Origin of the sequence: Brucella tritici (assembly GCF_008932295.1) — a bacterium.
GTDB lineage: Bacteria > Pseudomonadota > Alphaproteobacteria > Rhizobiales > Rhizobiaceae > Brucella > Brucella tritici.
This window is the reverse complement of sequence record NZ_WBWA01000006.1, coordinates 1-111,895: the sequence shown is the minus strand read 5'-3', so window position 1 is coordinate 111,895 and position 111,895 is coordinate 1. Positions and strand designations below refer to the sequence as shown.

Genomic DNA, 111,895 nt, shown 5'->3' with positions numbered 1-111,895 from the left:
GCCGTAAATGTCCGGCTGGAACGGATGCCCCGCAGCTTCGGACAGGTGCGCAATGAACCCGTTGCGGCCATAGATGCTGGTGACACCGAGCACTGCGACGAGGGCTGGCAGCGCAAGCGGCAGGGCAAACAGACGCAGAATAAGCGCGCGGCCCGGAAAATTTACTTCGGCATAGAGTGCGCGGGCGACTGGAACGGCAAACAGCACGGAAAGCAGGCTTGAAGCGATTGCCTGCAGGATCGTGAAACGAGCAACCCGCCATAGATAGGCGTCAAAATTGGCAGCGGCATCGAAGCCGCCGCTGCCCGCTTCAAATGCCAGTGCGACAAGCGCGCCGCCGGCAAGCACGATCAGAAAGACAAGTGCCAGTGCACCCGCCGCGGGTTTCGCGGCGGATATGTTCTTCGAGCGGTGCTGTGCCGGAAATGTCGTCATTTACTGGTTGCGGCCAGCCATTCATCGACCCATGACTTCCGGTTCTTGGCGACTTCGTCGGAAGGGAAGAGAAGCGTCTTTTCCGGCTTCGGCAGTGCGTCGAAAGCGGCTGGAAGCGGGGTGGATGTCTTGCCGGCTGGATACATCCAGTTGGTTTCAGGAATGACATCCTGAAAACCGGGGCCGGTCATGAAAGCCAGAAACTTTTGCGCCAGAGGATTTTTTGCGCCGGTCGTGGTTTGAGCGGCCAGTTCGATCTGGAGATAATTGCCTTCTGGATAGGCCAGAGCCTTATAGCGCTCCGTCTTTTCCGCGATCATGTGATAGGCGGGAGATGTCGTATAGGACAGCACCATCGGGGCTTCACCCTTGGTGAAGAGACCATAGGCCTCCGACCAGCCAGGCGTGACGGTGAGGATGCGCTTCTCCAGTTTCTGCCAGGCTGCCTCCGCCTCATTGCCATAGACAGATTTCATCCAGAGCAGCATGCCGAGCCCCGGCGTTGAGGTGCGCGGGTCCTGCAACACGATCTTCTGCGAAGGATCGCCTTCGACCAGTTCCTTCAGGCTTTTCGGTGGATTTGGCAGCTTTTCAGAATCATAGACCACGGCGAAATAGCCGTAATCATAGGGAACGAATATATCGTCCTTAAAGCCGCCCGGAACGCTCACATTGCTCTGGTCGATGTCGCTTGGTGCAAAAAAGCCGGTAGCGCGCGCTTCGGTCGTCAGATTGGTATCGAGGCCGAGGACAATATCGGCTTTGGTATTGCTGCCTTCAAGCTTGAGACGGTTGAGCAGGGCAACGCCATCGGCGGAGGCGATCCAGTCAACTTCGCAGTCGCATTCCTTCTCGAAGTTTTCCTTGACCTTAGGCCCCGGACCCCATTCGGAAACGAAACTGTCGTAGGTATAGACGGTGAGCTTGTCTTTCGCCTGCACTGAAGGCGTGAAAGCCATGGCTGCGGAAAATGAAATAGCCAGCAAAGATAAAAGCCGCATCACGGCACTTCCTTTCTTTTACTACAAGAGGATTGAGCGCCGTTTATGGAGCGTCTAATCCCTCCGCCGGTGCAAACCGGATCAGGTTCAGCGGGTTGGCCGTTTTATTCAGCATTTCCGGACGCAAAACCGTTTCACACTTTTGCTGGAAATGCTCTTTGGGCCTCTCAGCCATCCGCGAAAGCAGACGGCACCCCGTTAGAGCGGTTGCGACAATAATCTTTCGCAACGGGAAGGGCAATAATCTTTCGGGGGATAGCTACGGCAGCGAATGCAGGCTTCCGGCGCGGATTTGCCCGTGTTATGAGCGGCTTATGAGCACATTCGTCATTCTCCTCGGCGGCGATCTGGTCGTGACTGATCGCCTGAAGCGCCAAATAGCAGGTGCGCGTATTCTCGCTGCCGATAGCGGGATCAGGCATGCTGCGGCGCTTGGTGTCGAACCGGAACTCTGGCTCGGCGATTTCGATTCGACCTCTGCAGAGCTTCGCGTGCAATATGGACATGTGCCGCAAAAGACGTTCCCTGCCGCCAAGGACATGACGGACGGAGAACTGGCCTTCGAGGAAGCCTATATGCGGGGTGCGGATCGGGTGATCCTCTGTGGAGCTTTCGGCGGGCAGCGTACTGATCACACGCTGCTGCACCTGACCATGGCGACAGCGCAGGCGGCAAAAGGGCGGAACGTGCTTCTGTCCAGTGGCTACGAGGAGGCGTGGCCTCTGCCGCCGGGAGATTATGTCTATGACTTTCCCGACGGAACGCCGTTCAGTGTGATTAATTTCAACACTGTCGAAGGCCTTTCGATCACAAATGCGGAGTGGCCGTTAGATAATGTGACACTGCCCTTCGGCTCTTCATGGACGGTTTCCAATGTTGTTCGTGGAACACTTCGTGTTACTGCGCATTCTGGATTGGCGATACTTATCGCCAACTTGGCGATGGAGGAAACACCGCGCTGAGGCCGCTAACCTTATCAATCGAAAGAGCTTGACGCTGGCAGGCGAAACGTATTGTAAATGGGCCAAGCGGGTGTCATCTGCTTTACGCCGAAATTGGGGACGCAAAGTCGGTGATTAGTTCAACTCTTGTAGGAGATGTTTCAATGAAATCACGTCTTACGATGATTGCTGTTGCTGGCGTGCTTGCGTTCTCGACGGCTGCATGCACGACGAATGAACAGCGCACGGCCGGTTATGGCGTTGGTGGCGCAGCACTCGGCGCTCTCGCCGGTGGCGCAATCGGCGGCAATGGCCGTGGTGCTCTTGCTGGCGCTGCTATCGGCGGCGTTGCCGGTACGCTCCTTGGTGCAGCCCAGACGCGCAACGGAACGCAGTACTGCCGTTACCGCGATCCGTATGGCCGCGTCTACGAAGCGCCTTGCCAGTAAGCATTGGGCCAGTAACATTGGGCCAGTAATGACTGGGCCAGCAATAGCTGGATAAATAAGTTTGCTGACAGGTCGGGGAAACCCGGCCTGTTTGTTTTTCACGGGTCTTTCGTGCCGTACCATTTGACAGAACGGCTTTTGTCGCGGACAAGCAGGGCGGAATTTTAAACCCTGTTTATCGAAAAGAACCATGGCACCACCACTCCTTCGCCTCGACCAGATCAAGCTCACCTTTGGAGGCACGCCGCTTCTGGAGGATGCCGCCCTCTCGGTGAGCGAAGGCGACCGCATCGCACTCGTCGGGCGCAACGGTTCGGGTAAATCCACCCTGCTCAAGATTGCAGCCGGTATGGTGGAAGCGACATCGGGCGAGGTTTTCAAACATCCGGGCGCAACTATCCGCTATCTGCCGCAGGTGCCGGATATGGATGGCTTTGCCAATGTCCGCGCCTATGTGGAAGCGGGGCTGGGACCTGCCGACGACCCGCATCGTGTGACCTATCTTCTCGAGCATCTAGGACTGACGGGAGAAGAAAAGCCGGATCATCTGTCCGGTGGCGAGGCGCGGCGTGCCGCTCTGGCGCGGGTGATTGCACCGCAGCCCGACGTTCTGCTGCTGGACGAGCCGACCAACCATCTGGATCTGACCACCATCGAATGGCTGGAAAGCGAACTGCGCCAGATTCGCTCCGCCATTGTTTTGATCTCGCATGACCGCCGCTTTCTGGAGAATGTCAGCCGAGCGACGGTCTGGCTGGATCGTGGCATCACGCGTCGTCTGGAGCAGGGCTTTGGCCATTTCGAGGAATGGCGCGACAAGGTGCTGGAAGAGGAAGAGCGTGACCATCACAAGCTCGGGCGCCAGATCGCGCGCGAGGAGCATTGGCTGCGCTACGGTGTTACCGCCCGGCGCAAGCGCAATATGCGCCGCCTCGGCGAACTGCATTCCATGCGTGCCGATTTTCGCAATCATCGCAAGGCACAAGGGACGGCGGTGCTGGCGGCAAGCGATGCCAAGGAGTCCGGCAAGCTGGTGATTGAAGCCAAGGGGCTGGATAAGGCCTATGGCGAGCGCGTGCTGGTCAAGGATTTTTCGATCCGTGTGCAGCGCGGTGACCGTATCGGTCTCGTTGGACCCAACGGTGCCGGAAAGACGACGCTTCTGTCGCTTTTGACAGGCAAGCTTGCGCCGGATTCCGGAACCTTGCGGCTTGGTGTTAATCTCGAAATGGCCGAACTCGACCAGAAGCGCGAAAGCCTCAATCTGGATGAGACACTGACGCATTATCTGACGGATGGGCGCGGCGAAAGCCTCGTGGTCAACGGCGAGCAGCGGCATGTTGTGTCCTATATGAAGGACTTTCTGTTCCAGCCTGAGCAGGCGCGCACGCCCATTCGCGAACTTTCCGGTGGCGAAAGGGCGCGTTTGATGCTGGCCCGCGTGCTGGCTCGCCCCGCCAACCTGCTGATCCTCGACGAGCCGACCAACGATCTCGACATGGAAACGCTGGATCTGTTGCAGGAGTTGGTCGCAGGTTTTCCGGGCACGGTTATTCTGGTCAGCCATGATCGCGATTTTCTCGACCGCACGGTGACCTCTGTGATCGCGCCGGAAGGTGACGGGCGATGGCTCGAATATGCGGGCGGTTATGCCGACATGATGGCGCAGCGCAAGGAGCAGGCTTTGAACCGGCGCTCGGTCAAGGTGTCAGGAAGCCGAAGTGACGAGAAGTCGGAAGAGGACACTTCGCAGCCGAAGCGTGAGGAAAAGCGCAAGCTTTCCTACAAGCAGAAATTTGCGCTCGAAACCCTGCCGGGCAAGATGGATGCTCTCTCGAAGGAAATCGCAGTGCTGGAAGGCAAGCTTGCCGATCCGCAGCTTTATGCCAAGGACCCGACGCTTTTTGCCAAGACTGCCGATCTTCTGGAGAAGAAACGCGCTGAAAATGCGGCCATGGAAGAAGAATGGCTGGAGCTGGAAATGTTGCGCGAGGAAATCGAAGGGTAAGGCACCCTTCGACATAATCTTCGAACTTAACTGCTCGCCTTGTTCAGCAAGGCGATTTCATCGTCGTTGAGTTTCAGTTCGGCTGCAGCGATCAGGTCGCCGAGCTGGGCCGAGCGTGTGGCGCTGGCGATAGGGGCTGTGATCGACGGCTGTGCGATGAGCCATGCAATTGCAACCTGCGCAGGCGTGACATCGAGATTGCGTGCAACGTCATCGAGTGCAGCAATGATCCGCGAGCCACGATCCGTCAGATATTTTTCGACCGATTTGCCGCGTGCGCTTTGTCCAAGATCGTCAGCGGAACGATACTTGCCGGTCAGGAACCCTGCTGCCAGCGAATAATAGGAAATAACGCCGAGCTCGTTTTCACGGCAGATTTTCTCCAGCCCATTTTCGAAATCAGCGCGATCATAAAGATTATAGAGCGGTTGCAGGCTTTCATAGCGCGGCAGATTATTGGTCCGGGCGACGTCAAGCGCCTCTGTCAGCCGTTCAGGTGTGAGATTGGACGCACCGATGGCGCGTACTTTCCCGGCGTCGATCAGCTCTTTATAGGTGCCGAGCACATCTTCGAACGGTGTTTCAGGATCATCCCAATGGGACTGATAGAGATCGATATAGTCGGTTTGCAGTCGCTTGAGAGAGGCGTCGACGGCTTTGCGGATATAAGCGGGCGAGAGGCCTTTTTCGTCAGGCCCCATTTCCGAGCCCACCTTGGTCGCGATAACCACCTTGTCGCGCAGGCCGCGGGATTTCAGCCAGTTGCCGATAATGGTTTCGGATTCGCCGCCCACATTTCCGGGCGCCCAGGCGGAATAGGCATCCGCCGTGTCGATGAAATTGAATCCGGCATCAACGAAACGGTCGAGAAGCGAGAATGATGTCGCTTCATCGACCGTCCATCCAAATACATTGCCGCCGAAGCAAAGCGGCGAAACATTGAGTTCGGTACGTCCGAGCTTCCTGAACTCCATAGACCCTATCCCCTTCCTCTGAATACGAATCGCGGGCGATCCGTCGGGTTTCGATTTCAGGAAGAAGGAAGGCTTCGGGAAGAGCCGAAATCAGCCCATGCCAAGTGCATCCATATAAAGCTGCAGCATGGCTTCTTCTTCCTGACGTTCATGGTCTTCTTTTTTACGCAGACGAATAATGGTCCTCACGACCTTGCTGTCAAACCCTGAACCCTTCAATTCCGCGTAAACTTCCTTGATATCGTCGGCGATGGTCTTTTTTTCTTCTTCCAGGCGCTCGATGCGCTCGATGAAAGCGCGCAACTGGCCGACAGCAATGGTTTGGGCTTCGCTGGTAATGTCGTCGCTCACGAGGAGTTCTCCAATTCAAAGTCTGTGATGATGCGGACACGCATTGCGCGAAAACCGCTTATCGAAAGTCTGGACCGTTTTTCCCGCGAGTCGCAGGCAAAATTAAGAGCTTTTTTCGATGCACGACCCGATTTGGCGGGTCAAGCCCTGTGGATAGCGGGTAAAGCCTCTCCTGACAGGCCTGTTACTCACGGCGATCAGCACGCGAGCCGAAATGCTGGACCGCATGAATGCCGGGCAAGGTGTTGATGTGCGCGATCATCGGCGCCAGCCTGTCGGCCCATTCATCTGCACCCTTGTCATCGGCAATCAGGTCCTGTCGCACCTCGATCAGGACATGGGCGAAGCCCTTAGTCGTCGCATGGCGGTACATGGCGTCGTTCTTGAGGGCGCCGTCATAAGGTTCATTATCGCCAACCGTCAGATCAGCGTTTTCGCGCAGCAACGACAAAAGCGGCTTTACGGCGCGGTCGTCCTTGTCCCAGAGAAGGCCGATCTGCCAGGGGCGGACCTTTTCCTTCCAGCGCGGCGTGAAGGAATGGATCGAAACAATGAAAGGCGCTGCCTTGCTTTCAGCCGCTGTGCGCTCGCTCGCACGTGCGACTGTGTCGTGATAGGGGCGATAGAAGCGTTCGAGCCGTTCTTCGCGTTCGCCTGCCGACATAGGGTAGTTGCCGGAAATAACCGCACCATCGGACAATTGCATGATAAGCGTCGGGTCGTCTTCGCCGCGATTGGGATCGATCAGCAGTCGTGAAAACCCGCCGAGGACCGCAGGCGCGTTCAGACGGCTTGCAAGTTTGAGGGTCAGATTCTCGACGCCGATATCATAGGCGATGTGCCGGTCGAATTCACTTGTCTGCAAACCAAGTGTGCCATATTCGGCTGGAACATCGCGCCGTGCGTGGTCGGCGGTCAGGAGCAGGCCGAGACTGAAATCGCCGTCGACACTATGCGCTGGCGAGAACGGCGACGAAGCGGTTGATCCGGATTGAAGCGGCATAGAGCGAAATCCGAGGCTAAATAAGGGGATTATTTCTGTGTTGTGCGGGAAGCTGTTTCAGGTCTGTCATGAGAAAGCCCGGATTGCAACGATCATTCTTTAATGAAGACGACCTGTTCTCAATGGGATTGCGTTGACATCAAAGGCGAAACTGCCGAAAAGAGAGCGACCCGAAATGGGATTTGCCCGAGATGGGATTTCCCTGTGCAATATAAATTGTTCGATAAAACCGATAGCGGGCTGAAGGGGTTCTGCGTATGCGACTTCCACTATCTCTAGTTTTGTTTGCCGGTGTGCTGATGACTGCGCTGGGCATGACATCCATAGAGGCTCGTGCGGATTTCCGCGTATGCAATGCAACCCAGAACCTTGTGGGCGTGTCCATCGGCTACAGAGCCAAGACCGGCTGGGTGACCGAAGGCTGGTGGCACATCGACGGATCAAGCTGCAAGACCCTTATCGAGGGGCCGCTGACCTCACGCTATTATTACCTCTATGCGGAAGATGCTCAGGGCGGCGGACGCTGGGAGGGCAAGGTCAATATGTGCGTGGCAGAGAAAGAATTCCGTATTACTGGCGTCCAGGATTGCTTTGCGCGGGGTTTCCAGCGCAACGGCTTCCAGGAATACGACACCGGGGAACAATCGAGCTGGATGGTTCAGCTCACCGATGAAACGCCGACAGAAAACCCCACTGTTACAGGAACGAATAGTCAATGAAGCGCAACCGCAAGGTCAAGATTCTCGCCACGCTAGGTCCGGCGTCGGGTGAGGAAGCCGTCATCCGTAAGCTGTTTGAGGCAGGCGCGGATGTGTTCCGCATCAATATGAGTCATGCCGACCATGATCTGATGCGCACCCTCGTCAAGCGCATCCGCAATGTGGAAAAGGAACTGGGCCGTCCGATCGGCATTCTGGCCGATCTTCAGGGCCCGAAGCTGCGTGTTGGCAAGTTCAAGGACGGTAAGGCCGATCTCGTTCCCGGCCAGACCTTCACCCTCGACAACAACGAAGCGCCCGGCGATGAACATCGCGTCTATCTTCCGCATCCGGAAATTCTTGAAGCTGTCGAGCCGGGTCATCGTCTGCTGATCGACGATGGCAAGCTGCATCTGGTCGCCGAGGCGAGCGACGGCAAGTCGATCCGCTGCAAGGTGGTTTCCGGAACGCGCATTTCGGACCGCAAGGGCGTCAGCCTGCCTGATACGACGCTTGGCGTCGGCGCGCTGACGGAGAAGGACCGCAGGGATCTCGACGCCGTCCTGAAGGAAGAAATCGACTGGGTTGCGCTTTCCTTCATCCAGCGTCCGGAAGATCTGGCCGAAGTGCGCAAGGTTTCGCGCGGCAAGGTCGGCCTGATGTCGAAGATCGAGAAGCCGCAGGCTGTGACGCGTCTCGATGAAATCATCGAGCTTTCCGACGCATTGATGGTCGCGCGCGGCGATCTTGGCGTTGAAGTGCCGCTCGAAAGCGTTCCGGGCATTCAGAAGCAGATTACCCGCAAGGCGCGCCGCGCTGGCAAGCCGGTTGTTGTCGCGACGCAGATGCTGGAATCAATGATTACGGCGCCAGTCCCAACCCGCGCAGAAGTGTCCGACGTTGCAACGGCTGTGTTCGAAGGCGCTGATGCGATCATGCTTTCGGCAGAATCGGCCTCGGGTCAGTATCCGGTCGAAGCCGTTGCCACCATGAACCGCATTGCCGAGCAGGTTGAAAGGGAACCGACTTATTCGACCATCATCGATGCGCAGCGTGCCGCGCCAGAACCAACAGGTGCCGACGCGATTTCGCTTGCTGCTCGTCAGATCGCAGAGACGCTGAAGCTTTCGGCCATCGTCACCTACACTGCTTCCGGTACGACCGGTCTGCGCGCCGCCCGCGAGCGTCCGCGCACGCCGATCATCGCTCTGTCGCCGGTCGTCGATACCGCACGCAAGCTGTCGCTCGTCTGGGGCTTACATTGCGTGGTGACTGCCGATGCGCACGATCTTGAAGACATGGTCAATCATGCCTGTGAAATCGTTTTCCACGAGGAGTTCGGCAAGGCCGGCGACCGCGTCATCATTACCGCCGGTGTCCCATTCGGTACGCCTGGCGCGACCAACATGTTGCGCATCGCCTATATTGGACCCGACGGGAAGTCAGGCATCTAAACTGGAGATATTCCAGCCGTGACGGCCTGCAGATGGCGTTGTTTTGCGCTTCCGGTGCTCATGTGCATTCTTTGACGCAAAGTCTAATCCGAAAAGCCTGCAACTTTTCGGGACTATGCGTGGAAGTACATTCCGCGCCGGTTCCCAAACTCCACCAGTTTGGTCGCTAAAGCGCCCATCTTCGATTCCGGCTCGCCACAGCCGGAATCTCATCCCGTTATGGCAGACAGCATCTAAAGAAACGCGCTCCTTTGGAGCGCGTTTTTCGTTTTGGATAATGATGAACTGCGAGGGAGCAGCAAATGTGAAGCGGCTTCAGCGACTCCGCGTTTGCTGGAATAGGCTTCTAGAGCATTTCCCGCAAAAGTGTGAAACGGTTTTGCGTGGGATAACGCGATAAAACAAATAGTTAGAGCGGTTTCGACGATTCTGTAAAAATAGGAACCGCTCTAAGTCCGCGTATCCGTCAGTTCGTCGGCCAGATCGTTGAAGTTCTTCTGCGCGTCGCGCATCATCGGATAGACGATGAGAGCCTGCTCATAGGCTTTCAGCGCCTGTTCCTTGAGGCCGCGCAGGCGCAAGATGGCCGCCATGCCGGTAAGGGCGCCATAATGGCGCGGTTCCAGCTCCAGCGTACGATTGATGTCGTACATGGCATGGGCATAGTCTTTTTGCAGGAAATAGACCGTAGCGCGGCGGTTCCAGGCCTCGGCATATTCCGGGTCGAGCGCGATCGCCTCATTCAGGAAGTCGATTGCCGAAGGATAGCGCCGCTCCAGCATCGCTGTGTTGGCCCATTGCATCAGGAGATCGACTGTTGCGCTGCCGGACTGTGACCACAGCGTATTGATCTGTGAAGCAATGCGCCGCGCCTTGGCTTCGTCCGTCGTGCGGCGAAGATCGGCAAAGAGTTTGTCAAGACGCTCTTCAGGCGTCTGGACTGCATCGGATGCAGGCTTTTCCGGGGTAGTTTTCTGTTCTGTGTCGGGGCCGGTCTGAACGGGTGTCAGAGGGGCGGTAAGCGGCATTTTGCCGGGTGCCACTTCGGCATAGGCAAGCGGCACCGTCGTGCCAAGCAACGCGAGTACAGAAAAAGAAATCAGACATGCAAAAACGTTCCGCATGCGCATAGATTTTACCATGCGCAGCGAAACGTCAAATGCAAAATCAGAAATAAGATTAGCCCTGACGAGCCTTGTAGCGCGGGGCAGTCTTATTGATGATGTAAACGCGGCCCTTGCGGCGGACCAGCTGGCAGTCGCGATGACGGCCCTTGAGCGCTTTAAGCGAGTTCTTGATCTTCATGTCAATCACCGGTCTTGTTGGCCCGTTGACGTGCAGATGCCGCGGGGCTTCATAAAAACAGGCGCTCGAGGCGCCAATTGATTACAGGCACTGTTAGATGCCCGAAGGGTTGGCCGAAATACACAAGGTTTCAGGCAAATGTCAACTCCTGAGCCGCAGATTCAGGGCACTGGAGCTGAAATTCTTGGCAGGTGGCAAAGATTCATCGGGAATCGACGGGATTCCCGATGAACATTATTTCCCGCGGGGGTGAATGCGCGTCACATGGCCCATTTTGCGGCCCGGACGTGCTTCCTTTTTACCGTAAAGATGCAGCACGGCATCCTTTTCGGAGAGAATCGCTGGCACCTTCTCGACATCGTCACCGATCAGGTTTTCCATCACGCAATCGGAATGCCGATCCGTGTTGCCCAGAGGCAATCCGGCTACGGCGCGGATATGCTGTTCAAACTGCGACACAGCGCAAGCTGCTTCGGTCCAGTGGCCCGAATTATGGACGCGCGGGGCGAATTCGTTTGCCAGAAGCGTGCCGTCCTTCAGGACGAAGAACTCAAGTCCGAGCACGCCGATATAATCAAGCGCATTCAGAAGCTTTGTGGCGGCTTTACGGGCGGCTTCCGCCGTGCTTTCGGAGATGGAAGCCGGTACGGTCGAAGTCGCGAGGATACCGTCCTTGTGAACGTTTTCGGCAATATCGAAGATGGCGGTATTGCCGGAGCGGTCGCGTGCTGCGATCACTGAGACTTCACGCTCGAAATCAACGAAGCCTTCGAGGATTGCCGGGGCACGATTGATCGCGAGAATTGCCTTATGCGCCTCAGCCTCATCAAGTGACGTCAGGCGGACCTGTCCCTTGCCATCATAACCAAGACGCCGCGTCTTGAGGATGCCACGCTCGCCAAGGGCACCCAGAGCTGCAATCAGAGTTTCTTCATCGTCCACAAGACGCCAGGGTGCTGTCTCGATATCGCTGGAGTTGAGAAACTGCTTTTCGGTAAAGCGATCCTGTGAGACTTCGAGCGCTGCCGGGGGAGGAAAGACCAGAGCGGTTTCGGCCAGCTTGTCGGCGGCGCTGACCGGCACGTTCTCGAATTCGTAGGTAATGACATCGGACGCTGCTGCAAGTTCGGCAAGCGCTTTCGGGTCGTCATAAGCAGCGACGATCTGGCGATTGGCAACCTGTGCCGCCGGGCAATCGGCCTGTGGTTCCAGGATTACGGTTTCAAAGCCGAGACGTGCTGCGGCCATGGCAAGCATTCTGCCGAGCTGGCCGCCGCCGATGATGCCTATGGTTGCACCGGGCCTGAGCGCAGAATTGCGTGAGGAGTTGTTCATATCAGGCCTCGTTCGAAGGGCGCTCAGCCACACTTTCCGTTTGCGCCGTGCGCCACTCATCAAGGCGGGCTGCAAGAGCTTCATCGTAAAGCGCCAGGACGGCTGCGGCGAGAAGGGCGGCGTTGACCGCGCCGGCCCGACCGATGGCGAGCGTACCGACGGGAATGCCGGCTGGCATCTGCACGATGGAGAGGAGCGAATCCTGACCCGAGAGCGCCTTGGACTGAACCGGAACGCCGAAGACAGGTAGGGGTGTCATCGCTGCGGCCATGCCCGGCAGGTGAGCTGCGCCGCCCGCACCCGCAATCACGACCTTGAACCCTTCCGCCTTGGCGCCTTTGGCAAAGGCAACGAGCCGATCAGGCGTGCGATGCGCGGAAACGATCCGGGCATCGAAGGAAATGCCGAGTGCTTCCAGTGTGTCCGCTGCATGGCGCATGGTTTCCCAGTCGGACTGGCTTCCCATGATGATGGCGACATCGGCAGTAACGCTCATTGATCTTCCTGCTCCGCTTCTTTCGTGCATGTTTAGGGTGATATTAAAATGATAAAGCCGGGCGAACCCCGGCTCTGTCATGGATCATTCTGGACATTTAGGCGATGATGTCGGGGATTACCTGATCTTCCATCTCCTGCAGCTTGTCCTTGATTGCGAGTTTTTTCTTCTTCATGCGCTGGACGCGCAATTGGTCGCAGCCAACAGCTATCATGGCGTTGATGGCAGCATCGAAGTCCGCGTGTTCCTGTTTCAGTCGTGCGACGGCCAATCTGATTTCGGCCTGTTCCTGATCGGACATGCGGTGCCCCGTTCTGTTGAATAATTTTACGGGCCGCGCCAAACCATAAAAAGGTGCGGCGTCAGCCCGTTTCCGGCGAAGCCTTTATCACATTTTTCGCGTCAGGAAAATGCTACCACGACAAAATCGACTTTGCACCAAACTCATGCCAAACTGTCATGGTTCTGTCATGGACGGCGGCTGTCGAAGGCGACAAATATACCGTATCCTTGGCAGCCGGGACTGCGTGTCTGGCCCGGAATACAGGAGGTGTGCCGGGCGTTCATGCAGGTTGAATGGCGGGATAGCGGACAAACGGGCAAACGAGGTCCGCGCTGTTCCGTAAAACAGGGAAATCAACCAAAGGAGATCTGATGATGGCTATCGAGTCCCATCTTGCCACGCTCGAAAAAAAGCACGGCGCTCTGGAGCAGGAAATTTCCGAAGCTATAGCGTCACCGGCAATGGACGACCTGCACGTTGCATCTCTCAAGCGCAAGAAGCTCATGCTTAAGGACCAGATCGAAAAACTGAGATCCCAAGTAACACGTCACTAACAGGGAGCCGCGCTTAGATCGCGGTTCGATAAGGCGTCTCAAACCATCGACATTGGAGATCGAACGGCTCTGACGAGCTGGAGGTTCTTTGTCGTGAATGTAGTTTGCATTCCAAAGCGAAGATGCCGAAATTCAGTATTGGCGGCTGTGTCACAGCCGCCGAACATATTGATTCAACTATTTAATCGACTGCATTTATCGACGCTATTTTCAGCGTCCGTCAACCTTCCGTCTCTGCTCTTGGATCAAGGTTCAGTGCTTCCGGTGTCGCGCCACGTTCCGACGGCATGCTCTTGAACTGATCCTTTTCTTCTTTCGGAACGGATGCGCGCTTGCGTGAACGGAACAGTGCATAGCCGGTGATGGAAATATGCGCGAGCATGGTGATGGCGAAGAGGCCGGACGGCCAGAAAATATCCATGGCCGCAGCCGCCAGCAGCGGTCCGAGCATTGTGCCGAAGCCGTAAAGCAACAGAAGCCCGCTCGATACTTTCACAAAGCTTTCCGACGTTGCGTGATCGTTGGCGTGGGCGACGGCGACGGGATAGAGCGCATAGGCGAGCGCGCCATAACAGCCAGTCATCGTAATGATGACGGGGCCGCTGGACGGAGCGACGAGAAAGGCAATGAGGCCAACCAGTGCCGCCAGCGCCGCAACGCTTGCCAGCACGAAACGTCGGTCTACCAGATCGGAAATGCGTCCGATTGGAATCTGCATCAAGGCTCCGGCTGCGATAGTGACACTGACCATCAAGGCGATTTCGGTGGTCGAAATGCCGGATTTCGCGCCGAAGACAGCTCCGAGCGTACCCCATGCGCCATTGGCAATGCCGATCAGGATACAACCTACGAAAGCTGCAGGTGAGTTGTTATAGAGCGCCTTGAGATCAAGCTGCACTTCGGTCAGCGGCTTGGGGCTGACGGCTGTGGAGATCGCCGTTGGAATGAGAGCCAGGCAGAAGAAGACGCCGCTTATCATGAACAGATGATCGGAGCGCACGTCTCCGGCTGCCACGAGCATCTGGCCGGACATGGTGGCCCCGTAATTGACCATCATATACATGCCGAAAATCTTGCCGCGCGATTCGTTGGTCGCACGTTCATTCAGCCAGCTTTCTATGACCATGAAGGCGCCAGCCATCGAAAAGCCGGTGAAGGCGCGCAGGATCACCCAGATGGTTGCATCCACGAAGATGCCGGAAAGCAAAGCGATAACCGCAGCCGATGCGGCAAAACAACCGAATGCCCGTACATGGCCGACGCGGCGCACAAGGCGCGGCGCGAACAGACAGCCGGCAACGAAGCCACCCGCCCAGGTGGTACCGAGCATGCCGAGCGATGCCACTGAGAAGCCTTCCACACCGCCGCGCAGCGGCAATAGAAGACCGTGAAGTCCCGAAGCGATGAGAAGGAAGGCTGTACCGCAGAGAAGGGCCAGAACCTGAATGTAAATGCGCAAAATACTATTCCCGAAGTCTGAAGCCGAATTATCAGTGCTGAGGCTGATGAGCGATTATTGCGATCAATGTTTTTGTTCCGAAAGGTCTCGCCGGAAATGGTTCCGGCTGTTTCTAGTGGTCTGATTCCGACATTTGATCGGCGCTCATATCCGAGGGATGCAAATGTCGGAATCAGACCACTCGTAACCTTATGAATCTAGCGGATTTTTCAAATTTGACGTTTGAAACGGGATTAATATCGGACGGGTATCAAACGTCAAATTCAATCCACTAGCGAAACAATGCTTCTGCCGCAGCGCGGCTATCACCCTTCTTGAGGCGTTCTGTCTTCAACCGCTCTATTTCGGATTGCAGCAAGGCTATGCGCTGGTCGATCTCGATAACCGAAAGCAGCGATAGTTCCTCTTCGCTTAGCGCCACGCCGCTGCGGGGCTTTACCACATCCTCATCGAAACCGCTCATAGCCGTCCTCCGTGGTCAATGATGGCTCAGAAAAGATTTAACACCTTGAATCGTCGCATATATATTTGAGAAAATCGATGACGATTTCCCTAACGTGACGTCTTGCATCCGCCATGAGGCATTTCTGCGACGATGCGTAGGGCCAGAAATCTGAATGGAGTTGCAAATATGATGGCCGACTTGCCTTCACAGATGACCGCTATCGAAATTTCTGAACCGGGCGGAGCCCATATGCTTCGACCTGTTCAACGCTCGGTGCCTGAACCCAAGGAAGGTGAAATTCTGGTGCGGGTACGCGCCGCCGGGGTCAACCGGCCAGATGTCTTGCAGCGGCAGGGTCAATATGCGCCACCACCCGGCGCGTCGGATATTCCGGGTCTGGAGATTGCCGGTGACATTGTTGTCGTCGGCAGCGGCGTCAAACGGTTCAAGGTGGGCGATCAGGTGGTCGCACTGCTGGCCGGTGGCGGCTATGCCGAATATGCCATCGTGCATGAGACGAACGCGCTGCCCTTGCCTTCCGGCTATGGCTACATCGAAGCGGCAGCGATCCCTGAAACTTTCTTCACCGTCTGGCACAATGTGTTCGAGCGCGGCGGGTTGAAGAAGGGCGAGGTTTTTCTGGTTCACGGCGGCTCGTCGGGTATCGGCACGACGGCTATCCAGCTTGCAAAGGCATTTGGCGCGACCGTCATTGCAACTGCGGGCTCGAAGGAAAAATGCGAAGCCTGCCTGAAACTCGGAGCAGATCACGCCATCAATTACGGGCAAGAGGATTTTGTCGAGGTCGTCAAGGAAGTGACCAAGGGCAAAGGGGCCAATGTGATTCTCGATATGGTCGGTGGGGATTATGTCGACCGCAATTACAAAGCTGCTGCGGAAGATGGCCGCATCGTGCAGATCGCTTTTCTCAACGGTGCGAAGGCCACGGCCAATTTCGCAATATTGATGACCAAGCGTCTGACCCATACCGGCTCTACGCTGCGTCCGCGACCGGTCGACTTCAAGGCTGGCATTGCGCAGGAACTGGAGGCGAAGGTCTGGCCGCTTCTGGCACAGCGCCGCGTCGCCCCGGTGATGGACATGATCTTTTCGCTGAAAGATGCCTGGCGTGCGCATGAGCGCATGGAGGAGGGAAGACATATTGGCAAGATCGTACTCGATATTGCTTAGTATCCGGGCCAAAAGCCGCCCTGCTTGTTTGCAGGCATTAACGTTCAGAGCCATTCTTGCTCTGGCGACAAAAAAACGATATATAGGCCGTGATTTCCCGGAAATTGTGGTTTTGCCCACGTCCCGCGCCACCGGAGCGGACGAACAGAAGGATTATATCTAATGGCCACCCAGCTTCTTATGCCGAAGGCAACGGCCGTTTGGCTTGTCGATAATACGGCTCTGTCTTTTGACCAGATTGCCGCTTTCTGCAAGCTGCACCCGCTGGAAGTGAAGGCTATTGCCGACGGTGAAGCCTCTCAGGGCATCAAGGGTCTGGACCCGGTCATTACGGGTCAGATTTCGCGCGAAGAGATCGCGAAAGGCGAAAAGGATCCATATCATCGCCTGAAGCTTTCCGAGCCGAAGGTTCGCGTTCCGGAAGCCAAGCGCAAGGGCCCGCGTTATACGCCGCTTTCCAAGCGTCAGGATCGCCCGAATGCGATTCTGTGGCTGGTGCGCAATCATCCTGAACTGAAGGACGCGCAGATTTCCCGCCTGATCGGTACGACCAAGTCGACCATTGAACAGATTCGCAATCGCTCGCACTGGAACTCGGCAAATCTGACGGCGATGGACCCGGTAACGCTCGGTCTCTGCTCGCAGATCGATCTGGACATCGAAGTCGAACGCGCCTCCCGCAACCGTCCGGCAGCGCCGGAATCGGATAGCACCCTGCTGCCAGCTTCCGCGACCGAGAATTTCGATTATCGTGACGAGCAACCCGCAGAAGAAGAGCTCGATGCGGACAAGGTCTTTGCCAAGCTCTCTTCGCTCAAGAGCTCGACGCCGGACGAAGACGAAGAAGAATAGTCGGGACGAGAAATCGTTTTACCAAAATGCAAAAAAGCCCGGCTTTGTCAGCCGGGCTTTTTCTTTCTGTCTTGGGAGGTACTCAGTCTTTGAACGCGTTATATTCACTCAATTCCATGAGGCGGTAGAAATCGGCCAGTGTCTTGCCACGTTCGGCCCGGAAGAGGCGGCCTGCATCGCTGGCCTCAACAATGCGATCTGTCCGGAATGTGCGGAAAGCATTGCGTAATTCGCACCAGCCGATAACCGTCCAGACCTTGCCCCAGAACCACAGACCGAGCGGACGAATATTACGCTCGCTTTCGCGCGATTCCAGATCCCGATAGCGGATATTCAGCACGTTGCCATGATCGACAGCGCGTTCCACCGCGTCGATGATGCGGCGCTCATCCATACTGATACGGGCCGTGGGGGCATGAATTTGAGTGCTGGTGATGCGGGCGCGCTCTTCCTTGGGCAGGACGGCTTCGATCTTGACCAGAGCCTCTTCCGCGCCGCGCGCCATGGAAACGCCACCCCAGGCGCGAATGAGACGCGCTCCGGCGACAAGAGCGACGATTTCATCACGCGTGAACATGAGCGGCGGGAGTTCGAAACCCTGCCGAAGAATATAGCCGACACCGGCTTCGCCATCGATGGGAACGCCTGTCGATTGCAGATCGGAAATGTCACGATAGATCGTACGTTCGGAGACTTCCAGCCGTTCGGCCAGCTGACGCGCGGTGACAAGCCTGCCACCGCGCAGGTGCTGAACAATCTGGAAAAGGCGGTCTGCACGGCGCATTCCGGTTTATTCTCCGTTGCAGTATTTGGTGCCGCGCTGTTCCAGATAGCGATCCGGCCAGCCCAAATCCTTGCGCAAATCGTTCGGCAGTCGGCCGATCACCCGCTCGGTGCGAATGAAACGGCGGCGTTCGTCATATCTGCGCCTGTATTCCTTCAAAACTGCGATCAATGGTGCGATTGCGAGTGCCATGGTGAATCTCCCTCATCCTTGGATACGCAGTATCGCACACCCCTCCTGACAGCTTTCTGTCAGGAGCGAAGTCCGACTTTATTATCGTCCTAATATAATAGGATCGCAACGTCACGCCTTGTAGCGTGGCGCCGCCGTGTAGCTCAGCGGCAGGCGCCCACCGTCCGCATAGATGGTCTGGCCTGTTACATAGCTTGCATCCCGCGATGCCAGAAACGACGCTATCGAAGCAATTTCAGAGGTTTGGCCGATGCGACCGAGCGGCGTTCTGGAAAGAATCCTGTTGCGGGCATCGGTATCTGTGTTCACGGCGGAAAGCATGTCCGTCTCGATGGAGCCAGGACCAATCGCATTAACGCGAATTCCCCAACGAGCGAGCGCTACTGCCATGGTACGTGTCAGTTGGTTCAATCCGCCTTTGGAGACGGAATAGGCGAGTTGCTCCGGCAAACCGAAGATCGCATTGATCGACGACATGTTGATGATCGTGCCTGGATCACCGCCCGATTCGACCCTCTCGACCATGCGTCTGGCGACTGCCTGCCCACACAGAAAAGCACCTTTGAGATTGACCCTCATGACGCGGTCAAAATCCTCTTCTTTCAGGTCGAGGAAATCCGCCTGATGGACGATACCGGCATTGTTGACGAGGATGTCGATCTCGCCCAGATTGGTGATGGTGAAGGTGAGGAGATTGTGGACATCGAGCTTGTCACCCACATCCGCCGCCATATGGCGAACCGGGCCGAATTGCTCCAGATCCTTGGCTGCGCGCATGGCGGCGGCGTTGTCGATGTCGGATAGGACTACGCTTGCGCCATCCATCAGGAAGCGCTTTGCTATGGCATAGCCAATACCGCGGGCAGCGCCGGTGACGATTGCCACCTTGCCTTCTAACTGCATGATCGATCTCCAATTTGCGTGGAGAGTGGACCGGCGGAAACCGCCGGTCAATAGCGTCAGGATCAGGCAAAGGCGAGGCCGGTGTGACGCTCGCGCAGAACAGTGCTGATTTCTTCCAGAATAGCGGGATCATCGATTGTAGCCGGCATCTTCCATTCTTCGCCATCGGCGATTTTCTGGATAGTTGAGCGCAGAATCTTGCCGGACCGTGTCTTGGGCAGACGCTTGACGGTCAGCGCCAGCCGGAAAGCTGCAACAGGTCCGATGACGTCACGAACCATGCTGACGCATTCCTTCTCGACCTCTTGCGGTTCACGGTCGATGTTGGATTTCAGCACGAGGAAACCGCACGGCACCTGGCCCTTAACGGGGTCCGAAATACCAAGCACCGCACATTCGGCAACATCGGGATGGCTGGAAAGTACCTCCTCCATCGCCCCCGTGGATAGACGATGGCCAGCGACATTGATGATGTCGTCGGTGCGGCTCATAATGTAGAGATAACCGTCCTCATCCATATAGCCTGCATCTGCAGTTTTATAATAACCGGGGAACTCGTTCAGGTAGGCCTTGCGAAAGCGCTCGTCGGCATTCCAGAGCGTTGGCAGGCAGCCGGGCGGTAGCGGCAGCTTGATAAGAACATTCCCAAGTTGGCCGCGCTCGACTTCGTGGCCTTCATCGTCCAGCACGCGGATATCGTAACCCGGAAGGCAGACAGCAGGCGATCCGTATTTGGTTTCCAGAAGACCGAGGCCGAGCGGATTGGCGACCATCGGCCAGCCGCTTTCTGTCTGCCACCAGTGATCGATCACCGGGCAGCCCAGCAGGTTCTCGGCCCAGTGGATCGTGTCTGGATCGGCACGTTCGCCAGCGAGATAAAGGGCGCGGAACTTCGAAAGGTCGTAGCGACGCACGAAATTGCCGTCCGCGTCGTCTTTCTTGATAGCGCGCAGTGCCGTAGGTGCGGTGAACATCACTTCCACGCCATGCTCGGCAATGATGCGCCAATAGGTGCCCGCATCGGGCGTGCCGATCGGCTTGCCTTCGAAGAGGATAGTCGTTGCACCTTGGATCAGCGGTGCGTAGACGATGTAGGAATGGCCAACTACCCAACCCACATCGGATGCGGCCCACCATACTTGTCCGGGTTCCACACCAAAAACATTCTTTATGGACCAGGCGAGCGCCACCATGTGTCCGCCATTGTCTCGCACGACGCCTTTCGGCTCGCCGGTCGTGCCGGATGTGTACAGCACATAAAGCGGGTCGGTGGCATCAACCGGCGTGCAGGGGATATGACGACCGCGCGCGGCATTGACGGCCTCGCGATAGTCGATGTCACGCCCTGCCACCGGTTCATGCCGATGCTGTTCACGCTGCAATATGATGCAATGATCGACCTTGTGATGTGCAAGTGAAATCGCTTTATCGAGCATGGCCTGATAAGGCACGATGCGGGTAGGCTCGATGCCGCAGGAACCGGCGATAATCATCACTGGCTTGGCGTCGTCGATGCGGGTTGCGAGTTCATTGGCGGCAAATCCGCCGAAGACAACGGAATGGACGGCACCGATACGGGCTGATGCCAGCATGGCGACAGCCGCTTCGGGAACCATCGGCATATAGATGAGAACGCGGTCGCCCTTCGACACGCCATTGTCGAGCATGACGGCGGAGAGCGCTTCTACTTCTTCCAGCAGTTCGAGATAAGTGAATTTGCGCACTGTGCGGGTGACGGGGCTTTCATAGATGAGCGCCACCTGTTCACCGCGCCCGTTGGCGACATGGCGGTCGAGCGCGTTGTAACATGTGTTGCACTCAGCACCCTTGAACCAACGTCCATAGACACCTTCGTCGCCCGCAAAAACCTGATCCCATGGCGTGAACCAGTCGATTGCCTGCGCCGCTTCAGCCCAGAAGCGTTCAGGATCGGTCTGCCATGCGGCATAGGTTTCGGCATATTTCGAAGTCATGCTCTTCCTCCCAGAAGCACGCACAACGCCGCCGGGGCGGTTGTTGCGCCGTGATTAGAGCGCATCCCGAAAAGTGTGAAACGGTTTCCGGAACAAGATGCGCGTCAAAACAAACACCTGGTCTGCTGACGAAAGCGCAAAATCGACCTGTTTCGGTCAATCTCCTCCATGCGCGTTTCGTCACCTCCACATGCAGTTTACGCCGCTGGACGGCGACCCGTCCATGAAACTTAAGATGAAGAACGAGACTTGCCGGTAAAACGCCTGTGTCTGATGCAGGTGTCTTGCGGCGATGGCCTGTCTGCGTCACAAGGAGGCAGAGAGGTGATTTGTGACAAAAATCCTGCCTGTGCTGCTTGTTCTTCTGATGGGACTGCACATCATCAAACCGCTTGGCCTGCCGGGACTGAAGCGGCGCAGCGATTTCTGGAAGATCGCAGTCATCGCCATATTGATCATGGCACTGGCAGTGGGATTCCATCTGCACGAAGGCTGAAAAAAGCCCGGCTGAAATCGCCGGGCCCTCCTTTTCAAGACAAGTCAGGCTGCCTTTTCGAGGTCTTTTTTCCAGCCGCCGGTAGCGGCGAGACCATTCATCTTTGCACGATGCGCGAAAGCGCGCTGACCGGCCGCGATGTTTTCATCCTTACCTGCCCAGGCGTCCAGCGCTGCCGCCTGAAGGGCACGGCCATAGGAGAAGGTCATCTTCCATGGCATGTCGAAGCCCGCATTCATTGCAGAAAGATGGGCTGTCGCTTCCTCGCCGGTCTGGCCGCCGGAAAGAAATGCGATGCCGGGCACTGCTGCCGGAACCGTGTTGCGGAAACAGCGTACGGTTTTCTCCGCCACTTCCTCGACGGAAGCTTTGCGTGCCTTTTTGCCGTCGATGACCATGTTTGGCTTCAGGATCATGCCTTCGAGCCTGACGCGAGCATCGTAAAGTTCCGTAAATACCGTCTTGAGAACCCATTCCGTCACTTCGTAACAACGGTCGATGGTGTGATCACCCGGCTGGCCGTCCATCAACACTTCCGGCTCCACGATAGGGACGATGTTTGCTTCCTGGCAAAGCGCTGCATAGCGGGCGAGCGCCTGTGCATTCTGTTTCACCGCACCCCATGTGGGCAGGCCATCCGAAATGGAAATCACTGCGCGCCATTTGGCAAAGCGTGCGCCAAGCTCATAATATTCGTTGAGCCGTTCGCGCAGACTGTCGAGCCCCTCTGTGATTGTTTCACCATAGAAGCCTGCCAGCGGCTTTGCACCCGCATCGACCTTGATACCCGGAATTGCCCCTGCCTTTCGGATAATGTCGACGAGCGGCGTACCATCCTTGGCCTTCTGCCTTATGGTTTCATCATAGAGAATGACACCCGAAATATAGTACTTCATCGCGTCGTCCGAACGGAACAACATCTCGCGATAATCGCGGCGGGTGTTTTCCGTCGAGGCGAGATGGATCGAGTCAAAGCGCTTCTTGATGGTGCTCGAGCTTTCGTCGGCGGCGAGAATACCTTTTCCTGCTGCCATCAGTGCAATCGCAATATCTTCAAGACGTTCAGTCATATGCAATGCTCCTTCTATCAAAGCGATGAGGGAGTGTTGGTTAAAACCATGGCGAGCGCAAGTTATTGAAACGTTTGAAAGATTTTTCAAACGTTTTAGATGAGACAAGTTATCTTAAGAGCAGTCAGATTGGCTATCTCGGGTTTTTCCCGAAACTCGTTTTGATATCCGCGTCTCAGACCCCATGTAAGAAACCAGTGAGGAAACCCCGCCCGTTTTCCGTTGTCCAGATTTGAGGAGGAGATATGCGACGAGCCCTTTTAAGCTTGCCGTTTGTTCTGGCCGCATCAATGGTTGCCCTGCCGGTACCCGATGTTTCGGCTGAGAGCATCAATGCCGGTGGCAGGAAGGCTGAAGCAAATGCTCCGTTTACTGCAATCCCGGTCGCCGAATTCGATACGCCATGGGCGATCGCCTTTCTGCCCGATGGCAGACTTTTATTGACGGAGAAGGGCGGCAAGATTTTCATCGTCACGCAATCGGGTGACAAAACTGCTGTCGCTGGCGTGCCGGAAGTCGCCTTTGGCGGCCAGAACGGTCTTCTTGATATTGCGCCTGCACCGGATTTCGAAAAAAGCAAGGCAGTCTACTTTTCCTATAACGAACCGGAGAAGAATGGCAGCAGCGTCGTTCTGGCGCGCGCTGTGCTGGACGAGGGTGACGGCAAGGTAGCGCTGAAGGAAAAGACCACGATCTGGAAACAGGATGCGGTGGCTCGCGGTGGACAGCCGGGCGGCATTATTGCTTTCGCGCCGGACGGCAAGCATCTGTTCTTTTCCGTTGGCGACCGCATGTTGCCCGCGACCGCACAGGACGATGCGGCTCCAATGGGGAAAATTCTCCGTATGAATCTCGATGGTTCCGTGCCGAAGGATAATCCGCATGCGGATGCAGAAGGTGTGCGGGCGCTGACCTGGTCGACCGGCCATCGCAATCCGTATGGACTGGCCTTTGGTCCCGATGGAAAGCTCTGGGAGCACGAGATGGGCCCGCGTGGCGGTGACGAGTTCAATCTCATCAAACCCGGTCTCAATTATGGGTGGCCTGTTGTTTCCAATGGCGACAATTATAGCGGCAGGCCGATCCCGCGCCATAGCACACGTCCGGAATTCGAGCCACCATTGGTGTACTGGACGCCGGTTATCGCTCCGGCGGGGCTTGCCTTTTACGAGGGAGACATGTTCCCCGAATGGCGTGGTTCGGCTTTGATCGGAGGGCTTTCGGTCATGTCGCTGGTGCGTGTCGTGATCGACAAGGACGGCAAGGCGGACGAAGCCGAGCGCTTTGAAATGGAAAACCGTATCCGCGATGTGGCTGTCGGGCCGGACGGTGCCATTTGGCTGGTCGAGGATGATAATCCGGGGCGGCTTTTGAAGCTCACACCGAAAAAATAAGCCCGGCAGCAGCCGAGCTTATTTGAATGCAGTTTATCACATTACTTCTTCAGCACATCGACGCCGGGGAGGGGCTTGCCTTCCATCCACTCGAGGAAGGCGCCACCTGCGGTCGAGATGTAAGTGAAGTCGTCGGCCACGCCAGCATGGTTCAACGCTGCGACCGTATCGCCGCCGCCGCCGACCGAAACCAGCTTGCCAGCCTTGGTGCGGGCCGCGACGTGTTTTGCGGTCTTGACTGTTGCCGCATCGAACGGGCGCAGTTCGAACGCACCGAGCGGACCGTTCCAGATAAGCGTAGCCGCATCATCGATGGCCGAGGCGATCAGATCGGTCGAAAGCGCTCCGGCATCAAGAATCATGCCGTCGCTTGGAACCGAATCGACTCCATAGGTCTTGTTCGGCGTGTCGGCTGCAAAGTGCCAGCCCACGACGGCATCGACCGGCAGGATGATCGCGCATTTGGTGGTTTCGGCCTTGGCCATGATTTCGCGGGCGGTGTGGGCCAGCTCGTGTTCGCACAGCGATTTGCCGACATCATGTCCCTGCGCTGCCAGGAAAGTATTGGCCATGCCGCCGCCAATAACGAGCGCATCGACCTTTTCGATCAGGTTGGACAGAAGATCGAGCTTGGTCGAAACCTTTGCGCCGCCGACTATGGCGACAACCGGGCGAGCTGGATTGCCGAGGCCTTTTTCAAGCGCCTCAAGCTCAGCCTGCATGCCGCGTCCCGCATAGGCGGGCAGGACATGTGCGAGGCCTTCCGTCGAGGCGTGGGCGCGGTGGGCAGCCGAAAACGCGTCGTTTACATAAAGATCGCCATTGACTGCCAGAGCCGCGACGAATTCCGGATCGTTCTTTTCCTCGCCCTTGTGGAAACGGGTGTTTTCCAGAAGCAGGACATCGCCGTCCTTCAGCGCATCGACGGCGGCCTTGGCCTTGTCGCCGATGCAGTCTTCGGCAAAATGGACACCGTGTCCCAGAACCTTGGCGAGCGGCTTCACGACATGCGTCAGCGAATTTTCGTCCGAAGCAACACCTTTGGGGCGACCGAAATGGGCGAGCAGAATGACCTTTGCGCCTTTCCTGGAAAGTTCGGCAATGGTCGGAACGATGCGCTCGATACGGGTCAGGTCTGTGACTTCGCCATTCGCCATCGGCACGTTGAGGTCAACGCGGACCAGTACGCGCTTGGACTTGACGTCGGCATCGTCGAGAGTGCGGAAACTCATGATCTTTCTCCCAGAACTGTCTTTCGGGTGCTGGTGGAGCAGGGGGGCTCAAACAGGCAGGCGCCGGAAAAGGGTTGGATAGTCGGTGACAAGCCCGTCCTCATCGACGGGCAATTCGGCAGTGAAGGTGCGGTCGGCCGCCGCGTAGCGATAGCGCCGCCCTTCCTCAAGGCAAGTATATCGCTGCTGGTCACGCAGCGGGCGGAAACTGTCGAACGGCACGTAAAGCATGTCGAGCTGAACGGTGCCGCTTTCCGGTGTGAGGCCAAGGCGGCGGACGGGCAGCGTGTTGGTGAAGGGCGTTCCTGCCAGATCGATATCGATGCAGCCGTCGAATTCGGGCAATGCATCGCCAGCCATCGTGCTCCAGCGACCGTCGCCGTCGGAAACAAGCTCCAGACGGTGCCCGGCTGTGGTTTCGATCAGGAAATGGAGGACATGCCAGGCGCTGTTGCAGTCGATGCTGTAGCGCACGCCATAGGGTTTGCCTCCGCGGTCGCCAATCACCACGCTTTCGGCACGGATCGTACGGCCGGTAGGGCCGATATTGAGGTGTTCGAGCCCTTCTCCTTCCAGCGGACGCCAGCGCGCAACGGTGGGGAGAAGGGCGCGAAACATGGTCAGAAGCTTAGATCAGCTTGCCGAAGGCGACAGCGGTATCGCCCATACGGCTGGAGAAGCCCCACTCATTGTCGTACCACGACAGGATGCGCACCATGGTGCCTTCCATGACCTTGGTCTGGTCCGTGTGGAAGACCGAGGAATGGGAGTCATGGTTGAAGTCGTGCGAGACGAGCGGTTCATCGGTGTAGCCGAGAATGCCCTTGAGGCGGCCATTGGCGGCTGCACGGATCGCATTGTTGACTTCATCGACAGTCGTTTCGCGCTTGGCGATGAAGGTCAGGTCCACGACCGAGACGTTCGGGGTCGGAACGCGGATGGCGACGCCATCGAGCTTGCCCTTCAGTTCCGGCAGAACGAGGCCGACAGCCTTGGCTGCGCCCGTCGAGGTCGGGATCATGGAAAGGGCTGCTGCGCGTGCGCGGTAGAGATCCTTATGCATGGTGTCCAGCGTCGGCTGGTCGCCCGTATAGGAGTGGATCGTGGTCATGAAGCCCTTTTCGATGCCGATGGCATCGTTGAGAACCTGAGCCACCGGTGCAAGGCAGTTGGTGGTGCACGAAGCGTTGGAGATGACCAGATGGTCCTTGGTCAGCTTGTCGTGGTTGACGCCATAAACGACGGTGAGGTCGGCGCCATCGGCAGGAGCCGAAACGATGACGCGCTTTGCACCAGCTTCAAGGTGAAGTGCTGCCTTGTCGCGCGAGGTGAAGATGCCGGTGCATTCCAGAGCGATGTCGACGCCTTCTTCCTTCCACGGCAGTTCAGCCGGGTTGCGGACGGCATGCACCTTGATCGGGCCGTAGCCGACGTCGATGGTGTCGCCTGCAACCTTTACTTCCTTGGGGAAACGGCCATGAACGCTGTCATAACGCAGAAGATGCGCATTGGTTTCGACCGGGCCGAGGTCGTTGATGGCGACGACCTGAATATCGGTGCGGCCCGACTCTACGATGGCGCGAAGGATGTTGCGGCCGATGCGGCCAAAACCGTTAATTGCGACGCGAACTGCCATTTTCTCTTAATCTCCCGATAGGGTACTGCACATGCAGTGCTTCAAAACTCCGCCGGAACGGACAAATCGAACAGGATTCGTCCGACCGAACCGGAATGGAAACTCAAACGCCGGCGTTTTTGCGACGCCGGCGTTCTTAAAATCATGCGGCGTTGAGCTTCTTCTCCGCAGCTTCGGCGGCATGTTCTGCCGTGATGCCGAAATGCTTGTAGAGATCGTTGATCTCGCCCGAAGCGCCGAAGCCCTTCATGCCGATGAATATGCCGTTTTCGCCGATGAAGCGTTCCCAGCCGAGCGAGATTGCCGCTTCAATGGCAACCTTTACCGGCGCGTCGCCGATGGTCGCCGTCTTGTAGGCGTCGCTCTGATGTTCGAAAAGCTCGAAGCAAGGAACGGAAACGACACGGGTGGCAATGCCTTTGCCTTCCAGCAGGTCGCGGGCCTTGAGCGCGATTTCCACTTCCGAGCCGGTTGCGAAGATCGTCACCTTGGCATCCTTGCTTGCCGCAGCAAGTTCATAGGCGCCGAAAGCCGAAAGGTTTTCGTCGCGATGCTCGGTGCGGACTGTCGGCAGATTCTGGCGGGTCAGAGCCATCGTTGACGGCGTCTTCTTCGATTGCAAGGCAATCTGCCAGCATTCAGCCGCCTCGACAGCGTCGGCAGGGCGGAACACATTGTGGTTCGGAATGGCGCGCAAGGCGGCAAGCTGTTCGACTGGCTGGTGGGTCGGGCCGTCTTCACCAAGACCGATGGAGTCGTGCGTCATCACGTAAACGACGCGGATGCCCATCAGCGAGGAAAGACGCATGGCCGGACGGCAATAATCCGAGAAAGTCAGGAAGGTGCCGCCGTAGGGGATGAGGCCCCCATGCAGCGTCATGCCGTTCATGGCTGCTGCCATTCCGTGTTCACGGATGCCGTAATGGACGTAGCGCTGGCCGTAATCTTCCGGCGTAATAGCCTTGGTCTGGCTCGTCTTGGTGTTGTTCGAGCCGGTGAGATCGGCAGAACCGCCGATGGTTTCCGGCACGACACCGTTGATGACTTCCAGTGCCATTTCCGAAGACTTGCGGGTTGCGACCTTCGGTTTGTCGGCGGAAAGCTTCTTTTTGTATTCGATGATGGTCGCGTCGAAGTTGGAAGGCAGGTCGCCACGCATCCGGCGCTCGAATTCAGCGCGGGTGTCCGCGTCGGCGGCGGCAAAGCGCTTTTCCCATTCCTGACGCTTCTTGGCGGCATTCAGACCGGCAACGCGCCAGCCGTCCAGCACTTCTGCGGGAACGACGAAAGGTTCCGCGCTCCAGCCGAGCGCCTTGCGGGTTGCTGCAATTTCTTCGGCACCAAGCGGGGAGCCATGTACCTTGTTGGTGCCGGCTTTGTTCGGCGCACCGAAGCCGATGGTGGTCTTGCAGGCGATCAGCGTCGGCTTTTCGGAAACCCTGGCCAGTTCGATAGCCTTGGCAATCGCATCCTGGTCGTGACCGTCGACAGCCATCGTGTTCCAGCCGGAAGCGGCGAAACGGGCAGGCTGGTCAGTATTGTCGGAAAGCGTGACCGGGCCGTCGATCGAGATGTTGTTGTCGTCCCAGAACACGATCAGCTTGTTCAGCTTCAGATGACCGGCAAGCGCGATGGCTTCCTGGCTGATGCCTTCCATGAGGCAGCCGTCACCGGCAATAACATAGGTGTAATGGTTGACGAGGCTGTCGCCGAACTGTGCATTGAGGATGCGTTCGGAAAGCGCCATGCCGACGGCATTGGCGATGCCCTGTCCGAGCGGACCGGTCGTTGTTTCGATACCGGCGGCGTGACCATATTCCGGATGGCCTGCTGTGCGCGAACCGAGCTGGCGGAAATTCTTGATCTCGTCGATGGTGATGTCTTCGTAGCCCGAAAGATAGAGCAGCGAATAGAGCAGCATCGAGCCGTGGCCTGCGGAGAGCACGAAACGGTCGCGATCGGGCCAATGCGGGTTCTGCGGGTCATGCGAGAGAAAACGGGTATAGAGCGTCGTCGCTATATCGGCTGCACCCATCGGCAGGCCGGGATGGCCCGAATTGGCTTTCTCCACCGCGTCCATAGAGAGGAAGCGGATCGCGTTGGCCATCTGGTTTTGTTTGTCGGAATTGGTCATGGTCTCAGCCGTCTTTCCTTGGGAGGGGTTAACGGGGTTGCGGCGATGCCTTTGCCTGAGCACGATCCGCGTCCAAAACGGCTTCATGCGTCTCGGGATCACGCTCCAGAAGGCATCGGGACACATAGCACCTGCGTATAAGGAGTCAATAAACCGATGACTTTTGGGCAATAAACTGTCCGCGACTAATCGATTGAGTTGTGTGGAAAGCTGTAGAACGAACACTGAAAAGCCGTTTTTGCACCGATAACAGTGCATGAACGTTTAGATATGCCCCTCATTTGTTGCTTATCGGGCGGGTGATTATTACAATCTTTTCAAAGATGCCCGTCCCGCAGGTGCGATTCGATGCCCAGAGTTAGCCCGCGAATTGGCATTGGAAAGGATATGGATGGCACCCGAAACGACCCTCAGGCAAGTCTTGGAACGGCTGGAAAAGGCACTCAATACGCTTGAACAAGCGGTCGATCTGCGGCTGGACAAGGAAGGCGACTTCGCCGAGGCCGAGGAGGAGGTGCAGCGTATGAATGCGGATCGCAGCCGTCTCGCCCAGGAACTCGATCAGTCGGAAGCGCGCGCCGAGCGGCTGGAAGCCGCAAATCGCGAAGTTTCGCGCCGCCTTGTGACAGCGATGGAGACAATCCGCGCCGTTCTGGACCGATAGGAGGCTACCATAGCGACCGTAACCGTTACCATCGATGGCAAAGCCTACCGCATGGCTTGCGACGAAGGACAGGAAGCGCACCTGTCCGGGCTTGCCGACCGTTTCGATCAATATGTCACGCATCTCAAAACGTCCTTCGGGGAGATCGGCGATCTGCGTCTGACGGTCATGGCCGGGATCATGGTGATGGACGAGATGGCCGAGATGCAGAAACGCATCAACGGTCTGGAGAGCGAAGTCGAAACTCTGCGCCGTGCACGGGATGAAGCGCTTGGTCGCGCCGATAGCAACGACGCTGCCCTGACCGGCATGCTTTCGGATGTAGCATCGCGCATCGAGCAGGTGGCATCGCGCATTGCGCCGCGGAACAGCTGATCCTAGTCCAGATTTTTCTGAAAAGTTTTCCTGTTAAGCCGGTGCAAGCCACTGGCGTTCCCATCGGGCAGGTACTATATTGGCCTGTGGCGAACTGCGCTTCCCGACAGGTGTAACAGCATCCCCGGGGCCTTATTGATCTCTAAGGGAGCTGTCCCTGTGAAGGCTTGCGGGCTTTCGCATATGGCGCCCACCTACTTTGTAGGTTCCCGGGATCAATCACTACCATCGGTCGTCGTGGTCGCCGCTTTCTTTTCCTCTGGCTGTCGCAGGATAGCTATGAGCTTGATCTAGCGGGCAATTTGTTCGTAAACATGCGCAAAACTCCAACGATTTGCGCATCTTGATGAAATCCCCTGAAACAGTATCCCCCGATTCATCGGAAAGACTGGCCGTCGCGATACCCATCGCTTTCGTCTACGGTCTTCTGCTTTATGTCATGATCTGGTCGGGCCAATATGTGGATGAGATGCCCGTCATTGCTGGCCTGATGCTGTTGCCGATGGCAGTCGCCAGCCTTGCTTCCAGCCTTTCCGACCCGCGTGCGCAAAAAAGCCTGTGGCGGCATGTGCGTATGGGATGGGCCATCATCGCCGGGCTTGTCGTCACCAGCATGATACTTTTCCATGAAGCCGGAATTTGCGTGGCCATGGCCGCTCCGTTCTTCATGGTGTTCTCGGCGCTCGGTTCGACGGTGACCCTATGGATCATCCGGCAGTTTCGTTCGCGACGCAGCACGACGCTGGTGATTGCGCTGCCGCTGTTCGTTCTGCCAGCCGAACTACAGATGTCCTACACCCCGCAAGATGGTGCTGTGACCACGGTGATCGAGATTGCCGCGCCGCCGCAAGTGGTCTGGCAGCAGACGGTTGAAATCCGCAATGTGCGCCCGGACGAGCTGTCCTGGACATTCAGCCATGGCATGCTTGGCGTGCCGCAGCCCGTGGATGCAAGGTTGAGCGGCACTGGCGTTGGAGCGGTGCGGGACTTGCAGTGGACGCATGGCGTCAATTTTCAGGAAATTGTCACGCAATGGGAAGAGAACCGGCTGCTGGCGTGGGATTTCCGCTTTGGTCCCGACTCTATACCGCCTGAGGTGGAAGCGCATATCAAGGTCGACAGCAGCTATCTGAAGCTTGCGCAGGGTGATTATCGCCTTGAACCGGTGGCGAATGGTCATACACGCCTGACGCTGACGACCCATTATCAGATCGCCACGCCGATTGATTTCTATTGTGATCTGTGGGGCAAACTGTTCCTGAACGACTTCCATGGCGTTGTTTTGAAGGTCATACGCGACCGTTCAGAGAAGATCGCGCAAGGGGCAGGCGCGATCACTTGACGGATTGGCTCTTTGCGGTTCCACTACATGATGCAACGTGGCATCAGGGAGTGGCTTGGAATGACAGCAACGGAGCGTAGCCCTGGACTGGAAAAGCAGGAACTTAGACGCAAGATTCTGGCGGTCCGCGATGCTCTTGATCCGCGCTTTCACTACGAGGCTTCTCTGGCGGCCGCGAACAAGGGCGAGGCGGCAATCGATGTGCCCAAAGGCACGTTAATCGCTGGCTATTGGCCGATCCGTTCCGAGATTGATCCGCGCCCATTATTATCGGCATTTCGCGCCAAGGGCGCGCGACTTTGTCTCCCCGTCGTTCTGGATAGGGAAACGATAGCCTTTCGCGAATATCTGCCCGATGCCAGATTGCGTCAGACGGGTTTCGGCACGATGGGACCGGGAGAAGATGCACCGGTGGTCGATCCGGCGATCATGCTGATGCCGCTCGCAGGCTTCGACCGGCGCGGGCATCGGCTTGGCTATGGTGCAGGACATTATGACCGCGCGCTGGCGCGTTTCACGGAGCGCGGCCTGCAGCCGCTTCTGATCGGCATGGCCTTCGACTGTCAGGAAGTTGAGCGCGTGCCCGATGAGCCGCACGATATCGCTCTCGATCAGATCCTGACCGAGAGCGGCTTGCGTTCGCTTGGCGCAGGTTTATAAGGCATTCTCATGAGATTGCTTTTTCTTGGTGATATGGTGGGCCGGTCGGGCCGCACCGCGGTATATGAAAAACTGCCGGGGCTGATTTCCGATCTGAAGCTGGACTTCGTAATCGTCAACGGCGAAAACGCCGCGGGCGGTTTTGGCATTACGGAAGAGATTTTCCACGATACCATTCGTGCGGGCGCCGACGTCGTGACGACCGGCAACCACGTATGGGATCAGCGCGAGGCACTGGATTTCTCCAAGCGCGAAGACCGTTTTCTGCGCCCGGCAAACTTCCCGAAAGGCACGGCCGGAAAAGGCGAGGGGCTTTATATCGCCAAAAACGGCGCCCGGGTTCTGGTATCGAACGTCATGGGCCGGGTGTTCATGCATCCCGATCTTGATGATCCGTTTATCGCGGCCGAGAAAATTCTGGAAGCCTGTCCGCTTGGCGAGCAGGCCGATGCTGTGTTCTTCGATTTCCATGCTGAAGCGACGAGCGAAAAGCAGTGTTTCGGTCATTTTGTCGACGGTCGCGCCAGCGCTGTTGTCGGAACGCACACGCATGTCCCGACCGCCGATTGCCAGATTTTGCGGAATGGTACGGCCTATATGTCCGATGCCGGCATGTGCGGTGATTACGATTCCTCGCTCGGCATGGACAAGGAAGAGCCGCTCAATCGTTTCCTGTCGAAAGTGCCGAAAGGGCGTTTCGAGGCGGCGAATGGCCCGGCCACCGTCTGCGGCGTGGGCATAGAGATTTCGGATCGCACGGGGCTTGCAGAAAAGGCCGCCCCCTTGCGCATCGGTGCGCATCTGGAAGAAACCATTCCGGCATTCTGGCGATAACGTCTTATTTTAGCTCGAAGTATGATGTTATCTACAATCGAGTGGCTATTTTGAACTGGCAGCTTTCTGCCGGTTGAACGGGCTTTTCGCGTTCCTATCTCCTTGCAACGAGTTTTTCGCAAGGGGACGCCACTCAATGGATTTTTTTTACCGAGTATCTGGGATTTCTTTCGACCCCCGCCGGCTGGGCCGCGCTGGTTACGCTGGTGACGATGGAAGTCGTCCTCGGTATCGACAATCTGATCTTCATCTCGATCCTCACCAACAAGCTTCCCGCCTCACAGCAAGCTCGCGCTCGTCGCCTCGGGATCGGAGCGGCGCTCATTCTGCGTCTGGCGCTTCTTTTCACCATCTCGATCATCGTCCAGCTCAAGGCCCCGATTTTCGAGGCGTTCGGCCATGGCTTTTCCTGGCGTGACATCATCCTGATTGCTGGCGGCCTGTTTCTTGTCTGGAAGGCGACCAAGGAAATCCACCACACGGTTGATCCCGAGGATGGCAAGGAAAATATCGGTGGCAAGGCGGTTCAGCTCACCATGGGCGCTGCCATCGTGCAGATTCTGATTCTCGATCTGGTCTTCTCGGTCGATTCGATCATCACCGCTGTCGGCATGACTGATGAGATCGCCATTATGGTCATTGCCGTCGTCGCAGCTGTTACCGTCATGCTGCTTGCAGCCGACCCGCTGTCACGGTTCATCGCGGCGAACCCGACCATTGTTATGCTGGCGCTGGGCTTCCTGCTGATGATCGGCATGACGCTGATCGCTGATGGTTTCGGCTTCCACGTCCCGAAGGGCTACATCTACGCTGCGATGGGCTTTTCGGCGCTGGTCGAAGCGCTCAACATGCTGGCGCGGCGAAAGCGCAAGAATCAGTAACAAAAAGCAATATGCAACAAGGCCATCCGTCTCATCCTGAGACGGATGGCCTTGTTATTTTAACGCCGTGAAACTGGTCCGTCGTGGCAATTCCCGTGCAGAGGTTTGACCACTCGCAACGCTCGCAGGCTTTGCGTAATGTGCCTTCTGCGAAAGCGGCGCGCATTAAGGCAAGCCGCTCTGCGTCGAGCCCGAAACGGTTCTGCGTAGCAAGGCGCTGGCCGATCAGGTCGCCTACGGCCTCCAATGCCAGCCGGTCGCGCTCGCGAACACTTGCTTGGTAACAATGGCAATCGCCCCCGCAGAGCAGGGGCGCGCAAATGTCGTCCGGGCCATCGACGAGAAGAATATCTTCTCCCTCGCTCAGCCGCCCGGCAATCCTGTCGTAGTTTTCGACGAAAGCCGGGCTGTAGCCTTTGCCGACATAAGTCAGCATGCAAAGGAGGTGATGGCCGCGCAGGCGTATGGTCACCTGTTTGATCAGGCCTTGCCGTCGCGGGCGATGGCCTTGAGGATCGCAGCACCAAGGGCCGACTTGACAAGGGCGCCGACGAGGAACGGCGTCACGCCGAAGGCAATGGCCTTTTCAACGCCGATGATGCTGGACAGCCAGACTGCGCCAAGAGCAAGACAGACCACATTGGCGATAAGGAACGAAACGAAGGCGAAGCCGACACGGTTACCATTCCAGCCGCGTTCGGCCAGATAGCCTGTCATTGCGGCGATGATCGGGAAGGATACGAGATAGCCTGCGGTCGGGCCTGCAAAATGCGGAAGACCGCCAGCGCCGCCAGCCAGAACCGGAAGGCCGAGCATGGCTTCGCCGAGCCAGGCCAGAACCGTGGCCATGCCAAGACGCCAGCCATAGAGTGCGCCGATCAGCGGGACGATCAGGGTCTGCAGCGTGATCGGAACCGGAATCATCGGAACTTCGATCTGCGACGAGATGGCGAGAACCAGCGTGCCAAGCGCAACGGCCGCAAGGCGCATCGCAGGGGAGCGGGATTCCAGATTGAGCGGGCTGAAGGATGGGCGCGTCTGGGTGATGGTTGTCATAGCTTCCTCAAATTATAGATAAAATTGAGATTCGATCTATATCTTCTTAAAGCTCCTGACGATAAACGCAAGAGGCGGTACAAACAGAACGGCGCGTAGCTGTGGGAGCCGCGCGCAGAGACCCTGTTGTGCAGATGAAAATCTGCACGAGTGACCAGAATGGCGACGATGAAAAAGAGGTGCTTATCTGTGAAAGCGCCTGATCAACCGACAATCGCAAACGAATCGCGAGTCTTGCCCGATGCGGTCTTGACCGGACGGTGTCCGATCCATTGTACATGACGAGCGAGGATGGTCACTGCGCTCTCGACATCGTTCTGGCGCAGCGCCTGCAATATGGCGCGATGGTCGTGATCGGTGCGGGTTTCCCATTCCGACCGCCAGGTCGCGAAGAGAAACCGGGCGCTGGCAGCATGAAGATCGTCGATGGCTGCAAGCAGGCGCGGCATCTTGCATGGTTCGAGGATGAGCCGATGGAAGCGGCGATTGGCGTCTTCCCAGCTTCTGACATCGCGTGACTTGTCGCCTTCCAGTGTGGCCTGTTCGGCGGCATCGAGCGTTGCCTGCGTGATGTGCGGGGCTGCATGGCGCAGCGCCAGAACTTCCAGAGCGGCCCGCATCTCTGCCACTTCCCTGATCTCGCCGATGTCGAATGATGCGACCCGGACGCCGCGCCGGGGTTCGGAAACGGCAAGCCCTTGAGCCTCCAGTCGCCGGAATGCTTCGCGCACCGGCACATGGCTGGTCTCGAATTCTTCGGCAATGTGATCCTGTCGCAGTTTCATGCCGGGTTCTATCTCGCCCGCAATGATGCGGTCGGCAAGAATGCGGCTGATACGGGCTGCGATGGTTTCGCTGGGAGTGTTCTGGGCGGGCTGAATCATGAATTTATAGATAATCTGCTTTGCCTGACGGGTCGAGCAATATTGCTTTTATTGACAGAGATTCGAGGGAGACGGCGCTTTTGCTGGACGAATGGGCCTGAATTCCTTATAACGCCGCCATTCTGCACGGAAAGCACTGTGGCCCAACCTGTGGCCCTTCTCTGCTTGATCTCTGTTTCATGCGTGACGCTTTCTCCGTGCACAGCATTTTAAACAGAACAGGGGTGCCATGGCCGGCCATTCACAGTTTAAGAATATCATGCACCGCAAGGGCCGTCAGGATGCGGTGCGGTCGAAAATGTTTTCCAAGCTCGGACGCGAAATCACCGTCGCTGCCAAGCAGGGTCTGCCTGACCCGACAATGAACCCGCGCCTGCGTCTGGCGATCCAGAACGCCAAGGCGCAGTCCATGCCGAAGGACAATATCGAGCGCGCCATCAAGAAGGCGGCCGGTAATGACGGCGAAAATTATGATGAAGTGCGCTACGAGGGCCGTGGCCCCGGCGGCGTATCGGTCATCGTGGAAGCGCTGACGGACAATCGCAATCGTACTGCATCGAATGTGCGCGCAGCCTTTACGAAATCGGGCGGTGCACTGGGCGAAACCGGTTCGGTGTCCTTCATGTTCGACCGCGTCGGCGAAATCGTCTACAAGGCGTCCGTTGGCGATGCCGACAAGGTCATGGAAGCAGCCATCGAAGCTGGCGCTGACGATGTGCAGTCTGGTGAAGAAGAACACGTCATCATCTGCGCGTTCGAAGATATCGGCGAAGTGTCGAAGGCTTTGGAAGCCGCTCTGGGTGAAGCCGAATCGATCAAGACGATCTGGAAGCCGCAGACCAATACTGAGCTGGACGAGGAAAAGGCGCGTTCGGTTCTCAAGCTTCTCAACGTGCTCGAAGACGATGACGACGTGCAGAACGTCTACACGAACTTCGAAGTCAGCGACGAAGTGATGGAAAAGCTGAGCGCCTGATCGGCCACTCCAGGCTTACTTATAAAAATCCCGGTTTTGACCGGGATTTTTTGTGTCCTGATGATGCGAATTTTGGGCAATAAAAAACCCCGCCAGAGCGGGGCTTTTCAACCAGATGCAATATCGGATTAGATGCCGAGATTGCCGAAACGGTTCTTGAACTTCGTAACGCGACCACCGCGATCAAGCAGGGTCTGCGAACCGCCCGTCCAGGCCGGATGGGTGGTCGGGTCGATATCGAGGTTCATCGTATCGCCTTCCTTGCCCCAGGTCGAGCGGGTCATGTATTCGGTGCCATCGGTCATCACGACCTTGATGGTGTGGTAGTCGGGATGGATATTGGCTTTCATCTTCTCAATCCTGAAAGTCTGGGGTGAAAAGCGCAGCCTTGACTATCGAAACTGCGGCACTTTCGCCCAATGGCAGATATGAAGACCCATTACCTATAGGCAACGGCTTCCAAAAGGGTTGGCGAGCCTATACATCAGGCGCACGGCAATAACAAGGGCGCAAACACAAGAATGGCCGACCGGGATACTGAAATTGATATGAATCACGAATTGACTGCAGAAGAAAGTCGCAAACGCCGCTCGCTGAAGCCGTTGAAGAGGATGATGCCGTTTCTGGCACCCTATAGGGTCCTGGTTGCAGGGGCACTCTTTTCGCTGGTGCTGGCCGCTGTAACGACCCTTGCCGTGCCTGTTGCGCTGCGTCGCATGATCGATCATGGCTTTACGGGTTCGAATGCAATCTTCGTCAATAATTACTTCGGCATGCTCGTGTTGCTGGCGCTCATCCTCGCGCTGGCGTCGGGTCTGCGCTATTTCTTCGTGATTTCGCTCGGCGAGCGGGTGGTTGCCGATCTGCGCAATGCGGTCTTCTCCCATGTGACGGCGCTCTCACCGGAATTCTTCGATCGGTCGCAGTCCGGTGAAATCGTTTCGCGCCTGTCGTCCGACACGACGCAGATCAAGTCCGTGGTGGGCGCTACGGCCTCTGTCGCGCTGCGCAACATGATTCTGGGTATCGGCGCACTGGCGATGATGGTTGTCACGAGCCCGAAGCTTTCTGCGCTGGTCATTGCCGCCATTCCGATCATCGTTGTGCCCCTCATTGCCTTTGGACGCTCGGTGCGTCGCCGTTCCCGTATGACGCAGGACATGCTGGCGAAGGCCAATGCCTATGCCAGTGAACAGATTGGCGCGATGCGTACGCTGCAGGCCTTCACCAATGAGAACATGGTGGTCGGGCGTTTCGGCGGCGCGGTGGAAAAAGCCTTCCAGGCAGCGCGTTCCTCCATTCAGGCGCGCGCAATCCTGACTGCCTTTGCAATTTTCCTGATCTTCTCCAGCATTGTTGCAGTGCTCTGGTTCGGTTCGCGTGATGTGCTGGCCGGCACGATGTCTGCCGGTACACTCGGACAGTTCGTGCTTTACGCGGTGTTTGCAGGCAGTTCCTTCGGTGCCTTGTCGGAAGTGGGTGGGGAACTGGCGCAGGCGGCGGGTGCGACAGAGCGGCTCGTCGAAATTCTGGACGAACAGCCGGATATTGCCGCGCCTTTGAAGCCTGTTGCCATGCCGGTGCCACCACGCGGCGAGATTGTGTTTGATTCCGTGCATTTCTCCTATCCAACGCGACCGGATGCGCCGTCGCTCAACGGTATCAGCTTCACCGTGAAGCCCGGTGAAACCGTTGCGATTGTCGGCCCCTCGGGTGCGGGCAAGAGCACGATCTTCGCGCTTGTCATGCGCTATTACGATCCGCAGTCAGGCAAGATACTGATCGACGACGTGGCTTTGCCTGACGCCGATCCGCAAGCCGTTCGCGCGCGCATCTCAACCGTGCCGCAGGACGTCGCGATTTTCGCTACCAGCGTGCGGGAAAACATCGCCTTCGGTAGACCCGGAGCCAGCGACGAGGAGATTGTGGCAGCGGCAAAGGCAGCCCTTGCGCATGATTTCATCATGGCGCTCGACAAGGGCTATGATACGGAAGTGGGTGAACGCGGTGTGACGCTTTCGGGCGGCCAGCGCCAGCGCATCGCCATTGCGCGAGCAATCCTGCGGGCAGCCCCCATCCTTCTTCTTGACGAAGCGACATCGGCGCTGGATGCCGAAAGTGAGATGCTGGTGCAAAAGGCTCTGGACAGCCTTATGGCTGATCGCACGACGCTTGTCGTCGCGCACCGTCTCGCGACGGTGCTCAAGGCCGACCGCATTCTCGTGCTCGACCATGGCCATATTGTCGAAGAAGGCACACATCAAAGCCTTGTCGAAAAGGGCGGTATCTATGCCCGTCTTGCCAAGCTGCAATTCGAGGCAGGTGCTGGAGCGTTCGCTGCGAAGTGAAACAGGAGGGCTTTGCCCTCCCGTCATTTCTTCCTAGCGTTCGGTCAGCTTCAACTCGATGCGCCGGTTCTTGGATCGGGCATCGGGTGTGTCGGAGGCGTCAAGCGGCTGATATTCCCCGAAACCTGCTGCGACGAGCCGGTTGGCGGGGACGCCATTGGCGATCAGGAATTTGACCACTGCGGTTGCGCGAGCTGATGAAAGCTCCCAGTTGTCGCGGAAGCGTCCCGTGCCAGTCAGAGGCACATTATCCGTGTGACCGTCGACACGCAGTACCCAGTTGATGTCATCCGGGATTTCCTGATTGAGCTGGATCACCGCATCGGCAAGTTTCTTCATCTCGTCCTGACCGGCCGGATTGATATCCGCCGAACCCGTTGGGAAAAGAACTTCCGACTGGAAAACGAAGCGGTCGCCGACAATACGGATATTCTCCTTGTCCGACAGGATTTCGCGCAGGCGTCCGAAAAAGTCGGAACGATAGCGGTTCAGCTCCTGCACGCGCTGCGCCAATGCCACATTCAGGCGGCGCCCGAGATCGGCGATCTTGGCGTTCGATTCACGGTCGCGACTTTCAGAAGCGTTGAGCGCATCTTCAAGTGCAGCGATCTGGCGGCGAAGCGCTGAAATCTGCTGGTTCAGCAGTTCCACCTGACTGAGCGCGCGGGCGCTGACCTGCTTTTCGGCATCAAGGCTTTCGGACAGTTCACCGGCACGTTTTTCGGCTGCGGCACCTGCGCCACTGCCTTCGCTCAAAAGGCTTTGCAGACGCGAACGCTCACTTTCCGCGCTGGACAGCGAAGCCTGCAGATTGGCGATGGTGTCCTGCATGTCCTGCGAATTGCTGCGCTCCAGCGACAGAAGCTGAGTCAATTCCTGTATCTGGCTGTTGAGGCGTGCAAGCACGCTGTCCTTGTTGTTGACCTCGCGGCTGAGCAGGAATTGCGCCAGCACGAAGACGGTGAGCAGGAACATGATTGCGAGCAGCAGCGTCGTCAGGGCATCGACGAAGCCCGGCCAGTAATCGACATGCCTCTGCGAGCGGCGGTTGCGGGCGAGGGACATGGCGGCTTACTCCGCCTTGTCCGAGCGGTCGGATTTGCGGTCGTGCGAACGCTCGCCGATGGCCTTGGTGAGACGGTCGAGCGTCTGGCGGATGGCCTTCTGCTCGTCGGCCTGCTTTTCCACCCAGTCACGCATGATCTGCTGTTCACTGCGCATGTTCTTGACAAGGCCCTGTATGCCTTCGGCAAGATTGGCCAGCGCTGCCGTGGTGCGCTGCGTGGAAGCATCGCCACCATGCAGGTTCTGCAGCCTGTCGGCCAGAACGCGGATTTCTTCAGTGCCGCCATTCTGATCGGCTCCGGTATCCGAACCGAGATCGGTGACTGAAGAAAGCCAGTTTTCCAATTCCGTATAAAAGCGGTTTTGCGCGCGGCCCGCCTGAAGATCGAGGAAGCCAAGGATCAGTGAACCCGAGAGGCCGAACAGCGATGACGAGAAAGCCGTGCCCATGCCGGAAAGCGGCGCCTGCAAGCCTGCCTTCAGCGCATCGAGAACGTCGCCGGTACCGCCGGAATTCGGATCAAGTGTCTGAATGGTGCGCCCGATGGAACCAACCGTTTCCAGAAGGCCCCAGAACGTGCCGAGAAGACCGAGAAAGACCAAAAGTCCGATCAGATAGCGCGATATATCCCGGCTTTCATCGAGGCGTGTTGCGATGGAATCGAGGATCGAACGCATGGATGCAGTGGAAAGCGCCATCGACTGGCGGCGGCCGATCAGGGCGCGCATGGGTGCGAGCAGGACAGGCGGGCGTGTGGTGCCTTCACGGTCGCCGTCGCGGAATGAGTTGACCCAGCGGATCTCGGGGAGAAGGCGCAGGACCTGTCCGAAGGCCAGCAGGATGCCGACTAGTAGAACACCAAGAATAAGACCGTTGAGACCGGGATTGGTAACGAAGAACGTATGAATCTGCCGCATCAGAATTGCAGCCAGGAATGCTACAATAATAAGGAAGATCGCCATGGTGAGAATGACAATACGCGGGCTCGACAGGCGGTAGGGGTCATAATCGCGTCCCTCGTCCAGACGGTCCCGGGAAACTCTCAAATCGCTCATGCGTTGCGCTCCATGGCTTTGTCCATATTGGGGTCCATATCGGGAGCCTACTGCATTCCGAGCGGTAGTGGAATCCGCCTACACGGAAAATCCGGAGGCTTTGTGCCTATGTGTAGCGATAAATAACGGCAATACTGCCCATGGGCACCGTTCTCTTCGAGACAAGAATCTGCCTTCGTTTTTGCTAACGTTTATCGATTGGCCGCGGACGGTTTAAATCTGCATCGGCGTGGTGAATATTGTTTAGTATTACTGATTTAATTTTTAACTTTGTTGCTGCCAATTAATAAATAAATGGTTGCGATTTTAAGAAACGGAAGTTGATATAATATATTTGTGCTTCACTTAAATAAATGGAGGGCATTATGTTTTGGTTGAGAATTGTTGGTCAAATATTTGAAGCTGTTGGTAAGGCGCTGCAATATATTAGCGGATAATAGTTTTTATTTGAGTTGCAAGAGAGGCCGAGCACTTAAACGCTCGGCCTCAATGTCTATTCGGACATCAGAATTTCTGCCAACGTGTTAGTATTTCAGATCGGCTTCTTGATTGTCTTAAGAAGTGCGCCGTGAATGGCTTCGTTGCCAGCAATGATCGTCTGGTTGCTGAACATATCCTGTCCGCCGTTTTTGTCCGAGACAAAGCCGCCAGCCTCGCGAACCATCAGGATGCCCGCGCCGATATCCCACGGATGCATGCCATCTTCCCAGAAACCATCCAGACGACCGCCTGCAACATAGGCGAGGTCGAGTGCAATGGCGCCCATGCGGCGAATGCCTGCGGTTTCGGCCATGACATTGCGCAGTTCGACCAGATAATGGCCGTGATGGCCGCGACCCAGATGAGGGATGCCGGTGCCGATGACGGAATCAACCAGCTTGTTGCGCGATGCGACGCGCAGGCGACGGTCATTGAGGAATGCGCCGCCGCCGCGTTCTGCGGTGTAAAGCTCGTCCATGGCCGGATTGTAGATCACGCCGGCGACGATCTGTCCCTGACGCTCGAGAGCGATGGAGACTGCGAAAACCGGAATGCCGTGCAGGAAATTCGTGGTGCCGTCGAGAGGGTCGACCAGCCAGCGATGCTGTCCGTCCTTGGATTCAACCTCGCCGGATTCTTCCATCAGGAAGCCGTAATCCGGGCGGGCGCGGCTCAATTCCGTATAGACGATCTGTTCGGCGCGGCGGTCTGCCTGGCTGACATAGTCGCCTGGGCCCTTAAGAGAAACCTGGAGATTCTGGACTTCACCAAAATCACGAGCGAGGCTGCGGCCGGCCTTCATAGCGGCCTGTACCATAACGTTGAGAAGGGCTGAGCGGGCCATTTCATTGTCCTTGTAAGCACGATCCCGAAGCGTGGATTTTGAAGGGGATCAAGCAGTTAATCATAAACAGAAGGTCGAACATCCAGCCAGAAACATGTTTGGCGGACAGTCGGGGAATTGAGCGATCTGAGAAAGAACGGTCGCAATCTTTGCGACATGGATTATGCAGCGCCCTATACGGGGCGCCGCAGATCTCGTTTTTCGTATTAAGCGCGGCTGACGTAGGTCAGTTCGTTGGTATCAACGATCACGCGTTCGCCTGATGCGATGAACGGCGGAACGAGGATACGGATACCGTTTTCAAGCACAGCCGGCTTGTAGGAAGATGCAGCGGTCTGGCCCTTGACGACCGGATCAGCTTCCGTGATGGCAAGCGTGACCTGATCCGGCAGGCGGATGCCGATCGGCTTTTCTTCGTAAAGTTCGACCGTGACCATCATGCCGTCCTGCAGGAAAGCAGCGCGGTCGCCGACGAAATCCTTGGCCAGCTCAAGCTGTTCGTAGGATTCGGTGTCCATGAAGATCAGCGCTTCGCCCTGTTCGTAGAGGAACGAGAAATCCTTCTGCTCCAGACGAACGCGCTCCACGGTTTCAGCAGCGCGAAAACGTTCGTTGAGCTTGGTGCCGTTGATGAGGTTCTTCAGTTCGACCTGATTATAGGCGCCGCCCTTGCCAGGCTTGACGGCGTTGGTCTTGACCGCAACCCACAGGCCGCCAGCATGTTCGATGACATTGCCGGGGCGGATTTCGTTACCATTGATCTTCATGAGCTTGATCCGGAATGAAAATGTGAAACCATGTGCGGTCCGGTGCATGACGACGAAAAGGCAACCGTCCGGTTTTGTTCCGGAGATTGCGCACCTGCCTTATACTCGAACCACGATAATCGGCGTCTCAAGACCATAAAAAGGCGCTTGGCGCAAGCCTGAGCACGAAAAGAGAGCCGGTCGGGCCAGAAAATTCGCCCAAAAATCAGCGAACGCGCAGATTGTTGGCGGTTTCTATGGCCTGCTTGATCTGGTCGTCCGCCAGTCCGTCCATCATGTCGTTGAGGTCCGGCGAACGAAAACCGGCGCGTTGGGCAACAATATACCAGGCCGCAGCCTTGACGAGATCGCCTTCGGTGCCGATGCCGTCGCGATAGAGACGGGCAAGCCAGGCCTGCGCCATCACCATGCCGCGCTGGGCACCAAGACGCATCCAGCCGAAACCCTGTTCATAGTCGCGGTCGCCGCCGCGCCCCTCGATCAGCCAGCGGCCGAGATCGAACTGCGCCGTATCGTAACCTTGTGCGGCTGCGAGCAGAAGATAGACCCGTGCCTTCTTGTCGTCACGCGGAATGGCAGGCGTACCGTTGGCATAAATCTGGCTGAGCGCATATTGTGCGTCGGCCAGTTTGGCTTCGGCTGCCTTCTCGAACAAGGGGAAGGCGAGGTCGATGCCCGGCTTGCCGGGTGTCTTCACCATCAGCATCTGGCCGTAGTTGAACTGCGCCATGGCATTGCCGCCTTCGGCTGCCTTCTTCATCAGCTCCTCGGCCTTGACCGGGTCCTTCGTGGTGTAGGTGCCCTGAAGCAGAAGTGCCGCATAGCGGAATTGCGCCTCGACAACACCGTTTTTGGCCGCCTTCTCGTACCATTCCGCCGCCAGTTTCTGATTGGCGGGGATACCGAGGCCGCGTGCATAAATCTCTGCGATGAGCGCCTGTGAAGCCGGATCGCCTTTTTCAGCCTGCGGCTTGGCCAGATTGAAAGCGGTCAGATAGAGGCCGCGTTGAAATGCGCCAAATGCCTCGTCCGCGGGCTTGTCGCCGAAACGGCTCGGATCGATGTGGGGCATCGGTTCGGTGGTTGCCGGTTGCGGCAGCATCACCGGCTTGGCTGGCCCGACTGGCTTGTCGGCCTTCTTGTCCTTGTGATTACCCTGCTGGCTCTCCTTCTGACCGTGCTCCGGCTCGCTTGCTGACAGAGCAGGCAGGACCGGCAGCGCGAATGTCAGAATTGCAGCGAGAAGAAGTTTGTTCTTCATAGGCATCGGCAAGACCTTGATGAAGGGATCAGTTTTCAAAGCGTGGCGCGTTCTCATCGAGAAGCCGGTTGGCTTCCGCGACAGCTTTTGCAGGGTCTTCGGCGTCGAAGACCGCCCGACCGAGCGCAACGAAATCCGCGCCGGTTTCGGCTGCGGGGATGATGCTTTCCAGCGTGCTTCCGGCTTGCGCGATGCTGGGAATTTCCACCATCTGCGACCACCATTCGGCCAGCGACAGGTTACGCGGATGGGCGTCCGGCTTGTTATCCGCGCCGATCTTGCCGAAAAAGACATAGTCGGGCTGCAATTCGCCGATCTCCATCGCACCATGGCGGTCACGCAGATTGCCGGTGCCGACAATCATCTTCGGCGTATGTTTTTCGATGGCATCTGCCAGATCGGCAGCTTTGCCTTCGATATGAATGCCGTCTGCCCCGACCCGGCCCGCGATGCGCGTATCATTCAGGATAAGCGCGGCGGCGCCTTTTTCCTGAATGACGGGGATGACTTTTTCGGCCATGGCCTGAAAAGTGGCTTCGTCGAGATCGCCGGTGTCGAGAATGACGCTTGCGACGTCACCGCCCGAGAGCGCAGCCGTCAAAAGCTTTGCAAGAGCCGCGCCGTCGGCAAGCGGAGGCGCAACCAGCACGATGCGGCAGCGTTCGATTTCAGTCTGGTGAGCGGGCGTGTTCATGAGCCAAGCCTAACGGGAAAAACGTGATGGAATTCGGGCAATAGAAGCACTGTGTTTACCGGAAACGGAAACGGCGCTCTATCTATTTGTTTTATCGCATTTATGCGACGCAACCGCGCTTCGGCAAGTATTCATTGGCGAAACACTCTCCGGTTTGCGCCTGTCCGGGCTGGCATAATGTTATCCACTGGAACGAAAGTTGATCGGAACCAACCCGGTTCTGCCGGGATTAACGGGTATATAAGCCACACCAAGACCGGGCACCGAACGCCCCGGCAGAACGTGTGAAACTGTTCCGGTTACCCATCCGGAATGACACGAAGAAGATTGGAAAGCCTCGCAATCCCAAGTGCCGGCGCTTTCCTTCAAAGATAGGCAGGCTGGTAAATGAACATTGCGACCGCTAGAGAAGCGTTGCCCGCACAACCGACGAAAATGCGCGATACGCGTATCGACGTTTTCCGTGCGCTTGCGCTGCTAACGATCTTCATCAACCATGTGCCCGGCACAATCTATGAGCATTTCACGCACAAGAATCTGGGCTTCTCCGATTCGGCTGAGGCTTTCGTGCTCATTTCCGGCATGGCTGTGGCGCTGGCCTATGGATCGAAATTCGCTCCCGGCAATCGCCTGCTCCTGTCGCTGAAGATGTGGCGCCGCGCTGGCGTGCTTTATACAACGCATATCATGACGACCATGGCGACCATCGCCATTTTCGCCTCTGCGGCCATCTTCCTGAAACGTTCGGAACTGCTGACGCAGATCAACATCGCGCCGCTGGTCAAGCATCCGGTCGAGGCGCTGTTCGGCATCGTCACGATGGGCCACCAGCTCGGCTATAACAACATTCTGTCGATGTATGCCGTGATGCTGGTTCTGACCCCGATCCTGCTTCTGCTGGCGCGCATCAGCCTGCCGCTCATGCTCGGTGTTTCCGGCACGGTCTGGTTCCTGTCGGGCCTCTATCACGTTGCGCCGGTCAACTATCCGACCGAAGGCGTCTGGTTCCTCAATCCGCTGTCGTGGCAGTTCCTGTTCGCGATCGGTATTGCGGGCGTGATGCATGTACGTCGCGGTGGTGAACTGCCGAAGCATCCGCTGCTGATAGGCCTTGCCGTCGGCTATCTCGTGCTGGCGCTGGCATGGGTGCGCATCCCGCTCTGGGGTATCGATGCATCGATGGGCATGCCAATGGTCCTCACCGGCTTCGACAAGACCTTCCTGTCTGGCCCGCGCCTGCTGCATGTACTGGCGATTGCCTATCTCATCGCTGTTGTGCCGACGCTGAACAACATTGCCCGGACTGCGCCAGATAATCCGCTGGCGATTCTCGGCAAGCATTCCTTGCCGGTCTTTATTGCCGGGACGTTGCTGGCAATGGTCGCACAGGTGATGAAGCTCGTTAATCCTGGTGGCCTGCCTTATGACACGCTGCTGATTGCAACCGGCATCGTCATGCAGTTCGCGCTGGCCTATTATCTTGAATGGCTGCCAACCATCGGTTGGAGCAAGAAGGGCGCAACCGCTTCGGCAAAAGCCGCTGTTCCCGCTGCCGAGCCTGTCAAGATCCAGGTTGCCTCAAGCTCGAAGCCTGCGATGCAGCGTTATTAACACTCACCACTGATCAGCCGCCCATTCAGGGCGGCTCTTCCTTGAGAGAAAAGCGCCTGTTTGCGCGAGATTATCCACAGTGCTGCGCAGAAATTAACCATTCATTAATCTTAAGAATGTTAAATGGTTTACATCCAGTTCGGCTGGATTCTTACCGGGTGGTTTAGCCACTCTGTTTGACGCCTCCCTGTTAAACTCCTGAGAGCCGCCATCGCGGCTCTTTTTTTATGCGCTTTTTGCTGCGCGTTGAGGAAATATCGATTTTCACATGCAGGCGCGCGGAACGGAATGACTGCCCAATCCGTTCTATTTACAAGCTTTCATCAAAAGCCTCTGAAAATGTTAACCGAATGTTAAACATAAACTTGCGCGACAGTGCATGAAGGTGCAGTTTATCGTGGACTTGTTTAGCGTAGCTGTTCCGTCTCAGCCTCCCCCATGGTCGAACAGCGGTTCAATGGTTTTATTCGTATCCGTCCGGCAAATCCCACTGGACGTATATGGCAACGGAATGGGCCGCCGATACAGGCGGTCATGCAAGGTGGCAGAGCAGTGATTAGCGAACAGGGTCAGATGCCGAGCAATATGATCAGCCTCGCGGAGCGCATGGTCTTCTCGGATTCGTTCAAGCCGATCTACGCCGAAGGCATGGACATGGTCGAGGAAGCTGCGAGCTATCTCGACGGCGAAGGCCGTGAGGATGCGCGCAATCTTTCGCGCGTGGCTGCGACGCTCTATGCCGCCGAATCAATGCGTCTGACGACGCGCCTGATGCAGATTGCTTCCTGGCTGTTGCTCCAGCGCGCAGCACGCAGTGGTGAAATGACCCGCCAGCAGGTTTCCGCCGAAAAGGCCAAGGTGCGTCTTGATACACCGTCGGCGGGCGAAATTGCGCAGGGCTGGTCTGAACTGCCTGCCGCATTCATGGAACTGGTTGAACGTTCCATGCGCCTTCAGGCGCGCGTGCGCCGCATGGATCGCGAAGTTTACGGTGAAGTGGTTTCGCTGCAGGGCGTTCCGCGTGGCAACCCGGTTTCCGAACAGATCGTATTGCTCAAGACCGCTTTCGGCGCTTCATAACAACTGATCATATGCGCCCTTCATGGCGCATGTTTCTCTTTTGTTCACTTTTCTACTGTCAAGTGAATCCGTCTGAGGATAGGGTTCGCTTATGAAAGAAACGATTCGCATCATTGGTATCGATCCGGGCCTGCGCCGTACCGGCTGGGGCATTGTCGAATCGTTGGGCAATTCACTGCATTTCATCGGTTCGGGGACTGTGACCTCGAATGCCGAGATGGATCTCGCATCACGCCTCTGCCAGTTGCATGAAGGGCTTTCCAAAGTCCTGCATGAATATATGCCGCATGAGGCGGCGGTCGAACACACCTTCGTCAACAAGGACGCAACGGCGACGCTCAAGCTTGGTCAGGCGCGCGGCATTGCGTTGCTGGCACCCGCGCAGGCCGGACTGCCGGTTGCCGAATACGCGCCGAATGCCGTGAAGAAGGCTGTAATCGGCGTCGGGCACGGTGAAAAGCAGCAAATCCATATGATGGTGAAGGTCCTGATGCCGCGTGCATCGTTCGATACGAGCGATGCTGCCGATGCGTTGGCTATCGCCATCTGTCATGCGCATCACCGGCAAAGCATCGCAAGTGCGCGCCGGTTGCAACAACTTATCGCGTAGGTGGCCATGATCGGTAAGCTCAAGGGTGTGATCGATGAAATTGCCGAGGATCATGCCGTCATCGACGTCCATGGTGTTGGCTATGTTGCGTTTTGTTCGGCACGGACGCTGGGTAATCTTGGTGGTGCCGGTGAGGCGGCCATCCTGTTTATCGAAACCTATGTTCGCGAGGACATGATCCGCCTTTATGGTTTTGCCAATCAGCTTGAGCGCGAATGGTTCCGCCTGTTGCAGAATGTGCAGGGCGTTGGCGCGAAAGTGGCTCTGGCCGTGCTTGGCACTTTGTCTCCATCAGAACTCGCCAATGCGATCGCATTGCGCGACATCGCCATGGTTTCGCGCGCGCCGGGTGTCGGCAAGAAGGTTGCTGAGCGCATCGTGACCGAACTCAAGAACAAGGCGCCTGCCTTTGCCGGTGATGCGAGCGGCACGATCGGGCTCAAGCAGGAACTTGGCGCGGGCGCTGCTCCGGCGCCGGTTGCCGATGCGGTGTCGGCGCTTTCCAATCTCGGCTATTCGCGTGATCAGGCCGCCAATGCCGTCGCCGCTGCTCTGAAGGAAGCGGGAGAGAATGCCGATTCGGCCAAGCTCATCCGCCTGGGTCTAAAGGAATTGTCGCGGTGATTTACTTGCCTGAGCGATATGTTCATGCGAGGAGGAAGGCATGAGCGACCGCAACCCTCTCATCGATGCCGATAGACGCGTAGACGAAGACAATACGCTGCGCCCGCAGACGCTTGACGATTTTGTCGGCCAAGCGTCTGCGCGCGCCAATCTGAAAGTCTTTATCGAGGCCGCCAAAGTGCGGGGCGAGGCGCTTGACCACGTCCTGTTCGTTGGCCCTCCAGGTCTCGGCAAGACAACGCTGGCGCAGATCATGGCCAAGGAACTGGGCGTCAATTTCCGCTCTACATCCGGCCCGGTCATTGCCAAAGCGGGCGATCTTGCGGCTCTGCTGACCAATCTGGAAGAGCGCGACGTTCTGTTCATCGATGAAATTCATCGCCTGAGCCCGGCTGTGGAAGAAATCCTCTATCCGGCCATGGAGGATTTCCAGCTCGATCTCATCATCGGCGAAGGGCCTGCCGCACGTTCGGTGAAGATTGATCTTGCCAAGTTCACGCTCGTTGCGGCAACGACCCGTCTCGGGCTTTTGACCACGCCGTTGCGGGACCGTTTCGGCATTCCGACACGGCTCAATTTCTATACGGTTGAGGAACTGGAATATATCGTGCGGCGTGGTGCGCGCATCATGCAGATGGGTATTTCGCCGGATGGTGCGCTGGAAGTCGCCCGCCGTTCGCGCGGCACACCGCGTATTGCCGGACGGTTGTTGCGCCGCGTGCGTGATTTCGCGCTGGTTGCAGGAGCCGATGTCATTGATCGCAAGATCGCCGATGAGGCGCTGTCACGTCTTGAAGTGGACAATCGCGGGCTGGATCAGCTTGACCGGCGCTATCTCAATATCATTGCGCGTAATTTCGGCGGTGGTCCGGTCGGTATCGAAACCATCGCTGCCGGTCTGTCAGAGCCGCGTGACGCAATTGAAGACATTATCGAACCCTATCTGATCCAGCAGGGTTTCCTGCAGCGCACGCCGCGCGGTCGCGTTTTGACGGCCATCGCATGGCAGCATCTCGGCTTGCCTGCGCCTGCTGAAATCATCCAGCAGTCGCAATACGGTCTCTTCATGGAAGACGAATGACGGAACGACAGGAACAATTGGCGCAGGCTGCCGTATCGGGCGAACTGAAAGACGGCGCACATCTGCTCTATGCGCGCATTTATTATGCCGATACGGATTTTTCCGGCTTCGTCTATCACGGTCGCTATCTGGAATTCTATGAACGCGGGCGCACGGATTTCCTGCGCCTGCAAGACGTTCATCATATCGAATTGGCCGAAGGCGCGCTCGGGGAAGAAATGGTCTGGGTCGTTCGCCGCATGGAGATTGATTATAAATCTCCTGCGAAGATGGACGACCTTATTCTGATTGAAACCCGCGTCAGCGAAATTCGTGGCGCGCGAGTTATCATGGCGCAGAAGATTACCTGTGGCGAGCGTCTGCTTTCGGAGGCGAAGGTAGAGGCCGTGATGATAACCAAAGAAGGCCATCCGCGCCGCATTCCCGACGAGTGGCGGGAAGCCTTTACCAGCCGCCGCAAGGACTGAGTCCCGATACGGTTCCACAGACTGCCTCCGCTGGAATGCTCTATGCGAAAATCGATGCGCTACCGGCAAATATGCCTATTTGGGCGAATGCTAACGCATCTTTAACCATAATATTCCATTAATCACCCTGACGGAATCGGTGGAGAGGCAGGCATGAAGCGCAGCGCCTTCCTTTCACCAAAATTAACCGTAACAAGCGCGTGATGGATTTAAAGTTGAAATCCGGGAATGGCGGTTGCGGAACGAAGTGTCGACCGCTCGTCGGGCAGGTACGGCTTCAAATGAAAAGCTGCGCAGGTTTGGAGCGTCTGTTTTCAGACGTTGAGTAACGGATTTGCGATACCGCCCGGTCATGTGGCCGGGCGTTTGGATTCGAGGACGGTAGATCGATGGAAAATGTTGCGTTAGCGGCCCCCGCCGCCGATGTTACCCTCTGGGGCCTGTTCATGCAGGCGAACTGGGTCGTCAAGCTGGTTATGCTTGGCCTGCTGTTCGCCTCGATCTGGACCTGGGCTATCATCGTGGACAAGACGATTGCTTACGGACGGGCGCGGCGCGCGATTGATCGCTTCGAGCAGACCTTCTGGTCCGGCCAGTCGCTGGAGGAACTCTATCGCAATCTCGGTGAACGCCGCACCACTGGCATGGCGTCCATCTTCATGGCTGCGATGCGTGAATGGAAGAAATCGTTCGAGAAGGGCGCCCGCTCGCCCATCGGCCTCCAGATGCGCATCGACAAGGCCATGGATGTCGCGCTGGCGCGTGAAAGTGAAAAGCTCGACTCGCGTCTGGGCTTTCTGGCGACCATCGGTTCGGCAGCCCCCTTCATCGGCCTGTTTGGTACGGTTGTCGGTATCATGACCTCGTTCCAGGCAATCGCCGCTTCCAAGAACACCAGTCTTGCCGTTGTGGCGCCAGGTATCGCCGAAGCGCTTCTGGCAACGGCAATCGGTCTTCTCGCCGCTATTCCTGCCGTTATTGCCTATAACAAGCTGTCGGCAGACGCGGGCAAGATCGGTGGGCGGCTGGAAGGCTTTGCGGATGAATTTTCCGCCATACTGTCGCGCCAAATTGATGAGAAGCTGACGCCGCGTAACTAAGCGGCTTCAAGCATCGAGTGTAATTTCAGCCTTCGGGAATCTTGCAATGGGCATGTCGGTAGGAAATCAGGGAATGCAGTCGGGCGGGCGCCGCAGGCGTGGTCGCAGACCAGCATTGATGAGCGAAATCAACGTCACGCCGTTCGTCGACGTTATGCTTGTTCTCCTCATCATCTTCATGGTCTCCGCACCATTGCTGACTGTTGGCGTGCCAATTGATCTGCCCGACACCCAGGCCAAGGCCATGAACGCCGACACGCAGCCGATCACCGTTTCGGTCAATAGCGAAGGCAAGATATTCCTGCAGGAAACTGAAATTCCGATCGAAGAAGTGGTGCCGAAACTCCAGGCCATCGCCAAGACAGGCTATGAAGAGCGCATTTTCGTGCGTGGTGACAAGGCTGCCGATTACGGCACCGTCATGAAAGTCATGGCCCGCATTTCCGCCGCCGGTTTCAAGAATATCGGCCTCGTGACCCTCCAGGAGCAGGATAGCTGACGCCATCATGAAGGCTGGCCTGACATCTTCTGTTGCCTTGCATGCCGTTGCGGTCGCGCTGGCAGTGGTTTCGTTTTCCTCGCCGAAGGCTTTCGACGTGCAGGATTCGGAATCATTTCCGGTCGATATCGTACCGATCGAGTCGATGACGCAAATCCAGCAGGGCGAAAAGACCGCGCCCATGAAGGAAAAGTCGGCTCCCGTGCCGACAACCAAACCGCAGACTGTCCCAAACGCCGAGAATTTTGGCGATCAGGAAATTGATACCCAGACGCCGCCGAAGCCTGACGCAAAGGCGAAGCCAATCGAGGCAGCGGAAGAACCGAAAGCGCAACCGGAACCGGTGAAGAAGCCGGAACCGAAGCCTGATCCGAAACCGGAACAGAAGCCGGAGACGAAGCCGACGCCGGTTCCTGCGACGGAAGTCCAGACCAAGCCGGCAGAAAAGCAGGAAGTGAAGCCTGATCCGGTGGCGGAAGCCATCGAAAAGCAGGCTGAATCGCCCGACGCCCAGACGCCGAAGCTGCCAGACAAGGTTCCCGCGCCGGAAGCCAAGCCGAAGCCGCCACAGGCTCAGACCGCGAAGACGCCGGATCGCAAGCCGACGGAAGAGAAGAAGCCGACGCAGAGTGCTTCGCAAACATCGCAATCGAAGAAAGACGCGATTGCAGATGAGGTTGCAGCCCTTCTGAACAAGCAGAAGGCGGCAGGCGGCGGTGCCAAGCGTTCCACCGATCAGGCATCGCTGGGCGGCAAGAAGAATACTGGCGGCTCCAAGCTCAGCCAGAGTGAAATGGATGCGTTGCGCGGTGCGATTTCCAAATGCTGGAACGTGCCTGCCGGTGTGGCTGACGCGCCGGGACTGGTCGTGACCGTCAAGATGAAGCTGAACCAGGATGGCTCCATTCAGGGCGTTCCTGAAGTAACATCGGGCGGCGGCGGTGATGGTGTTGGTCGTGCAGCAGCCGAGAGCGCCAAGCGCGCTGTCGCACGCTGCGCGCCGTACAATCTGCCAGTCGACAAATATGATTCATGGTCGGAAGTGATCGTCAACTTCGACCCGAGCGATATGTTCTGACCGGGTTTCCGGTCGCCAACCAACTTACTTGCCAAGGACAAAGAGGTCCCAGAAGACATGAAAATCGGCATCATCAATACAAAGATCCGGACGGTCTTTTCGGCTTTCGCGTGTATGATTGCCGCAAGCCTTGTCTGCACCATGCCAGCGCGCGCCGTCGTGGAAATCAACATCAACAAGGGTGTGATCGAGCCGCTGCCGATCGCCATCACCGATTTCCTTTCGGCCGACCAGCTCGGACCGAATATCACCTCGGTCATTGCGGCTGATCTTGAGCGGTCGGGTCTTTTCGCGCCTATCGACAAGGGCGCCTTCATCGAGAAGATCTCCAATCCGGACGCGGCTCCGCGTTTCGAGGACTGGAAGGTCATCAATGCGCAGGCGCTCGTCACCGGCCGCATCACCAAGCAGCCGGATGGCCGCCTCAAGGCTGAGTTCCGCCTGTGGGACACGTTCGGTGGCCAGCAGATGATCGGCCAGCAGTTCTTCACCACGCCGGACAACTGGCGCCGCGTCGCCCACATCATCGCCGATGCGATCTATGAGCGCCTGACCGGTGAAAAGGGCTATTTCGATACGCGCGTCGTTTTCGTCGATGAATCCGGCCCGGCACAGAAGCGCGTGAAGCGTCTGGCCATCATGGATCAGGACGGCGCCAATGTGCGTTACATTTCCGATGGTCGCGCGATTTCGCTGACGCCGCGTTTCTCGCCGAACCGTCAGGAAGTCACCTATATGTCGTTCGAAGGCGGTTCGCCGAAGGTGTATCTGCTGCAACTCGAAACCGGCCAGCGTGAACTCGTCGGCAACTTCCCCGGCATGACCATTGCTCCGCGCTTCTCGCCCGATGGCCAGAAGGTCGTGATGAGCCTGCTTCAGGACGACGGCAGCGCCAATATCTACACGATGGACCTGCGCAATCGTTCGACCACGCGCCTGACCAACAGCCAGGCGATCGATACGAGCGCGTCCTATTCACCGGACGGATCGCAGATTGTCTTCTCATCCGACCGCGGCGGACGTCCGCAGCTCTATGTCATGGGTGCCGATGGCTCCAATCCGCGCCGTATCTCGGCAGGTGATGGCAGCTATTCCACGCCGGTCTGGTCCCCGCGCGGCGATCTCATCGCCTTCACCAAGCAGTCGCAGGGCCAGTTTTCCATCGGTGTGATGAAGACTGACGGTTCGGGCGAACGCCTGCTGACCTCGGGCTTCCACAACGAAGGTCCGACCTGGGCTCCGAACGGTCGCGTTCTGATGTTCTTCCGCAAGGCGGCAGGTGCAGGTGGTCCGAAGCTCTTCACCATCGATCTGACCGGCCGCAACGAGCGCCAGATTCAGACGCCGAACTTCGCGTCCGATCCGGCCTGGTCGCCGCTGCTCGAATAGGCTTTTGCGAAAAGTTACCAAAGTTGAAGGCGCGAAGCTTCGGTTTTGCGCCTTTTTCTTGGATAGAGCGGTTCCGGTTGAACCGGAAACGGGGAATCGCTCTATCTCTTTGTTTTGTCGCATTATCCTCACGCAAAACCGCTTCGCACTTTTGCTGGAAATGCTTAAATTGCCACAATCATTGCCGTGAAGCCGTGTTTCTGCCGTATTTTGCCCCCAAGGGCTAGAACCAGAAATGCCGCCGGAAATCGCCGGTTGCACTTGGCCGCAAGAAAATATTAACCATACTTCTTGAGCCTGTCTTAACCTCAATATGATTATTGGATGGTTACGCAGGAACATCAAATCTTAAGGAGCTCCGGCCCATGCGCCGTATCCAGTCGATTGCACGTAGCCCGATCGCTATTGCCCTTTTCATGTCGCTCGCCGTTGCCGGTTGTGCGTCCAAGAAGAACCTTCCGAACAATGCCGGTGATCTGGGTCTCGGTGCAGGCGGCGCAGCAACGCCGGGTTCCTCGCAGGACTTCACGGTCAATGTCGGCGACCGCATCTTCTTCGATCTCGATTCTTCGCTGATCCGCGCCGATGCACAGCAGACGCTTTCCAAGCAGGCCCAGTGGCTGCAGCGTTATCCGCAGTACTCGATCACGGTCGAAGGTCATGCCGACGAACGCGGTACGCGTGAATACAACCTCGCTCTCGGCCAGCGCCGTGCGGCTGCCACCCGCGACTTCCTCGCTTCGCGTGGCGTCCCGACCAACCGTATGCGCACCATCTCCTACGGTAACGAACGTCCGGTCGCAGTTTGCGACGCCGACTCGTGCTGGTCGCAGAACCGTCGCGCCGTCACCGTTCTCAACGGTGCAGGCAGCTAATCTGCGGGCACCTGACAGTGTTACGGAAAAGCGGCTTTCGAGCCGCTTTTTTCGTTTTTGACCGCCTGATTGGTCGTTTCGACAAACTTTGGCCGAAGTCGCACTTGTCATAGTGAGCGTCAAAAGGCCCTTGCTTTTCGCATTACCCGACGCAAAACCGCTTCGCACTTTTGCGGGAAATGCTCTAAAAGCGGAGCTGAAGCATGTCTCCCGAAAGTGGGAAAAACGGATGGAGCGGTTCCAACGAGCCATGTTCCAACCGGAACGGTTCTCGTCATGCGGCAACCATGTTCAGCGCCTGTTCAGGCGTGGTACTCGATTATCCCGTTCACCCCGACTTAGATGGGTGAATCGGATGGATGAATTAGCAGGGGCAAAAGGGAATGAGGAAACCAATGAGGAAAGTGACGCTGGCAATTGCCATGCTGCCGCTTTTGGTGAGTGCTCCGGTTCTGGCGGCATCTGTTTCCTCGCAAGGGGGAATTCAGCTTGCGCAGGCTGGCGCTCCCGGCGGGGATCAGTTTTCGCAGCAGGTCTGCAATCTGGCACATCAAAACGCCCAGTCCTATGCACGCATCTTGCAGCTTCGTGACAAGATGCTGAAAATCCAGCGCGACAACGAAGCGCGTTTTCAGGCATTGGAGAAGGGGCGTGGTGGCGGACAGAATCGCGTCAGCGTCGGTTCGACGGCAATTCTCGACGACGCCATGCGTGATAATGGCAGCGGCGGCGGGCAGGGCGGCGGCTATCAAAGCCCTGGCTTGCAACAGGAGCTGGTGCGCAACCTGACCGGCAAGGTCGAGGACGTGGACGCCCAGATTTCGTTTACCGACAATCAGTTGCAAAAGACGCAGGAAGACAATGAATTCCGGTTTGAAGAACTGGAAAAGAAGAACGGCGTGACCTCGCCCGCTTCCAGCGGTGCGTCTCAGCCAGCTCCTGCTGCAGCATCGCCGGGGGCTGATCTCTGTGCGCAGGGCATGGGCAACCCCGCCGGGATTGCGGATGCATTGAGTGCACGTGCTGAAGCCATGAATTTCCAGATCCTCGAAATGCAGGATCAGATGCAGAAGATGCAGGAAGCAAACGAAAACCGCTTCCAGTTTCTGGAAACCGGCAAGCGCGCGGATACGGATGTCCAGCAAGCTGGCGGCGACACGTCGCTCGCCGATGCCGGTTCCAGTCAAGACACCAGTTTGGGCAACAACGGAAACCTCGATGGCGGGGTTTCCGGAAGCGCTCCACAGAATGGCGGATATGACGCTTCTTCGCAGGCTGCGGCCAGCCAGTCTTCTGGCGCCGATTCCATGGCTATTGGTTCGAATACGCCCGCTCAGGGCGGACCGGCACGTGGCGAACCGCCGCAATCGCTGGGCTCCATCCGGTTCGACGCCAGTGGCAATGTAATCGGCGAAACGCTCGATGCCACACCACGCACGGCGCAGCCGGGTGCGGCACCCGGCGCTACGGCAGGCGATACCGTCGCATCGCTTCCGACCGACGATAATCCCAATTCGCTCTATCAGGCGTCCTATCAATATCTGATGTCGGGCGACTACAAGGCAGCGGAAACCGGTTTTCGCGAGCATGTGAAGCGCTATCCGGCGGACCCCAACACGGCGGAAGCACGCTTCTGGCTGGGGGAAACGCTTTACGGTCAGGGCCGTTATCCGGAAGCGGCGACGGTATTCATCGATACGCAGCGCGATTATCCCGATTCGAAGCGCGCGCCGGAAAACATGTTCAAGCTCGGCATGACGCTTGAAAAAATGGACAATCGCGATGTTGCCTGTGCGACCTTCGCGCAGATTCCGGAACGTTACCCCAAGGCAGCGCCTGCCATTTTGAAGCGCGTTGCCGATGAGCGCAGCCGCGCAAAGTGCTGATTGCGGAGTTATTTCGTGGGGCTTAGCCCAAGCAATATTTCCAGATTATTCGAGTCATTCGGATTTGAGAAGGCAAGTGCCGTCATAGCCGCCGTTTCTGGCGGCAGCGATTCTCTTGGCCTGCTTTTTCTCCTCCGGGACTATATGGCCATGCTCCAGAACCCACCCCGGCTGATTGCCGTGACGGTGGATCATCGGTTGCGTGCTGAATCGAAGGCCGAAGCCGAGAATGTTGGCCTGCTTTGCCGACAATACGGGATTGAACACCGCATTCTCGTCTGGGACGACGCCAAACCGGCAAGCGGGCTTGCTGCTGCTGCGCGCACGGCGCGCTATCGGCTGCTGGTGCAGGCAGCGCGGGATGCAGGTGGCGCCTTCATCGTCACCGGCCATACGCAGGACGATCAGATCGAAACCTTTCTGATGCGCAAGGAACGCAGCGCCCACGCCGAGGCGCGCGGGCTTGCGGCCATGTCGGCGCGCTCGTTGCTGGACGGTCTTGGGCTCGAAGGCTCGGTCGAACTTGACCGTCCTCTGCTTTCCGTTTCCCGCCAGGCCTTGCGCGATGAATTGCAGGGCAGGGGTATCAACTGGGTGGATGATCCCAGCAATGCCAATACCAAATATGAACGTCCGCGGATTCGTCTGGGTATCGCTGCGGAGGCAGACAGGCAGACTGTACTCGACCAGATCGCTGAGGCTGGAGCGGCACGTGAACGGGACAATGCGGCCTTGATTGCTGCGCTGGGCAACCCGGCGAGCCTGCGCGTTGATGTGACCGATGCCTTGGTCGATCCGCAGCTTTATGCAGTGCTTCCTGACAATGTGAGACGGCTCTTCGCCGGATTGCTGGCAGCAATCGCTGGCGGACGCCGTTTCCTGCCGGGCGATAGCGAGCGCTCACGCATTGAGCGGGTTCTGTCTGGAGATGATGACAATCATCGCCTGACCGTATTCGGCGCCCTGATCGAGCGCGGCGACAACGGTGCACCGCATCGGTTTCTTCGTGAAAAGCGTAATCTGCCGAAGCTCCGTCTTGAGCGGGATAAGCCAATTATCTGGGACGGCCGGTTCCGTTTCTTGAACGAAGGCAAGATGGATTTCGAACTCGCTGCACCGGGGCGGCAGGAACTTGCCGACTTCCTGAAGTCGCAGAACGTCGAAATCGAATCTCGAAGACGTGAGGCCTTGCTGGTTTCGCCAGCTCTTTACCGAGATGGCAGGCTTTTCGCCCTGCCGTTCCTGCCAGACGAGAATTTTCTGCAAGACATTCATATCGAACGGCATTTTGCGATCTTCGATCACGTGTTGCCGGGGCATGATTTCGACCTTGCAAAGGCCGTGGAAGCCCGCATCGGGCGTATCTGCGCGGAAATGTCCTAATTTTTGTAAACCAGAGTGCGAAGAATCGAGGATGCGGGGTCGAACGCGCCTTGGCAAGGCCATCCTTCGATCCTATGTTAGACCGAAACATCGTTCCGTGCCCGCGGAATGGCCGTGGTATCGATTGGACCCGATATGAATCCGAACTATCGCAACTTCGCCCTTTGGGCGATCATTGCTCTTCTTTTGATCGCGCTGTTCAACCTGTTCCAAAGCCCAGGTCAGCGCTCCAATTCCCGTGAAGTTTCCTATTCGCAATTTATTGACGACGTATCCAACGGTCGCGTGAAATCGGTCACGATTACCGGCCAGCGGATCAGCGGTACTTTTGCTGACAATGGATCGACCTTCCAGACCTATTCGCCGGGCGATACAGGTCTTGTTTCGCGCCTTGAAAGCAAGGACGTCGCGATCACCGCGCGCCCTGAAACCGATGGTTCCAGCTCGCTGATCGGCATTCTCCTGTCGTGGCTGCCAATGATCCTGATCCTTGGCGTGTGGATTTTCTTCATGCGCCAGATGCAGGGTGGTTCGCGCGGTGCGATGGGCTTCGGCAAGTCGAAGGCCAAGCTTTTGACGGAAGCGCATGGCCGCGTTACTTTCCAGGACGTTGCCGGTGTGGACGAAGCCAAGCAGGACCTTGAGGAAATCGTCGAATTCCTGCGCGATCCGCAGAAGTTCCAGCGTCTGGGCGGCAAGATTCCGCGCGGTGTGCTGCTCGTTGGCCCTCCCGGTACCGGTAAGACGCTTCTGGCGCGCTCTGTTGCGGGTGAGGCCAATGTGCCGTTCTTCACCATTTCCGGTTCGGACTTTGTTGAAATGTTCGTCGGCGTTGGCGCGAGCCGTGTCCGCGACATGTTCGAACAGGCCAAGAAGAACGCGCCTTGCATCATCTTCATCGACGAAATCGATGCTGTCGGTCGTCATCGCGGCGCTGGTCTCGGCGGCGGCAATGATGAACGCGAACAGACGCTCAACCAGCTTCTGGTCGAGATGGACGGCTTTGAGGCCAACGAATCGATCATCCTGATTGCGGCGACCAACCGTCCCGACGTTCTCGACCCCGCACTGCTGCGTCCGGGCCGTTTCGACCGTCAGGTTGTGGTTCCGAACCCGGATATCGTCGGTCGCGAACAGATCCTCAAAGTGCATGTGCGCAATGTGCCGCTCGCACCCAATGTCGATCTCAAGGTTGTCGCACGCGGCACGCCGGGCTTCTCCGGTGCCGATCTCGCCAACCTCGTCAACGAAGCTGCCCTTATGGCCGCACGCCGCAACAAGCGCCTTGTGACCATGCAGGAATTCGAAGACGCCAAGGACAAGATCATGATGGGCGCGGAACGCCGCTCCGCCATGACGCCGGAAGAAAAGGCCAATACGGCTTATCATGAAGCAGGTCACGCCATCGTCGCGATCAATGTGCCTGCTGCTGATCCGGTCCATAAGGCGACGATCATTCCGCGCGGTCGCGCGCTCGGCATGGTGATGCAGCTTCCCGAAGGCGACCGTTATTCGGCCACCTATACCTGGATGGTGTCGCGTCTTGCCATCATGATGGGCGGCCGTGTGGCTGAAGAGCTGAAATTCGGCAAGGAAAACATCACTTCCGGTGCATCTTCTGACATCCAGCAGGCAACCAAGCTTGCCCGGTCCATGGTCACCCAGTGGGGCTATTCCGACAAGCTTGGCCGTGTGGCTTATGGCGACAATCAGGAAGAAGTCTTCCTTGGTCATTCGGTGTCGCGCACGCAGAATATTTCGGAAGAAACCGCGCAGATCATCGATGCCGAAGTGCGCCGCCTGATCGACGAGGCCTATGCCGAGGCGACCCGCATCCTGACCAAGAAGAAGAAGGATTGGATCGCGCTTGCCGAAGGTCTGCTCGAATATGAAACGCTCTCCGGCGACGAGATCAAGGAACTGATTGCAGGCAACAAGCCATCTCGCGATCAGGGCAACGATACGCCGTCGCGCGGTTCGGGCGTGCCGAAGGCAGGAAGCCCGCGCAAGCGCAAGGGTAGCGAGCCTGGCAACGAACCAGGTATGGAGCCACAGCCGCAGTAAGCTGCTCGAAGTTGAATAGAGGAAGCCGGGCTTGGTCCCGGCTTTCTTGCTATCCGGCTTTGTTGGGGCTTGCCGCAAAGGCTCGTTAAGGATTTCGGCGCATCATATTGCGTCAGATTACGACTTTGGACGTGGGACGGTCGAACTTGCCGCCAAAGGCGAAATTGCATTTGTGAGGGTTTTTGCGTTAAGAACAGCGAAAATCTGCTGTCGGCCAACCGGCGGCCATTGCTCGCCGATCATTTTGGGCGACATATATTTGAAGGCATAGAGAGCGGTTCATGGCTCAGCGTAAGGCGAAACAGATGACACGGAAATATTTTGGAACCGATGGCATTCGCGGACAGGCAAACAGCTTTCCGATGACACCGGAAGTTGCCATGAAAGTCGGCATGGCGGTCGGTCATATCTTCCGTCGCAAGGGGCAGGCCTCGCGCGTGGTTATCGGCAAGGATACACGCCGTTCGGGCTATATGCTGGAAAACGCGCTGGTGGCCGGTTTCACTGCTGCCGGTATGGATGTGTTCCTGCTCGGCCCGATCCCGACGCCTGCCGTCGCTATGCTCTGCCGCTCGTTGCGCGCCGATATCGGCGTCATGATCTCCGCGTCGCATAATCCATTCTATGACAATGGCATCAAGCTTTTCGGTCCGGATGGGTACAAGCTTTCCGACGAGATCGAACTCAAGATCGAGGCGATGATCGATGGTGATCTGACCTCTTATCTGGCCAGCCATGGTGATGTCGGCCGCGCCAAGCGCGTTGACGGCGACATCTACCGCTATATCGAATTTGCCAAGCGCACGCTGCCGCGCAATATCGACCTGAACGGCCTGCGCGTCGTCGTCGATTGCGCCAATGGCGCTGGCTACAAGGTGGCCCCTGCCGCTCTGTGGGAGCTGGGTGCTGAAGTCATCACCATCAATAACGAGCCGAACGGCATCAACATCAACGAGGATTGCGGTTCGACGCATCCGATCGGCCTGATGAAGAAGGTTCACGAAGTGCGCGCCGATGTTGGCATTGCGCTTGATGGCGATGCGGATCGTGTCTTGCTGGTCGATGAAAATGGCACTGTCATCGATGGCGATCAGTTGATGGCTGTTATTGCTGAAAGCTGGGCTGCAACCGACCGCCTCGAAGGCGGTGGCATTGTCGCAACCGTCATGTCCAATCTTGGACTTGAGCGCTTCCTTGCCGACCGCCATCTGACGCTGGCCCGCACCAAGGTGGGTGACCGTTATGTGGTCGAGCACATGCGCGAACATGGTTTCAATGTCGGCGGCGAGCAGTCCGGCCATATTGTTCTGTCCGATTTTGCGACGACGGGCGACGGCCTGATCTCCGCGCTGCAGATCCTCGCGGTTGCGCAGGAACAGGGCAGGCCGATCAGCGAAGTCTGCCGCAAGTTCGATCCGGTGCCGCAGCTTCTGAAAAATGTTCGCACCGCTGGCGGCAAGCCGCTGGAGAACAAGCGCGTGAAGAGCGCAATCGACGAGGCAACCGAGCGTCTTGGCGTTCAGGGCCGTCTGGTCATTCGCCCATCCGGCACGGAGCCGCTTATTCGTGTCATGGCAGAAGGCGATGATCGTGGTCTGGTGGAAAAGGTCGTCAACGACATCATCGACGTGATCTCCTCCGAAGGCAGCGCTGCCGCCTGATTACTTCACGACCAATTTCAGCAAAGGCGCGGGTTTTGTCCCGCGCCTTTTTGTTTGGAGCGCATCCTGAAAGTGAGCGCGGTTTTCGCGATGCCCGTCGGGACAGTCAGGTCACTTGCTGTAAATTAGCAAGCGTTAATGAACTTGGTAAAAAAACAAGGTTAAGTTGTATTTAACTTTTGCCGAATAGTCTCCCCTCAAACATCCGTACCGTCGCTTTCGGCGGCGCGATTCTTCGATGGGGCAGACATATGAAAAGTCTTACGAAAACTCTTTTTGCCGGTGTGGCGGCATCGGTTGCCCTGATGGCTGTGGCGTCTGTCGCACTTGCGGCGGATATCATTGAGCCTGTTCCGGAGGTTCCGGAAGTCGTTGTCGCTCCGCCTGCCGTAGGCGGCTGGTATCTGCGCGGCGATATCGGTTACTCCAAGGCCAAGTTCAAGGATGCCGACTACGCGACCATCGATAATTGCGCGACTTGCGGCGGCGGCTCGCCAACCTTCGGCAGCAACACGCTTTACGGCGATCTGAAGGGGTCGTTCCTTGTGGGCGGTGGTGTCGGTTATCAGGTGACGGATTATTTCCGCACCGATCTGACGGTCGACTACATGACCCGCGCCAAGTTCAATGGCCATACCTACGGCTCGGCCTGCAACGGCGATATCAACTGTGCTTCCGATGAGCGCGGCCGGTTCTCCGCTCTCTCTATTCTGGCCAATGCCTATGTCGATCTTGGCAATTTTGCTGGCTTTACGCCCTATGTCGGCGCCGGTATTGGCGGCACTCGCGTGAAGTGGGGCGATCTCGACGACGTTCGTTATGGTGGCACGCAGGAAGGCGCTGCCAACTGGCGCTTTACCTATGCACTCATGGCTGGTGCGTCGGTTGATCTCACGCAGAACCTCAAGCTAGATGCAGGCTATCGCTACCGCCACATCAATGGCGGCAAGATGTTCGAGGGCAATCAGTGGATCGGCGACGGCCACGACAATGGCATGAATGTGCATGATGTGCGCGTTGGCCTGCGTTACATGTTCGGCGGTGCAGGCGCAGCCTATGCCCCGCAGCAGGTTTCGACCATCGTAGACGGTCCGGTTTACAAGTAAAAAAGTAATTTCCGAGACAAATAAGGCCCGGTCATCCGGGCCTTATTTGTTTAGAATCATAGTAAACATATCCCTATATTTATGTGATCTTAACCATGTTCATTCATATGTGATGATACATTCATAAGCGGGGATTTCATCATGTCTATGCAATGGCGTGCGTTCTGTTCGTCGGCTGCCGTGCTGGCCGGATTATGCGTCGCATCGCAGTCTTTTGCCGCCGATCTCGATATGGTCAGCTATGAGCCGGGCGCACCGGTGCAACAGCCGGTCGAGGTCGGGTCCGGTTGGTATCTGCGTGGCGATATCGGCTACAATCTCTCCTCCAAGGTCAAGGTTCAGACCGAGGCGTCTTCGTGGAGCGCATCTCAGAGCTATGATCTGGACAAGAATGTCGTGGCGTCTGTCGGTGTCGGCTATCAGTTCACAGATAATCTGCGCGGCGACGTGACGCTCGGCTATTCCAAGCAGAACCTCGAGGATCTGGACGTCGATGTTCGCAACTGGGACATGATGGCCAACGCCTATGTCGATCTCGGCAATTATTACGGCTTCACCCCTTATCTCGGTGCGGGCCTCGGCTTCGCCAATGTGCGCTATTCCATCAATACGGCCTATGGTGACTACAAGACTGATGATGATTATCGTCTCGCCTGGGCGCTGATGGCGGGTGTGGGCATCGACGTGGCATCCAACATCAAGCTCGATATCGGCTATCGTTATGGGGTCATCGAAGGTGCGGATATTGCAAGCGCCGCAGGACTGACGCTCAGCGACAAGGATATTCAGTCGCATCAGTTGCGCGCTGGTGTGCGCTTTACGACCTGGTAATACCAAGTCTCATCGAGATTTGGTTAAGCCCGTGCGGCAATTGGGCATTTTCAGGGCGTGATAGGTTAGCACCTTGGCGTCCTGCTATAATTGCGGCGGGCCTTCGGGCCCGCTTTGCAATTCATTATTTCAGCTATATCGAATTTTTCGTTTTCATATGCGGCCCAAATCCTTACAGGTGACAGAATGCGTTGAACGCATTTCCTGAAAAGGAGAGGGTAATGAAAGCGATTGCAGCATTTTCAGATTTCGTAGGCCGGACATTCGCTGTCTGGGTCATTGTTTTTGCCATTCTGGGTTTTGTACTTCCATCTACATTCAGCGTCTTTGCGCCGTGGATCGTGGTCCTGCTCGGCATCATCATGTTCGGGATGGGCCTGACCATTTCCGGCAAGGATTTTGCCGAAGTCGCCAAAAGACCTTTCGATGTCGCCATCGGCGTGCTGGCTCAATTCATCATCATGCCGCTTCTTGCCGTATTGCTGACGCGCATCATTCCGATGTCGCCGGAAGTGGCTGCAGGCGTCATTCTGGTCGGTTGCTGCCCCGGCGGAACGGCCAGCAACGTGATGACCTATCTGTCGAAGGGCGATGTGGCGCTGAGCGTCGCCTGCACAAGTGTCACCACACTGCTGGCGCCACTCGTGACGCCGTTTCTGGTCTGGTTCTTCGCCAGCCAGTATCTGCCGGTCGATGCGATGAGCATGTTCATCAGCATCGTGAAGGTGATCCTTGTGCCTCTGGCGCTTGGCTTCGTCCTGCAGAAACTGGTTCCGGGCCTCGTCAAGGCAGCAGTCCCCATGCTGCCGCTTGTGTCGGTTATCGGTATCGTGCTCATCGTTGCCGCCGTGGTCGCGGTCAACAAGGCTGCCATAGCGGAGTCCGGCCTGCTGATCTTTGCGGTCGTGTTCCTGCACAATGGCTGCGGTCTGCTGCTTGGCTATTTCGCTGCGCGTTTTGCCGGGCTTTCCTTGGCAAAGCGCAAGGCAATCAGCATCGAGGTCGGCATGCAGAACAGTGGGCTTGGCGCTGCCCTCGCCAATGCGCATTTCTCGCCGCTGGCGGCCGTGCCAAGCGCTGTCTTCAGCGTCTGGCACAATATCTCCGGCGCGCTGATCGCAAGCTATTATGCGCGCATGGAAGAAGAACCATCAGAGACGCAAACGGTCACGCGATAATGAAATTCTACCCGCCTGGAGCAATCCGGGCGGGTTTGATGAAAATATTCCCCGAAAGCCGTATTGAGGAAAAATGCACTTTCGGCTATCCCAGTAAGTGGGCCACGTCTCCCCAACGAGACGCGTGCTATCTGAGAGGATAGAAACAACATGACGACGATTGCAAAGCCGGCAGTTCGCCCGGCTAATCCTAATTTTTCATCCGGTCCCTGTGCAAAACGTCCCGGCTGGTCGCTGAATGCGCTGGTCGATGCGGCGCTTGGCCGTTCGCACCGCGCGAAAATCGGCAAGACCAAGCTCAAGGAAGCCATCGACCTTACCCGCGAAGTACTGCAGGTGCCTGCCGATTACCGTATCGGTATCGTGCCGGCTTCCGACACCGGCGCTGTCGAGATGGCGCTGTGGTCCATGCTCGGCGCGCGTGGCGTCGATATGGTGGCGTGGGAAAGCTTCGGCTCGGGCTGGGTCACGGATGTGACCAAGCAGCTCAAGCTCGAAGATGTTCGCAGCTTCGAAGCGCCTTACGGTGAGATTGTCGATTTTTCGCAGGTCGATTTCGACCGCGATGTCGTTTTCACCTGGAACGGCACCACGTCTGGCGCGCGCGTCCCGAATGGCGATTTCATTCCGGCTGACCGCAAGGGTCTGACCTTCTGCGATGCGACCTCTGCCGCCTTCGCACAGCGTCTCGACTTCCCGAAACTCGATGTCGTCACCTTCTCCTGGCAGAAGGTTCTGGGCGGCGAGGGCGCACACGGCATCCTCATCCTCAGCCCACGTGCTGTCGAGCGTCTGGAAAGCTACAAGCCTGCATGGCCGATGCCGAAGATTTTCCGCATGACCAAGGGCGGCAAGCTGATCGAAGGCATCTTCGTCGGTGAAACCATCAATACGCCGTCCATGCTCTGCGTGGAAGATTATCTTGATGCGCTGAAATGGGCGAAATCGCTTGGCGGTCTCGATGCGCTGGTTGCGCGCGCCGATGCGAATTTTGCAGTTCTCGACGGTTTTGTCGCAAAGACGCCGTGGATTGCCAATCTGGCTGTGAAGCCGGAAACGCGTTCAAACACTTCCGTCTGCCTTACGATTGTCGATCCGGAAGTGACTGCCTTGTCTGCCGACGAGCAGGCCGCTTTTGCCAAGGGTATCGTCACCGCGCTCGACAAGGAAGGCGTTGCCTATGATATCGGCGCCTATCGCGATGCACCTTCAGGTCTGCGTATCTGGGCTGGTGCCACGGTGGAAGCTTCCGATCTGGAAGCGCTGACGCATTGGCTGGATTGGGCTTTTGCAACGCAGAAGGCCGCGCTGAAAGCTGCTGCCTGAGCATTTCGTGCATGACGCCGTGGTCCGCGTTGGGGCGGCCACGGTCCGCATCCCCCATTATTCATAGCATTTCCTGAAGCAGATCGGTCTGCGTCTACTGGAAATGTTTGGTCTGAAAATGTTTGAAGGAGGCCTCCATGGCACCTCGCGTTCTCGTATCCGATAAGCTTTCGCCCACTGCCGTCCAGATTTTCAAGGATCGCGGCGTGGAAGTCGATTACCTGCCTGATCTCGGCAAGGACAAGGAAAAGCTTCTCGAAGTCATCGGCGATTATGATGGTCTGGCGATCCGTTCGGCCACCAAGGTCACGGAAAAGCTGATCGCAGCCGCCAAGAAGCTCAAGGTCGTTGGTCGCGCCGGTATCGGCGTGGACAATGTCGATATTCCGGCGGCTTCGCGTCGCGGTATCATCGTCATGAATACGCCGTTCGGCAACTCGATCACCACTGCCGAACATGCCATTGCGTTGATGTTCGCCGTGGCGCGGCAATTGCCGGAGGCAGACACCTCCACCCGCGCAGGCAAGTGGGAAAAGAACCGCTTCATGGGCGTGGAAATCACCGGCAAGACGCTGGGTGTCGTCGGTTGCGGCAATATCGGTTCGATTGTCGCGACCCGGGCCATCGGCCTGAAGATGCATGTGGTGGCTTTCGATCCGTTCCTGTCCGAATCTCGTGCGCAGGAACTGGGCGTTGAAAAGGTCGAGCTTGACGAACTGCTTGCCCGCGCCGATTTCATCACGCTGCACACGCCATTGACCGACAAGACCCGCAATATCATCAATGCGGAAAACCTTGCCAAGACAAAGCCGGGTGTGCGTATCGTCAATTGCGCCCGCGGTGGCCTGATCGTGGAAAAGGATCTGGTGGCAGCGCTGAAATCCGGCCATGTGGCCGGTGCCGGTATAGACGTTTACGAAACGGAACCGGCGACGGAAAACGAACTTTTTTCGCTGCCCAATGTCGTCTGCACGCCGCATCTCGGTGCATCGACCTCGGAAGCGCAGGAAAATGTTGCGCTTCAGGTGGCCGAACAGATGTCGGACTATCTCGTGAAGGGCGCCGTTTCCAACGCGATCAACATGCCGTCGATCACGGCGGAAGAAGCGCCGCGCCTGAAGCCGTTCGTAAAACTTGCCGATGTGCTTGGCGCTTTCGTCGGTCAGGTCACGGATGAGCCGATCCAGGAAGTGGAAGTGCTGTTCGACGGTTCCACCGCCACGATGAACACGCGCGCATTGTTGAGTGCGGCTCTGGCCGGTCTCATCCGTCCGCAGGTCGCCGACGTCAACATGGTTTCCGCACCGATCATGGTGAAGGAACGCGGCATCATCGTTTCGGAAGTCAAGCGCGACAAGTCCGGTATCTTCGACGGCTATATCAAGCTGACAGTGAAGACCACCTTGCGTGAACGCTCCATCGCGGGAACCTGCTTCTCGGACGGCAAGGCGCGTTTCATCCAGATCAAGGGAATCAATCTCGATGCCGAGGTCGGCCCGCACATGCTTTACGTCACCAACAAGGACGTTCCGGGCATGATCGGCCTGCTTGGCACGATCTGCGGCAAGCACAATATCAACATCGCAAACTTCTCGCTCGGACGTGACCATCCGGGTGGCGATGCGATCGCCATGCTCTATGTGGATGAACAGATTCCACAGGCAGCACTTGACGAACTGACGGCTCAAGAGGCAATCAAGGCGGCAACACCGCTTGAGTTCAACGTCGGAGAAGTTTGAGAAAATGGTTGAAGAGATGGTACAGCCGGAATGGCGGCGCATGCACGAGCAGGATATTGCGAGCGTGACTGCGGTTGCTAATGTTGTCCATCTCGATTTCTTCGAAGATGAGGCGGTCTTCCGGGACCGCTTCAAACTCTATCCGGCGGGTTGCTTCGTACTCGCCCGTGACACCGAAATCCTTGGTTATGGCATCAGCCATCCGTGGAAGCTTGATACGGTTCCGGCTCTCAACGCTGTTCTGGGCGAACTCCCCGAGGATACCAACACCTATTATATCCACGATATAGCGCTCTTGCCCGAAGCCCGTTCCAGCGGTGCCGCCACGCGTGTCGTTGAACTGATGGCCTTGCAGGCTGAACGTGATGGCTTCGTCACCATGTCTCTCGTTGCCGTCAGCGGCTCACAGGGCTTCTGGGAAAAGAAGGGTTTTGTCGTTCGCGACCTCCCGGCGCTTGAGGAAAAGCTCAAGAGCTATTCGGAGGATGCACTTTATATGGTCCGCGCCGGCTAGGTTCGGTGATATTCAGCCTCTGGCGGTCTGCAAATGGCGCTCTTTTGCGCTTCCGGTGCTCACGTACTCATAGTACGCTGCGCGCCGGTTCTCAAAGATCACCATTTTCGCCTCCCCAGAGACTGAATCTCTACCGACCCTGAGCGCCCTTCGTTCAAGGCGTGTTCAAAAATAGCAAATTCTTGCACGAAAGAGTCGCGCAATCCCGTTTCAATCTGTATAGAGACGAGGGATCAGCACCCTGTAGCCTCAAGCTGGCGATGAACGGGCCGCTTTGATCCTTGGATTTTCAAATAGAAGCCAAGGAGTTTCTTCAATGGCAAATGTGGTTGTCGTCGGATCGCAATGGGGCGATGAGGGCAAGGGTAAGATCGTTGACTGGCTGTCCGAACGCGCCGATGTCATCGTGCGCTACCAGGGTGGTCATAACGCAGGTCATACGCTTGTTATCGACGGCGTCAGCTACAAGCTTTCGCTGCTGCCATCCGGCCTTGTGCGCGGCAAGCTGAGCGTTATTGGCAACGGTGTCGTTGTCGATCCGCATCATTTCGTTGCTGAAACCGAGAAGCTGCGTGCGCAGGGCATCGACATCAACCCGGATGTGTTGCGCATTGCTGAAAATGCTCCGCTCATCCTTTCCATCCATCGCGATCTCGACGCCATGCGCGAAGGCTCCAATTCGGGCCTCAAGATCGGCACGACCAAGCGCGGCATCGGCCCAGCCTACGAAGACAAGGTTGGCCGTCGCGCCATCCGCGTTATCGATCTGGCCGAGCCGGAGACGCTGCAGCCGAAAGTCGAACGCCTGCTCGCCCACCACAATCTGTTGCGTCGCGGCATGGGCCTTGAGGAAATCGCGGTTGAAACCATTTTGACCGAACTGACCTCGGTTGCCGATCAGATTCTGCCCTATATCGATCAGGTCTGGCGTGTTCTCGATGAGCGCCGCAAGGCTGGCGACCGCATCCTGTTTGAAGGCGCGCAGGGCGCACTGCTCGACAACGATCACGGCACCTATCCGTTCGTGACGTCCTCCAACACGGTTGCCGGTCAGGCTGCCGCCGGTTCGGGTCTTGGCCCGACGGCCATCGGTTATGTGCTTGGCATCACCAAGGCCTATACGACCCGCGTTGGCGAAGGTCCGTTCCCGACCGAACTGAACGACGAGATCGGCGAATTCCTCGGCACCAAGGGCCATGAATTCGGCGTGGTGACGGGTCGCAAGCGTCGCTGCGGCTGGTTCGATGCCGTCATCGTGCGCCAGACGGTTCGTACTTCCGGCATCACCGGCATTGCGCTCACCAAGCTCGATGTTCTCGATGGTCTGGATGAAATCAAGATCTGCGTCGCCTATGAACTTGACGGCAAGCGCATCGATTATCTGCCGTCCTCCATGGGCGCGCAGGCACGCGTCAAGCCGATCTATGAAACGCTGCCGGGCTGGTCTGAAACGACCGCCGGTGCGCGTTCGTGGAATGATCTTCCGGCGCAGGCTGTCAAATACGTCCGTCACATCGAAGAACTGATCGGCGCGCCGGTGGCGATGCTCTCCACCAGCCCGGAACGCGAGGACACGATCCTCGTCACCGATCCGTTCCACGACTGATTGTTTGCAGTCAATGAGCGATATGTTCGGAGCAGCTTTTCCGGAAGCTGCTCCGATTTTGTTTCGACCGTTGTACAAAGAACGCAATCGGTCGCACAAAGCTTCGCAACAGGGTGAATTTTGCCACTATTTCACCGCATCATTTTGAAAGTCTTCGCTAAATCGTAGCCGCAGACTTTGCTTTCCCTTGATTATTGTGATTATTGGGACATTTATTGCATCCTGTGCTTATTGTTCATCTGGACGGGCGGAAACCGGGTAAGACGGAATGGCGGATTTTGTAGCGGTACTGAAAAAGACGATCGATGCGCAGGCGGACAAGTCGCCCGAATTGCGCCAGCGCGTATATGCGAAAGCGCGCGCAACGATCGAGCAAAAGCTTGTTACGGCAAATGCCTCGCAGGCTGTCGCTGTCCGCCAGCGTAATATTCTTGAAGATGCCATTGCTGAGGTCGAAGCTTTTTATGCGCCGCCAGCCGTCGCGCCGGAAGAGCCGGTTGAGGATGCGCTGGAAGATTTCCTGCAGGAAGCGAATCAGGACGCAGCAGAGCGCGCACCGTCGCATGAAGATGATGACGAACCCGCATTCCCCAGTGCACCGCGCGATGAGCGTCGCGACAGTTTCTCCAGCGAAGATGATGATGCACCGGCCTTTGCAGCCGAGCGTAGCGACGACTGGAAACTGGACCGCGCCAAGGAAAAGGCGCAGGCTCGCCGCAGCGAATATATTGAGCGCACCTCCAAGAAGGAGAAGCGCTCCTATAAGGGGCTGATTGTCGCGTTGATTGCCGTTCTGGCTCTGGGAACCGCCGGCTACGTTGTCTGGAACAACAAGGACAAGATTCAGGAACTGGCATCGAGCCTTGGACGCAGCGACGCGCCTGCGACCGGTTCCGATACCGAAACGCATCCCGAAGGTACGACGCCGCCAGCCGACACCAATACGGCGACGACAGGTGGTGAGCAGACGCCGGAGCAGCCACAGCAGCCGGCAGGCGAGCCGAAAATGACGCAACGGCTGATGCCTGATGGCAGCGAAACCGATAGCGGTCCTGCCGCCGGTGCCAATGGTATCGGCGAGGGCACGTCGACCGCCGCTTCCACGCCTGCGCCTGCCGAAACGAATACGCAGACCGGCGCGCAGTCCGGACAGAACCAGACCGTTGCCGTGGGCCAGCAGGCGCTTCTCTATGAAGAACGCGGCGGCGCGGGTTCGGATTCGGTCGAACGTGGCAATGTGGTGTGGTCGACTATCGAGGAAAGCCCGGAAGACGGCCAGCCTGCCGAACCGGCGGTCCGCGCCACCGTCACGATGCCGACCAGCAAGGTCGAGCTGAAAATGACCATCCGCAAGAATACGGATCAGTCCATTCCGGCGAGCCATCTGATCGAACTGGTCTTCACCGTGCCGGAAGGTTTTCCCGGCGGCGTTGTGGATAATGTGCAGCGCATCACTTTCAAGGACACGGAACAGGCGGCGGGCAATCCGCTGATCGCTGTGCCTTCGAAGATCGGCGACAATTTCTTCATCGTGTGGCTGAACGATGCCCGCACCGCGCAGGACACCAATCTTTCGCTGATGCGCCGCTTGCAGTGGATCGATATTCCGATCTCCTATCGCAATGGTCGCCGCGCCCTTATCAGTCTTGAAAAGGGCGTGCCGGGCGAGAAGGCTTTCAACGACGTGCTCGGTACGAACTAGTCTTACATATCGAAACATAAAAAGGCCGCTTCGAGCGGCCTTTTTGTTTTGAGGCGAACCAAAGTCGCGCTGGTTACTTCTTTTCGGCGAAAGCCTTGATGGCTTTGGCAATTTCGTTTCGCGCAGCTTCGGCGTTGTCGAAGCCGCCCAGTTCAACGACCTTGCGGCCTTCCGGCAATTGCTTGTAGACGCGGAAGAAAGCTTCGAGACGCTGCTGTTCGATCTTCGGCAGATCGGTGATTTCCTTGATGTTGTCATAGGTCGGATCGATGTCCGTGGTCGGAACAGCGACGATCTTGTCGTCCTGGTCGCCGCCATCGATCATCTTCAAAACGCCGATGGGACGAACCTTGATGATCGCGCCGGGAACAATCGGCTCACGCGTATAGATGAGCGCGTCGAGCGGATCGCCGTCGCCAGCAAGCGTGCTGGTGATCGAGCCGTAATTGGCCGGATAGATGACAGGCATGGACTGGTAGCGGTCAACGACGATATGGCCGGTCTTGTCGTCGATTTCGTATTTGGTGAAGCTGCCTTGCGGGATTTCGATGGCCGTGAAGAACTCCGTTCCGTCCTGTTCCTTCTGCGGATAATCGAGGAAGGAGACATATTCGGAGGCAGATGCGGCGGTGGCAGCGGTAAGCGCGATAGCTGCGGCGAGCAGGAGCTTTTTCATGGGATGACCTTCGAGCTTGGGTGAAACACGCCCTCGTCCCTAAAGCCAATCTATTACAGTGATTTGACAGTTTTATATCGGTTGGGTGACGGTTTCCGCGAGGAACCGCCTGCGATATTCTGCAGGGCTGATACCAATTTTCTGACGGAAATGATGGCGAAGCGTGTGGGCGCTCCCAAAGCCGACCGCGGCGGCAATATCGTCGATGCTTGTTTCTCCCCGGGAGAGGAGTTCCCTGGCAGCCGCGATACGCTCCATGGTGAGCCAGTCGCCGGGCGTGGCGCCGGTTGCCTCAGTGAAGCGTCGCAGGAATGTGCGTGGGCTCATCCGGCATTCGGCAGCCATGCGCTCGATTGTCCATCCTGTAGCTAGATCGGTGCGCATCCGGTCCAGAACCGGGCTGATTGCGGTGCCTTCGCGCTTTGTGACCGGGCGTTCGAGGAACTGTGCTTGTCCGCCCGTGCGGTGGGCGGGCATGACCAGCCGCCGGGCAACGGAATTTGCGGCGGCGGCTCCGAAATCCTGTCGGACGATTTCTATCAGGAGATCTATTCCGGCCGCGCTCCCCGCCGAAGTGAAGATGCGATCATGTTCGCGATAGAGCGACGCATCATCGATATCGATTTCGGGGTGTTTGTTACGCAGCGCGTCGGCATAACGCCAGTGCGTGGTGGCGGTGCCGCCGTCCAGCAGTCCTGTCGCGGCCAGCACAAAGGCTCCCGAACAGATGGAGGCAAGCCGCGCGCCGCGCCGGTGCGCACGACGCAGCCTTTCGCTGATGGCTTCCGGCACCGGAACCTCTGCACCTTTCCAGCCCGGAACAATGATAAGGTCAGCCTCATCGATGAGATCGGAGCTGCCATCGGGCGTGATGACAAAGCCGCCATGCGCACGCAGCGGGCCGTCCTCAATCGGGCAACTTGCAAAGCGATACCATCCCGTTCCCATTTCGGGGCGGGGCAGACCAAAGATTTCGGCGACAATGCCGAATTCAAAAGTGCAAAGCCGGTCATAGAGAAGGGCTACGACGAGCGGACCTTTGGGATCTGATGCCTGATTTGTCATTATGTTTACGTATATTGTCAATCACGCCAATTGCAAGCCTGTTGGCAAATGGCGGAAAATCTTCTCGAAGACCAACAGGAGATCGTCCATGGATAGCGTGACCAAGACCGACAAGAAATCAGCCGTAACTGCCGTCCCGCCAGCGCCAAGCGCACTGGCGCGGGATCATTTTGCAGCCGAATTCAAATTCGAGACGGATTGCTGGGACGTACATGATGCTTTGTCCAGGGGAGCCGATTTCGTGCTTCTCGACGTGCGCAGCCCGGCGCTTTTCGCAGAAGCGCATATTCCGGGTGCGATCAATCTGCCGCACGGCAAGATCATCGGGTCCAAGATGGCGGATTGGCCGCAGGAAACTATTTTCGTCACCTATTGCGCGGGACCGCATTGCAATGGTGCGGCGCGTGGTGCCTTGCGGCTCGCCAATCTCGACCGGCCCGTCAAGATCATGGCGGGCGGGCTGACTGGCTGGATAGACGAGGGGTTTGAACTCGCCAAAGGCGAGGGGGTTCACTAACGCCCAAATAGTTCTGCCGCAAAATGGTCTCCCACTTTGCGGCAGTAAAAGAATCAGCAGATTATTTGTTTCAGGCGTGCGCTTCCTCGACATGGTTCAGCGCCTTCTGCTGCTTGTAGGCAGCGGCCTTCACCGCAGCCTGAACCTTTTCAAACGCACGCACTTCAATCTGGCGCACACGCTCACGGCTGATGCCGAACTCGCTGGAAAGGTCTTCCAGTGTCATCGGGTCGTCCGAAAGACGGCGAGCCTCGAAAATGCGACGTTCACGGTCGTTCAGCGTATCCATCGCCTGTTCCAGCATCGAGCGGCGGTTTTCCAGCTCGTCCTGCTCGATCAGGACCTGCTCCTGGCTGCTGCTGTCATCGACCAGCCAGTCCTGCCATTCGCCGGATTCGCCTTCCGAAGCCCGCAAGGGCGCATTCAGCGAAGCATCACCGGACAGACGACGGTTCATGGAAACCACTTCGTCTTCACTGACCTTGAGCTTGGTTGCGATCTGCTTGACCTGATCCGGGTTAAGATCGCCATCGTCGAGCGCCTGAATCTTGCTCTTCATCTTGCGCAGATTGAAGAACAGGCGCTTCTGATTGGCGGTCGTGCCCATCTTCACAAGGCTCCACGAGCGCAGGATATATTCCTGGATCGAGGCCTTGATCCACCACATGGCATAGGTGGCAAGACGGAAACCGCGTTCAGGTTCGAAACGCTTTACGGCCTGCATGAGGCCGACATTGCCTTCCGAGATCACTTCACCGATCGGTAGGCCATAGCCGCGATAACCCATGGCGATCTTGGCCACGAGACGCAGATGGCTCGTCACCAGCTTGTGGGCAGCCTTGGGATCGGTATGTTCGTGATAGCGCTTGGCCAGCATGTATTCTTCCTGCGGCTCAAGCATGGGAAAGCGACGAATTTCTTCCAGATAACGGGTAAGACCGCCGTCACCGGACGTGATGCTTGGGAGATTCATCTGGGCCATAGAGCACCCTCCTTTATAATTTCAGGTTCCCGTTTGGCGAACCTGTCGCGGGGGCTGCCTCCTGCACTTCCCTCTCGCGAGCCCTCATATATAGGCATGATTTTGGCGAAAACACGATCCTTTAACGTATGAAACAATCTGTCACTACAATGTGAACGCCGCTCAAGGCCAAAGGTTGCATGGCTGGAGCGTCTCCTGCATTTCCTGAAGCACAGGAAATGCCGTGTCTTTTTATTCTAGCGCATCTTGTTCCGAAAACCGGTTCCCACTTTTCGGGATGCGCGCTGGTCTGAAATGAATTGTTTTTTGTGGCAAGGGAGCGGCTACGACCGCGCCCTCGTTTTTGATGTTGGATCAGCTTCTTACTTATATACCGTCCATTGTTCCGGCGAACCGTGATGATTACCAGTATTATATAGAGTGCTTCCGGAAATTTTCCAGAAGGTGCTCCATATCTTCCGGCACCGGCGCTTCGAAACGCATCAGCTCTTCTGTTGCCGGATGGGTGAAGGCGAGCAGCCATGCATGCAGTGCCTGCCGGTGGAAACCGCGCACGGCTTCTTTCAATGGTTCCGGCAGCTTGTTGGCCTTGGTCTTGTAGGCACTGCCATAGTCCATGTCACCGACAAGCGGATGACCGATATGGGCCATGTGCACGCGGATCTGGTGGGTGCGGCCTGTCTCCAGACGGCATTCGACGAGCGAGGCCAGTGCGGTTGCATCTTCGCGGGGGCCGAATTTTTCGACAGTTACATAATGGGTGATGGCGTGGCGGGCATCCTCGCGTTCTTCATTGACCACGGCCTGCTTGGTGCGGTCGCGATGCGAGCGTCCAAGATGCGCATCGATGAAGCCCTGCGGGCGCTCTGTCATACCCCAGACGAGCGCGAGATAAGCGCGTTCCAGATCGCCGGTGCGGCCATGATCGGCAAATTGTTCGCTCAAATGCCGGTGCGAACGGTCATTCTTGGCGACAACCATGACGCCGCTCGTGTCCTTGTCGAGACGATGAACGATACCGGGGCGGCGAATTCCGCCGATGCCCGACAAGCTATCGCCACAATGATATATAAGGGCATTGACGAGTGTTCCCGTCCAGTTGCCGTTGCCTGGGTGAACGACGAGCCCGGCGGGCTTGTTGATCACGATGAGATCATCATCCTCGTAAAGAATATCGAGCGGTATGTTCTCGGCGATGGGTTCGGCTGGTTCCGGCTCAGGCAGCACGATGGCGATTGTCATGCCTTCGCGCAGCTTCTGCTTGGCTTCACGGGCGGGTGCGCCGTCGATGGTCACATGGCCTTCGGCAATCAGGGACTGAACGCGGCTGCGCGAGAGTTCCGGCCCCAATGCTGCGGCCAGCCACTGGTCGAGACGCTTGCCTGTGGCATCGGAGTCGGTCGTAAGCTCTTTCACTCGTGTCTTTCCTTTATGAGAATGGGCCTCTATGAGAGCGGGCGTGTTTTAACGAAATCGTCAGAACAGCTCTATCTCTTGGTTTTACCGCATTTATGCGGCGTCAAATGTTTCCATTTGGCTGCAAAATGCTCTATCACGCGGCACACGCCATAACATGGCGAAGTTCGAACCGGAGTCGTTGAATGCAGGATCCACACTATCCGAGATACCAGAATCATCAGGATTCAGGCTATCAGGACTATCAGCAGGGCTATTACCCGGAAGAACAGGCCGAGCCCCAGCTTGATCCAGCCATGGAACGTGTGCGCCGCAAAATGATCCGGCTTCTGGCCGTCTCCATCGGTGTCATGCTGATCGGTCTTATGGCCGTGCTTGTCGCCGTTGTCTACAAGATCAATCGCGCGCCGGAAACCCCGCCAGCGGAAGAAGCCCGTTCGGATATCCCCGGACAGGCTGCGTCCGCTCCGGCAAAGCCGGAACCGCCGAAGCTGATCGAATCGCAGATCAACCTGACGCCGGGCACCCGTCTTCTCTCGCAAAGCCTTTCCGGCAACGAACTTTCGCTGGAAACGCTGCTGCCGGATGGCGGTACGGAACTCATCATCTATGACTATCGCGAATCGCGTATCATCGGCCGCATCAAGCTTGGCAATGTGGAGTAACACCAAGTCGCGTTGAGTTTGACTCATCGAGACCTGGTTAAGCCTGAGCGGCGATTGAGCATTTTCAGGGCGGCATGATTGCCGCCTTGTTTGTTTCTGCCTTCGAGGATTGCGCTTTTTCTCTTTGGCGATTATATCAGCAACATGGCTGGAAGCGCGTTTCGTTCTGGTCGAACCAAATCGGCGCTCCAACTCTTGTGTTTTAAGCATAATCTTGATCGACCCTTGTTTCACTCCGGTCGGCTTATGCTCTAAGCGCCCATCGTCTAGCGGTCAGGACGGCGCCCTCTCACGGCGCAAACAGGGGTTCGATTCCCCTTGGGCGTACCATCATCTTCTTTCCCACGCAGTATTTTACACATTTCCGGATGCGCGCTAGGTTACCTACCCGATGAGGGATCAACCAGGCACGGAGGAACAATGAGCGTTTCAATCAAGACAGGATCGGCGAACCTCATTTGCGACGGCATCGATAAAGGTGCGGTGGAGTTTAGCGTTGCTATTCCCGATGACGGGGCGGACCTGACAAAGCGCGGTAAGTTCTGGGGCAGCAAGGACGCAATATCCGATGCGATGAATGCGTCCGCAGTTGGCCTCAAATCGCATGAAGGCCACACCTATCCGGTGTCAGTCGAAGAGCTGGATCGCGACGGAGCTGCACTCTTTACAGTACTTGCTGCAGCCGAATGACGATCGTTGGTAATGGCTTTGGATAAAGCGGATACGCACCGATTGGTGCGCAAGCGGGACTGGTGCTTTTCCGCCATCGTGTCGCTGGCTTTTGGTGCTGCGACCGCATTCATATTTTTCTATATCGTGCTGTTTGGCGTCGGTGATGATGGATATCTTGTCATATTCAGCATTTATACTGCGCCCGTGGCGATAATTTTCGGTCTTTGGGGGCTGTTTTACTGGCGCAGCCTCGTTGCGTTTATCGGCCTCTTTCTCTGCCTGTCTCCGCTTATCTATCTAAGCATTTTATGACCAAGCAAAAAATCTGCAATTATCCCGTGTTCGCGGGATATGAATGCTGCATATGGTGGTGATAAAGTTGATGCATGTGGAAAATTGGGTCGAATATTTATCCTCAAATCCATAATGCTGTCAGGGTGGAAGGTATTCTTGCCGAACCTTTCTCGCCGAGAGATGTGCGACGGGTCGCTCCGGGCTGGCCTTATTCCAGATACTTCTCGTTCCTTGCCGAAAACTGCACAGACAACCAACCGGAAGGCAACGCGCTTTTTGTGCGGGTGGGCAGGGGACAATACCATCTGAACGACAAGGCTGACGTGTCCGATGTCGAACGGTTAGCGGATATTAGTCACTAGGGCGCGTCCCGAAAAGTGTGAAACGGTTTTCGGATATGATGCGCGTCAGAAAAACAGTTAGAGCGCCGATCTGATTCAATCAGATCGAAACGCGCTCCAAAGTACATTCACAGTAATGGGTTGGGGAGATCGGACTGGCTCCAGTTGCAAAAATTTGCAACTGGCGATGCGACGGTGCATAATCGGCGCATGAGAGAATCGTACAAGAAGCCCGATTATGAACAGGAACTGCGCCAGGCAGGCGTCCGCATCACGCGGCCGCGCCGGATCATCCTGAACATATTGACCGAGACGGAAGATCACCCCGACGCGCTGGAGATTTTTCGCCGCGCGGTCGAGATCGATAGCAGTATTTCGCTTTCGACCGTCTATCGCACGATGAAGCTTCTCGAAGAACGCGGTGCCATCCACCGGCACGCCTTTGCCGGGGGGCCTTCGCGTTTCGAACAGGCAAGCGGCGCGCATCACGATCACATCATCGATATGGACTCTGGCGATGTGGTGGAATTTCGCTCCGACAAGATCGAAAAGCTGCAGGAAGAGATCGCCAGATCGCTCGGTTATGAGATCGTGCATCACCGGCTCGAACTTTATTGCAAAAAAATTCGAAACTGACGGAACCAAGTTTCATCTGTGGCGTTAAGCGCGCATGAAGGTCGTGACCCCGCCCCCACAACGCGGCCTTCAGAGTTCGCCTCAACCTCCCCGCACGAGGCGAGCGGCGAGAATGCCGCGCTGACCGTCAAACGTCATGCAGCTGGCGTTCCGCAAATTCAGAGCAAGCCGCCGTGGATCAGACTCAGGTCTGACCATGGCGGCTTTTTTGTAGCTGTTGAGAAGTTGTCGTCTGATCAGGCGTCAAACTGTTCCGTGGGGATGACGAGAGAATAGACGGCCCCGGTCCCGTCGATGCGATATTCGGCGTGACCATTGACGGAGGCCGGAACGATGCGCTGCAACACGGCGCTGCCAAAACGCGGATCGTGCTCGAAAACCTCGGGCATTGCAGGATTGGTTTCTTCCCAGCGAAACTCCAGCCTGTCGTCGCCGCTGGCGACATGCATGACCTGTGCTGAAATCTTCACGCGGCCATAAGGGATCGATAGACCGCCGAAGGAGGTCGCATTGACCACCAGCTCATGCAGTGCGAGGCCGACATGCAGTGCGGCGCCGGGGAAAAGATAGGGATTATCGCCCTCGATGCACAGACGTTCGTCGCTGACATCGATATATTTCTCGACCTGTGAATGCACGAGATCGCGAAACAGCGCGCCACGCCAGTTCGAATCGGTCACCAGATCCTGCGAATAGGACAAGGACTGGATGCGCCCGCGAAATTTCAGCAGAAAGTCGTCGATGGAATCGGTGAAGCGTGCCGTCTGGCTGGCGATGCTTTGCACAATGGCCAGAAGGTTCTTTGAGCGATGGCTGACTTCACGCAGCAAGGTCTTCAGCACCTGCTCGCGCCGCTTCAGTTCGCTGATCTCGATGGCCGTGGTGACCAATCCTAAAATATTGCCGTTCTCGTCGCGGTCGCAGTCGATATGGAATTCGATCCAGCGCAGCTTGTCGCCATCATTGATGGCGATCTCCACATTCTGCGCTTCGCCGGTATCCAGCGCCGCGCGCTTTGCGCCATCGAGCTTGTGCAGGGTGGCGGAGAAAATGAAATCGCAGTCGTTTCCGCCGACTTTCCATTTTTCCTGCCAGTAGAGGGGAATGTTTTCTCCCCACGAATAAACCAGATCGGGCGTTTGATAGAGCACGCAGACATTGCTGTTGCGCACCGCCCTTAGCAATGCGCGCAGGCGGGCCGCGTCGGGTTCGGTTTCCTGCAGGGTGAATTTTGTGCCAGCGGTCATGTTTGCCCCGATTATCCCGCAACCGAATTCAGAGCATTTCCAGCAAAAGTGCGAAGCGGTTTTGCGTAGGAGAATGCGACGAAACAAATATTTGGGTCGCCCGTTGGTAAAGCGGCAAAAGTCCGGGGAGAACTGAGCGGAAATTTCCGTTCCATGGCGTCCATTTCATCGACTGGTCGGCGGGTCTGGATCGAGTGATCGTCTTTTGATCCTTGAACTGGCCCGGATTTTGGAACCGGTAAACCGCCGCACAGTCGTATGCGGCGGGCAATCTCATTAAACTGCAATATAGGCTGGTGTATCGTCAGGTCAAAAACAGCCTTTGATTTTCTATCTGCTATGCCTTGCGGATCGCGGACGCCACGAGCGAAACGACGAGCAGCGCAAGGAATACGAAGAACAGAATCTGCGCTATCCCGGCCGACGCACCAGCGATGCCGCCGAAGCCGAGCGCACCTGCCACGAGTGCCACCACAAGAAATACGAGCGCATAATAAAGCATGTCTGGTCTCCTCTTTATTGTGTGAAGGAGAAACGACATCGAAGCCATATTGGTTCCGCGGTTCCGGGAAAATTAAGGCACTCACAACTCTAAATACTCATGACAGAACGCAACGCGGTGTGACTTCGTGGCGGGAAGCGCCAACAACAAAACTCCCGAAAGGCGTCTGTCTTTCGGGAGTTTATGATCTTTGGTTTCAGGCTGCGACCTGCGAGGCTTCTTCGAAGAAGAGGGCCTGGCTGATTAGCGCTTTCACCATATCCGGATTGAACGGCTTGGTGACGAGGAAGGTCGGTTCCGGGCGTTCGCCCGTCAGCAGACGTTCCGGGAAGGCTGTGATGAAAATGACAGGAATTGTATCGCTCTGCAGGATTTCATTCACCGCATCGATGCCCGAGCTGCCATCGGCAAGCTGGATATCGGCCAGCACCATGCGCGGCTTTTCCTGCTTGTAGAGCGCCAGCGCCTCGTCCTTGGTGCGCGCGATGCCGACCACTTCATGGCCAAGGCTTTCCACCATCTGCTCGATATCCATCGCGATCAGCGGTTCATCCTCGATAATCATGATGCGCGTTGCAACCTGACGCGAAATCTCGGTCGATGCAGCCGAAAGAACACGGCTCAGCTCGGCATCGTCGAGTTCGAGAATTTCGGCAGCTTCCTTGTCGGAAAAGCCTTCCACAGCCACAAGCAGGAATGCCTGCCGCGGCAGGGGCGCGATATGCGAAAGATTTCTTGCCGCCTGCTGTTCCCATGCAAATTCCGACGCCGGCTCCGGCACACGAACGGAGGCCGTCTTATAAAGATCGCAGAAAAGGCGATAGAGGCCGATCCGGTCTGACGAGGTGTCCGGAAAAATGCTCACATCGGCGATGAGGGCTTCAAGGGCAGCCGCAACATAAGCGTCGCCGGAAGCCTGGGAGCCGGTAAGAGCACGAGAAAAACGACGGAGATAGGGAAGGTGCGGCGCGATACGCGTCGATAACGTCATGGTATTGGAACTCCTCAACTGCCGCTTTCGTTCATTGAATGCACATCGGCGGACAAGATCATTGTCCTCTCCCACCCATGCTTTGAGCGCAGCATTATGCTACTCTAAACGGGACGCTTTGAAAAAAGTTCCGACATTGGGAGATATATTAGGGAACTTTTTGATAGCCCGTGCATTTCCCGGACAAGCAGGGGCTTAGATTAATAGGGTAGGGCAATCAGCCCGGAACGATCAAGATATGGCAGAAAAAGAAAACCTTCACATGAACGGAGCCGGGGTCAGGTCGTCCCGTCGCGTTCAGAAGGATATACTAGGACCAAATTGTGAAGTCGGATTGAAACTAAAGGCACTGTACACCTCGATACAGGATGAGACGATCCCGGATCGCTTCCTCGATCTTCTCCAAAAACTCGATCAGGCTGAACAGGAGAGTATGCGTGAACACAGCACCCGGTCCGTCGGTTGAGAGTAATGCACAGTTCAAGCGAGAGCTTCTGTCATCGCTGCCGAGCCTGCGCGCCTTTGCGGTATCGCTGATCGGCCAGCACGACAAGGCGGATGATCTCGTTCAAGATACGATCATGAAAGCGTGGGCCAAGCAGGAGTCCTTTGAAATGGGGACTAATATGAAGGCCTGGCTCTTCACTATTTTGCGCAACGAGTTCTACACACAGATGCGCAAGCGCGGTCGCGAGGTGCAGGACACGGATGGCGTGTTCAGCGAACAGCTCGCCGTCCATCCTTCGCAATATGGCACGCTTGATCTGCAGGATTTCCGCGCAGCATTGGAGCAATTGCCCGACGACCAGCGCGAAGCGATCATTCTGATCGGCGCTTCAGGCTTTGCCTATGAGGAAGCTGCGGAAATCTGTGGCTGTGCTGTCGGCACGATCAAGAGCCGTGTCAGCCGTGCCCGCACGCGCCTGCAGGAAATCCTCAAGATTGAAGGCGAAAGCGATTACGGCCCGGACGCCGATTCATCGCGGGCAACCTTGAGAAGCTTCGCGTAAAGCGAGGCCGCTCTCGCCCCTCTTTCAGATGGGAAGGGGGGCTTGTGTTGCTAAAATCCCAAACCATCGCCTGTTTTCGCCCACAGCGATTGCATTTTATCCAACCGATTGTAGGTTAGCTTCTGCTGATATTTCCTGTCGGCAAAGTGATTGTTTGTTTGTGGGTTGCGTCCTTGCCATCAGCCTTGTTGCAAAAGCTGCTTCAATCGTCGTCGAAGCCGGTTGCGGTTATCGTCTCGCTCGGCCTTGTGCTGCTGTCGGCGGTCATGACGCTGTTTCTGTCGTCCGGGGTCAATCATCAGGTTGTCGATATTTCCCGCAATTACGCCTTGCGCCAGCAGGTCGACAAGGTTGCGCGTCTTGCCAGCAATATCGAGATGAGCCGTCGTGGCTATCTTCTGACGCTCGATGAGACTTATCTCGATCTCTATCGCAATACGATCCTGAGCGTCGACAAGACGCTGGGGGATCTTGAAGCCCTGACAGGCCAGAACCCGCAGCAGGATGCGCGGGTCAAACAAATCCGCGCGCTGGTCGAGCGCGAACAGGAAGATGTGCGCGAGACGGTCAATCTTGCCCAGTCGGGCAATGTGTCGGCAGCAGTTGAAAAAGTGCGCGGTGACGAGGGCAAGGTGCTGATGGATCAGCTTGCCAACACCGTCACGCAATTCATCGATGCGGAAGAACAGCAGCTTCTCGAACGCAACAAGCGGATCAACAGCATGCGCTACTGGATGACGGCAACGTCCATTGTCGCGCTGGCCTCGGCTGCCATGCTGGCGCTTCTGCTGTTTAGCCGCGTTCAGCGTTATGCGCGGTCGATGTTCGAGGGACAGACGGTGCTGCGTTCCGAAAAGCAATTGCTGGAACAGCGCGTGAAGGAACGGACCGCTGAGCTTGAGCAGGAGCGCCGCATTGCCGAACATGAGCGCCAGCGCGTCGAGCTTTTGCTGCAGGACACCAATCATCGCATCGGCAATTCGCTGGCAACGGTTTCATCCCTGCTTGGCCTTCAGATGCGGCAGACGCGCAGCGAAGATGCCCGTGCCGCTCTTGCCGCCGCTCGTGATCGCGTCCAGACCGTATCGACGGCGCACCGGCGCCTGCGTCTGGGCGAGGATATGGAATCGGCCCGCGTCGACGATTTTCTCGGAACCGTCATCAACGATATTCGCAACGCTATCGGGCAGGACCGCAAGATCGAATTCACGACCGATTTCGCGCCGCTTGATCTGAAAGCGCGCGATGTGACGACAATCGGCATCATTCTGGGCGAACTTGTCACCAATGCCATCAAGCATGCATTCAAGGGACGCCCGGAAGGGCATATCCGGATCAGCCTGAAGCCGGGTGACGATGCGGTTCCGGTGCTGGTCGTGGAGGATGATGGCGTGGGATTCGACAAGGACCAGCAGAAATCCGGAGAGAAGAACGGTCTCGGTACGCTGGTGATCGAACAGCTTTGCATGCAGTTCGGCGAAAAGCCTGTCTATTGCAAGACCGATGATGGTGTCGGAACCAGGGTGATTGTCCGCCTGTCGTCGCTAGTGGATTGAATGTGACGTTTGATACCCTTCCGATATAAATCCTCGTTTCAAACGTCAAATTCGAAAAATCCACTAGAATCATAAAGTTACTAGTGGTCTTTTTGATTCCGACATTTGCCCGGCGCTCATATCCGAGGAATGCAAATGTCGGAATCAGACCACTAGCTGAAGAAGGGGATATGCCGGTTGGCAAATAAGCTGGCGGTGAGAGCGGAAAAGAAAACGCCAGCATGAAGCCGGCGTTTTTGCGGTAGCGTAAAGCGATCAGCTCTGCGGCGGACGTTTTTTCTTGTCAGAAAGCAGCGAGACCAGAGCGATGCCTGCAAGCGGCAGGGCGGCGGCCAGGATGGGCCGTTTGAGAATGGCAGGCACGGTTGCGATTGCAGCCGTTGCCACCATTGCCGATTTGTCGGCCTCCATTTTCTGCTTGCGCTTCTTGGCCTCGGATGCAGCCTGAATTTTCAGGACTGCGAGAATGAGAAGCGCCAAAATCAGCGACAAGGCAGCGAGGATGAGAGCCGCCAGCGGCCCGCCATAGTTCTGCGCCAGGGCCAGAAAGGCGGCGACGCAGAAGAAGGTGATCGCAATGATCGCGAAGACGGCGATGGCCGCTCCGAAAATCGCCGCACGTTTGGTTTGACCCGCGACGAATTTCATTTCCTCGCCTGCCATTGCGGCCAAAAGGGGCATGAGAGCTTTCAGCATGATCCGCCTCAGCGGCGCGAGAGCAGGGCCAGCAGATAGCCGACGCCGAGTGCAGTGGCGAGCGAGGCAATCGGGCGTTCGCGCACCGTTGCCGTTAGCTGGGCTTCAACATCCTGCGCCTTGTTGCGCAGATCGTCGATGGCGTCCTCGCCCTGAACATAGGCGCTCTTGTAGGTTTCCTTTGCGCTGCGTTTTGCGTCGCGGACTGTCTGCGAACCGAGATTGGCAAGTGTTGCCGCAATGGCGGCAATATCTTCCTTCAGTTGCTCGACCTGAGCCTGAAGGTCTTCCGTGCTGGCATCGGTCAGCGCTTCCTCGATCTTTTCTTCGATCTTGCTCGTTTTCGCGGATGCACGCGCCATATCAGCTCTCCTGTTTATTCTCTGGTTGTCGTTCGAATGGGTTGTCCGGATAACGTGCGGCTGGCCTAATGGTTGCACGCAAAGCCATCAGCAGCAACAATACCGGCCGGTTGTTGCAAGTCATGGTAAATGGTGGAGTAATGCCAAAACTCGATGAGTTTGACTCATGGAGTTTTGGTTAAGCCTGTGCGGCGATTGAGCATTTTCAGGGCGTGATGCGTTAGCATCTCAGCGCCCTCGCATAAGTAGCCGGAAGGTGCGGAAGCATTGCAGGACATGCTTCCGCAAATATCGTTGCCTTACTCCGCTTCTCCGTGAAGAATCGTGCCTTCCGGGTCCTTTTTATAGGCTGCGTTCGAATAGGCAGGCTGCGCCTGTAGCTGCTCCTTGGTGAACTGTGTGAAGACGCTCATCTTGTCGTCCTTGCCGGTCGCAACGTCGAGATTGGCGATGGAAACAGCCACCGGCTTGGAATTGATGCCAAGGAAACCGCCCACATCGACAACGAAGGCCTCGGTCTGTCCGTCGGCGGTCATCAGGACATCGCCGACCGTTCCGATCTTCGTTTCATCCGCGCCGAAAACCGTTGCGCCGATCAGCTTGTCCGCACTTAGTCCTTCGGAGGGAACCGGCTTCATGCCATCGGGCATGACCCTGTCCGCCTTCTGCGTGGTGATCGTCTTTGCGGCGGCGGGCGGATCGGTGCGCGGCGCACCATCCGCCTCGAAAACTGCGCTGCGGTCGAATGCCGGTGCCTTTTCAAGCTGTTCCTTGGTCGCGTCCACGATCAACCAGCGCTTGCCGTCATCACGAACCACCCATGACAGACGGTCGAAGCCGATTGCGACATTTTTCTCTCCGACGCCGAGAAAGCCGCCGACCCCGATGACAATCGCCTGCGGGCTGCCATCGGCACCAAGGATCATGTCGTTGACCGTCCCGATATTCGCGGCATCGTTGGAAGGGCCGTTATAGACCGCCTGTCCGACAAAGCCTGACACCAGCAACTGGCCGGGCGATGCCACGAAATATCCGTTCTCGCTGGCAACCGGCTTTTCCTGTTTCTGGTCGGAGAAAACCGGTGAAGCATCCTGCGCGAAAGCGGGCAGGGCGATCAGCACAGCAAGAGCCGTAGAGGCGAGAAGTCTTTTCATGGAAACTCCTGTCGGTAATTAAGGCAAACCGAAGGCGAGAGCCAATCTCGCCGTTAACAGGAGAAAAAACGAGGTGAAACGGTTTCAGTTCCGCTCAAACTCTGTGTTATTCAGGCGTCGAAATTGTGAAACACGTGGTTTCCATGTGGCGAAAATGGGGCGAGCGCTCTTCTGGGTTGAAACGCTTTGCTTCAGGCGAGCAGCAAATAAGCCGCTCCGGCCAGCATGATGAAGGCCAGTCCGACATGTGTAGGCTTCAGCGAACGCTGCTGTACCGGCAGCGGATCGTCATTTCCCGCCATGGCGGTGCGCGCCGCATGTTCAAGCGTCTGGATATCCTTGAGCATCATTGGCATGTCCTCCAGAACCCGGCTTGGCCGGAACCGCACTTCCTCCCGCGCACCCGGAATTTTCTTTTAAATCCAACCCTCAGGCGCTTGGTTAACCCTATCAGGTCTGATTTGGCGCGATTGTGCAACTGGCAAAAAGGCGAGAGCCGAAAAATGTTCGTCTGCCCTTGGATTTCATGACGAAAATACCTTTGAAATAAAAACATGACTTGCGTCATCATATTATTGGGAGTTAAGAAGAGGCCCAACAGGCGGCGCGACGGCCTGCATGAAGGTTTAGTCATGTGCGCGCGGATTTGAACAATCAAAAGGCGATCAAAATGACTGGTTTCTGGCGAAAAGGCTTCATGACTGCGGCGATGGGCATCGGCTTGCTGGGTGCAGCTTCTGCATTGGCCCAAAACGGGCCTCAGGATGCAACTCCCTCGACGAATGCCCCGGTTGCTCCTGCTGCTGCGGCGCCTTCCAGTCCCGCACCAACCAATACAGCACCTGCCGCCGCTCCAGCGCCGAGCGCGACAACACCTGCTGCCGCAGCACCTTCACCTGAACTGATCCAGTCCCAGACGGTTGCACCTGCCGCCGCGCCGGTTGAAAGCGAGAGCGGTTTGATCCTCCCGCACGACCTGTCGCCGTGGGGCATGTTCATGGCTGCGGATTGGGTCGTGAAGGCCGTGATGATCGGTCTGGCACTGGCATCGCTCGCCACATGGACGGTCTGGGTCGCCAAGACGCTTGAACTGGCCGGCGCGCGCCGCCGTGCTACCAGGGCATTGAAAGTTATTGGTCATTCGGCCACGCTTGCCGAAGCTGTCCGTTCGCTGGACGGCGCCAAGGGACCGGGTGCAATTCTGGTCCGTGCCGCAGAAGATGAGGTTCGCCTTTCGGGCCCGGCACTGGCCCGCGCCGGTGGCGAAGGCCTCAAGGAGCGTGTTTCCTCGCGCCTGTCGCGCATTGAAGCCAAGGCCGGACGCCGTCTTTCCAAGGGCACCGGCATTCTTGCGACCATCGGTTCGGTTGCGCCGTTTGTCGGTCTGTTCGGCACGGTCTGGGGCATCATGAACTCGTTCATCAATATCAGCCAGGCGCAGACGACGAACCTCGCCGTCGTGGCGCCGGGTATTGCCGAAGCGCTGCTCGCGACGGCCATCGGCCTCGTCGCCGCTATTCCTGCCGTGGTTATCTACAACGTGTTCGCCCGTTCCATCACCGGCTACCGGTCGCTGCTGGCCGATGCTTCGGCAGGGGTCGAACGCCTTGTCAGCCGCGATCTGGATTTCAGAACGGCCGGCGTGCGTGAAGGCACGCTGCACGCAGCGGAGTAGGCGCCATGGCTGGTAAAGTTCGCGAAGGCGGCGGCGACGATCTCGAGTTGAACCACGAGATCAATGTGACGCCCTTCATCGACGTCATGCTGGTTCTGCTCATCATTTTCATGGTGGCAGCGCCTCTGGCGACTGTGGATGTGAAGGTGGATCTGCCTGCCTCGACGGCAGCGCCCGCACCGCGTCCCGACAAGCCGCTTTATGTGACGCTAAAGGACGATCTCAGCATCAGTGTCGGCAATGATATGGTTGCCCGCGAGCGCCTTGGCGTGGCGCTGGACGGCCTGTCGGAGAAAAACAAGGAAGCGCGCATCTTTCTGCGTGCCGACAAGAATGTTGGCTATGGCGAATTGATGCGCGTGATGAATCTTCTGCGTGAAGCCGGTTATCTGAAGATTGCGCTGGTCGGTCTTGAAACCATCGGCGCCGACCAGAGCGGAGCAGCACCTGCCGGTGCGCCTGCACAACCGGCGCCCGCTTCGCAAACTCCCGCAGCGCAGGGAGCTGCGCAATGAATGCACTTCCGCCCGACCATCCTCCTGTAAAGGTGGCTTCGGCTGACACCCATCATCATTCCTTCTGGCATGATGCGGGGCGCTGGCTTGGCGCGGGCATCCTTGTTCTGACAGTTCATGCCGCCGGTGCCTATGCCATTCATATGGCACAGGAAGAAGACCAGCCCGATGGCACACAGGTCGCCGCCATGGTGGTGGAACTTGCGCCGGAGCCGGAAGCGCCGATGGAAGAGCAGGTTGCGGAAGAGGCCCAGCCGGAAACGGCTGAAGCACCGCAGGAACAGGCTGAGCCGGAACCGGCCCCGCAACCGGAACCGGTACAGGAAAAGCCGACACCGCCTGAACCGGAAGAGGTGACGCCGCCAGAGCCTGAGCCGGAACCACAAGCCGTTCAGGAGCCGGCAGAAGTCATTCCGGATGTGGTCGAGGCTGAAAAGCCCGAAGTGGCTGTTCCGCTGCCGGTCGAAAAGCCGGAAGTAAAACCGGAACCCAAGCCGGAGCCGAAGCCAGAACCGAAAAAGGTTGAGAAGCCGAAGCCGGAAAAGCCGAAGCAACCCAAGGTCGAGAAGCCCAAGCCCAAGAAGGCCGAGAAAGCACCGGAAACCCGTCAGGCGGCAGCGCCGCGCATGGATGCAGATGCGGGCGAGAAGGCTGCTGCGAACCGTCGTGGCGAGAATTCTGCGTCGGCGGGCGTCGCCTCCAACAAATGGCAGGCGAAGATGAATGCTCATATGGCGCGTAACACGCGTTTCATGCAGCGCAAGGCACGCAACGCCAAAGGACGCGTGGTCATCAACTTTGTGATTGATCCGTCTGGCAACGTGCTTTCGGTCAAGCTGGCCGGTTCGTCCGGTAATTCGGAGGTCGATCAGCTTGCACTGGAAGCAGCGCGTCGAGCTTCGCCGGTTCCTGCTCCGCCTGCGGCCATTGCCAAGGCGCGTATGCCAATCACCTTGCCGCTGCTGTTCAAGTAAGCAATGCAGAATGCATTATCTGAAGGCCGGTCTGGAGATCAGACCGGCCTTTCATTTCCTGCCGATTCAACATTACTCCACAAACCCGAAGATCGGGCCGTAGCCGCCGTGCCAGGATATGTCGTTTCGCTCCAGCACTGGAACGTAGATGCCTGCACCGCCACCGCCGTCGAGAAACAGGGCGTTGGGGCATTGGAGATGGTCTCGAAACAATTTTGCGAAATCGTGGAAATTGACCGCGTCTTCGCTGACCGCGAATCGGATCGCGCCGCCATTGCAAACACCGACGCCGCTGCGCCGGGTCCTGTCGGTTGAGCCGACGATGAAAATCGGATTGATCCTGTTGCGGATAACCAGCATCGGCCCGGACTGGGTGGCCAGTTGCGGCTTGATCTTTTGTTTCAGGAAACGGTCTGTCGGCAGGATTTCCGCGCCCTTGTCGCCGAGATAGAAGATGCCGTTCGGCTTCTTGTAAAAGTTCGGTACGGGCCCGGACCCACGAACAGGCGTTGTTTTGCTTGCCGGGCTAAGCTCACGGCCATTTTCGACATAGAGGCCCATCGGCGAAAAATCAGGCTGATACATGCCGGCATTGAGCGCGAAAACCAGTGTCTTGCCGCGACTTGCAGCAGCGTCAGCTACTTTTGAAAAATTGCGATAGGGCTCGTCGTCGCCATTTTTCCAGAACAGATGCAAGCTTGCGCCATCCGCCTTTGCATCGCAGATGATGTAGTTTGTATTTTCAAAGGTTTGGCGGTTGCAGGTTTCCGTGCGGCCCGGCTGCGTCAGCGCAGCTATCGCAGCAAGCGTTATGGCTGCGACGGACAGGCCTCGCTTGAGGAGAATCATCGCTGCACTGCCTTCCGGTTTGTATTGGTTATTCAGAAGACAGTGCCACAGCCGGGAGCAGGCGGGAAGCCTTGCGCGCGGGCAGGAAGCCGAAGATCAGGCCGGTGGCGAAAGCGCAGGCGAAGGCCAGCAGGACAGGCCCGACACTATAGCCGACGGAAAGACCGGCCCAGCCAGCGATGGCCGCAGCGCCAAGCCCGATCACGACGCCAAATGCACCGCCAATGGCCGAGACGGTCAATGCCTCGGTGATGAATTGCAGCAGAATATCACGCCGCCTTGCGCCGGTTGCCATCCGCACGCCAATCTCGCGGGTGCGTTCCGTCACGCTCACCAGCATGATGTTCATGACGCCGATGCCGCCGACCAGAAGCGAGATTGCAGCAACGGACCCCAGAAACAGCGTCATCGTATTGCCCATTGCCGTCGCGTCCTCGCGGATGGACGACATGTTGGTTATCATCGTGTCCTGCTTCTTGTGGCGCTGGTCCAGCAGGTCCTGAATCTGTTCCTGCGTCGTGTTGATGAGGTCGGAATCCTTCACCTGCACGGTGATGGTGCGCACATATTTCTGGCCAAACAGCCGCAGATTGCCGGTGGAGAGCGGCACGATCACCACATCGTCCTGATCCGAACCGCCAAAGCCTGCGCCTTTCGGTTCAAGAGTTCCGATCACCTGAAACGGAATCTTCTGGATCAGGATATACTGCCCGATAGGATTGCTGCCATCGGGGAACAGCGTGTTGACGACCGTTTTGCCCAGCACTGCGACGGGCGCATAATTATCCAGATCGCTCTGGCTGATGAAGTCGCCGGTGGCAACCTTCCACGATTTGGCTTCGGAAAAGGCAGGAACAGTCCCGTTTGCCTGCGATTGGTAATCGACATTGCCACGGCGCAGCGTCACGGTGCCGGTGACTTCGGGGACAGCGGTTTTGATGTTCGGCAGCTCCAGAATGGCAGTGGCATCTTCGGGAACCAGTGTCGCTATCGAGCCTGTGCCGCGGAAACTCGCCATGGAGGGACGCACCAGAATGAGATCGGTGCCCATCGCATTGATGCGGTCGAGAATCGAGTTCTGCGCGCCGGTGCCGATGGCGAGCATCGTCACCACGGAACTGACGCCGATGATGATGCCGAGCAGGGTGAGAATTGTCCGGAAGATGTTGGCACGCAAGGCGCGCATGGCCATCTTGACCGCTTCCGAAACATCGGCAATGCGGGCGGAGTTGACTTCAAGGCTCTCCTGCAACCGGAATGGTGCCTGCGTATCGGGAATGGCGCGCTTCACAGTATCGGAGAGTATTTGGCCGTCGCGGATTTCGATCAGCCGATCGGCGCGTTCAGCTACTTCGCGGGCATGTGTGATGACGATGACGGTATGACCCTGCGCGTGCATGGAGCGCAGCAATTCCATCACATCCTCGCCGCTCTGGCTGTCGAGTGCGCCGGTAGGCTCATCGGCAAGGATGATACGCCCGCCATTCATGAGCGCGCGGGCGATGGAAACGCGCTGCTGCTGGCCGCCGGAAAGCTGGTTCGGACGATGATCGAGGCGGTCGCCGAGCTTCAGCGAATTGAGCAACTCTGCGGCGCGTGCATGGCGCTCCGATGCCGGCAGGCCCGCATAGATTGCGGGCACTTCGACGTTTTCCTGCGCAGTCGAGGTCGAGATAAGATTATAGCTCTGGAAGACGAAGCCGAAGGTTCGGCGGCGCAATGCTGCAAGCGCATCGGCATCCAGTGTCGAGACGTCCTCGCCATCAAGCAGATATTGTCCGCCGCTCGGGCTATCGAGACAGCCCAGAATGTTCATCAGCGTCGATTTGCCGGAGCCGGAGGCGCCCATGATCGCGACGAACTCCCCGGCCTGAATATCGAGCGTGATGCCGTGCAGTACCTCAACGGCTAGGTCGCCATTGTGATAGGTCTTGCGGATATCATCCAGTCTGATAAGCGGCGTTTCGGTCATGAGGCGGCTCATCAGAACAGGCGCATGCCGGGCCTGCGGCCACGCTGCCCTGCGGCGGTTTCGGCTCCGCTGGAAGCGCTGGTGACGATAACCTTGTCGCCTTCCTCAAGGCCGCTTTTGATCTCGGTCTGCACGCGATTGCGCACGCCGATCTGAACCTGACGCTCGGTGATCGAGCCGTTGTCACTGACGACCTTGACCGAAATCTGCGGCTTGCCTTTCTGGTTCTGGGGGCCTTCGCGCTTGTAGTTCAGAGCGGAGGAGGGGACGATCAATACGTCCTTCGCCTCATCAAGAATGAAATAGACCTGCGTGCTCATATTGATCATCAGTTCGCCGGTCGGGTTCGGGACGTCGAACAGCGCATAATAGAGCACGACATTGTTCTCGGTCGCAGGCGTCGGCTTGATCTGGCGCAGCGTGCCGGTAAAGCGCTTCTCCGGCTGGCCAAGCAAGGTGAAATAAACCGGCATTCCGGGCTTCAGCCTGCCGATGTCGGCTTCCGAAACCTGCGCTTCCACGGTCATGACCTTGAGATCGGCCACGGTCACGATGGTTGGTGCGCTCTGCACGGCATTCAGCGTTTCGCCTTCCTTGGCGGCCTGATCGACGACCGTGCCTTCCATGGGGCTGTAGATCTTGGTGTAGCCGAGATCGACCTTGTCGCTGGCAAGCTGGGCTTCCTGCTGGCGGATCTGCGCGCCGAGCGCCTTCACATCCGCATCGGCCATGGCGAGATCGGCATCGGCCTGATCGACGGTGGATTGGGATACGCCGCGCGTGGCCAGAAGCGAGCGCTGTCGCGCCGCATTGGCCTTTTTGAGCGTTAGCTGGGCTTCCTTGCTCAAAAGCTGTGCCTTGAGATTGTCGAGCTGGGCGCTCGCGATTTCCACCTTTTTCTCGAAGGGTGATGGGTCGATTTCGGCGATAAGCTGGCCCTGCTTGACCTGATCGCCCACTTCGACTTTCACGCTTTTAAGCTGGCCGGAAACCTGCGCGCCGACATTGATGCTGCGCAGCGCACTGAGTGTGCCGACGGCGGTAATGGCGTTTTCGATATTGCCACGTGTGACTGTCTCGGCCAGATAACTCGTCTTCTGGCCGTCTGCCTGGCCTGATCCGTAAAAATACCAGCCCGCGCCAGCCACGATTGCCGCAATGACAAGCCAGAGCCACCAGCGGCGCGCCTTGCTGCGCGCGCGCTTCTGCGAAGGTGCCGTCCGCTGCCCGGTTTTGGAAGAATCGGAAGTTGTAAGCACCCTCAAACCCTCTAGCTTTCAGAACCTCCGATCTCCGGAGATTCATTAATATGTCCCGCAAATTCTCTGTCGCATGCAACCAAAGCGAGACAATACTTGCCCACTATGGATCGCTGACGGGATATCTATCCCTGAAAGCTCAGGATTTCATCTTAATTATTTGTCATGCAATAATTGTCGGTGCCACAAAGGGATGGATGCCTCTGGTTGCTTCCGATCATGGTGCGAAAGCAAGCGATGAAGAGAACCAAGTTGGCACCAATATACAACTTGCAGTTATTCTTTTGGAATTTTCCATTAGAAACAAACTGATTGCAGTAATTAAGTGTTCTTAAATTATCTCCTGATTAAATAAGATCGGGAAATCACATCTGAAAGTAGATGGAAGAATTTAAAACGTGACCTGTCCGCAAAGGCGGATGGTCGGCGCATGCATGATGCATGTTGCTTCGAATTGACATGGAAATAAGGTTTCAATGCTCTTGGACGGGAGGGCAAATGGCTTACCTTATTATGGGGCGGAAAAGGTTTTCATTCATATCGGGCAGGTTTTCAAGCCTGCACCGAAGAATACCTCCATTGTTATTTTTCAAGCGAAATAAAAGCGGCACTGCAGCGGTCGAATTCGCAATATTGGCGCCGGTTTTTCTTCTGATACTGATGGGCATGATCGCCTTCGGCCTTTATCTGGGCGTGGCGAATGCCGTGCAGCAGCTTGCGGCTGACGCCACGCGCACCGCGCTGGCGGGTATCGATCCCCCGGAGCGGCTGACGCTGGCGACAACCTACATCCAGAAAAACGCGGCAAAATATTCGCTGATCGATCCGGCGAAGATGCAGGTGAATGTCGACAATGCCCAGTCGGACCCGAACCAGTTCACGGTGACGATCCGCTACAACGCGCAAAACCTGCCGATCTGGAACCTGATGACGGGCCTGCCGCTTCCGGACACGACCATTACAAGGGCATCGACAATAAGGCTTGGCGGGATCTGACACGGGGGTGGGGGGTATTCGATATGCGGGGTTTAGTATCGCGTTTCCTGCGTGCGCGGAGCGGCAATCTGGCGACGATGGCGGCGCTGGTTTCTCCACTGTTTCTGGCGGTAGCGGCATTCTGCGTGGACACGAGTTCGTTGTTTCTGGAGCGGCGCCAGCTACAAAGCATGGCTGATTTTGCCGCCGTTGCGGGTGCAGCTTCCCTTTCGCAGGCGAATGATGCGGTGTTGCGACAATTGCGGGCAAACGGTCTTGATCCGGTGTTGATGACAGGCGCTTACGATCCGTCCGTCGTGAACGGAAAAAGCGATAACAAGACCCGCGTATGGGTGGAGAAGGGCAATTATTTCCCCGACAAGAATCGTGCGGTTGAGAACCGTTTCGTGGCTGGCGGGGCCAGCCCCGATGCGGTTCGCGTCCGGCTGGCGCGTCCGGGCAATCTCTATTTCGGTCAGGCTTTCATCAATCGCCCCGCGCTTGGGGCTACCGGCATGGCCGCGGCAAAGGCAGAAGCAGCTTTCTCCATCGGTTCGCGGCTGTTGAGCCTGAATACCGATCAAAGTGTGTTGAACGGACTTCTCGGGGGCCTGTTGGGGACCACTCTCAATCTGAAGCTTGTTGATTACAATGCACTCGCGGCAACTGATATCAACCTGCTCGGATTTCTGGATAAGCTTGCTCCCAAAATAGGGCTGACGGCTGGTACTTATGACCAATTGCTGAACACGGATGTTTCAGTCGGCATGCTGGCAAGCGTTATGGCGGAGGTCACAACGAGTAATCCAGCAGCAAAGGCTGCTCTGACCCTTCTCGGGAAGAACGCCGGTGCGCTTAACACGAAGCTACCGGTTGGAAAATTGCTAGGCCTTGGATCAATAGCCGACGCATCGCTCGGATCATCTAATAACTACAATATCACCGCTAACGTGCTGCAGATGATAACTGCAGCGGCAATGTTGGGGGGAAACAATCAAATCAAGCTTGGTCCTGGGCTAAGCTTGCCTGGTGTACTTACGCTTAAACTGGACATTGCCGTTGGAGAGCCAGCACAAAAGACCCCGTTCTTCACTGTTGGAGGGGTAGGTGCTTTGGTCCGCACTGCACAGATACGCCTGCTTCTGGAACTTGAGGTCGGCAATAACGGTATTGTTTCCTATCTGGCCAATGTTCACGTGCCGATCTTTATTGACGTGGCGAGCGGTGAAGCCGAACTCAAAAGTATAAGCTGCCCGCAGGGACCCGGAAGTGCCACGGTAAAACTTGGTGTTAAACCGGGCGTGGCCAGTGTCTATCTTGGCGATACCGATATCGTTTTGATGAAGAATTTCAGCAAAACGCCTACTGTCAAGAAGACGGCGATCGCCGTAGTGAAATTGGGACCTCTGGACATAGCCGAGCTTCGCGGACGTGTTGAATTGCCGCTTGGCAATCCTAAGCAAGAAATTGTGACCTTTACTCCTGCCGATATTGCCGCCAAACGGATCAAAACCGTGGGGACCAACCAGCTCGTGGGGTCGCTTTTTGTCGGGCTGGTAAAGGGGCTCGATCTCGAGGTCGTTTTGATAGGATTGCTGCCTTTGCCTCTGCCCTTGAGTGGGCTTACCCAGCTCCTAGGCACCTTGCTAACGCCTTTGGGCCCGGTGGTGGATGGCCTGCTTTTCGGGGTGCTGGATATGCTCGGTGTCAAATTGGGTGAGGCTGACGTTCAGGTCACTGGTGTACTTTGCCAGCGTGCGGCGCTGACGCAGTAAAAAACAGGCAATAAAAAAGCCCGGCTCAGCCGGGCTTTTGCGTGCGATTTGTCCGTTCATGCCGTGCCGGTCGAACCGAAGCCGCCAGCGCCGCGCGCCGTCTCGGTTGCTTCCGTGCGCTCTTCAACCTTCGGCTGGACGACAGGTGCAAAAACAGCCTGCGCAATACGCATGCCGCGCTCGATGCGGAAATCGTCATCGCCCAGATTGATGAGAAGAACCTTCACCTCGCCACGATAATCGGAATCGACGGTGCCGGGCGTATTGAGGCAGGTGATGCCGTTCTTGAAGGCAAGGCCCGAGCGCGGGCGAATCTGTACTTCAAAGCCTTCGGGAATTTCGAAGATCAGCCCTGTCGGCACCAGCGTGCGGCGCCCCGGCAGGAGAACGATCTGGCGGTCTTCGGCAACGGCTGCACGCAGGTCCATGCCAGCCGACCCCGATGTCTCATAGGCTGGAAGTTCAAGGCCTTTCGCGTGTTCGAGGCGGATGATGCCGAGCGTTGGCGCGGAAGAGGAAGCTGCGGTCATGAGGGAGCCTTTCCTGCAAGAATTCAGTTGGCCTGCGAGACATTGTTTCATCGCGCATCTTGTCTGAAAACCGTTTCACGCTTTTCAGGATGCGCTCTAAATTGGCGACGCTCATACGTGAAAACCAATGAAAGGTGTACCGTCTATTTGGCGTTTTGCAATGATAGTGCTGCACAGGATCATGCTTTTACACTATGAGCTGCCCTCCGCAGCGGATTTAATCCCGTTCCAGCGGCACCGCAGTCGTTTCCTTGATCTCTTCCATGACGAATGAAGCCGAAACATCTGACAGCGGAACGCTGGCAATCAGTCGCTGATAAAGCCGGTCATAGGCTTTGACGTCGGAAACGCGCGCCTTCAGCACATAGTCCAGATCGCCGGTCATGCGATAAACCCCGACGATCTCCGGAAAGCGCCCCATGGCACCGCGAAATTTGCCCAGCCAATCGGGGTCGTGGCTCGATGTGCGAACAAGAATGAAGACGGACAGGCCGCAACCCGCCATCTCGGCATCGACCAGGGCCACGCGCGCCTTGATGATCCCTTCATCCTCCATGCGCTTGACCCGCCGCCAGCAGGCATTGCGCGATAAGTGTACCCGCTCGGAGAGAGAATCAACGGACAGGGTCCCATCGATTTGCAGCTCATCCAGGATTTTGCGATCAATTTCGTCGAGAAATGGTTTCATAGTGGGATGATTGTCCCAATAAATAGTAATTATCAAGGATATTTTGAGATTTCATCTCAGATGCATTTGCTAGAATGATTTTCCAGAAAGGCGCGATATGCGCCGTATAACGGGAACAACTTACTCATTGACGGGAGTATTTCCAATGACCACTCGCATCACGCGCCTCTTCACCGAGCACCCTCAATCGGTTGACGAGACCTATTTTGAACATATGGCCTTTGCCGGACGTTTTTCATTCAAGCTTTTTTGTGCGGCCTTTGCGGCACTGATTCATGCAATTTTGCCATTTTTGTTCGAGAAGACGGCGAGCACAATCGTTCGCCAGCTTTATGAGCGGACGCATAACCGGGGCCGGTAAACACCGGATCGCAAATGTGTCGTTGGGCCGCCTATCTCGGACCTGAAACCTATCTGGAAGACATTATATCGTCTCCCTGCCATTCGCTCGTGGCGCAAAGCCACGATGCGCATGAAGCCAAAACGCGTACCAATGGCGACGGATTCGGCGTTGCCTGGTATGGCCATCGTGATGAGCCCGGCCTTTATCGGGATATTCTGCCCGCATGGTCCGACCAGAACCTCCGTAGTCTGGCGCGACAAATTCAATCGCGCCTTTTCCTTGCGCATGTTCGGGCTTCGACCGGCGGGTTGACCAGCCGGTCCAACTGCCATCCCTTCGTTTCCGGACGCTGGAGCTTCATGCATAACGGCCAGATCGGTCACTTCGACCGGCTGCGTCGCAGGCTGGAAAGCCATTTGAGCGATGATGTCTATGGCCAAAAACATGGCGCAACCGATTCGGAACTGATCTTTCTTCTGATGCTTGAATTCGGTCTCGACAGTGACCCTGTGCTTGCCATGAAGCGCATGGTGGCAACGGTTGTCGAGGAATCGGTGCGCGGCGGCGTGCCGCCATTTCTGCGGCTGACTGCGGCCTTCTCCGATGGAAACCAGCTTTACGCCATCCGCTATGCGACCGACGCTTTCGCGCCGACGCTTTATACGGCGACACTTGGCGGATCGTCCGGCATATGCGTGGTGTCGGAGCCGCTGGACGGCGAGGCCGCAAACTGGATGGCGGTGCCGGCAAACAGTTTTGTCACTGTTTCCCGGCAAGGCCGCATTGCGATCGAGAGCTTTGAGGAACCGATTTCCCGACCGCAGGATGCCGTGACGGTTTAGGCGTTCCCGATCAATATGCCTGCCGCCAGCACGAGGCCGCCGCCCAGGACCACCTGAAGCACAGAGCGGAGGAACGGTGTTTCCATATAGCGGTTCTGGATGAAGGCGATGGCCCAGAGTTCGAAGAAGACCAGAATCGCTGCAATGCTTGTGGCGGTCCAGAAATCCTTGATCAGATAGGGCAGGGTATGGCCAAGGCCGCCCAGCGTCGTCATGATACCGCAGGACAGGCCGCGCTTGATCGGCGAGCCGCGACCGGACAGCTTGCCATCATCGTGGATTGCTTCGGTGAAGCCCATCGAAATACCGGCGCCGACGGAGGCGGACAGGCCGACCAGAAAGGTCTGCCACGTATCCTGTGTCGCGAAGGCCGCAGCGAAGATCGGGGCGAGCGTTGAGACAGAGCCGTCCATCAGGCCTGCAAGCCCCGGTTGGACATAGGTGAGGATGAACTGCTTGCGCTCGGCTGCGCGCTCCTCATCCTGCACATCATCCGGTGTCAGCGTGTGTTCCAGCGATTCGGCCTTGGCCTCATGCTGCTTTTCCTGCTGGGCAAGGTCGCCCAGCAATTTGCGGGTGTCTGCGTCGCTGACGCGCTTGGCCGCCTCGACATAGAATCGATAGGCCTGTTCTTCCATTTCCGATGCGGCTTCGCGCACCTTGTCGATGCCAAGCGGACGCACCAGCCAGTCCGGCTTGCGATCATAATAGCCGCTGACATGTTCGCGGCGGATCAGCGGAATCCGGTCGCCAAAGCGGGCCTTGTGGCGTTCGATCAGCGCATCCCGGTGTCCGTGTTCTTCCGCTGCCATCTGTTCGAATATTTTCGCCGATTGCGGAAACTCGTCACGCAGGCCATCGGCATAAGCGAGATAGATACGTGCATCGTCCTCTTCGGAGGATATGGCAAGCGCCAGAATTTCCTGTTCGGAAAGCGAATCGAAAGGGCGTCGGTCGTTGCGAAAGAATCGGTTCAGCATCTGGGGAATCCAAAGTTTAGAATAATTCTAAAATAAGATCTGGTACCCGGAAGTCAAGTCTTGCAGTGCAGGCACAATTGGCGCATTAAAACGCGGCCCTGAAATAAGGGCATCATATCAGCGACCCGATCAGAAGAGAGCGAATCGATGGCATCGACGAATCTCCACGCAAGCAATAGTCCGCGTCCGCTTAACCGGCAGGATTTCCGCACGCTCGGCCTTTCGGCCCTTGGCGGCGCGCTGGAGTTTTACGATTTCATCATCTTCGTGTTTTTTGCCAGTGTGATCGGCCATTTGTTCTTTCCACCCGACATGCCGGACTGGCTGGTGCTGATCCAGACCTTCGGCATTTTCGCAGCCGGTTATCTGGTGCGACCTGTGGGCGGCATCGTGCTGGCGCATTTCGGCGACAAATTTGGCCGCAAGCGCGTCTTCGCCTTCTCGGTGTTCCTGATGTCGATTTCAACGCTGGCCATGGCTTGCCTGCCGACCTATGCGACGCTGGGCGTCGGCGCTCCGATCCTGCTGATCGTGTTCCGTATGTTGCAGGGGGCCGCCATTGGTGGTGAAGTACCGGGCGCATGGACCTTTGTGGCCGAGCATGTGCCTGCCAATCGTGTTGGCATGGCGTGTGGTTTTCTCTGCTCGGGCCTGACGCTTGGCATCATGATCGGTTCGCTGATCGCCACTGCCATCAACTGGATTTTCACGCCGGAAGAACTGTCCGCCTATGCGTGGCGTATTCCGTTCTTCATCGGTGGTATCTTCGGCCTGCTTGCTGTTTATTTGCGCCGCTGGCTGGCGGAAACGCCGATCTTCACCGAGATGAAGAACAGCCATCTGTTGAAGGACAAGCTGCCGCTTGGCACCGTTCTGCGCAACCATATGCATGGGGTTGTCATTTCCGTGCTGCTGACCTGGATCTTGTCGGCAGGCATTGTTGTCACCACGCTGATGACGGCCACTTTCCTGCAGAAGCTTTATGGCTATACGCCTTTGCAGTCGCTTGCAGCCACAAGCTTCGGCACGCTGTTCCTGATGTTTGGAACGGTGACGGCGGGTGCTATCGTGGACCGTATCGGTAGCGGGCGCTTCTTTGTCGTTGCGGGCATTTTCTTCGGCGTCGCGACCTTCGTCTTCTACACCTATGCGGCGGTTTCCCTGCCGGTCCTATTTGCGCTTTATGCGGTGATGGGGCTTTCGGTCGGCATGGTTGGCGCGGTGCCTTATGTGATGGTGCGCGCATTCCCGGCACCGGTTCGCTTCTCGGGCCTGTCTTTTTCCTACAATGTTTCCTATGCGGTCTTTGGCGGTCTGACGCCGGTGATCGTGACGTCGCTTCTGGCGGTCAACCCGATGGCCCATGCCTGGTATCTGGTGTTCATCGCCGTTCTGACCTGTGGCCTTGGTCTTTACCTGATGGCCCGCAGCGATCAGGTCGAAGGTGAGATCGGTCTGACCGAGCTGCCGACCGGGACTGCCGTTCCACAGCCGAACTGATAAAAAGGGCCGCGAAAGCGGCCCTTTTCAATCAGAGTATCTTCTGCATGAAGGTCAGATCGAGCCAGCGCCCGAACTTCTGGCCAACCTGTTTCAGCGTGCCGCAATCCTCAAAGCCCTGCGATCTATGCAGCGCGATGGAAGCGGCATTGCCCGCTTCGATACCGGCAATCAGCACATGCACCTTGCGCTCGCGCGCTTCGTCCACAAGCTCGGTCAGGAGAGCGCGTCCGATGCCGCCGCCGCGTGCGTCGCTCGCCACATAGATCGAAAGTTCGGATGAATGACGGAAACCCTCGAACGGACGGAATGGGCCATAGCTCGCATAGCCAACGACCTGCCCTTCGCGTTCGGCAACCAGAACCGGAAAGCCGTCACGATTGCGGGCCTTGAGCCATTCACGGCGGTTTTCCAGATCGACAAGCGTTTCATTCCAGATGGCGAGCGTGTTCTCTACCGCATCATTATAGATGGCGAGCAGGGCAGGGAGGTCAGCTTCCGTCGCGTGGCGGATGGTGAGGGTCATTTCAGAGCCTTATTGAACAAGAAAACGGCGGGATTTCTCCCGCCGTATTCAATCATTTGCAAGTGAAAAGAATCACCCCTGAGCTTTCATTTTTTGCTTTGGCGCATTCTTGTTCCTAAAACCGGTTCCCGCTTTTAGGAGACATGCTTCAGTTCCAAACGGCGGCGATGCAGGACCGGCTCGGTATAACCGTTCGGCTGTTCGCGGCCTTTGAAGACAAGATCGCAGGCGGCCTGGAAGGCAATCGACTTGTCGAAGTCAGCGGCCATCGGGCGATAGAGGGCATCGCCTTCGTTCTGCTTGTCGACGACGGCTGCCATGCGCTTCATGGTTTCCATGACCTGCTCTTCCGAAACGACGCCGTGATAGAGCCAGTTGGCGATGTGCTGTGCGGAGATGCGCAGCGTGGCGCGGTCTTCCATCAGGCCGACATTGTTGATGTCCGGCACTTTCGAGCAGCCAACGCCCTGATCGACCCAGCGCACGACGTAGCCCAGAATGCCTTGCGCGTTGTTATCGATTTCGTGCTGGATGTCTTCCGGCGTCCAGTTCGGGCGGGTTGCGACCGGCACTGACAGAATGTCGTCGAGCTTAGCGCGCGGGCGGCTCTTCAGTTTCGCCTGAACGGCGGCAACGTCTATCCTGTGATAGTGCGTCGCATGCAGGGTGGCGGCGGTCGGCGACGGCACCCAGGCGGTGTTTGCACCGGCCTTCGGATGGGCGATCTTCTGTTCCAGCATTGCCGCCATCAGGTCCGGCATGGCCCACATGCCCTTGCCGATCTGCGCATGGCCGGAAAGGCCGCATTCAAGACCGATATCGACATTCCACTGCTCATAAGCGCCGATCCAGGCGGCCTGCTTCATGTCACCCTTGCGGATCATCGGGCCAGCTTCCATCGAGGTATGGATTTCGTCGCCGGTACGGTCGAGGAAGCCGGTATTGATGAAGACGACGCGGTCTTTGGCGGCCCGGATCGCTTCCTTGAGGTTAACCGTGGTGCGGCGCTCCTCGTCCATGATGCCGATTTTAAGCGTGTTCGGCTTCATGCCGAGCAGCTCTTCGGTGCGGGTGAAGATTTCATTGGCGAATGCCACTTCTTCCGGCCCGTGCATCTTCGGCTTGACGATATAGACCGAACCTTCGCGCGAATTCATGTGACGGCCATTCGGGCCGATATCGTGCAGCGCGATCAGGCTGGTGAAGGCTGCATCCATGATGCCTTCCGGCACTTCGTGGCCGTCCGCATCGATGATCGCCGGGTTGGTCATCAGGTGACCAACGTTACGAACCAGCATGAGAGAACGGCCCTTGAGCGTGAGCGTGGAACCGTCCGCAGCCTTGTAGGTGCGGTCGCCGTTGAGGCGGCGGGTCATCTGCTTGCCGTTCTTCTCGAACGTGTCTTCCAGCTTGCCGTTCATCAGGCCGAGCCAGTTGCGATAGACCGCAACCTTGTCTTCCGCATCCACGGCAGCAATCGAATCTTCGCAATCCTGGATCGTGCTGACGGCGGATTCCAGAACAACATCGGCAATATGGGCCGGATCGGTCTTGCCGATCGGATGGTCCGCATTGACGACGATGTCGACATGCATGTTGTTCTTCGCCAGCAGTACATTGGTCGGGGCGGCGGCATCGCCATTGTAACCCTTGAACTGGCTGGCATCCTTCAGCGCCGTTGCAGAACCGTCGGTCAGCTTGATTTCAAGCTTGCCGTCCTTGACGGCGAGACCGGCGACATTGGCCCAGTTGCCGGTGGCAAGCGGCGCGCTTTCATCGAGGAAGTTTTTCGCCCAGGCGATGACCTTTTCGCCGCGCTTCGGATTGTACCCCTTGCCCTTTTCCGCGCCGTCGGCATCGGAAATCGCATCGGTGCCGTAGAGCGCATCATAGAGCGAACCCCAGCGCGCATTGGCGGCGTTCAACGCATAGCGTGCGTTCATGACCGGAACGACAAGTTGTGGGCCTGCGATATGGGTGATTTCCGGATCGACATTGGTGGTCGCAACCGAAAACTCTCCACCTTCCGGTAGAAGATAGCCGATGTCCTTCAGGAACTGCTGGTAATCGGCCTGACTGTAGCCCTTGTCGCGGTTCTGCTTGTACCAGGCGTCGATCTTGGCCTGCAGGTCGTCGCGCTTGGCGAGGAGGGCGCGGTTCTTCGGTGCGAGATCGCGGATGATGGCAGCAAAGCCCTTCCAGAAGGCTTCTGGTTCAACGCCAGTACCGGGAGCGGCTTCCGCAGCCAGAAACTCCACCAGTTCAGGGGCAACGCGCAAGCCTTCTATCTCAACGTAATTACCGGCTTTCTGAGAAACCATGGCTCTGCCTCCTTCAAAATAAACAAATCTGCCGCCAGCACTCTTCAGTGCCAGCTATCATGCTGCCTTTGAACCGCTTTGGCGGGCTTTCGTCAATCGGTGCGCAGGCACATCATCTGTGACGCTGCGGCGAAAATAGTTTTTATAGCGATAGCTTGGCGCGAATATCGTCGGGCGTAAAGCCTTGCTCGCGCAATGATGCGAGCGCTGTATCCTGGCGGCTCTTCGACAGTTTCAATCCGTCGTCACCCAGCACGAGATCGTGATGGTGATAAAACGGCTCCGGCAGGCCGAGCAGTTTCTGCAGCAGCCGGTGAACGGAGGTCGCGTGAAACAGATCATGCCCGCGCACGACATGGGTAATGCCCTGCAAGGCATCGTCCACTACCACGGAAAGGTGATAGCTGGTCGGCGTGTCCTTGCGTGCAATCACCACGTCGCCCCAGCGGGCAGGGTCGGCGGCAATGCGCCCGGTTTCAGAGCCTGTTCCAAAAGTTGCCATGCCGGTCTGCAAATGGCGCTGTTCTGTGTTCCGGTGCTCATGTACGTTAAGTACATTGCGCTTCGGTACTCGAAAATCACCATTTTCGCCACGGCCTGCCGCTTTTTGATTCAGGCTCTCACCATTCGGACCCGTGCCGCTTTCATTCCAGAAAAGTGGCTCACCTGCGGCTTCCAGCGCCTTGTCCATATTGAGCCGCCAGGCATAGGACATGCCCGAGGCGATGCGTTCCATCTGCTCTTTCTCGGTCAGATCGCGCTCGCTTTGCGGATAGAGCGGTGTTCCATCCGGGTCGGAAGGCCAGTCCTTGCCCTTGGCGAAAGCTTCGCCGATCCGCTCGCGAACTTCGCCCCGGCTGAGAAATGCAGGATAGACAAGGCCCTTGTCGGCAAGTTTGGTCAGGGCGTTGCGATATTCGCCGAAATGTTCCGACTGGCGGCGCACAGGGGTTTCCCATGACAGGCCAAGCCAGCGGAGATCATCGTAAATGCCCTGTTCCAGCGCAGGCGTACAGCGTGCTGTGTCGATATCTTCCATGCGCAGCAGGAAGCGCCCGTTGCTCTTTCTGGCCATGTCTGCGTTCAGAAGAGCGGAATAGGCATGGCCAAGGTGAAGCTGGCCATTGGGACTTGGAGCAAAGCGGAAAACGGGTACGGTCATGGCGGGTTCAATGTCAGTTGCCGATGTCAGTTGCCGATGTCAGTTGAATGTCATCTGATTCCATTGGTACGTTGTGCACCGAAAGAATGAAAGGCTGTGCGATGCGGCGGATCGATACATTGAGCGATATTGAGACGGGGCTGGATGCTCTGGTTCTCGCCGATATTCGGCTGGCCGATATTCGCAGCCGCTCCCATGCGGTGCCGCTACGCCGGTCCGAACCCGGATTTGAAAGTCTGGCTTCCATCATTGTTGCGCAGCAGGTTTCGACCGCCAGTGCCGCCGCGATCTGGGCGAGGCTGAAGCAGGCCGTCGATCCGCTGACGCCGGAGGGGTATATTGCGGGCGGGGAGGAGGCGTGGCGTTTTGCCGGTCTCTCGCGCCCCAAGCAAAGAACGCTTCTGGCAGTTGCGCAAGCGCTTGCCGAAGGTGGCCTCGACCTGCACGGGCTTTGCGATCTGTCTGCCGAGGAAGCAATCGCGGCCCTGACGGCGATCAAGGGCATCGGCCCGTGGACGGCAGAGGTCTATCTTCTGTTTGCGGCTGGTCATCCGGATGTGTTTCCGGCTGGCGACGTGGCTTTGCAGACGGCTGTTGGCCACGCCTTCGCCCATGAGATCCGGCCCGATGCTGTTGCCCTTCGCAAGCTGGCGGAAGACTGGGCGCCGTGGCGCGGTGTGGCAGCGCGATTGTTCTGGGCTTATTATGCAGCGATCAAGGGGCGCGAAGCGGCCCCACTTTTATAGATGCTGCTGTAAAACTTGCGTGTTTCCCGAAGCATAAATGCGTTTCCGCTTCACAATCCTGTCACGTCGGGCTTACATTATCCGTATCGGCTGATGACGGAATTTCGATTCGCAGACGCTTGATTTTCTGCTGATTGCAGTCCCGTCCTCATGAGGTTGGAGCGTCGTTGTTGCGCCCAAATGGACGCGCGGCGCTTCGATGAAAGCGCAATTCCGCATGGAGAGCCATTTCGCCCTTTTTCGGAGTTGCTCTGAAGGAGGTGCGCCCTTGACTGTTGCCGTCTCACCCAGAACCGTCTCGACCAGTGGCTTGCCCGCGCTGGTTCTGAACGCTGATTACCGTCCGCTCAGCTATTATCCCCTGTCGCTCTGGTCCTGGCAGGATGCGATCAAGGCGGTGTTTCTCGAACGCGTGAACATCGTGGCGGAATACGATCACATCGTTTCCTCACCATCGTTCTCCATGCGCGTTCCGAGCGTGATTTGCCTGAAGGATTATGTGAAGCCGCCGCGCTATCCTGCGTTCACGCGCTTCAACGTCTTTTTGCGTGATCGTTTTGAGTGCCAGTATTGCGGCTCGCCGCATGACCTGACCTTCGATCACGTTACCCCGCGTTGCCATGGCGGCGAGACGACGTGGGAAAATGTGGTCGCCGCCTGTTCACCGTGCAACCTGCGCAAGGGCGGCATGATGCCCGCCGTCGCGCATATGTGGCCGCGCCAGAAACCGGTCATGCCGACCGTGCAGGACCTGCACAATAACGGTCGCCTTTTCCCACCCAACCATCTGCACGATAGCTGGCTCGATTTTCTGTATTGGGATGTCGAACTGGAGCCTTAGTGTCTGCTCCAAAAGTCGCCATGCCGGTCTGCTTACTTCCCACTTTTCGCAAAAGCGCCGTAGTAGCCGATAGCTGCAAAGAGCAGGCTTGCGACGACGTTCCATCCGGCAAAGGACAAGCCGAGGAAGTGGCCCGGTGCGCTGTCGCATGCGGGCGGACGCGTGGAATTGAGGTCGCTCAGGAGATTACCCGCATCCAGCGTGACCTTCATCGTCGCGGCGCTGCAGTCGATCGGCCCAGGCCAGTACTTCAGTTCAACGCCGGTATGATAGATGGCAAGCGCCAGCCCGAAGGTCATCAGGAGCGCGCCGATCAAAATGAGACCGCGCGTCAGGATCGGCGGCCATTTCAGGCCGTAGGAGACCCATGCCGCAGCCAGAACCGGAACGCCTATATAATAAGGCGTGCGTTGTTCGAGGCAGAGCTTGCAGGGCATGAAGCCAGCCAGATGTTCGAAGCCCAGTGCCGTGCCGACAGTTGCGGCAAGGCCGATGGTCATGATGCCTGCGGTCCAGGCCTGTGTTTTGCCGACCGGATTATTGAGTGCAAACGCCATATGGGATTCCCTGAAACGGCTCTTTAGATAAACCTAAGCGAAAAAATTGGCTTGTCTCCAAGCAATTTATTTTGACCGAGTTTGGGCGAACCGCTCAGACGTGAAGATATTTCACAGCAAAGAAGAGCGCAATGAGGACGACGGCCACGAGGCTGGCAATCAGGCCAAGGCGCTTTTCGATGAAATCGCGGATCGGTTCGCCATATCGCCGCAGCAGCCAGGCCAGAAAATAGAAGCGCGCACCGCGCGCAACGATAGCCGATGCTATAAACAGCCAGATATTGATGCCGGCTGCACCGGACAGGATCGTCACGACCTTGATCGGCGGCAGATGCGCAAGGCCGGAGGTAATCAGCATCAACAATATAGCATCGGCGCTGGTTGTGCCCCGCAATTGCTCGAACGTGTCCAGCTTGCCGTACATTTCGAGCACCGGTTTTGCGATCTGTTCATAGGCGTGATAGCCGAGATACCAGCCCGCAATGCCGCCGAGGACAGACGAAACCGTCGCGATGAAGGCATAGCGCCAGGCGCGTTCGGGGCGTGCAAGCGCCATGGGCAGAAACAGGACATCGGCTGGGACAAGAAAGACCGAGCTTTCTACAAAGGCGATGATGGCAAGCCACCATTCGGCGGATTTTCTTGCGGCAAGCGAAATCGTCCAGTCGTAAAGGCGGCGCAGCATATATTTTCCGGATTATCTTAGGCCAGAGCCATATTAGCGGTTGCACCGTCTATAAATAAAAAAGATGGCGCGAACAATGCGCGCCATCTTTTTTGAGACTACTTTCCATGGAACGGTATGGAAAACAGCAGTTTTTAACGCTTGTAGGCGCTGCAGATATATTTGGTCTCGAGATATTCCTCGATGCCGTATTTGGAACCCTCACGACCGAGGCCCGACTGCTTCACGCCGCCAAAAGGCGCGACCTCGTTGGAAATGAGCCCGGTATTGTGGCCAACCATGCCGTATTCCAGTCCTTCGCTGACACGGATCGCGCGGCTGAAATTCTCCGTATAGAAGTAAGCCGCCAGACCGAAGATCGTGTCGTTGGCCATGGCGATGACTTCTTCTTCCGTGTCGAAGGCAAAGAGTGGTGCCAATGGGCCGAAGGTTTCTTCCTTTGCGACGATCATGTCGGGGGTTACGCCAGTCAGCACGCCGGGTTCGAAGAACAGACCGCCCAGTTCCTTGCCGCCGGTGATGAGCTTCGCACCCTTGGATACGGCATCGTCAATATGTGCCTTGACCTTGGTAATAGCCTTCGGCTCGATCATCGGGCCGATGACAACGCCCGGTTCAGTGCCGTTGCCGACCTTGAGTTCCTTGACCTTGGCTGCGAGCTTTTCGGCGAATTTGTCGTAAATCCCGCGCTGCACATAGATGCGGTTGGCGCAGACACAGGTTTGGCCCGCATTGCGGTATTTGGAAATCATGGCGCCGTCGACGGCTGCGTCCAGATCAGCATCGTCGAACACGATGAATGGCGCATTCCCACCAAGTTCCAGCGAGATGCGCTTGATGGTCGGGGCGCACTGCGCCATCAACAGGCGGCCAACTTCCGTCGAACCGGTGAAGGAGAGCTTGCGCACAATATCGTTGCTAGTCAGTTCGGCGCCGATTTCGCGCGCCTTGCCGGTAACGATCTGGAGAACGCCAGCCGGAATGCCAGCCTTCTCAGCGAGGACGCCGAGCGCCAGTGCCGTCAGCGGCGTGAGGTCGGCAGGGCGCACGATCATGGTGCAACCGGCGGCAAGGGCAGGTGCTGCCTTGCGGGTAATCATCGCTGCCGGGAAGTTCCAGGGGGTGATTGCGGCAGTAACGCCGACCGGCTGGCGGATGACCGTCAGGCGCTGTCCCGCCTGCGGGGCAGGGATGGTGTCGCCATAAACGCGCTTTGCTTCTTCAGCGAACCATTCGATGAATGATGCCGCATAGAGAACTTCGCCGCGTGCTTCTGCAAGCGGCTTACCCTGCTCGGACGTCATGATAAGAGCGATATCGTCAGCATTGGCCACGATGAGGTCGAACCATTTGCGCAGGATCGCGGTGCGCTCCTTGGCAGTCTTGGCTGCCCATGCCGGGAAAGCCTTGGCGGAAGCGTCGATGGCTTCCTTGATGGTCGCGACAGAAAGGGAGGGAACCGTGCCGACGACCGAACCGTCTGCCGGATTGGTCACGTCGATCTTGGTGCCGTCCGTGGCGTCTATCCAGCGCCCGCCAACAAGGCATTGCGATTTGAGCAGTGAGGGGTCTTTCAAAGCGAGCATATTGATGTTCCATCCCAGTCTTGCAGAGAAAGCGTGTTCAGTATATTGAACAGCTTACGATATTTCGAATTAAACAGGCCGCAACACCCAAAGTCAAACGGTTAATCAGGCGGTCGATCAGGTGAATGGCAAAGATATGACGAAAACGGTGAGCGACGAAGAGAGTTCCCAGAAACTGGTGCCGGCGGTTATGCGCGCGGCGCAAATCCTGGATCAGGTAGCGCAATCCGTTCAGGAAGGCGGCAAGGGATCTGCTGACGGGCTCAAGCTTTCCGATCTGGCCCGCCGGACCGGCTTGCCGAAAAGCAGTGTGCATGGACTTTGCCAGACGCTGGTGCATCTCAAACTGCTGAAGCTCAACAGTGACGGAAGCTTCACGATGGGGTCGCAATCGGTGCGCTGGGCCAATGTGTTCATGGCGGGCAGCGACATTGTCGATGCATTTCATGAAGCGGTTGCGGAGGCGGATGGGCTCGGCGCGCATACATTGACACTCTCGCATCTCGAAGGGCCGGATGTCATTTATCTTTCCTGCCGTAACTCTACCGCGCCTCTTGGAATCACATTCCGTATCGGTATGCGCGTTCCCGCAGTCTTTACCGCGACAGGCAAGGCCATGCTGGCCGCGATGTCGCCGCAGGAACTGGCGCGTCATCTGCCATCCGCATGGCCGGAACTGATTACGCCAGCGAGCGCGCCTTCGCCCAAGGTGCTCGAGGCAGAGATGGTTGAGGCAAGAGCAAGGGGCTATTCATTGGATAATGGCCAGTTGCGCGAAGGCATGTTCTGCATCGGCGCTGCGATATGCGATCGACCTTTCCACCCCACGGCTGGCATCGCTCTGTCCATGATGGCAGCAGAAGCCCGTCCTGACACTATAGAGGATATGGGCAAGCGGGTACGCGCTCTTGCGAACGATGTGGCGGACCGCATGGGATGGCTCTCTGCCTAGAGCAGGATGGTTCCTTATATAAGGAGCCGGATGCGTCTGTTTCAGTTTTTGGACTGTTGAAAGATTTTTTGGAAAAGTTTGGATTGGTCGTTGACAGTTTTGGTTTGTGGGGTCTATATGGCGCCACAACGAGGGCGGCGACGCTGCTAGCGGCAGACAGGTTCGTCCCTTGAGTTGGTTGAAAGAGTTTGACAGCGATGTTTGATTTGAGTAGA

The 111,895-nt window shown here is 57.2% G+C and carries 116 protein-coding genes, 1 tRNA gene, 1 other RNA gene and 1 riboswitch (1 of these 119 cut by a window edge); of the genes, 64 read left to right on the top strand and 54 right to left on the bottom strand.

The genetic code is table 11. The features are described 5' to 3' along the window. Together thiP and thiB are read right to left on the bottom strand one after the other, a co-directional pair. Positions 1-435, bottom strand: the 5' end (the start) of a protein-coding gene (thiP, locus tag F9K91_RS08730; protein WP_151677640.1) for a thiamine/thiamine pyrophosphate ABC transporter permease ThiP. 1,191 nt of this gene lie to the left of the window's left edge; the window shows 435 of its 1,626 coding nt (coding positions 1-435); the start codon lies at positions 433-435; its stop codon lies beyond the left edge, outside the window. Then, a complete protein-coding gene (gene thiB / locus F9K91_RS08725; protein ID WP_151555878.1) occupies positions 432-1,436 on the bottom strand; it encodes a thiamine ABC transporter substrate binding subunit in 1,005 nt (334 codons plus the stop codon). Before thiB ends, thiP begins: the two co-directional genes overlap by 4 nt. Positions 1,437-1,477: 41 nt before the next feature. Beyond that, a riboswitch (TPP riboswitch) is annotated at positions 1,478-1,644 on the bottom strand. A gap of 106 nt (positions 1,645-1,750) precedes the next feature. On the opposite strand from thiB, the gene F9K91_RS08720 reads away from it, so the two are divergent. The 3 genes from F9K91_RS08720 (at position 1,751) to F9K91_RS08710 (ending at position 4,834) form a co-directional block, all read left to right on the top strand. Further along, complete coding sequence (locus F9K91_RS08720) at positions 1,751-2,398, top strand: thiamine diphosphokinase (RefSeq protein ID WP_151555877.1); 648 nt, start codon at positions 1,751-1,753, stop codon at positions 2,396-2,398. Between the two features lie 143 nt (positions 2,399-2,541). Continuing rightward, the gene (locus F9K91_RS08715) at positions 2,542-2,826 is read left to right on the top strand and encodes a hypothetical protein (RefSeq protein ID WP_010661429.1); all 285 of its coding nucleotides are present in this window, start codon (positions 2,542-2,544) and stop codon (positions 2,824-2,826) included. Between the two features lie 190 nt (positions 2,827-3,016). After that, a complete protein-coding gene (locus F9K91_RS08710; RefSeq protein ID WP_151555876.1) occupies positions 3,017-4,834 on the top strand; it encodes an ABC-F family ATP-binding cassette domain-containing protein in 1,818 nt (605 codons plus the stop codon). Positions 4,835-4,860: 26 nt separating this feature from the next. On the opposite strand, the gene F9K91_RS08705 is transcribed toward F9K91_RS08710, so the two are convergent. The 3 genes from F9K91_RS08705 to F9K91_RS08690 form a co-directional block, all read right to left on the bottom strand. Beyond that, on the bottom strand, positions 4,861-5,808 hold the full coding sequence (locus F9K91_RS08705; protein WP_151555875.1) for an aldo/keto reductase: 948 nt from the start codon (positions 5,806-5,808) through the stop codon (positions 4,861-4,863). A 90-nt stretch (positions 5,809-5,898) separates the two neighbouring features. Then, on the bottom strand, positions 5,899-6,159 hold the full coding sequence (locus F9K91_RS08700; protein WP_061348000.1) for a DUF2312 domain-containing protein: 261 nt from the start codon (positions 6,157-6,159) through the stop codon (positions 5,899-5,901). A 184-nt stretch (positions 6,160-6,343) separates the two neighbouring features. Then, positions 6,344-7,162 (bottom strand): N-formylglutamate amidohydrolase, encoded by an 819-nt coding sequence (locus F9K91_RS08690; RefSeq protein ID WP_151555874.1) that lies wholly within the window; start codon positions 7,160-7,162, stop codon positions 6,344-6,346. Between the two features lie 257 nt (positions 7,163-7,419). Between F9K91_RS08690 and F9K91_RS08685 the strand changes: the two genes are divergently transcribed. Beyond that, complete coding sequence (locus F9K91_RS08685) at positions 7,420-7,881, top strand: DUF1036 domain-containing protein (protein ID WP_061348002.1); 462 nt, start codon at positions 7,420-7,422, stop codon at positions 7,879-7,881. Next, positions 7,878-9,314, top strand: a complete 1,437-nt coding sequence (pyk, locus tag F9K91_RS08680; RefSeq protein WP_151555873.1) for a pyruvate kinase — start codon at positions 7,878-7,880, stop codon at positions 9,312-9,314. Before F9K91_RS08685 ends, pyk begins: the two co-directional genes overlap by 4 nt. Positions 9,315-9,763: 449 nt before the next feature. Here the strand turns inward: pyk and F9K91_RS08675 are convergent, their stop codons facing one another. The 5 genes from F9K91_RS08675 to F9K91_RS08655 form a co-directional block, all read right to left on the bottom strand. Beyond that, on the bottom strand, positions 9,764-10,456 hold the full coding sequence (locus F9K91_RS08675) for a tetratricopeptide repeat protein (protein ID WP_151677639.1): 693 nt from the start codon (positions 10,454-10,456) through the stop codon (positions 9,764-9,766). A gap of 37 nt (positions 10,457-10,493) precedes the next feature. Next, positions 10,494-10,619, bottom strand: coding sequence for a type B 50S ribosomal protein L36 (ykgO, locus tag F9K91_RS08670; protein WP_010661422.1), 126 nt, complete (start codon positions 10,617-10,619; stop codon positions 10,494-10,496). A 234-nt stretch (positions 10,620-10,853) separates the two neighbouring features. Then, a complete protein-coding gene (locus F9K91_RS08665; protein ID WP_151677638.1) occupies positions 10,854-11,954 on the bottom strand; it encodes a 5-(carboxyamino)imidazole ribonucleotide synthase in 1,101 nt (366 codons plus the stop codon). Position 11,955: 1 nt separating this feature from the next. Next, complete coding sequence (gene purE / locus F9K91_RS08660) at positions 11,956-12,450, bottom strand: 5-(carboxyamino)imidazole ribonucleotide mutase (protein ID WP_010661420.1); 495 nt, start codon at positions 12,448-12,450, stop codon at positions 11,956-11,958. A 97-nt stretch (positions 12,451-12,547) separates the two neighbouring features. Further along, positions 12,548-12,751, bottom strand: coding sequence for a YdcH family protein (locus tag F9K91_RS08655; protein ID WP_078339590.1), 204 nt, complete (start codon positions 12,749-12,751; stop codon positions 12,548-12,550). Between the two features lie 353 nt (positions 12,752-13,104). On the opposite strand from F9K91_RS08655, the gene F9K91_RS08650 reads away from it, so the two are divergent. Beyond that, positions 13,105-13,287: a YdcH family protein gene (locus F9K91_RS08650; protein WP_012091308.1), complete on the top strand. Its 183-nt coding sequence runs from the start codon at positions 13,105-13,107 to the stop codon at positions 13,285-13,287. A gap of 220 nt (positions 13,288-13,507) precedes the next feature. On the opposite strand, the gene F9K91_RS08645 is transcribed toward F9K91_RS08650, so the two are convergent. Continuing rightward, positions 13,508-14,746, bottom strand: coding sequence for an MFS transporter (locus F9K91_RS08645; protein ID WP_151556099.1), 1,239 nt, complete (start codon positions 14,744-14,746; stop codon positions 13,508-13,510). Positions 14,747-15,017: 271 nt separating this feature from the next. Then, positions 15,018-15,209, bottom strand: coding sequence for a DUF1192 family protein (locus F9K91_RS08640; protein WP_151556100.1), 192 nt, complete (start codon positions 15,207-15,209; stop codon positions 15,018-15,020). A 168-nt stretch (positions 15,210-15,377) separates the two neighbouring features. Here F9K91_RS08640 and F9K91_RS08635 point away from each other — a divergent pair, with 168 nt between their 5' ends. Further along, entirely contained in the window at positions 15,378-16,382 is a 1,005-nt protein-coding gene (locus tag F9K91_RS08635; RefSeq protein ID WP_151556101.1) for an NAD(P)H-quinone oxidoreductase, read from the top strand. 162 nt (positions 16,383-16,544) lie between these two features. Next, positions 16,545-17,234 carry a DUF1013 domain-containing protein gene (locus tag F9K91_RS08630; protein ID WP_061348009.1) on the top strand — a complete coding sequence of 230 codons (690 nt, stop codon included), beginning with the start codon at positions 16,545-16,547 and terminating at the stop codon, positions 17,232-17,234. An 82-nt stretch (positions 17,235-17,316) separates the two neighbouring features. Here the strand turns inward: F9K91_RS08630 and F9K91_RS08625 are convergent, their stop codons facing one another. From F9K91_RS08625 to F9K91_RS08610, 4 genes are all read right to left on the bottom strand, one after another. Continuing rightward, positions 17,317-18,018, bottom strand: a complete 702-nt coding sequence (locus F9K91_RS08625) for a helix-turn-helix transcriptional regulator (RefSeq protein ID WP_151677637.1) — start codon at positions 18,016-18,018, stop codon at positions 17,317-17,319. Positions 18,019-18,024: 6 nt separating this feature from the next. Continuing rightward, entirely contained in the window at positions 18,025-18,210 is a 186-nt protein-coding gene (locus F9K91_RS08620; protein ID WP_061348011.1) for a hypothetical protein, read from the bottom strand. A gap of 111 nt (positions 18,211-18,321) precedes the next feature. Further along, entirely contained in the window at positions 18,322-19,113 is a 792-nt protein-coding gene (locus F9K91_RS08615; protein ID WP_151556102.1) for an SDR family NAD(P)-dependent oxidoreductase, read from the bottom strand. A gap of 62 nt (positions 19,114-19,175) precedes the next feature. Next, positions 19,176-21,086, bottom strand: a complete 1,911-nt coding sequence (locus F9K91_RS08610) for a propionyl-CoA synthetase (RefSeq protein WP_151677636.1) — start codon at positions 21,084-21,086, stop codon at positions 19,176-19,178. 331 nt (positions 21,087-21,417) lie between these two features. Here F9K91_RS08610 and F9K91_RS25975 point away from each other — a divergent pair, with 331 nt between their 5' ends. Beyond that, positions 21,418-21,582 (top strand): hypothetical protein, encoded by a 165-nt coding sequence (locus tag F9K91_RS25975; protein WP_167522199.1) that lies wholly within the window; start codon positions 21,418-21,420, stop codon positions 21,580-21,582. Positions 21,583-21,626: 44 nt separating this feature from the next. On the opposite strand, the gene F9K91_RS08605 is transcribed toward F9K91_RS25975, so the two are convergent. Then, positions 21,627-22,652 (bottom strand): class I fructose-bisphosphate aldolase, encoded by a 1,026-nt coding sequence (locus F9K91_RS08605; protein ID WP_151677635.1) that lies wholly within the window; start codon positions 22,650-22,652, stop codon positions 21,627-21,629. Between the two features lie 245 nt (positions 22,653-22,897). Between F9K91_RS08605 and F9K91_RS08600 the strand changes: the two genes are divergently transcribed. After that, positions 22,898-24,046, top strand: coding sequence for a PQQ-dependent sugar dehydrogenase (locus F9K91_RS08600; RefSeq protein WP_151677634.1), 1,149 nt, complete (start codon positions 22,898-22,900; stop codon positions 24,044-24,046). 41 nt (positions 24,047-24,087) lie between these two features. Here F9K91_RS08600 and F9K91_RS08595 read toward each other — a convergent pair whose 3' ends face one another. The 4 genes from F9K91_RS08595 to tkt all read right to left on the bottom strand — a co-directional run bounded on the left by F9K91_RS08595 (position 24,088) and on the right by tkt (position 29,048). Further along, on the bottom strand, positions 24,088-25,278 hold the full coding sequence (locus F9K91_RS08595; RefSeq protein WP_151556107.1) for a phosphoglycerate kinase: 1,191 nt from the start codon (positions 25,276-25,278) through the stop codon (positions 24,088-24,090). Positions 25,279-25,326: 48 nt separating this feature from the next. After that, complete coding sequence (locus F9K91_RS08590) at positions 25,327-25,896, bottom strand: putative glycolipid-binding domain-containing protein (RefSeq protein WP_151677633.1); 570 nt, start codon at positions 25,894-25,896, stop codon at positions 25,327-25,329. Between the two features lie 10 nt (positions 25,897-25,906). Then, the gene (gap, locus tag F9K91_RS08585; protein ID WP_061348018.1) at positions 25,907-26,914 is read right to left on the bottom strand and encodes a type I glyceraldehyde-3-phosphate dehydrogenase; all 1,008 of its coding nucleotides are present in this window, start codon (positions 26,912-26,914) and stop codon (positions 25,907-25,909) included. A gap of 142 nt (positions 26,915-27,056) precedes the next feature. Beyond that, positions 27,057-29,048 carry a transketolase gene (gene tkt, locus F9K91_RS08580; RefSeq protein WP_151556109.1) on the bottom strand — a complete coding sequence of 664 codons (1,992 nt, stop codon included), beginning with the start codon at positions 29,046-29,048 and terminating at the stop codon, positions 27,057-27,059. Between the two features lie 391 nt (positions 29,049-29,439). Here tkt and F9K91_RS08575 point away from each other — a divergent pair, with 391 nt between their 5' ends. The 7 genes from F9K91_RS08575 (at position 29,440) to F9K91_RS08545 (ending at position 33,804) form a co-directional block, all read left to right on the top strand. Beyond that, entirely contained in the window at positions 29,440-29,712 is a 273-nt protein-coding gene (locus tag F9K91_RS08575; protein WP_010661399.1) for a DUF4164 domain-containing protein, read from the top strand. Between the two features lie 9 nt (positions 29,713-29,721). Next, positions 29,722-30,087 (top strand): cell division protein ZapA, encoded by a 366-nt coding sequence (locus F9K91_RS08570; RefSeq protein ID WP_151556110.1) that lies wholly within the window; start codon positions 29,722-29,724, stop codon positions 30,085-30,087. A gap of 88 nt (positions 30,088-30,175) precedes the next feature. After that, a non-coding RNA gene (ssrS, locus tag F9K91_RS08565) (6S RNA) lies at positions 30,176-30,334 on the top strand. A gap of 99 nt (positions 30,335-30,433) precedes the next feature. Beyond that, positions 30,434-31,429, top strand: coding sequence for an SRPBCC family protein (locus F9K91_RS08560; protein ID WP_151677665.1), 996 nt, complete (start codon positions 30,434-30,436; stop codon positions 31,427-31,429). 60 nt (positions 31,430-31,489) lie between these two features. After that, positions 31,490-32,089 carry a 5-formyltetrahydrofolate cyclo-ligase gene (locus tag F9K91_RS08555; RefSeq protein ID WP_151556111.1) on the top strand — a complete coding sequence of 200 codons (600 nt, stop codon included), beginning with the start codon at positions 31,490-31,492 and terminating at the stop codon, positions 32,087-32,089. A gap of 9 nt (positions 32,090-32,098) precedes the next feature. After that, positions 32,099-32,923 carry a TIGR00282 family metallophosphoesterase gene (locus F9K91_RS08550; protein WP_010661395.1) on the top strand — a complete coding sequence of 275 codons (825 nt, stop codon included), beginning with the start codon at positions 32,099-32,101 and terminating at the stop codon, positions 32,921-32,923. Positions 32,924-33,063: 140 nt separating this feature from the next. Further along, entirely contained in the window at positions 33,064-33,804 is a 741-nt protein-coding gene (locus F9K91_RS08545; protein WP_151677632.1) for a TerC family protein, read from the top strand. A gap of 31 nt (positions 33,805-33,835) precedes the next feature. Here the strand turns inward: F9K91_RS08545 and F9K91_RS08540 are convergent, their stop codons facing one another. From F9K91_RS08540 to F9K91_RS08530, 3 genes are all read right to left on the bottom strand, one after another. Beyond that, entirely contained in the window at positions 33,836-34,276 is a 441-nt protein-coding gene (locus F9K91_RS08540; RefSeq protein WP_151556114.1) for a DUF1284 domain-containing protein, read from the bottom strand. Between the two features lie 8 nt (positions 34,277-34,284). Continuing rightward, the gene (locus F9K91_RS08535) at positions 34,285-34,860 is read right to left on the bottom strand and encodes a biotin transporter BioY (RefSeq protein WP_151677631.1); all 576 of its coding nucleotides are present in this window, start codon (positions 34,858-34,860) and stop codon (positions 34,285-34,287) included. A gap of 203 nt (positions 34,861-35,063) precedes the next feature. Then, complete coding sequence (locus F9K91_RS08530; RefSeq protein WP_061348025.1) at positions 35,064-35,744, bottom strand: GntR family transcriptional regulator; 681 nt, start codon at positions 35,742-35,744, stop codon at positions 35,064-35,066. Positions 35,745-35,973: 229 nt separating this feature from the next. On the opposite strand from F9K91_RS08530, the gene F9K91_RS08525 reads away from it, so the two are divergent. After that, positions 35,974-36,720, top strand: a complete 747-nt coding sequence (locus F9K91_RS08525) for a YebC/PmpR family DNA-binding transcriptional regulator (protein ID WP_151556117.1) — start codon at positions 35,974-35,976, stop codon at positions 36,718-36,720. Positions 36,721-36,848: 128 nt separating this feature from the next. On the opposite strand, the gene rpmE is transcribed toward F9K91_RS08525, so the two are convergent. Next, positions 36,849-37,070 (bottom strand): 50S ribosomal protein L31, encoded by a 222-nt coding sequence (rpmE, locus tag F9K91_RS08520; RefSeq protein ID WP_002964804.1) that lies wholly within the window; start codon positions 37,068-37,070, stop codon positions 36,849-36,851. A gap of 171 nt (positions 37,071-37,241) precedes the next feature. On the opposite strand from rpmE, the gene F9K91_RS08515 reads away from it, so the two are divergent. Then, the gene (locus F9K91_RS08515; RefSeq protein WP_151677630.1) at positions 37,242-39,068 is read left to right on the top strand and encodes an ABC transporter transmembrane domain-containing protein; all 1,827 of its coding nucleotides are present in this window, start codon (positions 37,242-37,244) and stop codon (positions 39,066-39,068) included. Positions 39,069-39,101: 33 nt separating this feature from the next. Here the strand turns inward: F9K91_RS08515 and F9K91_RS08510 are convergent, their stop codons facing one another. From F9K91_RS08510 to F9K91_RS08485, 6 genes are all read right to left on the bottom strand, one after another. Next, on the bottom strand, positions 39,102-40,133 hold the full coding sequence (locus F9K91_RS08510) for a peptidoglycan -binding protein (RefSeq protein ID WP_151556119.1): 1,032 nt from the start codon (positions 40,131-40,133) through the stop codon (positions 39,102-39,104). Positions 40,134-40,139: 6 nt separating this feature from the next. Next, positions 40,140-41,189: a MotA/TolQ/ExbB proton channel family protein gene (locus F9K91_RS08505; protein WP_151677629.1), complete on the bottom strand. Its 1,050-nt coding sequence runs from the start codon at positions 41,187-41,189 to the stop codon at positions 40,140-40,142. A gap of 532 nt (positions 41,190-41,721) precedes the next feature. Continuing rightward, the gene (locus F9K91_RS08500; protein ID WP_151677628.1) at positions 41,722-42,513 is read right to left on the bottom strand and encodes an inositol monophosphatase family protein; all 792 of its coding nucleotides are present in this window, start codon (positions 42,511-42,513) and stop codon (positions 41,722-41,724) included. A gap of 206 nt (positions 42,514-42,719) precedes the next feature. Further along, positions 42,720-43,280: an elongation factor P gene (gene efp / locus F9K91_RS08495; protein ID WP_010661385.1), complete on the bottom strand. Its 561-nt coding sequence runs from the start codon at positions 43,278-43,280 to the stop codon at positions 42,720-42,722. 205 nt (positions 43,281-43,485) lie between these two features. Beyond that, entirely contained in the window at positions 43,486-44,541 is a 1,056-nt protein-coding gene (locus tag F9K91_RS08490; RefSeq protein ID WP_151677627.1) for a tetratricopeptide repeat protein, read from the bottom strand. Positions 44,542-44,569: 28 nt separating this feature from the next. Further along, complete coding sequence (locus F9K91_RS08485) at positions 44,570-45,235, bottom strand: thiamine phosphate synthase (RefSeq protein ID WP_151556121.1); 666 nt, start codon at positions 45,233-45,235, stop codon at positions 44,570-44,572. Positions 45,236-45,622: 387 nt separating this feature from the next. Here F9K91_RS08485 and F9K91_RS08480 point away from each other — a divergent pair, with 387 nt between their 5' ends. From F9K91_RS08480 to F9K91_RS08360, 23 genes are all read left to right on the top strand, one after another. Next, entirely contained in the window at positions 45,623-46,846 is a 1,224-nt protein-coding gene (locus F9K91_RS08480; RefSeq protein WP_151677626.1) for an OpgC family protein, read from the top strand. Positions 46,847-47,419: 573 nt separating this feature from the next. Continuing rightward, entirely contained in the window at positions 47,420-47,926 is a 507-nt protein-coding gene (gene rcdA, locus F9K91_RS08475; RefSeq protein WP_061348087.1) for a protease adaptor protein RcdA, read from the top strand. Positions 47,927-48,017: 91 nt separating this feature from the next. Then, entirely contained in the window at positions 48,018-48,536 is a 519-nt protein-coding gene (ruvC, locus tag F9K91_RS08470) for a crossover junction endodeoxyribonuclease RuvC (protein ID WP_010661380.1), read from the top strand. Positions 48,537-48,542: 6 nt separating this feature from the next. After that, a complete protein-coding gene (gene ruvA / locus F9K91_RS08465; RefSeq protein ID WP_010661379.1) occupies positions 48,543-49,160 on the top strand; it encodes a Holliday junction branch migration protein RuvA in 618 nt (205 codons plus the stop codon). 40 nt (positions 49,161-49,200) lie between these two features. Beyond that, a complete protein-coding gene (ruvB, locus tag F9K91_RS08460) occupies positions 49,201-50,241 on the top strand; it encodes a Holliday junction branch migration DNA helicase RuvB (protein WP_151556123.1) in 1,041 nt (346 codons plus the stop codon). Continuing rightward, positions 50,238-50,708: a YbgC/FadM family acyl-CoA thioesterase gene (locus F9K91_RS08455; RefSeq protein ID WP_151556124.1), complete on the top strand. Its 471-nt coding sequence runs from the start codon at positions 50,238-50,240 to the stop codon at positions 50,706-50,708. Before ruvB ends, F9K91_RS08455 begins: the two co-directional genes overlap by 4 nt. A 389-nt stretch (positions 50,709-51,097) precedes the next feature. Further along, positions 51,098-51,808, top strand: coding sequence for a protein TolQ (gene tolQ, locus F9K91_RS08450; protein ID WP_010661376.1), 711 nt, complete (start codon positions 51,098-51,100; stop codon positions 51,806-51,808). 46 nt (positions 51,809-51,854) lie between these two features. Continuing rightward, positions 51,855-52,307 carry a protein TolR gene (tolR, locus tag F9K91_RS08445; protein WP_151556125.1) on the top strand — a complete coding sequence of 151 codons (453 nt, stop codon included), beginning with the start codon at positions 51,855-51,857 and terminating at the stop codon, positions 52,305-52,307. 7 nt (positions 52,308-52,314) lie between these two features. Continuing rightward, a complete protein-coding gene (locus tag F9K91_RS08440; protein ID WP_151556126.1) occupies positions 52,315-53,385 on the top strand; it encodes a hypothetical protein in 1,071 nt (356 codons plus the stop codon). 57 nt (positions 53,386-53,442) lie between these two features. After that, positions 53,443-54,774 (top strand): Tol-Pal system beta propeller repeat protein TolB, encoded by a 1,332-nt coding sequence (tolB, locus tag F9K91_RS08435; protein WP_010661373.1) that lies wholly within the window; start codon positions 53,443-53,445, stop codon positions 54,772-54,774. A 365-nt stretch (positions 54,775-55,139) separates the two neighbouring features. Continuing rightward, the gene (pal, locus tag F9K91_RS08425) at positions 55,140-55,649 is read left to right on the top strand and encodes a peptidoglycan-associated lipoprotein Pal (protein ID WP_061348035.1); all 510 of its coding nucleotides are present in this window, start codon (positions 55,140-55,142) and stop codon (positions 55,647-55,649) included. A 383-nt stretch (positions 55,650-56,032) separates the two neighbouring features. After that, a complete protein-coding gene (gene ybgF / locus F9K91_RS08415) occupies positions 56,033-57,535 on the top strand; it encodes a tol-pal system protein YbgF (protein WP_151556128.1) in 1,503 nt (500 codons plus the stop codon). 15 nt (positions 57,536-57,550) lie between these two features. Next, positions 57,551-58,918: a tRNA lysidine(34) synthetase TilS gene (gene tilS / locus F9K91_RS08410; protein ID WP_151677625.1), complete on the top strand. Its 1,368-nt coding sequence runs from the start codon at positions 57,551-57,553 to the stop codon at positions 58,916-58,918. Between the two features lie 135 nt (positions 58,919-59,053). Continuing rightward, positions 59,054-60,982 carry an ATP-dependent zinc metalloprotease FtsH gene (gene ftsH / locus F9K91_RS08405; protein ID WP_151556167.1) on the top strand — a complete coding sequence of 643 codons (1,929 nt, stop codon included), beginning with the start codon at positions 59,054-59,056 and terminating at the stop codon, positions 60,980-60,982. A 305-nt stretch (positions 60,983-61,287) separates the two neighbouring features. Further along, positions 61,288-62,643 carry a phosphoglucosamine mutase gene (glmM, locus tag F9K91_RS08400; protein WP_151556130.1) on the top strand — a complete coding sequence of 452 codons (1,356 nt, stop codon included), beginning with the start codon at positions 61,288-61,290 and terminating at the stop codon, positions 62,641-62,643. A 251-nt stretch (positions 62,644-62,894) separates the two neighbouring features. Further along, positions 62,895-63,749 carry an outer membrane protein gene (locus tag F9K91_RS08395; protein WP_061348040.1) on the top strand — a complete coding sequence of 285 codons (855 nt, stop codon included), beginning with the start codon at positions 62,895-62,897 and terminating at the stop codon, positions 63,747-63,749. Between the two features lie 141 nt (positions 63,750-63,890). After that, the gene (locus F9K91_RS08390) at positions 63,891-64,580 is read left to right on the top strand and encodes an outer membrane protein (protein WP_151556131.1); all 690 of its coding nucleotides are present in this window, start codon (positions 63,891-63,893) and stop codon (positions 64,578-64,580) included. Positions 64,581-64,801: 221 nt separating this feature from the next. Beyond that, entirely contained in the window at positions 64,802-65,758 is a 957-nt protein-coding gene (locus F9K91_RS08385; RefSeq protein ID WP_061348042.1) for a bile acid:sodium symporter family protein, read from the top strand. Between the two features lie 150 nt (positions 65,759-65,908). Continuing rightward, positions 65,909-67,084: a phosphoserine transaminase gene (locus F9K91_RS08380; protein WP_151556132.1), complete on the top strand. Its 1,176-nt coding sequence runs from the start codon at positions 65,909-65,911 to the stop codon at positions 67,082-67,084. A gap of 137 nt (positions 67,085-67,221) precedes the next feature. Continuing rightward, positions 67,222-68,823 carry a phosphoglycerate dehydrogenase gene (gene serA / locus F9K91_RS08375; protein ID WP_010661362.1) on the top strand — a complete coding sequence of 534 codons (1,602 nt, stop codon included), beginning with the start codon at positions 67,222-67,224 and terminating at the stop codon, positions 68,821-68,823. A gap of 4 nt (positions 68,824-68,827) precedes the next feature. Then, a complete protein-coding gene (locus F9K91_RS08370; RefSeq protein WP_061348044.1) occupies positions 68,828-69,337 on the top strand; it encodes a GNAT family N-acetyltransferase in 510 nt (169 codons plus the stop codon). 316 nt (positions 69,338-69,653) lie between these two features. After that, positions 69,654-70,943, top strand: a complete 1,290-nt coding sequence (locus tag F9K91_RS08365; RefSeq protein WP_010661360.1) for an adenylosuccinate synthase — start codon at positions 69,654-69,656, stop codon at positions 70,941-70,943. 268 nt (positions 70,944-71,211) lie between these two features. Next, on the top strand, positions 71,212-72,645 hold the full coding sequence (locus F9K91_RS08360; RefSeq protein WP_151556133.1) for a transcriptional regulator: 1,434 nt from the start codon (positions 71,212-71,214) through the stop codon (positions 72,643-72,645). A 73-nt stretch (positions 72,646-72,718) separates the two neighbouring features. Here F9K91_RS08360 and F9K91_RS08355 read toward each other — a convergent pair whose 3' ends face one another. Both F9K91_RS08355 and ftrA read right to left on the bottom strand, forming a co-directional pair. Then, entirely contained in the window at positions 72,719-73,321 is a 603-nt protein-coding gene (locus tag F9K91_RS08355; protein ID WP_061348046.1) for an inorganic diphosphatase, read from the bottom strand. Positions 73,322-73,393: 72 nt separating this feature from the next. Beyond that, complete coding sequence (gene ftrA / locus F9K91_RS08350) at positions 73,394-74,386, bottom strand: transcriptional regulator FtrA (protein WP_151556134.1); 993 nt, start codon at positions 74,384-74,386, stop codon at positions 73,394-73,396. An 88-nt stretch (positions 74,387-74,474) separates the two neighbouring features. Between ftrA and F9K91_RS08345 the strand changes: the two genes are divergently transcribed. Further along, positions 74,475-74,903, top strand: a complete 429-nt coding sequence (locus tag F9K91_RS08345) for a rhodanese-like domain-containing protein (protein ID WP_151556135.1) — start codon at positions 74,475-74,477, stop codon at positions 74,901-74,903. 70 nt (positions 74,904-74,973) lie between these two features. Here F9K91_RS08345 and rpoH read toward each other — a convergent pair whose 3' ends face one another. Both rpoH and F9K91_RS08335 read right to left on the bottom strand, forming a co-directional pair. Further along, a complete protein-coding gene (rpoH, locus tag F9K91_RS08340) occupies positions 74,974-75,885 on the bottom strand; it encodes an RNA polymerase sigma factor RpoH (protein WP_151556136.1) in 912 nt (303 codons plus the stop codon). 411 nt (positions 75,886-76,296) lie between these two features. Continuing rightward, the gene (locus F9K91_RS08335) at positions 76,297-77,301 is read right to left on the bottom strand and encodes an RluA family pseudouridine synthase (protein ID WP_061348050.1); all 1,005 of its coding nucleotides are present in this window, start codon (positions 77,299-77,301) and stop codon (positions 76,297-76,299) included. A 185-nt stretch (positions 77,302-77,486) separates the two neighbouring features. On the opposite strand from F9K91_RS08335, the gene F9K91_RS08330 reads away from it, so the two are divergent. From F9K91_RS08330 to F9K91_RS08305, 6 genes are all read left to right on the top strand, one after another. Continuing rightward, positions 77,487-77,966, top strand: a complete 480-nt coding sequence (locus F9K91_RS08330; RefSeq protein WP_061348051.1) for a hypothetical protein — start codon at positions 77,487-77,489, stop codon at positions 77,964-77,966. A 255-nt stretch (positions 77,967-78,221) separates the two neighbouring features. Continuing rightward, positions 78,222-78,296: transfer RNA gene (locus F9K91_RS08325), tRNA-Glu, on the top strand. A 90-nt stretch (positions 78,297-78,386) separates the two neighbouring features. After that, positions 78,387-78,656, top strand: a complete 270-nt coding sequence (locus F9K91_RS08320) for a hypothetical protein (RefSeq protein WP_151556137.1) — start codon at positions 78,387-78,389, stop codon at positions 78,654-78,656. Positions 78,657-78,668: 12 nt separating this feature from the next. After that, entirely contained in the window at positions 78,669-78,950 is a 282-nt protein-coding gene (locus tag F9K91_RS08315; RefSeq protein ID WP_151556138.1) for a hypothetical protein, read from the top strand. 74 nt (positions 78,951-79,024) lie between these two features. Then, positions 79,025-79,294: a hypothetical protein gene (locus F9K91_RS26300; RefSeq protein WP_151556139.1), complete on the top strand. Its 270-nt coding sequence runs from the start codon at positions 79,025-79,027 to the stop codon at positions 79,292-79,294. A 189-nt stretch (positions 79,295-79,483) separates the two neighbouring features. Further along, the gene (locus tag F9K91_RS08305) at positions 79,484-79,909 is read left to right on the top strand and encodes a transcriptional repressor (protein WP_061348088.1); all 426 of its coding nucleotides are present in this window, start codon (positions 79,484-79,486) and stop codon (positions 79,907-79,909) included. Positions 79,910-80,145: 236 nt separating this feature from the next. On the opposite strand, the gene F9K91_RS08300 is transcribed toward F9K91_RS08305, so the two are convergent. The 3 genes from F9K91_RS08300 to F9K91_RS08285 all read right to left on the bottom strand — a co-directional run bounded on the left by F9K91_RS08300 (position 80,146) and on the right by F9K91_RS08285 (position 82,649). Then, a complete protein-coding gene (locus F9K91_RS08300; protein ID WP_151556140.1) occupies positions 80,146-81,156 on the bottom strand; it encodes a sensor histidine kinase in 1,011 nt (336 codons plus the stop codon). Between the two features lie 337 nt (positions 81,157-81,493). Further along, on the bottom strand, positions 81,494-81,658 hold the full coding sequence (locus F9K91_RS08290; protein ID WP_151556142.1) for a DUF1328 domain-containing protein: 165 nt from the start codon (positions 81,656-81,658) through the stop codon (positions 81,494-81,496). A 196-nt stretch (positions 81,659-81,854) separates the two neighbouring features. Beyond that, complete coding sequence (locus F9K91_RS08285) at positions 81,855-82,649, bottom strand: response regulator (RefSeq protein ID WP_151647934.1); 795 nt, start codon at positions 82,647-82,649, stop codon at positions 81,855-81,857. Between the two features lie 238 nt (positions 82,650-82,887). Here F9K91_RS08285 and F9K91_RS08280 point away from each other — a divergent pair, with 238 nt between their 5' ends. From F9K91_RS08280 to F9K91_RS08270, 3 genes are all read left to right on the top strand, one after another. Continuing rightward, entirely contained in the window at positions 82,888-83,115 is a 228-nt protein-coding gene (locus tag F9K91_RS08280) for a NepR family anti-sigma factor (RefSeq protein ID WP_012091358.1), read from the top strand. Beyond that, positions 83,087-83,659 carry an RNA polymerase sigma factor gene (locus tag F9K91_RS08275; RefSeq protein WP_006467673.1) on the top strand — a complete coding sequence of 191 codons (573 nt, stop codon included), beginning with the start codon at positions 83,087-83,089 and terminating at the stop codon, positions 83,657-83,659. The genes F9K91_RS08280 and F9K91_RS08275 overlap by 29 nt, the downstream gene beginning before the upstream one ends. 173 nt (positions 83,660-83,832) lie before the next feature. Next, complete coding sequence (locus F9K91_RS08270) at positions 83,833-85,215, top strand: sensor histidine kinase (RefSeq protein ID WP_151556143.1); 1,383 nt, start codon at positions 83,833-83,835, stop codon at positions 85,213-85,215. Between the two features lie 255 nt (positions 85,216-85,470). Here the strand turns inward: F9K91_RS08270 and F9K91_RS08265 are convergent, their stop codons facing one another. The 4 genes from F9K91_RS08265 to F9K91_RS25970 form a co-directional block, all read right to left on the bottom strand. Next, positions 85,471-85,911: a phage holin family protein gene (locus tag F9K91_RS08265; protein ID WP_151556144.1), complete on the bottom strand. Its 441-nt coding sequence runs from the start codon at positions 85,909-85,911 to the stop codon at positions 85,471-85,473. 8 nt (positions 85,912-85,919) lie between these two features. After that, on the bottom strand, positions 85,920-86,273 hold the full coding sequence (locus F9K91_RS08260) for an ElaB/YgaM/YqjD family protein (RefSeq protein ID WP_151556145.1): 354 nt from the start codon (positions 86,271-86,273) through the stop codon (positions 85,920-85,922). 299 nt (positions 86,274-86,572) lie between these two features. Further along, positions 86,573-87,427, bottom strand: a complete 855-nt coding sequence (locus F9K91_RS08255; protein ID WP_151556146.1) for a PRC-barrel domain-containing protein — start codon at positions 87,425-87,427, stop codon at positions 86,573-86,575. Between the two features lie 191 nt (positions 87,428-87,618). Beyond that, positions 87,619-87,777 carry a hypothetical protein gene (locus F9K91_RS25970; RefSeq protein WP_167522198.1) on the bottom strand — a complete coding sequence of 53 codons (159 nt, stop codon included), beginning with the start codon at positions 87,775-87,777 and terminating at the stop codon, positions 87,619-87,621. Positions 87,778-88,061: 284 nt separating this feature from the next. On the opposite strand from F9K91_RS25970, the gene exbB reads away from it, so the two are divergent. Genes exbB through F9K91_RS08240 form a run of 3 tightly spaced genes read left to right on the top strand, consistent with a single transcriptional unit; the run spans position 88,062 to position 90,591 of the window. Then, positions 88,062-89,102, top strand: coding sequence for a tonB-system energizer ExbB (gene exbB / locus F9K91_RS08250; RefSeq protein WP_151677624.1), 1,041 nt, complete (start codon positions 88,062-88,064; stop codon positions 89,100-89,102). A 5-nt stretch (positions 89,103-89,107) separates the two neighbouring features. Next, complete coding sequence (gene exbD / locus F9K91_RS08245; protein ID WP_151677623.1) at positions 89,108-89,617, top strand: TonB system transport protein ExbD; 510 nt, start codon at positions 89,108-89,110, stop codon at positions 89,615-89,617. After that, positions 89,614-90,591 (top strand): energy transducer TonB family protein, encoded by a 978-nt coding sequence (locus tag F9K91_RS08240; protein ID WP_151677622.1) that lies wholly within the window; start codon positions 89,614-89,616, stop codon positions 90,589-90,591. Before exbD ends, F9K91_RS08240 begins: the two co-directional genes overlap by 4 nt. A 72-nt stretch (positions 90,592-90,663) precedes the next feature. On the opposite strand, the gene F9K91_RS08235 is transcribed toward F9K91_RS08240, so the two are convergent. The 3 genes from F9K91_RS08235 to F9K91_RS08225 are packed head-to-tail and all read right to left on the bottom strand — an operon-like array spanning position 90,664 to position 94,671. Continuing rightward, positions 90,664-91,440: a phosphodiester glycosidase family protein gene (locus F9K91_RS08235; RefSeq protein ID WP_151677621.1), complete on the bottom strand. Its 777-nt coding sequence runs from the start codon at positions 91,438-91,440 to the stop codon at positions 90,664-90,666. A gap of 28 nt (positions 91,441-91,468) precedes the next feature. After that, positions 91,469-93,412: a MacB family efflux pump subunit gene (locus F9K91_RS08230; RefSeq protein ID WP_235912836.1), complete on the bottom strand. Its 1,944-nt coding sequence runs from the start codon at positions 93,410-93,412 to the stop codon at positions 91,469-91,471. Between the two features lie 11 nt (positions 93,413-93,423). Beyond that, entirely contained in the window at positions 93,424-94,671 is a 1,248-nt protein-coding gene (locus F9K91_RS08225; RefSeq protein WP_151677619.1) for an efflux RND transporter periplasmic adaptor subunit, read from the bottom strand. A gap of 50 nt (positions 94,672-94,721) precedes the next feature. On the opposite strand from F9K91_RS08225, the gene F9K91_RS08220 reads away from it, so the two are divergent. The 3 genes from F9K91_RS08220 to F9K91_RS08210 all read left to right on the top strand — a co-directional run bounded on the left by F9K91_RS08220 (position 94,722) and on the right by F9K91_RS08210 (position 97,421). Further along, on the top strand, positions 94,722-95,006 hold the full coding sequence (locus tag F9K91_RS08220) for a hypothetical protein (protein WP_151677618.1): 285 nt from the start codon (positions 94,722-94,724) through the stop codon (positions 95,004-95,006). A gap of 244 nt (positions 95,007-95,250) precedes the next feature. After that, positions 95,251-95,667, top strand: coding sequence for a TadE/TadG family type IV pilus assembly protein (locus F9K91_RS08215; protein ID WP_109989170.1), 417 nt, complete (start codon positions 95,251-95,253; stop codon positions 95,665-95,667). A gap of 23 nt (positions 95,668-95,690) precedes the next feature. Beyond that, complete coding sequence (locus F9K91_RS08210) at positions 95,691-97,421, top strand: TadG family pilus assembly protein (protein WP_151677617.1); 1,731 nt, start codon at positions 95,691-95,693, stop codon at positions 97,419-97,421. Positions 97,422-97,477: 56 nt separating this feature from the next. Here the strand turns inward: F9K91_RS08210 and dut are convergent, their stop codons facing one another. Then, positions 97,478-97,951 carry a dUTP diphosphatase gene (gene dut / locus F9K91_RS08205; RefSeq protein ID WP_151556156.1) on the bottom strand — a complete coding sequence of 158 codons (474 nt, stop codon included), beginning with the start codon at positions 97,949-97,951 and terminating at the stop codon, positions 97,478-97,480. A 217-nt stretch (positions 97,952-98,168) separates the two neighbouring features. Further along, positions 98,169-98,639: an Lrp/AsnC family transcriptional regulator gene (locus F9K91_RS08200; protein WP_151556157.1), complete on the bottom strand. Its 471-nt coding sequence runs from the start codon at positions 98,637-98,639 to the stop codon at positions 98,169-98,171. A 145-nt stretch (positions 98,640-98,784) separates the two neighbouring features. On the opposite strand from F9K91_RS08200, the gene F9K91_RS08195 reads away from it, so the two are divergent. Next, positions 98,785-99,000: a DUF6356 family protein gene (locus tag F9K91_RS08195; RefSeq protein WP_006473246.1), complete on the top strand. Its 216-nt coding sequence runs from the start codon at positions 98,785-98,787 to the stop codon at positions 98,998-99,000. A 14-nt stretch (positions 99,001-99,014) separates the two neighbouring features. Beyond that, positions 99,015-99,824, top strand: a complete 810-nt coding sequence (locus F9K91_RS08190) for a class II glutamine amidotransferase (protein WP_151556158.1) — start codon at positions 99,015-99,017, stop codon at positions 99,822-99,824. Here F9K91_RS08190 and mbfA read toward each other — a convergent pair. Next, positions 99,821-100,804 (bottom strand): iron exporter MbfA, encoded by a 984-nt coding sequence (mbfA, locus tag F9K91_RS08185; protein ID WP_151556159.1) that lies wholly within the window; start codon positions 100,802-100,804, stop codon positions 99,821-99,823. The genes F9K91_RS08190 and mbfA overlap by 4 nt on opposite strands. Positions 100,805-100,951: 147 nt before the next feature. On the opposite strand from mbfA, the gene F9K91_RS08180 reads away from it, so the two are divergent. After that, positions 100,952-102,304: an MFS transporter gene (locus F9K91_RS08180; protein ID WP_151556160.1), complete on the top strand. Its 1,353-nt coding sequence runs from the start codon at positions 100,952-100,954 to the stop codon at positions 102,302-102,304. A 31-nt stretch (positions 102,305-102,335) separates the two neighbouring features. On the opposite strand, the gene F9K91_RS08175 is transcribed toward F9K91_RS08180, so the two are convergent. From F9K91_RS08175 to F9K91_RS26295, 3 genes are all read right to left on the bottom strand, one after another. After that, positions 102,336-102,830 (bottom strand): GNAT family N-acetyltransferase, encoded by a 495-nt coding sequence (locus F9K91_RS08175; RefSeq protein WP_151677616.1) that lies wholly within the window; start codon positions 102,828-102,830, stop codon positions 102,336-102,338. Positions 102,831-102,964: 134 nt separating this feature from the next. Continuing rightward, a complete protein-coding gene (locus F9K91_RS08170; RefSeq protein ID WP_151677615.1) occupies positions 102,965-105,151 on the bottom strand; it encodes a malate synthase G in 2,187 nt (728 codons plus the stop codon). 142 nt (positions 105,152-105,293) lie between these two features. Next, positions 105,294-106,313: a glutamyl-Q tRNA(Asp) synthetase gene (locus F9K91_RS26295; RefSeq protein WP_235912834.1), complete on the bottom strand. Its 1,020-nt coding sequence runs from the start codon at positions 106,311-106,313 to the stop codon at positions 105,294-105,296. A gap of 101 nt (positions 106,314-106,414) precedes the next feature. Here F9K91_RS26295 and F9K91_RS08150 point away from each other — a divergent pair, with 101 nt between their 5' ends. Continuing rightward, positions 106,415-107,059 carry a DNA-3-methyladenine glycosylase family protein gene (locus F9K91_RS08150; protein WP_151677614.1) on the top strand — a complete coding sequence of 215 codons (645 nt, stop codon included), beginning with the start codon at positions 106,415-106,417 and terminating at the stop codon, positions 107,057-107,059. A gap of 268 nt (positions 107,060-107,327) precedes the next feature. Then, positions 107,328-107,900 carry an HNH endonuclease gene (locus tag F9K91_RS08145; RefSeq protein WP_006473253.1) on the top strand — a complete coding sequence of 191 codons (573 nt, stop codon included), beginning with the start codon at positions 107,328-107,330 and terminating at the stop codon, positions 107,898-107,900. 32 nt (positions 107,901-107,932) lie between these two features. Here the strand turns inward: F9K91_RS08145 and F9K91_RS08140 are convergent, their stop codons facing one another. The 3 genes from F9K91_RS08140 to F9K91_RS08130 form a co-directional block, all read right to left on the bottom strand. Then, entirely contained in the window at positions 107,933-108,457 is a 525-nt protein-coding gene (locus tag F9K91_RS08140) for a disulfide bond formation protein B (protein WP_029929616.1), read from the bottom strand. Positions 108,458-108,551: 94 nt separating this feature from the next. Next, the gene (locus F9K91_RS08135) at positions 108,552-109,142 is read right to left on the bottom strand and encodes a YqaA family protein (RefSeq protein WP_061348074.1); all 591 of its coding nucleotides are present in this window, start codon (positions 109,140-109,142) and stop codon (positions 108,552-108,554) included. A 134-nt stretch (positions 109,143-109,276) separates the two neighbouring features. Further along, on the bottom strand, positions 109,277-110,728 hold the full coding sequence (locus F9K91_RS08130; protein ID WP_151677613.1) for an NAD-dependent succinate-semialdehyde dehydrogenase: 1,452 nt from the start codon (positions 110,726-110,728) through the stop codon (positions 109,277-109,279). Between the two features lie 136 nt (positions 110,729-110,864). On the opposite strand from F9K91_RS08130, the gene F9K91_RS08125 reads away from it, so the two are divergent. After that, a complete protein-coding gene (locus tag F9K91_RS08125; protein ID WP_151556165.1) occupies positions 110,865-111,680 on the top strand; it encodes an IclR family transcriptional regulator in 816 nt (271 codons plus the stop codon). Positions 111,681-111,895: the final 215 nt, after the last annotated feature.

Excerpts from the sequence above, each read along its gene's own strand:
- F9K91_RS08170 (WP_151677615.1), bottom strand. The coding sequence starts at position 105,151 with ATGGTTTCTCAGAAAGCCGGTAATTACGTTGAGATAGAAGGCTTGCGC.
- F9K91_RS08590 (WP_151677633.1), bottom strand. The coding sequence starts at position 25,896 with ATGTTTCGCGCCCTTCTCCCCACCGTTGCGCGCTGGCGTCCGCTGGAA.
- F9K91_RS08555 (WP_151556111.1), top strand. The coding sequence starts at position 31,490 with ATGACAGCAACGGAGCGTAGCCCTGGACTGGAAAAGCAGGAACTTAGA.
- F9K91_RS08125 (WP_151556165.1), top strand. The coding sequence starts at position 110,865 with ATGACGAAAACGGTGAGCGACGAAGAGAGTTCCCAGAAACTGGTGCCG.
- tolR (WP_151556125.1), top strand. The coding sequence starts at position 51,855 with ATGGGCATGTCGGTAGGAAATCAGGGAATGCAGTCGGGCGGGCGCCGC.
- F9K91_RS08235 (WP_151677621.1), bottom strand. The coding sequence starts at position 91,440 with ATGATTCTCCTCAAGCGAGGCCTGTCCGTCGCAGCCATAACGCTTGCT.
- ftsH (WP_151556167.1), top strand. The coding sequence starts at position 59,054 with ATGAATCCGAACTATCGCAACTTCGCCCTTTGGGCGATCATTGCTCTT.
- F9K91_RS08195 (WP_006473246.1), top strand. The coding sequence starts at position 98,785 with ATGACCACTCGCATCACGCGCCTCTTCACCGAGCACCCTCAATCGGTT.
- tolQ (WP_010661376.1), top strand. The coding sequence starts at position 51,098 with ATGGAAAATGTTGCGTTAGCGGCCCCCGCCGCCGATGTTACCCTCTGG.
- rpmE (WP_002964804.1), bottom strand. The coding sequence starts at position 37,070 with ATGAAAGCCAATATCCATCCCGACTACCACACCATCAAGGTCGTGATG.
- F9K91_RS08280 (WP_012091358.1), top strand. The coding sequence starts at position 82,888 with ATGGCAGAAAAAGAAAACCTTCACATGAACGGAGCCGGGGTCAGGTCG.
- ybgF (WP_151556128.1), top strand. The coding sequence starts at position 56,033 with ATGAGGAAACCAATGAGGAAAGTGACGCTGGCAATTGCCATGCTGCCG.
- F9K91_RS08705 (WP_151555875.1), bottom strand. The coding sequence starts at position 5,808 with ATGGAGTTCAGGAAGCTCGGACGTACCGAACTCAATGTTTCGCCGCTT.
- F9K91_RS08190 (WP_151556158.1), top strand. The coding sequence starts at position 99,015 with ATGTGTCGTTGGGCCGCCTATCTCGGACCTGAAACCTATCTGGAAGAC.
- F9K91_RS08230 (WP_235912836.1), bottom strand. The coding sequence starts at position 93,412 with ATGACCGAAACGCCGCTTATCAGACTGGATGATATCCGCAAGACCTAT.
- F9K91_RS08560 (WP_151677665.1), top strand. The coding sequence starts at position 30,434 with ATGAAATCCCCTGAAACAGTATCCCCCGATTCATCGGAAAGACTGGCC.
- F9K91_RS08665 (WP_151677638.1), bottom strand. The coding sequence starts at position 11,954 with ATGAACAACTCCTCACGCAATTCTGCGCTCAGGCCCGGTGCAACCATA.
- pal (WP_061348035.1), top strand. The coding sequence starts at position 55,140 with ATGCGCCGTATCCAGTCGATTGCACGTAGCCCGATCGCTATTGCCCTT.
- ruvC (WP_010661380.1), top strand. The coding sequence starts at position 48,018 with ATGAAAGAAACGATTCGCATCATTGGTATCGATCCGGGCCTGCGCCGT.
- F9K91_RS08265 (WP_151556144.1), bottom strand. The coding sequence starts at position 85,911 with ATGCTGAAAGCTCTCATGCCCCTTTTGGCCGCAATGGCAGGCGAGGAA.
- F9K91_RS08575 (WP_010661399.1), top strand. The coding sequence starts at position 29,440 with ATGGCACCCGAAACGACCCTCAGGCAAGTCTTGGAACGGCTGGAAAAG.
- F9K91_RS08240 (WP_151677622.1), top strand. The coding sequence starts at position 89,614 with ATGAATGCACTTCCGCCCGACCATCCTCCTGTAAAGGTGGCTTCGGCT.
- F9K91_RS08625 (WP_151677637.1), bottom strand. The coding sequence starts at position 18,018 with ATGCGCCGTGCAGACCGCCTTTTCCAGATTGTTCAGCACCTGCGCGGT.
- F9K91_RS08610 (WP_151677636.1), bottom strand. The coding sequence starts at position 21,086 with ATGACTTCGAAATATGCCGAAACCTATGCCGCATGGCAGACCGATCCT.
- F9K91_RS08655 (WP_078339590.1), bottom strand. The coding sequence starts at position 12,751 with ATGTCCGATCAGGAACAGGCCGAAATCAGATTGGCCGTCGCACGACTG.
- ftrA (WP_151556134.1), bottom strand. The coding sequence starts at position 74,386 with ATGACAAATCAGGCATCAGATCCCAAAGGTCCGCTCGTCGTAGCCCTT.
- F9K91_RS08285 (WP_151647934.1), bottom strand. The coding sequence starts at position 82,649 with ATGACGTTATCGACGCGTATCGCGCCGCACCTTCCCTATCTCCGTCGT.
- rpoH (WP_151556136.1), bottom strand. The coding sequence starts at position 75,885 with ATGGCCCAGATGAATCTCCCAAGCATCACGTCCGGTGACGGCGGTCTT.
- F9K91_RS08395 (WP_061348040.1), top strand. The coding sequence starts at position 62,895 with ATGAAAAGTCTTACGAAAACTCTTTTTGCCGGTGTGGCGGCATCGGTT.
- serA (WP_010661362.1), top strand. The coding sequence starts at position 67,222 with ATGGCACCTCGCGTTCTCGTATCCGATAAGCTTTCGCCCACTGCCGTC.
- F9K91_RS08130 (WP_151677613.1), bottom strand. The coding sequence starts at position 110,728 with ATGCTCGCTTTGAAAGACCCCTCACTGCTCAAATCGCAATGCCTTGTT.
- ruvA (WP_010661379.1), top strand. The coding sequence starts at position 48,543 with ATGATCGGTAAGCTCAAGGGTGTGATCGATGAAATTGCCGAGGATCAT.
- mbfA (WP_151556159.1), bottom strand. The coding sequence starts at position 100,804 with ATGCTGAACCGATTCTTTCGCAACGACCGACGCCCTTTCGATTCGCTT.
- F9K91_RS08550 (WP_010661395.1), top strand. The coding sequence starts at position 32,099 with ATGAGATTGCTTTTTCTTGGTGATATGGTGGGCCGGTCGGGCCGCACC.
- F9K91_RS08330 (WP_061348051.1), top strand. The coding sequence starts at position 77,487 with ATGCAGGATCCACACTATCCGAGATACCAGAATCATCAGGATTCAGGC.
- F9K91_RS08615 (WP_151556102.1), bottom strand. The coding sequence starts at position 19,113 with ATGCAGTTAGAAGGCAAGGTGGCAATCGTCACCGGCGCTGCCCGCGGT.
- F9K91_RS08490 (WP_151677627.1), bottom strand. The coding sequence starts at position 44,541 with ATGAAGAACAAACTTCTTCTCGCTGCAATTCTGACATTCGCGCTGCCG.
- F9K91_RS08510 (WP_151556119.1), bottom strand. The coding sequence starts at position 40,133 with ATGTCCCTCGCCCGCAACCGCCGCTCGCAGAGGCATGTCGATTACTGG.
- glmM (WP_151556130.1), top strand. The coding sequence starts at position 61,288 with ATGACACGGAAATATTTTGGAACCGATGGCATTCGCGGACAGGCAAAC.
- thiB (WP_151555878.1), bottom strand. The coding sequence starts at position 1,436 with ATGCGGCTTTTATCTTTGCTGGCTATTTCATTTTCCGCAGCCATGGCT.
- F9K91_RS08530 (WP_061348025.1), bottom strand. The coding sequence starts at position 35,744 with ATGATTCAGCCCGCCCAGAACACTCCCAGCGAAACCATCGCAGCCCGT.
- F9K91_RS08365 (WP_010661360.1), top strand. The coding sequence starts at position 69,654 with ATGGCAAATGTGGTTGTCGTCGGATCGCAATGGGGCGATGAGGGCAAG.
- F9K91_RS08690 (WP_151555874.1), bottom strand. The coding sequence starts at position 7,162 with ATGCCGCTTCAATCCGGATCAACCGCTTCGTCGCCGTTCTCGCCAGCG.
- F9K91_RS08370 (WP_061348044.1), top strand. The coding sequence starts at position 68,828 with ATGGTTGAAGAGATGGTACAGCCGGAATGGCGGCGCATGCACGAGCAG.
- F9K91_RS08505 (WP_151677629.1), bottom strand. The coding sequence starts at position 41,189 with ATGAGCGATTTGAGAGTTTCCCGGGACCGTCTGGACGAGGGACGCGAT.
- F9K91_RS08210 (WP_151677617.1), top strand. The coding sequence starts at position 95,691 with ATGCGGGGTTTAGTATCGCGTTTCCTGCGTGCGCGGAGCGGCAATCTG.
- F9K91_RS08360 (WP_151556133.1), top strand. The coding sequence starts at position 71,212 with ATGGCGGATTTTGTAGCGGTACTGAAAAAGACGATCGATGCGCAGGCG.
- F9K91_RS08135 (WP_061348074.1), bottom strand. The coding sequence starts at position 109,142 with ATGCTGCGCCGCCTTTACGACTGGACGATTTCGCTTGCCGCAAGAAAA.
- F9K91_RS08635 (WP_151556101.1), top strand. The coding sequence starts at position 15,378 with ATGATGGCCGACTTGCCTTCACAGATGACCGCTATCGAAATTTCTGAA.
- F9K91_RS08140 (WP_029929616.1), bottom strand. The coding sequence starts at position 108,457 with ATGGCGTTTGCACTCAATAATCCGGTCGGCAAAACACAGGCCTGGACC.
- F9K91_RS08290 (WP_151556142.1), bottom strand. The coding sequence starts at position 81,658 with ATGCTTTATTATGCGCTCGTATTTCTTGTGGTGGCACTCGTGGCAGGT.
- F9K91_RS08440 (WP_151556126.1), top strand. The coding sequence starts at position 52,315 with ATGAAGGCTGGCCTGACATCTTCTGTTGCCTTGCATGCCGTTGCGGTC.
- F9K91_RS08455 (WP_151556124.1), top strand. The coding sequence starts at position 50,238 with ATGACGGAACGACAGGAACAATTGGCGCAGGCTGCCGTATCGGGCGAA.
- F9K91_RS08535 (WP_151677631.1), bottom strand. The coding sequence starts at position 34,860 with ATGACAACCATCACCCAGACGCGCCCATCCTTCAGCCCGCTCAATCTG.
- F9K91_RS08220 (WP_151677618.1), top strand. The coding sequence starts at position 94,722 with ATGTCCCGCAAATTCTCTGTCGCATGCAACCAAAGCGAGACAATACTT.
- ruvB (WP_151556123.1), top strand. The coding sequence starts at position 49,201 with ATGAGCGACCGCAACCCTCTCATCGATGCCGATAGACGCGTAGACGAA.
- F9K91_RS08595 (WP_151556107.1), bottom strand. The coding sequence starts at position 25,278 with ATGAGTTTCCGCACTCTCGACGATGCCGACGTCAAGTCCAAGCGCGTA.
- F9K91_RS08600 (WP_151677634.1), top strand. The coding sequence starts at position 22,898 with ATGCGACGAGCCCTTTTAAGCTTGCCGTTTGTTCTGGCCGCATCAATG.
- F9K91_RS08620 (WP_061348011.1), bottom strand. The coding sequence starts at position 18,210 with ATGGCACTCGCAATCGCACCATTGATCGCAGTTTTGAAGGAATACAGG.
- F9K91_RS08675 (WP_151677639.1), bottom strand. The coding sequence starts at position 10,456 with ATGGTAAAATCTATGCGCATGCGGAACGTTTTTGCATGTCTGATTTCT.
- F9K91_RS08300 (WP_151556140.1), bottom strand. The coding sequence starts at position 81,156 with ATGACCGCTGGCACAAAATTCACCCTGCAGGAAACCGAACCCGACGCG.
- rcdA (WP_061348087.1), top strand. The coding sequence starts at position 47,420 with ATGCCGAGCAATATGATCAGCCTCGCGGAGCGCATGGTCTTCTCGGAT.
- F9K91_RS08715 (WP_010661429.1), top strand. The coding sequence starts at position 2,542 with ATGAAATCACGTCTTACGATGATTGCTGTTGCTGGCGTGCTTGCGTTC.
- F9K91_RS08480 (WP_151677626.1), top strand. The coding sequence starts at position 45,623 with ATGAACATTGCGACCGCTAGAGAAGCGTTGCCCGCACAACCGACGAAA.
- gap (WP_061348018.1), bottom strand. The coding sequence starts at position 26,914 with ATGGCAGTTCGCGTCGCAATTAACGGTTTTGGCCGCATCGGCCGCAAC.
- F9K91_RS08385 (WP_061348042.1), top strand. The coding sequence starts at position 64,802 with ATGAAAGCGATTGCAGCATTTTCAGATTTCGTAGGCCGGACATTCGCT.
- F9K91_RS08485 (WP_151556121.1), bottom strand. The coding sequence starts at position 45,235 with ATGAACACGCCCGCTCACCAGACTGAAATCGAACGCTGCCGCATCGTG.
- dut (WP_151556156.1), bottom strand. The coding sequence starts at position 97,951 with ATGACCGCAGCTTCCTCTTCCGCGCCAACGCTCGGCATCATCCGCCTC.
- F9K91_RS08500 (WP_151677628.1), bottom strand. The coding sequence starts at position 42,513 with ATGGCCCGCTCAGCCCTTCTCAACGTTATGGTACAGGCCGCTATGAAG.
- F9K91_RS08650 (WP_012091308.1), top strand. The coding sequence starts at position 13,105 with ATGATGGCTATCGAGTCCCATCTTGCCACGCTCGAAAAAAAGCACGGC.
- F9K91_RS08255 (WP_151556146.1), bottom strand. The coding sequence starts at position 87,427 with ATGAAAAGACTTCTCGCCTCTACGGCTCTTGCTGTGCTGATCGCCCTG.
- F9K91_RS08260 (WP_151556145.1), bottom strand. The coding sequence starts at position 86,273 with ATGGCGCGTGCATCCGCGAAAACGAGCAAGATCGAAGAAAAGATCGAG.
- F9K91_RS08320 (WP_151556137.1), top strand. The coding sequence starts at position 78,387 with ATGAGCGTTTCAATCAAGACAGGATCGGCGAACCTCATTTGCGACGGC.
- ykgO (WP_010661422.1), bottom strand. The coding sequence starts at position 10,619 with ATGAAGATCAAGAACTCGCTTAAAGCGCTCAAGGGCCGTCATCGCGAC.
- purE (WP_010661420.1), bottom strand. The coding sequence starts at position 12,450 with ATGAGCGTTACTGCCGATGTCGCCATCATCATGGGAAGCCAGTCCGAC.
- F9K91_RS08150 (WP_151677614.1), top strand. The coding sequence starts at position 106,415 with ATGCGGCGGATCGATACATTGAGCGATATTGAGACGGGGCTGGATGCT.
- F9K91_RS08175 (WP_151677616.1), bottom strand. The coding sequence starts at position 102,830 with ATGACCCTCACCATCCGCCACGCGACGGAAGCTGACCTCCCTGCCCTG.
- F9K91_RS08355 (WP_061348046.1), bottom strand. The coding sequence starts at position 73,321 with ATGAAAAAGCTCCTGCTCGCCGCAGCTATCGCGCTTACCGCTGCCACC.
- F9K91_RS25970 (WP_167522198.1), bottom strand. The coding sequence starts at position 87,777 with ATGATGCTCAAGGATATCCAGACGCTTGAACATGCGGCGCGCACCGCC.
- F9K91_RS26295 (WP_235912834.1), bottom strand. The coding sequence starts at position 106,313 with ATGACCGTACCCGTTTTCCGCTTTGCTCCAAGTCCCAATGGCCAGCTT.
- F9K91_RS08525 (WP_151556117.1), top strand. The coding sequence starts at position 35,974 with ATGGCCGGCCATTCACAGTTTAAGAATATCATGCACCGCAAGGGCCGT.
- exbD (WP_151677623.1), top strand. The coding sequence starts at position 89,108 with ATGGCTGGTAAAGTTCGCGAAGGCGGCGGCGACGATCTCGAGTTGAAC.
- F9K91_RS08685 (WP_061348002.1), top strand. The coding sequence starts at position 7,420 with ATGCGACTTCCACTATCTCTAGTTTTGTTTGCCGGTGTGCTGATGACT.
- tolB (WP_010661373.1), top strand. The coding sequence starts at position 53,443 with ATGAAAATCGGCATCATCAATACAAAGATCCGGACGGTCTTTTCGGCT.
- F9K91_RS08640 (WP_151556100.1), bottom strand. The coding sequence starts at position 15,209 with ATGAGCGGTTTCGATGAGGATGTGGTAAAGCCCCGCAGCGGCGTGGCG.
- F9K91_RS08345 (WP_151556135.1), top strand. The coding sequence starts at position 74,475 with ATGGATAGCGTGACCAAGACCGACAAGAAATCAGCCGTAACTGCCGTC.
- F9K91_RS08200 (WP_151556157.1), bottom strand. The coding sequence starts at position 98,639 with ATGAAACCATTTCTCGACGAAATTGATCGCAAAATCCTGGATGAGCTG.
- F9K91_RS08305 (WP_061348088.1), top strand. The coding sequence starts at position 79,484 with ATGAGAGAATCGTACAAGAAGCCCGATTATGAACAGGAACTGCGCCAG.
- F9K91_RS08315 (WP_151556138.1), top strand. The coding sequence starts at position 78,669 with ATGGCTTTGGATAAAGCGGATACGCACCGATTGGTGCGCAAGCGGGAC.
- pyk (WP_151555873.1), top strand. The coding sequence starts at position 7,878 with ATGAAGCGCAACCGCAAGGTCAAGATTCTCGCCACGCTAGGTCCGGCG.
- efp (WP_010661385.1), bottom strand. The coding sequence starts at position 43,280 with ATGAAGATCAATGGTAACGAAATCCGCCCCGGCAATGTCATCGAACAT.
- F9K91_RS08630 (WP_061348009.1), top strand. The coding sequence starts at position 16,545 with ATGGCCACCCAGCTTCTTATGCCGAAGGCAACGGCCGTTTGGCTTGTC.
- F9K91_RS08720 (WP_151555877.1), top strand. The coding sequence starts at position 1,751 with ATGAGCACATTCGTCATTCTCCTCGGCGGCGATCTGGTCGTGACTGAT.
- F9K91_RS08380 (WP_151556132.1), top strand. The coding sequence starts at position 65,909 with ATGACGACGATTGCAAAGCCGGCAGTTCGCCCGGCTAATCCTAATTTT.
- F9K91_RS08605 (WP_151677635.1), bottom strand. The coding sequence starts at position 22,652 with ATGACTGAACGTCTTGAAGATATTGCGATTGCACTGATGGCAGCAGGA.
- F9K91_RS08180 (WP_151556160.1), top strand. The coding sequence starts at position 100,952 with ATGGCATCGACGAATCTCCACGCAAGCAATAGTCCGCGTCCGCTTAAC.
- F9K91_RS08390 (WP_151556131.1), top strand. The coding sequence starts at position 63,891 with ATGTCTATGCAATGGCGTGCGTTCTGTTCGTCGGCTGCCGTGCTGGCC.
- F9K91_RS08515 (WP_151677630.1), top strand. The coding sequence starts at position 37,242 with ATGGCCGACCGGGATACTGAAATTGATATGAATCACGAATTGACTGCA.
- tkt (WP_151556109.1), bottom strand. The coding sequence starts at position 29,048 with ATGACCAATTCCGACAAACAAAACCAGATGGCCAACGCGATCCGCTTC.
- F9K91_RS26300 (WP_151556139.1), top strand. The coding sequence starts at position 79,025 with ATGTGGAAAATTGGGTCGAATATTTATCCTCAAATCCATAATGCTGTC.
- F9K91_RS08710 (WP_151555876.1), top strand. The coding sequence starts at position 3,017 with ATGGCACCACCACTCCTTCGCCTCGACCAGATCAAGCTCACCTTTGGA.